This window comes from Bacillus sp. SG20033, from assembly GCF_044570195.1.
GTDB lineage: Bacteria > Bacillota > Bacilli > Bacillales > Bacillaceae > Bacillus > Bacillus subtilis.
This window is the reverse complement of sequence record NZ_CP172606.1, coordinates 2587482-2699459: the sequence shown is the minus strand read 5'-3', so window position 1 is coordinate 2699459 and position 111978 is coordinate 2587482. Positions and strand designations below refer to the sequence as shown.

Here is a 111978-nt window from a genome sequence, read left to right as displayed (position 1 = left end):
ATACCGAGAAGAACGCCAGCCGATTAATGGCGTCAGCAACATCATGAAAGCAAGAGTATATGAAGAGCTTGATGTGCCTGCTTTCACGGACCGCACAAGAGCGTCATTGAAAATACAGGAGGGCTGCAATAATTTCTGCACATTCTGTATCATTCCGTGGGCGCGCGGCCTGCTCCGCTCCCGCGACCCTGAAGAAGTCATTAAACAAGCGCAGCAGCTTGTTGATGCCGGATATAAGGAAATTGTTCTTACGGGTATTCATACAGGCGGCTACGGCGAAGATATGAAAGATTACAACTTCGCGAAGCTTTTGAGCGAATTAGACACCCGTGTGGAAGGCGTGAAACGGATCAGAATTTCTTCCATCGAAGCCAGCCAAATCACTGACGAAGTGATCGAGGTCTTAGACCGCTCAGATAAGATAGTGAATCATCTGCATATTCCTATCCAATCCGGATCAAACACAGTGCTTAAACGAATGAGACGCAAATATACAATGGAATTCTTTGCAGACCGTTTAAATAAATTGAAAAAAGCACTGCCAGGCTTAGCTGTTACTTCTGATGTCATCGTCGGATTCCCTGGAGAAACAGAAGAAGAATTTATGGAAACCTATAACTTTATTAAAGAACATAAATTCTCTGAACTGCATGTTTTCCCTTACAGTAAACGTACAGGAACACCAGCTGCGCGAATGGAAGACCAAGTGGATGAAAACGTGAAAAACGAACGTGTGCACCGCCTGATTGCTCTTTCTGACCAGCTTGCAAAAGAATACGCTTCTCAGTATGAAAATGAAGTGCTTGAGATTATCCCTGAGGAAGCGTTTAAGGAAACAGAAGAAGAAAATATGTTTGTCGGTTACACAGACAATTATATGAAGGTTGTTTTCAAAGGTACGGAAGATATGATCGGCAAAATCGTAAAAGTCAAAATCCTAAAAGCAGGTTATCCTTACAACGAAGGACAGTTTGTCCGTGTGGTTGAGGATGAAATAACTGAACACATGCGTTTGTCTTCTTAACCTAAAAAATCGGTGCATTAAAATGTACCGGTTTTTTATTTAGCCGGGATAAGAAGGTGAATCAAGCGGTAAAACAAGTTTGTAAGCGGAAGAAATAAAAGAGCTGTTACTACATTAAATAAAAGGCTGAAATGAGCAATCCTTTGGGCAGGATCGGGTGATAACTGCTCTACAAAGCCGGTCGCTGCGGTCAGAAAAGGCAATACTAGAGCCACCCCTAGCACGTTAAATACCACATGCGCATACGCTGTCTGTTTCGCCGCATATCCCCCGGATACAGCAGCCATGACAGCTGTAATGCATGTCCCGATATTTGATCCGAGTACGACGCTCATCGCCTGTGTCAGTCCGATAATCCCTTCATTCATAAAACTCATCAAAATGCCGATACAGACAGAACTGGAGTGAATGATGGCAGTTAACACCATCCCGATGAGCAAAGCGGACCAGTTTGAATCGTTAACATGGTATAGAACGTCGGCTCCCGTTTTCAGCTTTGTCAGCGGCCCGGCAAGATGGCTGAATCCGCTGATGCAAAAGAAGATGATGCCCAGTCCAAGGAAGCTTGTTCCCAGCTGTTTCAAAGGATACCTGCCAGTCAGAAAAAACAATAAACCTCCTATTAAAAGAACCCAAATCAAAATATCCATTTTGATAGCAATAAATTCAGTTGTAAAAGTAGAGCCAACATTTGTCCCCAGAATCATCGGTATCGTCCGCTTAAAAGAAAGAACGCCCGCACTTACAAAGCCGATGACAATGACCATAAAGGCTGAGCTGCTCTGAAGTATCCCCGTAAATACAATACTGATAAGAAACGCTTTTAACGGATGGTCTGTAAATAAAAGCAAACGTTCTTCAATTTTTGAGTACGCCATTGAAATTAAGCCCTTTCGAAGCATGTTCATGCCTGCGAGAAAGAATAATATAAGAGCAGTAAAGCTAATCAGAATTAACATCCTATTCACCAACCCCTTTCTTTCATTATATAGACAGGCAGTCGCACTCATGACGGAAAAGTGAACTCACTTAGTTGACCTGACTGATGGCTTATATTATAATGTCAAAGTACATGTTTATATGTGTAACTTAAAGGTAGTCGATTGGTGTATTCGGAGGGAGGGAAAGAGAATGTCAAAAACGGTCGTTAGAAAAAACGAATCGCTTGAAGATGCTCTTCGTCGCTTCAAACGCAGTGTATCAAAGACAGGTACTTTGCAAGAAGCAAGAAAGCGTGAATTTTATGAAAAACCTAGCGTAAAGCGCAAGAAAAAGTCTGAAGCTGCTAGAAAACGCAAATTCTAAAAGAGGGTGGATTTATGAGTCTTCTTGAGCGTCTCAACCAGGATATGAAGCTGTATATGAAAAACCGTGAGAAAGACAAACTGACTGTCGTTCGAATGGTTAAGGCTTCACTTCAAAATGAAGCAATTAAGCTTAAGAAAGACAGTTTGACCGAGGATGAGGAACTCACTGTCCTTTCTCGTGAACTTAAGCAACGTAAAGACTCCCTCCAGGAATTTTCAAACGCTAATCGTTTAGATTTAGTAGATAAAGTTCAAAAAGAGCTGGACATTTTAGAAGTTTATTTACCTGAGCAGCTGTCAGAAGAAGAGCTGCGTACAATCGTAAATGAAACCATCGCGGAGGTCGGTGCGAGCTCAAAAGCGGACATGGGCAAAGTGATGGGGGCAATTATGCCTAAAGTAAAAGGTAAAGCTGACGGAAGTTTAATTAATAAGCTTGTGAGCAGTCAACTGTCTTAAATGGCAAAGAAAAGGACATCTTTCTAAGAGAGATGTCTTTTTTTATACATAAAAAAATGAAACCTTTGATACATTTGTTACGTATGAAGAGAAGGCACTTATTATAAAAGGAAGGAGGGATACACCGCCCTTGCTTCAAATCAAAGGATTCCGTGCTGCTCTTTTGGGTATATTTTTACTTTCTTTATTAGGCGTACAGCTGAACGCAAAAGCAGAAAAACAAACTGTTTATGTGATCCCGGTTGAAAAAAATGTCGAACAGGGTCTCGCCTCGTTTTTGTCCCGTTCGTTACAAGATGCAAAGGATGCACATGCAGACCATATTATTCTTGATATCAATACCCCGGGGGGATTGGTCAAATCTGCTATTGATATGGCCGATTTGATAACCGAAAGCGAGATCCCCGTAACTGCATATGTCAACAAACGCGCGTTGTCTGCTGGTGCATATATTGCACTTCAAGCAGATCACATTTATATGGCGCCTGGCGGAAAAATGGGAGCCGCCGCGATTGTTGATGGCCAAGGCAATGCCGCTGACCAAAAAGCTCAATCACTTTGGCTGGCAGAGATGGAAGATGCCGCAGTGAAAAATAACCGCGATCCAAAATATGCGCTCGCAATGGCTGACCCAGATATAGATGCCAAGGAAGTCGGCGCGCCTAAGGGAGATCTGTTGACACTTAACGCAGACAAGGCAATTGAGGTAGGCTATTCAGAAGGCACTGCTGACAATTTGTCCACGCTCGTAAAGAAGCTTGGGTTCGAAAAGGCGCAGATCAGCTATGCAAAGGAGAGCTTTGCGGAAAAGACAGCAAGATGGCTGACGAATCCGGTCATTGTCCCTATTCTGCTGACAATCGCTTTTTTAGGTCTGACGGTGGAGCTTTTTTCCCCGGGTGTCGGCCTCCCTGGAACGGCTGGACTCATTGCGTTATTGCTGTTCTTTTACGGGCATCTTGCAGCCGGCCTTGCCGGGTATGAGACGGTTCTCCTCTTTATAGCAGGGGTGATTCTCATTCTGCTTGAGATTTTTCTTCCCGGAGGAATCATTGGATTACTGGGCTTGGGAGCGATTATTGCGAGCCTGTTTTTAGCCGCGGGGAGCTTCACTGTCATGGCGGTTTCTCTCTTGATCGCCTCAGCTGTTTCGATTACAGCTTTTATTTTACTGACAAGGGTGTTGGGAAAGCGTATGAAATTCTTTAAGAAATTGATATTAAATGATTCTACAAACACGGAGAGCGGCTACGTTTCAAATCAAACGCGCACGGACTTAATGGGAAAAGTGGGTATAACCTTTACACCGCTGCGTCCTTCCGGTACGGTGATTATTGATGATGAACGCCTTGACGTTGTATCGGAGGGATCGTTTACAGAAAAAGATAAAAAAGTAAAAGTGATAAAAGTAGAAGGCTCACGCATTGTCGTGAGAGAAATTTAAATAGAAACGAGGAGAAGTTATATGGATCCGTCAACACTTATGATTCTGGCAATTGTCGCAGTAGCGATCATTGTTTTGGCAGTATTTTTTACATTTGTGCCTGTAATGCTTTGGATTTCAGCTTTGGCAGCCGGAGTGAAAATCAGCATTTTCACTCTAGTTGGGATGAGGCTTCGCCGCGTCATTCCGAATCGGGTTGTTAACCCGCTGATTAAAGCGCATAAAGCGGGACTTAATGTTGGAACAAACCAGCTTGAAAGCCACTATCTGGCTGGAGGTAATGTTGACAGAGTCGTCAACGCGCTTATCGCCGCTCAGCGAGCTAACATTGAACTCACATTCGAGCGCTGTGCTGCCATTGATCTTGCAGGCCGGGACGTGTTGGAAGCTGTTCAAATGAGCGTTAATCCTAAGGTGATTGAAACACCGTTCATTGCCGGCGTCGCAATGGACGGGATTGAAGTGAAAGCGAAAGCGAGAATCACAGTAAGAGCGAATATCGAGCGCCTCGTTGGGGGAGCAGGGGAAGAAACCATTGTAGCTCGTGTAGGTGAGGGGATCGTTTCTACAATCGGTTCATCTGATAATCATAAAAAAGTGCTTGAAAACCCTGACATGATTTCTCAGACAGTCCTTGGAAAAGGATTGGACTCAGGAACTGCGTTTGAAATTCTCTCAATTGATATTGCAGATGTAGATATCGGCAAAAACATCGGGGCAATTTTACAAACCGATCAGGCTGAGGCTGATAAAAACATCGCGCAGGCAAAAGCGGAAGAACGACGTGCGATGGCTGTCGCTCAAGAACAGGAAATGCGTGCCCGCGTAGAAGAAATGCGCGCGAAAGTAGTAGAAGCCGAGGCGGAAGTGCCGCTTGCGATGGCAGAAGCTTTGCGTGAAGGGAATATTGGCGTCATGGATTACATGAATATCAAGAACATCGATGCTGACACAGAAATGCGTGATTCATTCGGCAAGCTGACGAAAGACCCTTCGGATGAAGACCGCAAATCATAATCTCTCTAAGAAGGGAGAACGCTGATGGAAGATTTACTGACCAATCCGCTTATTATTGCAGCGATCATCGGAATCATTTCTGCGATTTTCGGCAAAAAGAGCAAAGAAGAAAAGCAAAACAGCCAAAAAAGTAAAAAACCTCAACACGTGCAATCTGCTTCTCCTCAAAAGAAGCAGTCAAAAGAAGATGCCCCTGCACCTATCCCTAACCGTATGGAACAGGCAAGACGGGAAGCGGAAGAAAGACGCAGGGAAACAGCAAGAAACCTGAAAGGGCTGGAACGAGATCTTGCTGCTGCGAAACAAAAAACAGTATACACAAAACAAAAAATGCTTCAGGTGAATAAAGACACCGTCGTACAGGGGATCGTTCTAGGAGAGGTGTTCGGACCTCCACGGGCGAAAAAACCACACCGTACGATGCGCCCGGCCCGTAAAAATTAAAGTGTTAGAACCTCCTTTCAAATCATACATATGAGATGAAAGGGGGTTCTTTTTGTATGGGGCAAAGAAAGAATCGTATGAAAGCTTGGCTGACAAGAGCATTGGAAATTCCCCCGGACGTTATGATGGATCTGCCGAGGATTACAATGGTTGGCAGACTTCATATCTACATAGAAAACCACAGAGGCCTTTTGCTTTTCAGTGAGAATGAAGTGCGGCTGATGCTGAAGCAGGGCCAGTGCATCATATCTGGTAAAAATTTTGTCATCAAGGCGATTCTTCCGGAAGAGATACTTTTGGAGGGTACGATTGATGTCGTTCGATATGTTGAGTCATAAAGCCGAGGGGGAAATGTTGTGAAAAATAAATGGCTGTCTTTTTTTTCGGGTAAGGTCCAGCTTGAATTGACGGGAAGAGGGATTGAGCGGCTCCTTAATGAATGCACAAGACAGGGGATTCCGGTCTTTCATGTCAAAAAAAAGAAAGAAGCCGTATCGTTATATATACAGCTTCAGGATGTACATGCCTTTCGGCGGGTGAGAAGTAAATTTAAATGTAAAGCCCGATTTATCAATCGGAAGGGTTTTCCCTTCCTGTTGCTGAAATCAAAGCTGAATATAGGGTTTACGATCGGTTTTGCGATTTTTTTCATCCTTTTGTTTTTGCTGTCCAATATGGTGTGGAAAATTGATGTGACAGGCGCTAAGCCTGAAACAGAACATCAAATGAGGCAGCATCTTAATGAAATCGGCGTCAAAAAGGGCCGTCTGCAGTTTTTAATGATGTCGCCCGAAAAAATACAGAAATCATTAACCAATGGAATAGACAATATCACTTGGGTCGGAGTTGATCTGAAGGGGACGACCATTCACATGAAAGTTGTGGAGAAAAATGAGCCCGAAAAAGAAAAGTATGTTAGCCCGCGCAATATTGTCGCCAAAAAGAAAGCAACCATTACGAGAATGTTTGTGCAAAAAGGACAGCCCATGGCCGCCATACACGATCATGTTGAAAAGGGGCAGCTGCTTGTTTCGGGACTGATCGGCAGCGAAGACCATCAGCAGGAAGTCGCCTCAAAAGCAGAAATTTACGGAGAAACCTGGTATAGATCAGAAGTGACAGTCCCGCTTGAAACATTATTTAACGTCTATACGGGCAAAGTAAGGACAAAGCACAAGCTTTCTTTTGGTTCTTTGGCAATCCCGATCTGGGGGATGACGTTTAAAAAAGAGGAATTGAAGCATCCAAAAACAGAACAAGAAAAGCATTCGCTTCATTTTCTCGGGTTTAAGCTCCCTGTATCCTATGTCAAAGAGCAAACGAGAGAAAGTGAAGAGGCTTTGCGAAAATATACAAAAGAAGAAGCAGTTCAAGAAGGCATTAAATTGGGTAAACAGGATGTAGAGGATAAAATAGGCGAAAACGGCGAGGTGAAAAGTGAAAAAGTTTTGCACCAGACTGTTGAGAATGGTAAAGTAAAGTTGATTATTCTCTACCAAGTTATAGAAGATATCGTTCAAACCACACCTATTGTCAGGGAGACTGAAGAATGACAGAACATTTACTTGCGATGAATCAAAAACTGAAAAACCCGGACGAGGCGCTTTCACTCTTCGGGAACCAAGATTCTTTTTTGAAATTGATGGAGAAAGATCTGAATGTAAATATCATTACGCGCGGCGAGACGATTTATGTTTCAGGCGATGATGAATCGTTTCAGATTGCAGACAGGCTGCTGGGATCGCTCCTCGCTTTAATTCGCAAGGGGATAGAGATCTCTGAACGTGATGTGATTTACGCCATCAAAATGGCAAAGAAGAATGAACTTGAATACTTTGAAAGCATGTATGAAGAAGAAATTACAAAAAACGCAAAAGGCAAATCAATCCGTGTAAAAACAATGGGACAGCGGGAATACGTGGCCGCTATGAAGCGGAATGACCTTGTATTCGGCATTGGTCCGGCGGGAACCGGGAAAACGTACCTGGCTGTCGTAAAAGCAGTCCATGCTTTAAAAAACGGACATATCAAAAAAATCATTTTAACAAGACCTGCCGTGGAAGCCGGTGAAAGCCTCGGTTTTCTCCCAGGTGACCTAAAAGAAAAAGTAGATCCTTATTTACGCCCGCTGTATGACGCTCTCCATGATGTGCTTGGGGCAGATCATACAGAACGTCTGATGGAAAGAGGCATCATTGAAATTGCTCCGCTCGCATATATGAGGGGACGGACGCTCGATGATGCTTATGTTATACTTGATGAAGCACAGAATACCACGCCTGCTCAAATGAAAATGTTTTTGACGAGACTGGGTTTTGGCTCTAAAATGATCATTACAGGTGACGTCAGCCAAATTGATCTGCCGAAAGGCGTCAAATCGGGACTTGCAGTAGCGAAGGAGATGCTGAAAGGAATAGACGGCATTTCTATGATTGAGCTAGACCAGACAGACGTGGTCAGACATCCGCTTGTTGCGAAAATTATTGAAGCATACGATAAGCAAAATTAATGCTGAATGACCCGATCGCGCGTTATCGGGTCATTTTTATGATTGCTTATGGGCTTGATGTTTCAAGAGGAGGTTCTTGTGTTGAAAAAGAAGGCTAAGACCAAAAGTAGCTCAAAAAAATGGAGCAGTTTTAAAAATGCCCGCTCCATGCATGTACTGCTGTATCTTCTGCTGGCTGCCATTATGTTTGCTTTGCTCTTTGTACATGTTAAGCCGGAAACACTTGATTTAGACCTGTTTTCAGTCAGCGACAAGACCATTTACGCTCCGGCAACCGTAGAAGATCAAAAAGCCACAGAGGAAAAAAAGCAAGCCGCTGAGGACGCGGTTGAAGATCAATATACATTAAAAAAAGAATATACAGACAATCGGATTGACCTTGTGTCATCAATATTCGACAGTATTAGTGAAGTGAAAAAATCATCGGAAGAAGGCAGTAAATCACCATCGGAAAAATCAATGGTCAAATCTGTAAAGGACAAATTGACATCAGATGTGAATGATTCTATATCGGAGGATTCCATCAAGACATTGCTGAAAGCAGACAGTGAAGACTTTTCTTTTGTCAGAGATACGGTCATTACCGCAGTAAATACGGTCATGAGCAGTGAAATCCCTTCGGATAAACTATCTGATGCAAAGGATAAGGTAGAAAAAGAGCTAAAGAGCAATTCTATTCCGTCTAAATACTTGGGAGCCGCGACAGAAATCGGGCGTTTTGCTATTATTCCGAATTACGTCTTCGATCCGAAAGCAACAGAGGCAAAACGGCAGGAAGCCTCAGATAATGTCCAGCAGGTCCAAATCAAACAGGGGCAAGTGCTCGTGGAAGAAAATGACCTCATTGATCGGGAAGTGTACAGGAAACTTGAGCTGACCGGGTTATTAAATAACTCAAATCTCTTTAAACCGATCAGCGGGCTATTGATTATGATCGGACTTTTCATTGCAACACTTGTATATTATTTTGAAAAACAGAAACAAAATCTGAAGTTTAAAAACCAATCCATTCTGTTATTCTCGATTATCACAACACTTTTGCTTGTGATCATGGAGGTTGTCAGTTTGTTTCAGAAGATGGAGTATAATAATATTGGCTATCTGGTCCCCATTGCGGCCGGCGCCATCTTAATCAAACTGCTGATGAATGAACGCATTGCCATTTTGGGAAGTATCATTCTTGCGATTTGCGGAAGTATGATGTTTAATCAGGGTGTGACAGGAACATTCAATTATGTCATAGGGATTTATTATTTGATCAGCGGCATTTCAGGCGTATTATTTTTAGGAAAACACAATGCCAGATCAAAGATTTTGCAGACCGGACTTTTCGTGGCGTTTATTAATATGGTTGTCGTTCTATCCTTATTATTGATCCAGAACACTGCGCTGTCGGGTCTTGAAATCGGCACGTTAATGCTCATGGGGGTTGTGTCGGGGGTTGCTTCATCTGTTTTAATCATCGGCCTGATGCCGTTTTTTGAGACGGGCTTTGGCATTTTATCCACCATGAGGCTGCTCGAGCTGTCTAATCCTAACCATCCGCTTTTGCGCAAAATACTGACAGAAACACCAGGTACATATCATCACAGTGTAATGGTTGCCAATTTATCAGAGGCAGCCTGTGAAGCGGTTGGGGCTAATGGTTTGCTTGCAAGAGTCGGCGCATATTATCACGATCTCGGAAAAACAAAGCGCCCGCAATATTTTATTGAAAACCAAATGAATATTGACAATCCGCATGACAAGCTGTCACCTCAGTTGAGTAAAAATATTATTATCTCGCATACGACAGACGGTGCGAATATGCTGAGAAGCTATAAATTTCCGAAAGAGCTTGTCGATATTGCTGAGCAGCATCATGGAACCTCGCTTTTAAAGTTTTTTTACTATAAAGCGAAGGAAAAAGGCGACCAGATTACAGAGGAAGAGTTCCGTTATCCGGGGCCGAAGCCGCAGTCAAAGGAAGCCGCAATTATATCAGTGGCCGACAGTGTTGAAGCGGCCGTCAGATCCATGCATAATCCAAATCCTGAACGAATTGAAAAGCTTGTCCGGGGTATTATATCCGATAAGCTTCAGGACGGACAGTTCAGTGAATGCGATTTGACATTTAAAGAGCTGGATACAATCGCAAAAACGCTCTGTGCAACATTAAAAGGAATTTTCCACTCCCGGATTGAATATCCGGAGGCTACTAAGAAGGTGAAATAGATGAGTTTACTGATTGATATCGTTGATGAAACGGGAAGCGTCTCAGAAGAGATGCTCAAAGAAGTAGAAAATCTGCTTCAATTTGCCGCTGAGCGTGAAGGCGTTCAGGATCAGGCTGAAGTTTCTGTCACGATTGTTTCCAATGATGACATACATCAGATTAACAAAGAATACCGGGGAAAGGATGCTCCGACAGATGTCATCTCATTTGCTCTTGAAGAAGAGGGAGAAGGCGAGATCGAAATCGTGGGCGCCGAAATGCCTCCGGTTTTAGGTGATATTATCATCAGTGCCGATCGCACAAGAGAGCAGGCAGAGGAGTATAATCATTCTTTTAAAAGAGAGCTCGGATTTCTAGCTGTGCACGGATTTCTGCACCTTTTAGGATATGACCATATGACGAAAGAGGAAGAAGAGGAGATGTTTACTAAGCAAAAGGAATTGCTGGACGCTTATGGACTCAAAAGATCATAGAAATGAGCTGAAGCGATTCTTCAAAAGCTTCGTGCATGCAGGCCGGGGCATATGGGAAACAGCGCGGACGGAGCGGAATTTCCAATTTCATGCCGCAGCCGCCTGCGCTGTTCTCATTTGCGGCTTCCTTGTAGAGCTCAGCATGATTGAGTGGATGATTATATTCCTTTTGATAGGCGGTATGTTTTCGCTTGAGCTTTTAAATACAGCCATTGAACATACGGTTGATTTAATAACTGACAAACATCACCCTCTTGCTAAAGCGGCCAAGGACGCTGCCGCCGGGGCTGTTTGCGTTTTTGCCGTGATTTCGTGTATCATTGGTTTACTTATTTTTTTGCCAAAGCTGTAATGGCTGAAAATTCTTACATTTATTTTACATTTTTAGAAATGGGCGTGAAAAAAAGCGCGCGATTATGTAAAATATAAAGTGATAGCGGTACCATTATAGGTAAGAGAGGAATGTACACATGAACAGACAAGAATTAATAACAGAAGCTTTAAAAGCGCGTGATATGGCATATGCGCCGTATTCCAAATTCCAAGTAGGAGCCGCTCTTCTTACCAAGGATGGAAAAGTGTACAGAGGCTGCAACATTGAGAACGCGGCATACAGCATGTGCAATTGCGCCGAGCGTACCGCTTTATTTAAAGCTGTTCTGAAGGGGATACAGAGTTTCAGATGCTGGCCGTTGCGGCTGACACCCCTGGACCAGTATCTCCGTGCGGAGCCTGCCGCCAGGTGATTTCTGAGCTTTGCACAAAAGACGTTATTGTCGTACTGACTAATTTACAAGGACAAATAAAAGAAATGACTGTGGAAGAATTATTGCCAGGCGCATTTTCATCGGAGGATTTACATGACGAACGAAAGCTTTAAATCAGGATTTGTATCCATTATTGGAAGACCAAACGTAGGAAAATCTACATTTTTGAACAGAGTCATTGGACAAAAAATCGCGATCATGAGCGATAAGCCCCAAACGACGAGAAACAAGGTGCAAGGAGTACTGACGACAGGCACATCACAAACCATTTTTATTGACACACCAGGGATTCATAAACCTAAGCATAAGCTTGGGGACTTTATGATGAAAGTGGCGCAAAATACATTAAAAGAAGTCGATTTGATCTTGTTTATGATCAATGCTGAGGAAGGCTACGGGAAGGGCGACGAATTCATCATTGAGAAATTGCAGACGATGTCTACGCCTGTATTCTTAATCGTAAACAAAATTGATAAAATTCATCCCGACCAATTGCTTCTGCTAATTGACGAATACCGCAAACGTTATCCTTTTAAGGAAATTGTTCCGATTTCTGCTTTAGAAGGAAATAACATCGAAACCTTGCTCGCTCAGATTGAAGCGTATTTGCCGGAAGGGCCGCAATTCTATCCGAGTGACCAGGTAACTGACCACCCTGAGCGATTTATCATTTCTGAATTAATCAGGGAAAAGGTGCTGCATTTGACGAGAGAAGAAATCCCGCACAGCATTGCGGTGGCCATCGAATCCATCAAAGGGCAGGACAACGGTTCTGTGCACGTAGCGGCAACGATTGTGGTCGAGCGGGATTCTCAGAAAGGCATCGTGATCGGTAAAAAAGGAAGCCTTCTAAAAGAGGTTGGAAAAAGAGCGAGAGCGGATATTGAAGCACTATTGGGCTCCCGTGTCTACCTTGAATTGTGGGTGAAAGTGCAGAAGGACTGGCGTAATAAAATGTCCCAGCTTCGCGATTTTGGCTTTAAAGAGGACGAATATTAATCTCTTCCCGTGTGTGTCATTATCTCACAGGAACAGGGATACATTAGCAAATTTTGTTTAACATGAAATGGAGGACATCTGGTCAAGATAAAGGTAAGAATTTGGAGTTTAGGTAAGCTAGTTTAACTACAGAAAGGTGGGTTTCTTGTGTTGAATTTTACCTGGAACGTATTTTCTCAAACAGGAAATGTTGATACGTATCTTCTTTTTAAAGAACTGGAAAAAGAGAACATGGAAAGACCCGAAGAACTAGAAGATGAGCTAGCCCGATTTGATTATCCAATTTTATAAACCTCTTGGCCGCTCCTGCTTGAGGAAGGTGCGGAAATGCTGACAAAATGTGAAGGAATCGTTCTTCGCACAAATGATTACGGAGAGACGAATAAAATCGTAACATTACTGACAAGAGAACACGGAAAAATAGGTGTTATGGCACGAGGCGCCAAAAAACCGAACAGCCGTTTATCAGCAGTCAGCCAGCCCTTTTTGTATGGTTCTTTCTTAATGCAAAAAACATCGGGCCTCGGAACGCTTCAGCAGGGGGAAATGATCCTCAGCATGAGAGGCATCAGGGAAGACTTGTTTTTAACAGCATATGCTGCCTATATTGCTGAGTTAGTCGACAGAGGCACAGAAGAAAAAAAGCCAAATCCTTATTTATTTGAATTCATATTAGAATCATTAAAACAGCTGAATGAAGGAACAGATCCGGATGTTATCACCTTCATTGTTCAAATGAAGATGCTCGGTGTCATGGGCCTGTATCCTGAGCTAAATCATTGTGTACATTGTAAAAGCCAAGACGGAACCTTTCATTTTTCTGTTCGTGATAATGGTTTTATATGCCACCGCTGTTTTGAAAAAGATCCTTACAGGATACCGATTAAACCGCAAACGGCAAGGCTGTTAAGACTCTTTTACTATTTTGATCTGTCGAGGCTCGGCAATGTGTCCTTAAAAGAGGAAACAAAAGCTGAATTAAAGCAAGTGATTGATTTATATTACGAAGAATATTCGGGATTGTATTTAAAATCAAAGCGCTTTTTAGATCAAATGGAAAGCATGAAACATCTTATGGGTGAAAACAAAAGTTGACTTTTGGTCCATCTTTTTATATGATCATTTATTATAAAATATGTTGCAGTGAGAGAAAGAAGTACTTGCGTTTACCTCATGAAAGCGACCTTAGGGCGGTGTAAGCTAAGGATGAGCACGCAACGAAAGGCATTCTTGAGCAATTTTAAAAAAAGAGGCTGGGATTTGGTTCTCAGCAACTAGGGTGGAACCGCGGGAGAACTCTCGTCCCTATGTTTGCGGCTGGCAAGCATAGAGACGGGAGTTTTTTGGTTGCTGCCGCAGTCAACTTATGAAAGAAAAGTGGAGGTGCTTGAAATGAATATTCAAGACATGATTCTAACCTTGCAAAAGCATTGGTCCAGTCAGGGCTGTGTGCTTATGCAGGCTTACGATGTAGAAAAAGGAGCCGGCACGATGAGCCCGTATACATTTTTGCGCAGTATCGGCCCTGAGCCGTGGAAAGTGGCTTATGTAGAGCCTTCCAGACGTCCTGCAGACGGCCGCTACGGGGAGAACCCGAACAGACTGTATCAGCATCATCAGTTCCAGGTCATTATTAAACCGTCTCCTGATAACATTCAAGAACTGTATTTAGATTCCTTGCGTGCTCTTGGAATTGATCCGCTTGAGCACGATATTCGCTTTGTTGAAGACAACTGGGAGAATCCGTCTTTAGGCTGCGCGGGTCTAGGCTGGGAAGTTTGGCTTGACGGAATGGAAATAACACAATTTACGTATTTCCAGCAGGTCGGGGGATTAGAGTGTAAACCCGTTTCTGTAGAGATTACGTATGGAATTGAGCGTCTCGCGTCTTATATCCAGGATAAAGAAAACGTGTTTGACTTGGAATGGACGTCAGGGTTTACAGTAAAAGATTTATTCATGATGGCTGAATATGAGCATTCTGTTTATACGTTTGAAACATCAGACGTCGATATGCTGTTCCAATTGTTCAGCACATATGAAAAAGAAGCGATCAAGCAAATGGACAACGGACTTGTTCATCCAGCATATGACTATGTGCTGAAATGCTCGCACACTTTCAACCTGCTTGATGCCAAAGGTGCGATCTCTGTTACCGAGCGGACGGGCTATATCGCAAGAGTGCGGAATTTAGCTAGAAAAGTAGCAAAAACCTACTATGAGGAACGAGAAAAACTAGGGTTCCCAATGCTTAAAGGGGAGGGTTCTTCTCATGAGTAAACAGGATTTACTTTTAGAGATCGGATTAGAGGAAATGCCGGCGCGCTTTTTGAATGAAAGCATGGTTCAGCTTGGCGACAAGCTGACAGGCTGGCTTAAAGAAAAAAATATTACTCACGGTGAAGTGAAACTCTTCAATACACCGAGACGTCTTGCTGTGTTCGTTAAGGATGTCGCAGAAAAGCAGGATGATATAAAAGAAGAAGCAAAAGGGCCTGCGAAAAAAATTGCCCTTGATGCGGACGGGAACTGGACAAAAGCGGCAATCGGCTTTTCAAAAGGCCAAGGCGCAAATGTGGAAGACCTGTACATCAAAGAAGTAAAAGGCATAGAGTATGTATTCGTGCAAAAATTCCAAGCCGGCCAAGAAACGAAGTCGCTTCTGCCGGAACTGAGCGGTTTAATTACAAGCTTGCATTTCCCGAAAAACATGCGCTGGGGAAATGAAGATTTGCGTTATATCCGACCGATCAAATGGATTGTCGCATTATTTGGACAGGATGTCATTCCATTTTCGATCACAAACGTTGAGTCTGGACGGACAACACAGGGACACCGTTTCCTCGGACATGAAGTGTCAATTGAATCACCTTCAGCTTATGAAGAGCAGCTGAAAGAACAGCATGTTATTGCTGATCCTAGCGTCCGAAAGCAAATGATTCAATCTCAGCTGGAAACAATGGCTGCTGAAAACAATTGGAGCATTCCAGTTGACGAAGACCTTCTTGATGAAGTGAATCATTTAGTAGAATACCCGACAGCTCTTTACGGTTCATTTGAATCCGAGTTTCTGTCAATTCCTGAAGAAGTGCTTGTCACGACAATGAAAGAGCATCAGCGCTACTTCCCTGTCAAAGACAAAAACGGTGACCTGCTGCCTCACTTTATCACAGTCCGAAACGGCAACAGCCACGCGATTGAAAATGTGGCCCGAGGCAATGAAAAAGTGCTGCGCGCACGTTTATCTGATGCTTCATTCTTCTACAAAGAAGATCAGAAACTAAACATTGATGCAAATGTGAAGAAGCTTGAAAATATCGTTTTCCATGAAGAGCTTGGTTCTCTTGCTGATAAGGTTAGAAGAGTCACATCAATCGCAGAGAAACTTGCCGTTCGCCTTCAGGCTGATGAGGATACATTAAAACATGTGAAGCGGGCTGCTGAAATTTCTAAATTCGACCTTGTGACGCATATGATATATGAATTCCCTGAACTTCAAGGAATTATGGGCGAAAAATATGCGAGAATGCTTGGCGAAGATGAAGCTGTGGCTGCAGCAGTCAATGAACATTATATGCCTAGATCAGCGGGCGGAGAAACGCCTTCTACTTTCATCGGAGCTGTTGTAGCAATGGCGGATAAGCTTGACACAATCGCTTCATTCTTCTCTATCGGCGTAATTCCGACCGGTTCCCAGGATCCTTACGGACTGCGCCGCCAAGCAAGCGGTATTGTTGCGATTCTTCTTGACCGCAACTGGGGAATTTCATTTGAAGAGCTGCTTACTTTCGTACAAACCGATAAAGAAATTGAACTGCTGGATTTCTTCACTCAGCGCTTGAAATATGTCTTGAATGCTGAACAAATCAGACATGATGTCATTGACGCCGTGCTGGAAAGCTCTGAGCTTGAGCCGTACTCTGCGCTGCATAAAGCACAAGTACTGGAGCAAAAGCTTGGTGCACCTGGTTTTAAGGAAACAGCCGAAGCGTTAGGCCGAGTGATCTCTATCAGCAAAAAAGGAGTCCGCGGAGACATTCAGCCTGATCTGTTTGAAAATGAATACGAAGCAAAACTGTTTGATGCCTACCAAACAGCGAAGCAAAATCTGCAGGAAAACTTCAGCAAAAAAGATTATGAGGCGGCTCTTGCTTCACTTGCAGCCTTAAAAGAACCGATCGATGCTTACTTCGATCATACAATGGTTATAGCGGATAATGAGTCATTAAAGGCAAATCGTTTAGCGCAAATGGTAAGCTTGGCGGATGAGATCAAGTCCTTTGCGAATATGAATGCCCTTATTGTAAAATAAAGAGAGAAAAGGCGGTTGCTGTGTGATCGGTAATCGTCTTTTCCCCATTTATAAGTTTTTTGTTTGATTACAAGATATTTACGTTATAATATGGATTATTATTTCTTTACATAGCTATGAAGTGAAAAGGTGGTGAGTACGATCGAACTAAATAAACGGCAAGAACATATTTTGCAGATTGTAAAAGAAAACGGGCCGATTACAGGGGAGCATATTGCAGAAAAGCTGAACCTAACCAGGGCGACATTGCGCCCGGATTTAGCCATACTCACCATGTCAGGATTCCTCGAGGCGCGCCCGAGAGTCGGTTATTTCTATACGGGAAAAACCGGCACACAGCTTTTGGCGGATAAACTCAAAAAGCTTCAGGTGAAAGACTTTCAATCTATCCCCGTAGTGATTCACGAAAACGTTTCTGTGTACGATGCGATTTGCACCATGTTTTTAGAAGATGTAGGTACTCTGTTTGTGGTGGACCGCGATGCTGTTTTAGTCGGGGTGCTTTCACGAAAAGACTTGCTCAGAGCGAGCATTGGCCAGCAGGAGCTTACATCGGTCCCTGTTCACATCATCATGACAAGGATGCCGAACATTACGGTGTGCAGACGCGAGGATTATGTGATGGACATTGCAAAGCACTTAATAGAAAAACAAATTGATGCACTGCCTGTCATCAAAGACACCGATAAAGGCTTTGAAGTGATCGGCAGAGTGACAAAAACAAATATGACCAAAATACTTGTCAGTTTATCTGAAAATGAAATCCTATAATATTGCAAACTAACGGGGGGATAATATGAATAACCGCATCATCTATGTTGTATCGGATTCCGTCGGTGAAACGGCTGAATTGGTAGTAAAAGCAGCACTCAGCCAATTTAACGGATCGGCGGATGATACTCATGTAAGAAGAATTCCTTATGTTGAAGATATAGGCACTATCAATGAAGTGATTTCACTTGCAAAGGCAGACGGCGGCATTATCTGTTTTACACTCGTGGTGCCGGAAATCAGAGAATATTTGATAGCCGAAGCGGAAAAAGCAAATGTTTTATATTATGATATTATCGGCCCGTTGATTGATAAAATGGAAACAGCCTACGGTTTAACAGCGAAATACGAACCGGGGCGGGTGCGCCAGCTTGATGAAGATTATTTCAAAAAAGTGGAGGCCATCGAGTTTGCAGTTAAATACGATGATGGACGTGATCCAAGAGGGATTTTAAAAGCTGATATCGTTTTGATCGGCGTGTCAAGAACGTCTAAAACACCGCTGTCTCAATATCTCGCACACAAACGCCTGAAGGTTGCCAATGTTCCGATTGTACCGGAGGTTGATCCGCCGGAAGAACTCTTTAACGTTGATCCGAAAAAATGCATCGGTTTAAAGATTAGCCCTGATAAACTGAATCATATCAGAAAAGAACGTTTAAAATCACTCGGGCTTAATGATAAAGCGATTTATGCAAATATCAACAGAATCAAAGAGGAACTCGAGTATTTCGAAAAGATTGTGGATCGGATCGGCTGCCAGGTTGTTGATGTTTCAAATAAAGCGGTTGAGGAAACAGCAAATATTATCCATCATCTCAAAACAAAAAACATATAACTCAGGACGCTCTATCCTGGGTTTTTGGCTGTGCCAAAAGGGAATAATGAAAAACAATAGCATCTTTGTGAAGTTTGTATTATAATAAAAAATTGTGATAAAATGATTAATTTTAGGTTTAAGGATCGTGTGATACGAATAAACTATTATGGGTAAGATGTCAAGAATTTCTCCCGGAAATTTTTCGACAAATTCATATACATCCACAATAATAAAGGATGTGCGATTTTGCTTGCTTTTATGCAGGAGTTTAATGGAGGGATGGAGAATTACTCTTCTTAATGAACAAGAAAAGACGATTTTTGTCGATGCTGATGCTTGTCCGGTAAAAGATGAAATTTTACAAACAGCATCCGAGTATGAAGTTCAAGTTCTTTTTGTCGCTTCATTTGAACATTATCAGCTTTCCAGAAGCAATGAAGAAAAATGGAAGTATGTTGATCCTCATAAAGAAGCTGCTGATTTATATATCGCAAATCACGTGAAACCGGGAGATATTGTTGTGACGCAGGACATCGGATTAGCATCTCTGCTGTTGAACAGAAATGTCTCTGTTATGTCGGAAAGAGGTCGTCTTTACAAGGAAGACACGATTGATTTTGCCCTAGAGGGCCGTCATTTTTCCGGCAAACAAAGAAGAAAAGGCGTATATGCCAAAGGGCCTAAAAAATTGAATAAAGAAGATCGAGAACGATTTATTACACTGCTGCAAAAAATCCTGTCGAACGATGAAGGGATTTTGCACTAAAGCATCGAATAATGTACGACGGAGTGTTATAAGATGGGAAATCGGATACCAGATGAAATTGTGGATCAGGTGCAAAAGTCGGCAGATATCGTTGAAGTCATAGGTGATTATGTTCAATTAAAGAAGCAAGGCCGAAACTACTTTGGACTCTGTCCTTTTCATGGAGAAAGCACACCTTCGTTTTCCGTATCGCCCGACAAACAGATTTTTCATTGCTTTGGCTGCGGAGCGGGCGGCAATGTTTTCTCTTTTTTAAGGCAGATGGAAGGCTATTCTTTTGCCGAGTCGGTTTCTCACCTTGCTGACAAATACCAAATTGATTTTCCAGATGATATAACAGTCCATTCCGGAGCCCGGCCAGAGTCTTCTGGAGAACAAAAAATGGCTGAGGCACATGAGCTCCTGAAGAAATTTTACCATCATTTGTTAATAAATACAAAAGAAGGTCAAGAGGCACTGGATTATCTGCTTTCTAGGGGCTTTACGAAAGAGCTGATTGATGAATTTCAGATTGGCTATGCTCTTGATTCTTGGGACTTTATTACGAAATTCCTTGTAAAGAGGGGATTTAGTGAGGCACAAATGGAAAAAGCGGGTCTCCTGATCAGACGCGAAGACGGAAGCGGATATTTCGACCGCTTCAGAAACCGTGTCATGTTTCCGATCCATGATCATCACGGGGCTGTTGTTGCTTTCTCAGGCAGGGCTCTTGGCAGCCAGCAGCCTAAGTATATGAACAGTCCTGAAACCCCGCTCTTTCATAAAAGTAAACTGCTTTACAATTTTTATAAGGCCCGCCTTCATATCAGAAAGCAGGAAAGAGCAGTCTTATTTGAAGGGTTTGCTGATGTCATATCGGCCGTAAGCTCGGGTGTAAAAGAGAGCATAGCCACGATGGGAACGTCTCTTACAGATGATCATGTCAAGATCCTGAGAAGAAACGTCGAAGAAATCATTCTTTGCTATGACTCTGATAAAGCCGGTTATGAAGCCACCTTAAAAGCTTCGGAGCTTCTGCAAAAAAAAGGCTGCAAAGTCAGAGTTGCAATGATTCCTGACGGATTGGACCCTGATGATTACATCAAAAAATTCGGCGGAGAAAAATTTAAAAATGACATTATTGACGCCAGTGTCACCGTAATGGCGTTCAAAATGCAATATTTCCGAAAAGGAAAGAACCTGTCCGATGAAGGCGACCGCCTGGCTTACATTAAAGACGTACTGAAAGAAATCAGCACGCTTTCAGGGTCTCTAGAGCAGGAAGTCTATGTAAAGCAGCTTGCTTCAGAGTTTTCGCTTTCACAGGAGTCTTTAACTGAGCAGCTGTCTGTTTTCAGCAAGCAAAACAAACCTGCTGACAATAGCGGTGAAACAAAAACGCGGCGAGCGCATCTGACGACAAAAGCAAGGCAAAAACGTTTGCGTCCGGCGTATGAAAATGCAGAAAGGCTGTTACTCGCTCACATGCTTCGAGATCGGAGCGTCATCAAAAAAGTGATTGACCGGGTAGGGTTTCAATTTAATATTGATGAGCACCGGGCATTAGCCGCCTATCTTTATGCTTTTTATGAAGAGGGAGCCGAGCTGACGCCTCAGCATCTGATGGCCAGGGTGACGGATGATCATATAAGTCAGCTCTTGTCTGATATATTAATGCTTCAGGTTAATCAAGAGCTTAGCGAAGCCGAGTTATCAGATTATGTAAAAAAAGTGTTGAATCAAAGAAATTGGTCAATGATAAAAGAAAAAGAGGCAGAAAGAGCCGAAGCCGAAAGGCAAAAAGATTTTTTAAGAGCTGCTTCTCTGGCTCAAGAAATCGTTACATTGAACCGATCTTTAAAATAACTGGAGAACTGATGAGGAGCATTTATTGGCAATGATTCCTTGCGGAGGAGCAAATAGATCGCTTAACCTCATCATGAATTGTCATTTCATTATTCGCACATTGTTAAAGGCAGTTCACATAGAAAACGCCTGAATGGACCGAATAAGAATCATACCGCTTATAGAATTCGTTGCAAGCTTTGGAAGGAGGGATCCATAATGGCTGATAAACAAACCCACGAGACAGAATTAACATTCGACCAAGTAAAAGAGCAATTAACAGAGTCTGGTAAAAAACGTGGCGTTTTGACATATGAAGAAATTGCTGAGCGTATGTCCAGCTTTGAAATTGAATCAGACCAAATGGATGAGTATTATGAATTTTTAGGTGAACAAGGTGTTGAATTAATTAGTGAGAATGAAGAAACAGAAGATCCTAATATTCAGCAGCTTGCCAAAGCCGAAGAAGAATTTGACCTTAATGACCTAAGTGTACCGCCTGGCGTTAAAATCAATGACCCAGTTCGTATGTATTTAAAGGAAATCGGTCGGGTTAACCTTCTTTCTGCAAAAGAAGAAATCGCCTACGCTCAAAAGATTGAAGAAGGTGACGAAGAATCTAAACGCAGATTGGCTGAAGCGAACCTGCGGCTTGTTGTCAGTATCGCAAAACGGTATGTCGGACGCGGTATGCTGTTCCTTGATCTGATCCAGGAAGGAAACATGGGTCTGATGAAAGCCGTTGAAAAATTTGATTATCGCAAAGGTTATAAATTCAGTACGTATGCTACGTGGTGGATCAGACAGGCGATTACACGCGCCATTGCCGATCAGGCGAGAACGATCCGGATTCCCGTTCATATGGTTGAAACCATTAATAAATTAATCCGTGTGCAGCGTCAATTACTGCAAGACTTAGGCAGAGAACCAACACCTGAAGAAATTGCGGAAGATATGGATTTAACGCCTGAAAAAGTACGCGAAATCTTAAAGATTGCTCAAGAGCCGGTATCTCTGGAAACACCGATCGGTGAAGAGGATGACTCGCACCTTGGTGATTTTATTGAAGACCAAGAAGCAACTTCACCTTCTGACCACGCCGCATACGAGCTATTGAAAGAGCAGCTGGAAGATGTGCTTGATACGTTAACTGATCGTGAAGAAAATGTATTGCGTCTTCGATTCGGTCTTGATGACGGCCGTACAAGAACATTAGAAGAGGTCGGCAAAGTATTTGGAGTAACGAGAGAGCGTATTCGACAAATCGAAGCCAAAGCGTTGCGGAAACTAAGACATCCTAGCAGAAGTAAACGTTTGAAAGATTTCCTTGAATAAGATGGAACGGGTCTTGAAGATCCGTTCTTCTTTTTTTAAAAAAGATATATGGATAATATGCCTTTATTTTACTGAAAAATGATGTCATTTGCAAATGAACATTGTGGTGAAAAATTTCAAAATCTAATTCCATATTTTCTATTGTAAGCGTATACAATACATTATACAATAGAATAAAAAGGATATTAGAGATTTAGGCATGTTTCAATTCAATTTTGTATAAAGTGTGAATAAAAAACTTTTGGATAGCAATCCATTTACTTTTTGTAAAAATAAGTTAGAATTAGAAGTGTTTACATAGGGGGAAGGATCAAAAAGGGGGAAGGGAAATGAAATGGAACCCGCTTATTCCATTTTTGCTGATCGCTGTTTTAGGAATTGGTCTAACTTTCTTTTTATCAGTAAAAGGACTTGATGACTCTCGGGAGATTGCGAGCGGAGGAGAAAGTAAATCTGCTGAAAAGAAAGATGCAAACGCTTCACCAGAAGAAATTTACAAGGCAAACTGCATCGCATGCCACGGTGAAAATTATGAAGGTGTTTCGGGTCCTAGCTTAAAAGGTGTAGGGGATAAGAAAGATGTCGCTGAAATTAAAACAAAGATCGAAAAAGGCGGTAATGGAATGCCTTCCGGTCTTGTTCCGGCCGATAAGCTGGATGATATGGCAGAGTGGGTGTCAAAAATTAAATAAAAGAACTATTTTTCTCTTTATACATTCACAGGCCGCCGAGATGTTCTCGACAGCCTTTTATTTTTGACTGCCGCGTGCAGACCCGCATCAAAAGAAATAATTTCAAAATCATTTGCTTCAGCTTGGATTCCGGGCTGATTTTTTATATGATAGTAAAGGAAAAAATGATTGAGAAAAGTTGTGATGACAAGTGAACGAATTAAAATTATCTAAACGATTGCAAACAGTAGCGGAGTACATACCGAATGGAGCGGTGATGGCCGATATCGGCTCTGACCACGCCTACCTTCCTTGTTATGCGGTGCTGAATCATAAAGCCAGCGGGGCGATTGCCGGAGAAATAACAGACGGCCCATTTTTGTCTGCAAAGCGGCAGGTTGAAAAATCAGGCTTAAACTCGCACATTTCTGTAAGGCAGGGAGACGGACTGGAAGTGATTAAAAAAGGGGAAGCTGATGCCATTACGATTGCCGGAATGGGCGGGGCTTTGATCGCTCACATTTTAGAAGCGGGCAAAGACAAATTAACGGGGAAGGAACGGCTCATTTTACAGCCGAATATTCATGCTGTTCATATCAGGGAGTGGCTTTATAAAGAAAGATATGCGCTGATAGATGAGGTAATCCTTGAAGAGGACGGAAAGTGCTATGAGGTGCTGGTAGCAGAAGCGGGAGACAGGGATGCGGCTTATGACGGTATTTCTTTATCAGCCGGGATGCTCGTCGGCCCTTTCTTGGCAAAAGAAAAAAATGCTGTCTTTTTGAAAAAGTGGACACAAGAGCTTCAGCACACTCAAAGCATTTATGAACAGATCAGCCAAGCGGCGGATACAGAGCAAAACAAACAAAAATTAAAGGAGCTCGCCGATCGAATGGAGCTGTTAAAGGAGGTAATCGATCATGGCTAAAAGTGTAAATGGGCAGCAGATCATCCAGCTGTTTGAACAATTTTCCCCGAAAGCCTATGCGGTTGAAGGAGATAAAATCGGCCTGCAAATCGGCACTTTAAACAAACCAATTAAAAATGTGATGGTTACACTTGATGTGTTAGAGAGCGTTATCGATGAAGCGATTGAAAAAGAGGTTGACTTGATTATTGCACACCATCCTCCTATTTTCCGGCCGCTAAAGCATATTTCAACAGATCAGCCTGCCGGAAGGTTAATTGAAAAGTGTTTGAAGCATGATATTGCTGTTTATGCAGCTCATACAAATTTAGACGTTGCGGACGGCGGCGTGAATGATTTGCTTGCTGAAGCATTAGAGCTGAGTGAGACGGAAGTGCTGGCACCTACTTATACGGATCCTCTGAAAAAGCTGGCAGTTTACGTGCCGAAGGAATATGAAGAGCAGGTCAGAGCCGCGCTCGGAAATGCGGGGGCCGGCCATATCGGTGAATACAGCCATTGCGCGTTTTCATCTGAAGGAATCGGCAGCTTTAAGCCATTAGAGGGAGCTAAGCCTTTTATCGGTGAAGTGGGAGAGCTTGAGCTTGTTCATGAAGTAAGGCTTGAGACTGTATTTCCTAAAAGCGTCGAAAAGGCTGTTATCAATGCAATGATAAAAAGCCATCCATATGAAGAAGTTGCTTACGATATCTATCCTGTTGAACAGACTCCCGCCGAAAAAGGACTCGGCCGTGTCGGAACCCTTAAAAATGAGATGACGCTCAAGGAATTCGCTTTATTTGTGAAAGACAAGCTTGACGTCAATGGTGTCAGAATGGTGGGGGATGCTGACAGCATGGTGAAAAAGGTAGCTGTTCTTGGGGGAGATGGAAACAAGTATATTCATCATGCAAAACGAAAGGGAGCCGATGTTTACGTCACAGGGGATTTATACTTCCATGTGGCCCATGATGCGATGATGCTTGGCCTAAATGTGGTTGATCCGGGCCATTACGCGGAAAAAATCATGAAAGAAGGCGTCACGAGAAAACTGACATCAATGTGTAATGATAAAAAGTTTGACGTGAATATCTTTGTTTCTGAAACAGATACAAATCCATTTATATTTCTATAAAAAAACTGAGGCTTTTACAGCCTCAGTTTTTTGCTTTTACTTTTGGAAGTATTTTTTTGAGCGGTATATTATGTTCAGTTGTCCAAGTTGATGGATCTTCGTGATCAAACTGCTCTAAAAAGCGAATGACTTCTTTTGTGATCGGCGTCGGTGTTGAAGCTCCCGCTGTAACTGCAACGGTATTAACGCCTTTCAGCCATTCGAGCTTCAATTCGCTTAAGTCGCCGATCCGGTATGCTTTTGTCCCGGCTATTTCCTCTGACACTTGAGCAAGCCTATTTGAATTGTTGCTTTTCGGGTCTCCGACAACGATTGTTAAGTCCGCTTTTTTTGCCTGCTCTGATACAGCTTCCTGCCGCACTTGAGTAGCGAGGCAAATCTCTTGGTGATATTCGACATGAGGATATTTTTCTTTGACAAGCTCCATAATGTCGTGAACATCCCATTGAGACATTGTTGTTTGATTCGTCACGATTAACTTCTCGGCTTGGATATCAAGGTTCTTTACATCTTCTTCTGTTTCAACTAAGTGAACGATCTCCGGCGCTACGCCAACGGCTCCCTCAGGCTCTGGATGCCCTTTTTTGCCGATATAGATCACGTGATATCCTTTTTCTTTCATCTCTAAGATTAGATTATGAGTTTTCGTCACATCCGGACATGTAGCATCAATTGCGACTAACCCTTTTTCTTCTGCGATTCTTCTGACTTCGGGAGAAACACCGTGCGCTGTGAAAATGACAGTTCCTTTGTCAACCTGCTTTAAGATGTCCAGACGGTTAGAGCCGTCCAATGTAAAAATCCCTTCCTCTTCAAACGCATCAGTGACGTGTTTATTATGAACAATCATCCCGAGTATATAGATGGGTCTTGGCAAGCTTTTATCTAGTGACGCATTTTTGGCAATGACCATAGCATCAACAACACCATAGCAATAGCCGCGCGGTGAAATTTTAATTACGTCCATTTTCGGTTGTCCTCCAATACTGAAGTGAGTAAAGGCAATATAAAAAGCCGTAATCAAACGGCTCTATTCTTGCATTCTTCTGATCTCATTATAGCCAATCTCACTTCAGATATCAAAGAATGTTAAATATATAATCTCGGTTTTGAACTGCCTGATGTTCTTTTCGGAGCAGGAGAGGCAGCTTCCTTTTTCTTCGGGGCAGATGTTTTCGATTCTTGTTCTTTATTGTCAGTTGTTTTAGATTTCTTTGGGAGAGAAGAACTTTTTGGTTTTGATTTTTTGTTCCCATCTGAGGTTTTTGTTTCAGTCTCTTTTTCTTTTTCTGATGATTCTTCTGAAACGGATTGTTTTTCACTTTCCTCATTGGCCTCTGTCTCAGTATCATCACTTTTACTTAATTGGCTGTACAGCTTCATCATTGCTGGCAGATTGCGGACTAATGGGCCGTACTGTTGGATCATAGGGGTGACTTGCTGCGCCATGCCGAGTACTTTTTGCACATTTCCAAGCATACTGGATAATGATGCAGGATTGGCGATATTTTGAATGCCTTGCAGGCCAGCACCTCCGCTCGCTGCGGCACCTGCTCCTGGAACTCCGGCGCTGCCAGCGCCTCCTCCGCCGGGTAGGAACCTTGACAGCATTCCTTTTAAGCCTCCGCCTGCACCTGCACTATTTCTCGCTCCGGCATTTGCCTGAGGAAGAAATTGTCCGGCTTGCTGAAAACCTTGCTGCTGTGCTCCAAATGAAGGTCCTCGCATATTAGGCGGTCTTCTGCCCATCATTCGCTGATTTGGCATGGGGCGGGGCGGTCCGGGCTGTGGGTAATTTCTCATTGGCTGCTGCGGTGAAAACATACTTGTACCTCCTTTCAGCTCTCTCTGCTATTAGAATATGCATGGGCTGCGGTATTTGCTTTACATAACTGAATAAAACAAACGCCTTGCAAACGTGGTGTTTTTAAGCAAAATCGGGTATAATGTGATGATGGACACATAATGTGCCGCTTTAAGGAGCTGGGAAAAATGAAAGAAACGAAATTTGAACTTTATGAATTGAAACCATTTATTATAGATGCAGTACATCGCCTTGGTTTTTACGAACCGACTGATATCCAGAAAAGGCTGATTCCTGCAGTGCTAAAAAAAGAAAGCGTCATCGGCCAGTCTCAGACGGGAACTGGAAAAACTCACGCTTATTTACTGCCTTTATTAAACAAAATTGATCCTGCTAAGGATGTCGTTCAGGTAGTCATTACAGCTCCGACAAGAGAGCTAGCCAACCAGATTTATCAGGAAGCGCTTAAAATCACGCAGGGTGAGGAAGGCAGTCAGATTCGCTCGAAATGTTTTATCGGAGGCACTGATAAACAAAAATCAATTGATAAATTGAAAATACAGCCGCATCTTGTTGTCGGTACACCCGGACGGATTGCTGACTTAATCAAAGAACAGGCGTTAAGTGTTCATAAAGCGGAATCTCTTGTTATTGATGAAGCGGATCTAATGCTGGACATGGGATTCCTTGCAGATGTAGATTACATCGGTTCCCGCATGCCTGAGGATCTGCAAATGCTTGTGTTCTCAGCGACCATACCGGAAAAGCTGAAACCATTCTTGAAGAAATACATGGAAAATCCGAAATACGCCCATGTGGAGCCAAAACAGGTGACTGCTGCGAAAATCGAGCATATCCTCATTCCTTCGAAACATCGTGACAAGGACAAGCTTCTTTTTGACATCATGTCGCATCTGAATCCATACCTGGGGATTGTGTTTGCCAACACGAAAAATACGGCTGACCATATTGCCCAGTATCTGACTGGCAAAGGCATGAAAATCGGCTTGCTGCACGGCGGATTAACACCACGTGAGCGGAAAAAAGTCATGAAGCAGATCAATGATTTGGAATTCACATATATCATTGCAACTGACCTTGCCGCAAGAGGTATTGATATTAAAGGTGTCAGCCATGTTATCAACTATGAGCTGCCGGATGATCTCGATTTCTATGTTCACCGTGTGGGCAGAACGGCTCGTGCCGGCTCATCAGGACAAGCGATGACCATTTATGAGCTTACTGATGAGGATGCATTAGTAAGACTTGAAAAAATGGGCATCGAATTTGATTACTTAGAGCTTGAAAAGGGCGAATGGAAAAAAGGCGATGACCGTCAGCGCCGCAAAAAGCGTAAAAAAACGCCGAATGAAGCGGATGAAATTGCTCATCGTCTCGTGAAAAAGCCGAAGAAGGTTAAGCCTGGGTATAAAAAGAAAATGAGCTATGAGATGGAGAAAATCAAGAAAAAACAGAGAAGAAACCAATCTAAGAAAAGAAAGTAGGGGAACCTGTTGCTGAGAATAGGCTCACACGTCTCTATGAGCGGAAAACATATGCTTCTGGCTGCAAGCCAGGAAGCAGTCTCTTATGGGGCGAATACGTTTATGATCTATACAGGCGCACCGCAAAATACGCGCCGAAAGAAAATTGAAGACTTAAATATAGAAGCAGGCCGGGCACATATGCAAGAAAACGGCATTGACGAGATTATCGTACACGCGCCTTATATTATTAATATTGGCAACACGACAAATCCGTCCACTTTTGAGCTGGGTGTTGATTTTCTTCGTTCAGAAATTGAACGGACAGCGGCCATCGGAGCGAAGCAAATTGTCCTTCATCCTGGCGCTCACGTAGGGGCAGGAGCTGAAGCCGGCATCAAAAAAATTATTGAAGGCTTAAATGAAGTGATTGATCCGAATCAAAATGTCCAGATTGCATTAGAAACAATGGCTGGAAAAGGATCAGAATGCGGCAGAAGCTTTGAGGAGCTTGCGCAGATTATCGAAGGCGTTACACACAATGAGCAGCTGTCAGTATGCTTTGATACGTGCCATACACATGATGCCGGGTATAACATTGTCGAAGACTTTGACGGAGTGCTGAATGAGTTCGATAAAATCGTCGGCATTGACCGTATTAAAGTGCTTCATATCAATGACAGCAAAAATGTCAAAGGTGCGAGAAAAGACCGCCATGAAAATATCGGCTTTGGTGAAATAGGTTTTGACGCACTGCAATATGTTGTTCACCATGAGCAGTTAAAAGACATTCCAAAAATTCTTGAAACACCATATGTTGGTGAAGATAAAAAGAACAAGAAACCGCCATACCGTTTTGAGATTGAAATGCTGAAAGTAAAACAATTTGATGACACATTGCTCGAAAAGATTTTACAGCAATAAAAAATGGGGGATAACACCCCCATTTTTTAGCTTGTGAATTGTTTGAATAGTTCATTAACTGTTTGAGCTGTTTCTTTCGATGTAATCGTCTCTACTTGTTTCAGCAGCCGCATTCGTTCACTCTCATTAAAGATGTTTACATTTTTCCCGTATAACAGGTTCGCTACTTCAACGGCCTGCGATCTTGTTAAGCTGATTCCGTATTGTTTTGAGTACTTCAGCAAATCATCAGCAGTAGCCTGATTAAGCCGCTGCAAAATAATTCTTTGAAATAAAATCATCGGTCATTCCACCTCCAGACTTAATGTATGGGCAAATCAGTAAAATGTGTCAGTGTTTAATGGTAAAATAGATTTATAATGTATTTAAAATAGTTATTGCAGGAAAGGAGATTTTATGACCCCAACAAAACAACATAAGAAAGAAACATTTACCCATTTTATTTTCAGGGTCTTTATGATTCTGGTAGGAGCTGCATCTGCGGCTGTAAGTATTGAATTATTTTTAATCCCCAATGATTTTATTGATGGCGGGATTATCGGTGTATCACTTATTTTAGACCACCTCTTTATGTCAAACCCCTTTCTGAATTTCGCTTTTTTCGTTGTCATATTAAATATTCCTTTTATGATCTTCGGATATAAATATATCGGTAAGACCTTTCTAGTCTCTACGTTTATAGGGATTGTCGGGCTTGCCGTTATTGAATCCTCACTTCACCATGTAGAAGCCATTACAACCCAGCCTATTTTGGCTACTGTGTTCGGAGGTCTTTTACTCGGCTTTGGCGTCGGGCTTGTTATTCGAAACGGAGGTTCAATGGATGGTACAGAAATTCTCGGTATTTTGCTGACCAAAAAACTCCCGTTTTCTGTAGGTGAGTTCGTTATGTTCATCAATGTGTTCATTTTCATTTGGGCAGTTTTTGTGTTCGGTCCTGAGCAAGCGATGTACTCATTCATGACTTATTATATTGCGATGAAAACGATTGATGCCGTGATCCAAGGGCTTGATGAAACAAAAGCTGTCATTATTGTGTCTGAGCAGTATGATGAGATTTCCGACGCGATTTTGCACCGTCTCGGTCGGGGCACAACGAAGCTGAAGGGGAAAGGCGGGTATACGGACGAAGAAAAAGACGTAATTTACGCGGTTGTCACAAGGCTGGAAGTGACAAAGCTCAAATCGATCGTGTTTGAAGTTGATCAAAATGCATTCATAACAATTATGAATACTCATGAAACGAGAGGCGGAAAATTCAAAAACGCAATCCACTAGGCTTTCATTTACTTTTATTCATTTTATGGGTATAATTTTATCTGCAGTAAAGAAAATGGCTTGCTGGACAGACAGCTGCCATTTTCTTTTTCATACATGTGATACGTTCTTAAGCAAAGCGAAAAGGGGGACCCTTCATGAACGTCCAAGAAGCGCTGAACCTATTAAAAGAAAACGGATATAAATATACAAACAAACGGGAGGATATGCTGCAGCTTTTTGCTGATTCAGACAGATATCTTACCGCTAAAAACGTACTGTCTGCACTGAATGATGATTATCCAGGCTTAAGCTTTGATACAATCTACAGAAATCTTTCTTTATATGAAGAACTTGGGATTTTGGAAACAACTGAGCTGTCCGGTGAAAAGCTTTTCCGATTTAAGTGTTCATTCACCCATCACCACCATCATTTTATTTGTCTTGCCTGCGGCAAAACAAAGGAAATTGAATCATGTCCGATGGACAAGCTTTGTGATGATTTGGATGGCTATCAGGTCAGTGGGCATAAATTTGAGATTTACGGCACATGCCCTGATTGTACAGCGGAAAACCAAGAAAACACTACTGCGTAAAATGCGTATATATGAAAAAGGGGCCCGGTTTGGGCTCCTTTTTCAGTTATTGACGCGTATTAAGTGATGCTTGTTGTTGTTTATCCATTTAACGGCTTCTAGCCAGTTGTTTACTCTGATGATGTTTGAATCAATCGGAAGCTGATTATAAGGGGAATTGAACAAAATCACCGGTATCCCGGCTTCTTTCGCAATCATCATGGCATTACCGTGATGATCCTCAAAAAACAGGTCGATGTTATGATTCTTGACCGCTTCAACTTTGTGATGACCGCCAACGAGTTCGATGTGGTCATAATGAATGTTTTGTCTGTCAAACCATTCATAGGTAATATCAGTTAAATGAGTCCGTCTCGCTGTAATATAAATAAGCTTGTGCTCCTCTTTGAGAAGATCAAGTGACTGTTTCGCATGCTGTGCAAGCAATGCTTCCTTATATATGATCGCTTCATTTTGATTCATCCAATCCCAAAATTCTTCCTGGGTAATGTTTAACAGCTTTGTTAAATCATAATCCGTCATATCGTTTAATGAAATGGAAAGATTAAACGAACGGTTCAAATAAGGGACGAATGTATCCTGAGCCGTGATTGTGCCGTCAATATCTATTCCTAAGCGTAACATGCCCACACTCCTTCAGTTTCATCCCTACAAGTGTAACATAAACAATTGACATTAACAGAAAAGTTTAGCAAACATGAATCAGGCAAAATGGATCAAACTATAAAAGCTCCTTTAATAAAACAGAAGGGGGAATTGAAGGTGGCAAACGATTACGAAAAGCGTGATAACAACAGTTACTATGTTGATCATGGATCTGAAGGGACAAATATTACCCGCGACAATGACGGTTTTTTTGAGGAAACAGCTGCTGAAATCGCAGAGCCTTATCGTGCTGCTGACCGCAGCAATGACCAAGACAATGATCGCAGCGGCGGCAATGTCAATGAAGGACGGGGAATAGGATATATCGCTTTAGCCTTGTCCATCATTTCATTGTTTGTACTGCCTGTTTTATTGGGAGCTGCTGGTATTATTGTCGGCTATATCGCAAGAAGAAGAGGTGCACAAGGCCTTGGAGCCTGGGCAATGGGTATCGGTGTCGTTTCATTAGTGCTTGGAATATTTATTATTCCATTTTTCTAACACAAAAAAGCTTGACGGGTTCCCGTCAAGCTTTTTGTGTTTCTTCTTTTAATTTTGCTTTTTCAGCTTCAAGTTTTGCGTAGTGTTCCTCAGCAAGAATGTCAATTTCTTTTTTGAGTTCTTCTACCATCGTTTCCTCTGGAACCTTACGGACAATTTTCCCTTTCCGGAACAGCAGCCCTTCACCGCGTGCGCCAGCGATTCCGATATCAGCTTCTCTCGCTTCACCAGGTCCGTTTACAGCGCAGCCGAGAACAGCAACTTTAATCGGCGCTTTTATCTTAGAAATATACTCTTCCACTTCATTGGCAATGCTGATTAGATCAATCTCAATACGGCCGCAAGTCGGACATGAGATGAGCGTGGCAGCATTGGAGGCTAAGCCGAAAGATTTCAGAAGCTCCCTTGCTACTTTTACCTCTTCTACAGGGTCTGCGCTTAGTGAAATGCGCATGGTGTTCCCGATGCCTTTGCTTAAAATGGCGCCGAGTCCTGCTGCGCTCTTTACTGTGCCGGCAAACAGTGTTCCTGACTCGGTGATCCCGAGGTGAAGCGGGTAGTCAAACGCTTTCGCCGCTTTTTCATAAGCCTCGATTGCAAGGTTCACGTCAGAGGCCTTCATGCTGACAATAATATCGTGAAAATCAAGATCCTCAAGAATTTTAATGTGATGAAGTGCGCTTTCTACCATTCCATCGGCAGTCGGATAACCGTATTTTTCTAAAATGCGTTTTTCCAATGAACCGGCGTTTACTCCGATTCTGATCGGAATGCCTTTGTCTTTGGCCGCTTTAACAACCGCTTCAACTTTTTCGCGCCGGCCGATGTTGCCGGGGTTTATTCGGATTTTATCTGCGCCGCCTTCAATGGCTTTCAACGCAAGTTTATAATCGAAATGTATGTCAACAACGAGAGGAATGGAAATGCGCTTTTTAATATCCGCAATGGCGTTTGCTGCCCGTTCATCCGGACATGCTACCCGAACGATTTGGCATCCGGCTTCAGCCAAACGGTTAATTTCTGCAACCGTTGCTTCTACATCATGTGTTTTCGTTGTTGTCATGCTTTGGATGACAACTTCATTGTTGCCGCCTATTGTTAAAGGTCCCACTTTGACGGGACGCGTTTTTGTACGATGTGTGATTTCACTCACTTGCAATCGCTCCTTAATTGTAGTTGCCGCTTCTAGATATAACAATTCTAGTATGGTTTATGTGAATTTATTTTACAAATTACATTGTAACAGTGTCTTCGCCGAACTGACAAGAAATTAACGTTAAATTAAGGGTAGACCGGGAATTTATACGCTGTTCCCGCTTGAATGGCATTGGCTTTCACATTTGGATTCAGTGCTTCAAAATCCTTTACAATGTCATCCGGAGAACCTGCTGATCCGACTATCGACATAACCGTATCACCCGGTTTTACCTTCACCGTTTTATAAGCCGGTTCTTGTGCAGCCGTTTTTGCTGATGCTTCATAGACAGGGAGGTCCTGAATGGGTATGGTTCCAATTTTAAGGTCATAAAAAAGAATAAAAAGAATAAAAACAATGCTGCATACTAAGGTGAGACGCTTCATCGCTTTTCCTCCCGCATACGAAATTTTATATCATAGTATGCTTGTCCTTTTCGATTCATGACAAAAGAAAAGAGACTGCGAATGCAGCCTCGGTTTATACAGCAGCTTTTTTGGACGGAATCTCTTTTAAAACGAGAAACAGGATGACAAAATTGACAAACCAGTTCAGCAAAAATTCACTTGGTACGGTTGCTTCTAATGCCCGCATGATTGTAAAGAACACAGTTGAAAGGGTGATGGAATAAGCAGAAAGCTTCCAGAGCTGATGATAGGATAAATGTTTTTTCTGCGAATTCTTAATGATTAACCCGATAAGCGCTAAAAACGATACTTCAATAAATTTTCCCGCTGCTGTTACGAGAAAAATAAGAGCTGAGAGAACAGTTACAATCATCGCTTTATTTTGGTTTAACCCTGCAATGACATCTTTTTTCTGTAACTCTGACGGCATCATTGAGTAAGACATTTCTTGGGCTTGTCCGTCAATGGCCAAAACAAATTTGTTCTGAAGGATGCCGATCGCGTTTTGCTTTGCTTCAATTTGTTCAGTGCCATAGGAGTCTGTCGGATCGAACACGATAACGAAACCATTTGCTTGAGATTCCGTGGCTTTTTTCTCATCCGTTTGAAGTTTGCCGTTTGAAATTGTGAAATCAGGGAAATCTTTGTTTAAAACAGTTTTAAAGCCGTTCATTGATTTTACGGTCCCTGTACTTACATAATAAGCGGTAGGGATTGCAAACAGGACAGAGAGCAAAAATACGTAAAGAATCGCTTTTCCGATTCCTTGAAATCTTGTTTTTGCAATATCACGGGGAGAGTATGTACTTTTAATGAAAAGCTGAAACACATTCACTATCTTCACTTCCTAGCTAAACTAATATATGTTGCTTATTGTATCGTTGCATGCGTGTGAATACAAGGAAGACATGAAGAAGACAGAGTAAAATGGGAGGATGGAAGCTATGGATATGTTGTATTGGCTGTTGATTGCAGCGGTTTTTATCATTGCCTTTATCGGGCTGGTGTATCCTGTTATTCCGAGCGTAGTATTTATTGTTGCCGGATTTGTATTGTACGGATTTTTATTTTCATTCAGTCCGTATTCTTATATGTTCTGGCTTGTTGAGGCAGTTTTTGCCGCAGTATTATTCGCAGCAGATTACGTGTCGAATCTGCTTGGAGTAAAAAGGTTCGGAGGAAGCAAAGCTGCCATATGGGGAAGCACGATCGGTTTATTAATCGGGCCTTTTGTCATTCCGGTTGCAGGGATCATATTGGGGCCGTTTATCGGGGCTGTTTGCGCAGAACTTATCGTTCATCAGAAGGACTTAAAGTCAGCGTTTAAAATTGGCCTCGGCTCACTCATTGGTTTTTTAACAGGGGTTATTGCAAAAAGCATCATACAGCTTTTGATGATCGGATACTTTTTATGGACGGTCCTATAAGAAATGCTGGCGGCAGGTTTAATGGGGCAGATTATCGGTTAAAGTGAAATATGTCCGCTGAAATGAGCCAAATCGTGAGCTTTTTCATTGATTACAAAGCATTCTTTTGTTACATTGAATGAAGAAAGGCTCGCTGTGAAGCGGCATTTCAGTACATATATACTAAGGAGGAATTATCATGGCTTACGAACTTCCAGAATTACCTTATGCGTACGATGCTTTAGAACCGCATATCGACAAGGAAACTATGACTATTCACCATACGAAACACCACAACACATACGTGACAAATTTAAACAAAGCGGTTGAAGGAAACACTGCTCTTGCCAACAAATCAGTTGAAGAGCTTGTTGCAGATCTTGATTCTGTTCCTGAAAACATCCGCACTGCAGTCCGCAACAACGGCGGCGGACACGCGAACCACAAATTATTCTGGACACTTTTATCTCCAAACGGCGGAGGCGAACCGACTGGCGCGCTTGCTGAAGAGATCAACAGTGTATTTGGAAGCTTTGACAAATTCAAAGAGCAATTCGCAGCAGCAGCAGCTGGACGCTTCGGTTCTGGCTGGGCATGGCTTGTTGTGAACAACGGTAAACTTGAAATCACAAGCACGCCAAACCAAGATTCTCCGCTTTCAGAAGGCAAAACGCCTATCTTAGGTCTTGACGTTTGGGAGCATGCTTACTACCTTAACTATCAAAACCGCCGTCCTGATTACATTTCAGCTTTCTGGAATGTTGTAAACTGGGACGAAGTGGCTCGTCTATACAGCGAAGCAAAATAATGGCACAAACAAGGTCCTCATTATGGGACCTTGTTTTTTTATGTCTTCTTTTTACATATCTCGGTTTGAGTGAGACAGACTAAGGAATAGTAAAGGGGAGTCAGTAATGAGCAAACTAAAAAAAGTGATAGGCGATGTAGACGTAAACAAAGGGTTACTCTTTCTGCTGACCATTGGCGGGCTTTACTCGCTGGGAATTGCACTGTCCAATACATTTGTTAATGTGTATCTTTGGAAGCAGTCAGGGAAATTTATTGATTTGGCGATATATAATTTATCCATTGTGACAATGCAGCCGATAACCTTTTATTTGGCTGGACGGTTAGCCAAAAAAATAGACAGGGTATTCATTTTAAGGTTCGGCGTCATTTTTTTAGCTGCCTTTTATTTAAGTGTGCTTTTAGCCGGAGAAACGGCGGCCAGCCGCCTCGTGCTAATCGGCGCGGTGCTCGGAGTTGGCTATGGCTTTTATTGGCTAGCGTTTAACGTACTGACCTTTGAAATAACAGAGCCGGATACACGAGACTTTTTCAACGGGTTTATGGGCATTCTGTCTTCCTCTGCAGGAATGATCGGCCCGATTGTAGCCGGATTCGTGATCTCAAGGCTTGAAAATAATACGGGTTATACAGTGATTTTCAGTCTCTCCCTCAGTTTATTTGCCCTGGCTGTCGTGATGAGCTTTTTCTTAAAACGGAGAGAATCAAAGGGCCGTTTTATGCTGAGCAAAGTATTTGGAGAGCGCCATAGCAATATGAATTGGCGGAGAATCACGAATGCGCATTTTTTTCAGGGTTTGAGAGAAGGGATTTTTGTCTTTTTAATCAGTGTGTTTGTATTTATTGAGACAAACAGCGAACTTGCTCTCGGTACATTCGGTCTTGTCAATTCAGCTGTTTCCTTCTTTGCCTACTACTTTGCATCCAGGCTGATTAAGAAAAAGGCGAGAAAAAAATCGATTTTGCTGGGCGGACTTATTTTGTATGGCGCGCTGTTTTTGATTCTGTTCCATATGAGTTTTTCGACATTATTAACGTACGGCGTTTTTATTGCCATCGGCTATCCTCTGTTGCTTGTGCCATATGTATCACTTACATATGATGTGATAGGGCGGGCGAGGCATGCCAGAAAAGCAAGAATTGAATATATCGTGCTTAGAGAAATGTTCTTGAATGCCGGCAGAATTGTTTCCATTTTGTGCTTTCTCCTGATCGTGGCCCTTCTGAAAGAGGATGTGGGAATTCCTTTGTCACTTGCGATATTGGGTATAGGACATCCTTTGATTTATTACTTTGTCAAGGATATCCGTTTTAAGGAGAAAGAAGGGGAAAATGAAACCATGGAAGAAGACGGCCAAAAACGGGTAACAGAACCGACCCTTTTAAAAGGCGAGAGATAATTTTTTTGCCAAAAAGGGGTTATCTGTAGAAAAAAGTCGAAAAAACCTTTAAAATGAAAACTGGCACTCTTACTTGAGTGTCTTTTCTTTCTGTAAATAGAAAAGGTGATGTTATGAGGAGAAATAAACCAAAAAAGCAAAATCATAAAGAGAAAAAGAAGTCGCTTCCGATCCGGCTGAATATTTTATTTTTAGCTGCCTTTGTTATATTTACCTGGATTATTGTGGAACTGGGCATCAAGCAGATCGTGCAAGGCGATGATTACAAAAACCAAGCGAATAAGCAGGAACAAAGTGAAGTCAGCTCAGCGGTACCACGCGGGAAAATTTATGATCGAAACTTTAATGCCATTGTGACAAATAAGGCTTTAAATGCAATCACATACACGAGATCTAAATCGACCACGCAAGAACAGCGCTTAAAGATCGCAAAAAAGCTGTCTGACATGATCAAAGTCGATACAAAAAAAGTAACAGAACGGGATAAAAAAGATTATTGGATTTTGACTAGACCGAAAGAAGCGAAAAAGCTCATTAGCTCTAAAGAAAGACAGCAGGTTGAAGACAAAAAAATATCCGATGACGATTTATACCAGCTTCAGCTAAAACGAATTACTGATAAGCAGCTGAATGAATTGACGGATAAAGATATGCAGATCCTCGCTATCAAAAGACAGATGGATTCGGGCTATGCATTGACCCCTCAATATATTAAAAACGAAGATGTATCAGCGAAGGAAATGGCAGTGGTAAGTGAACATTTAGACGAACTGCCAGGTGTTGATGTCACGTCCGATTGGGAACGTGAATATCCGTATAAAAACCTTCTTCGCTCAGTGCTCGGAAGTGTTTCCAGCTCTAATGAAGGATTGCCGTCCAACTTGCTCGACCATTACCTGTCGCTTGGCTACAGCCGAAATGACAGGGTCGGAAAAAGCTATTTGGAATACCAATATGAAAGCCTTCTGCAGGGCCAAAAAGCCAAAGTCGAAAATATCACAGATTCAAACGGCAATGTCACGGGAACAAAAACGGTATCTGAAGGCAAAGCCGGTAAAGATCTCGTGCTTACGATTGACATTGATTTGCAAAAAGAAGTGGAAAAAATCATTGAGAAGAACCTCAAATCTGCTAAAGCAAGACCAAGCACTCAATTGTTAGACCGGGCATTCGTTGTGATGATGGACCCAAGAAACGGTGAAGTGCTTTCAATGGCGGGCAAGCAGATTAAACAAGAAAATGGAAAATATAAAATTGATGATTACGCTTTAGGTACAATGACGTCATCTTACGCCATGGGTTCAGCAGTCAAAGGCGCAACAGTCTTGACAGGCCTTCAAACCGGAGCTATCAATCTGAATACTGTTTTTCAAGATGAACCTTTATATATTGGTCAGGATAAACGCGGTAAAAAGTCATGGACTAACTTAGGACCGGTCAATATTCAAAGAGCCTTAGAGCAGTCTTCTAACGTATTTATGTTTAAAACAGCGATCGCGCTCGGAAAAGGTGAATATAAACCGCACCAAGCTTTACCGATTGATACGACGGCCTTTGATACGTTCCGTAATTACTTCAGCCAATTTGGACTGGGTGTCAAAACTGGAATTGATCTTCCGAATGAAATGACAGGCTATAAAGGAACAGACAGATTGACGGGATTCTTGCTTGACTATGCGATCGGCCAATACGACACGTATACACCGCTGGAACTCGCGCAATACGTATCAACGATTGCAAACGGCGGGTATCGCTTAAAACCTCAGCTTGTGAAAGAAGTCAGGGATCCTAATCCTGAAAAAGGAATCGGTGCTGTCGTTCAATCCGTTCAGCCTAAAGTGCTAAATAAAATTGACATGAAGAGTGAATATATTAAAGAGGTTCAGGCCGGATTCAGACGGGTGATGACAAAAGGGACAGCTGCCAGCCAATTTGCTTCAGCGTCATATCAGCCTGCCGGTAAAACAGGAACAGCACAATCGTTCTATGATGGACCTGATAAATCAAAAACAGGAACATCGACTTATAATACGACACTTGTTGCCTATGCACCGGCTGATAATCCTGAGATTGCGATCTCTGTAGTGGTCCCTTGGGCTTATATTGATTACAGCGCTAAATATACCATTACAAACGAAATCGGCAGGGAAGTAATGGATAAATATTTTGAGCTGAAATCGAAGCAGGACAAAGAAGATACTCAGCAAAAGAATAAAGACAAAATTGAAGAAAATGCAGAAAACACAACGTCTTCTGATAACTAAAAAGAAACGCTCACATGATGTGGGCGTTTTTTTTATACAAAAAAACGCACTGATTTACAAAACCTTAACATTCGGTTCAAACCCTTTTTACATAGAACCTTTACTCTATACGTGTAGGACAAATTACACATTATACGCAGGGGGAATTCAGGAAATGAAAAAAAACAAATTGATGCTTATGCTTCTGATGGCTGCTTTTATGATGATTGCAGCTGCATGCGGAAATGCAGGAGAAAGTAAAAAATCGAATAGCGATTCTGCAAAAGGAGAAGAAAAGGCATCAGGTTCTTTAACCATTTCTGGTTCATCAGCAATGCAGCCACTAGTACTTGCAGCCGCGGAAAAATTTATGGAAGAAAACCCTGATGCTGATATACAGGTACAAGCTGGCGGTTCTGGAACAGGGCTTTCTCAAGTCTCTGAAGGAGCTGTTCAGATCGGGAATTCAGACGTTTTTGCTGAAGAAAAAGAAGGCATCGATGCAAAAGCGCTTGTCGATCATCAAGTCGCTGTAGTTGGTATGGCAGCAGCTGTAAACCCTGATGCTGGTGTGAAGGATATTTCAAAAGATGAATTGAAAAAAATCTTCACTGGCAAAATTAAAAACTGGAAAGAGCTCGGCGGCAAAGACCAAAAGATTACACTTGTAAACCGTCCTGATTCTTCTGGCACACGTGCTACATTTGTGAAATATGCGCTTGACGGAGAAGAACCTGCAGAAGGCATTACTGAAGATTCCTCCAACACGGTGAAAAAGATCATTGCTGATACTCCGGGAGCGATTGGATATCTTGCATTCTCATATTTAACAGATGACAAAGTAACTGCTCTATCTATTGACGGTGTTAAACCTGAAGCGAAAAATGTAGCAACTGGCGAGTATCCGATCTGGGCTTATCAGCATTCTTATACAAAAGGTGAAGCGACAGGTTTAGCTAAAGAATTTCTTGATTATCTAAAGAGTGAAGACATTCAAAAAAGCATTGTTACTGACCAAGGCTACATTCCGGTTACTGATATGAAAGTGACACGCGATGCCAACGGGAAGCAAAGCTGATCTTAATAAAAAGAGGAGTGCGGGGACAACCGTTTCTCCTCTTAACACATTCATAGGAGTGTAAAACAATGATAAACAATAGAGAAAATATGTCTGTGGGCGAGCGTTTAATCAGCTCAAGGCAAAATCGGCAATTGGATGAAGTTCGGGGAAGAATGATTGTGACAGCATGTGCGCTGATTATGATTGCGGCATCTGTTGCAATCACCATTTTCCTCGGCGTGAAGGGGCTGCAATCTTTTCTTGTAAATGGTGTAAGCCCAATTGAATTCTTAACGAGCTTAAATTGGAATCCTACAGATAGTGATCCGAAATACGGAGTGCTGCCATTTATTTTTGGCTCATTTGCAGTAACGATTCTTTCTGCTCTAATCGCTGCGCCGCTTGGCATTGCAGGTGCGATTTTTATGACAGAGATTGCCCCGAATTGGGGAAAGAAAGTGCTGCAGCCGGTGATTGAGCTTTTAGTCGGTATTCCATCTGTTGTTTATGGATTCATAGGTCTTACAGTATTGGTGCCGTTTATCGCCCAGTTCAAATCGAGCGGAACAGGGCACAGTTTATTGGCGGGAACGATTGTCCTTTCCGTCATGATTCTGCCGACGATCACATCGATTTCTGCTGATGCAATGGCTTCTCTTCCGAAGAGTTTACGAGAGGGTTCTTACGCGCTTGGTGCGACAAGATGGCAGACGATCAGAAAAGTACTTGTGCCTGCAGCTTTTCCAACATTGATGACAGCTGTTGTGTTAGGCATGGCTCGGGCGTTCGGTGAAGCTTTGGCTGTTCAGATGGTCATTGGAAATACAAGAGTATTGCCGGAAAGCCTGTTTGACACTGCGGGAACGCTGACAACGATCATCACGCTGAATATGGGCCACACCACATACGGAAGTGTTGAAAACAATACGCTGTGGTCAATGGGGCTTGTGCTTCTGGTGATGTCATTCTTGTTCATCCTGCTTATTCGCTACTTGTCATCTAGGAGGAAAGTGTAATGAACCGCAAAATAACAGATAAACTGGCGACCGGAATGTTTGGTTTGTGTGCAACCATTATCGCTGCCATTTTAGTAGGTTTGTTTTCCTATATTATTATAAACGGTGTTTCTCAGCTCAGTTTTCAATTTATTACAACAAAATCGAGCGCCATTGCAGCTGGAGGAGGCATACGAGATCAGCTGTTTAACTCCTTTTATATTTTGTTTATTACAATGCTGATTACAATCCCGCTCGGTGTGGGCGGCGGAGTCTTCATGGCTGAGTACGCGCCTAATAACAAAGTGACTGACTTCATCAGAACATGTATAGAGGTGCTTTCATCTCTTCCGTCTATTGTCATTGGGATGTTTGGATTATTGATGTTTGTCAACTTAACAGGCTGGGGATATACGATCATAGGCGGGGCGCTTGCGTTAACTGTTTTTAACCTTCCTGTCATGGTGCGTGTGACAGAAGACGCGATCCGTTCAGTCCCTAAAGATCTGAAGGAAGCCTCTCTCGCTTTAGGTGTATCACGCTGGCATACCGTAAAAACGGTTTTAATTCCAAGTGCGATTCCTTCTATTATCACAGGAGCAATTTTAGCGTCAGGAAGGGTGTTCGGGGAAGCGGCCGCATTATTATTTACGGCAGGCCTGACAACACCGCGTCTTAATTTTTCGGAGTGGAACCCGTTTTCGGAAACATCACCGCTTAATATTTTCAGGCCCGCTGAAACACTTGCGGTCCACATTTGGAACGTCAATACACAAGGAATGATTCCGGATGCTGAAGCGATTGCCAACGGTGGTTCTGCCGTGCTGGTGATTTCTGTTCTTGTGTTTAATCTCGCGGCGAGATGGCTTGGCACGATGATCTACAAAAAGCTGACGGCAAATTAGAACGGAAAGAGGCGAAAAACATGTCTGAACAAATGGTAAAAGAAAAACCTGAGCGAGCTGTTATTGTTCCGAAGCAGAACCACGTGCTTGAGGTCAAAGATCTGTCTATTTTTTACGGAAATAAACAAGCCGTTCATCATGTAAACATGGATATTGAAAAAAATGCGGTGACTGCTTTAATTGGGCCGTCGGGATGCGGAAAATCTACTTTTTTGAGAAATATTAACCGAATGAACGATTTAATTCCATCTGCAAGAGCGGAAGGTGAAATCCTTTATGAGGGATTAAATATATTGGGCGGCAATATTAACGTTGTCAGCTTGAGAAGAGAAATTGGAATGGTTTTCCAAAAACCAAATCCATTTCCGAAATCGATCTATGCGAATATCACACATGCATTGAAATATGCCGGAGAGCGGAATAAAGCTGTTTTAGATGAAATTGTGGAAGAAAGTTTAACAAAAGCGGCGCTCTGGGATGAGGTGAAGGATCGTTTACATTCATCCGCACTCTCGTTATCCGGCGGCCAGCAGCAGCGTTTGTGCATCGCGAGAACGCTTGCGATGAAGCCGGCTGTTCTTCTGCTTGATGAACCAGCTTCAGCGCTTGATCCGATTTCAAATGCAAAAATAGAGGAATTAATTACAGGATTGAAAAGAGAATACTCAATTATTATTGTCACGCACAATATGCAGCAGGCTCTGCGGGTTTCTGACCGGACGGCATTCTTTTTAAACGGCGAGCTTGTAGAATACGGACAGACCGAACAGATTTTCACGAGTCCGAAAAAGCAAAAGACAGAGGATTATATTAACGGGAAATTCGGATAGGAGGGCGGCAATGAGTATTGCTACCGAAGCTGTAATGAAACAAGAAGTATATCAAGTCAATGGAATGAACTTATGGTATGGACAGCATCATGCTTTAAAAAATATCAATTTGAGCATTTATGAAAATGAGGTTACGGCGATTATCGGGCCATCCGGATGCGGGAAATCGACCTTTATCAAGACATTGAATTTAATGATTCAAATGACGCCGAATGTAAAGCTTGCAGGTGAGCTGAACTATAATGGCAGCAACATTTTAAAGGATAAAGTGGACATCGTGGATTTGCGGAAAAATATCGGCATGGTCTTCCAAAAAGGGAACCCGTTTCCGCAATCTATTTTCGATAATGTGGCTTACGGACCGAGAGTCCACGGCACCAAAAATAAGAAGAAGCTTCAGGAAATTGTGGAAAAGTCATTAAAAGACGTGGCGTTATGGGATGAGGTGAAGGATCGATTGCATACGTCCGCTCTTTCGCTGTCAGGGGGCCAGCAGCAGCGTCTTTGCATCGCCAGAGCACTTGCGACCAATCCTGATATTTTGCTGATGGATGAACCGACATCTGCACTAGATCCAATCTCAACGAGAAAAATTGAAGAACTCATTCTAGAGCTGAAAAATAAATATACAATTGTCATTGTCACGCATAACATGCAGCAGGCAGCAAGGGTTTCTGATCAAACCGCCTTTTTCTACATGGGCGAGCTTGTTGAATGCGACAATACGAATAAAATGTTCTCTAACCCGAAGGACCAAAGAACGCTCGATTACATTTCAGGAAAGTTTGGATGAAAAAACAGGCTGAGTCAGCCTGTTTTTTTATCGTGTTAACGTTTTTACGATCTTTTTGAAACTCATGTCTGATTTTACTTTAAACTCGCCGGCACGAATTTCTTTGTGATAGCCGGCATCAATGACATAGTCATTAAAGTCTTGAGCCGAAGAGATAATGCCCTCTTTTTCAAGAATAGCAGATACATCCGCAGTGCTCATGCCATCTTTAATTTTGAGCTTGTACGTTTTGACTTTGTCTGTTTTCGTGTCTGAGCTGCTGTCATCGGTCAACGATTTCTCTTTTGAATCAAGAAGTTTTTGATATTCATCACGGTTCACAGAAACCATTTTTTTAGAATCAAGGTAATTGTTCACGTCTTGTTCAGTTACTGTTTTATTATCTTTTACAGCAGCGGCCTGGTCTTCGTCAGTCAGATAAAAAACAGCTGCAAGAACGGCTGTCGCTAAAATGATGCCGCCAGCAAATGCCTGAATGCCCCGTTTTGTCATACGAGCACCTTCTCATTATCTTTGATAATCGTATTCACGTCTTCCACTGATACATGCTCAGCTTTAGCAATCGCTTCAGCTGACATACCGTTATTATATTTAGAAAGTATTTGTTTAGCGATTTTTTGATTGATGTCGCTCTGCTTTGATTTGCGAATGACAAGGTTAGTTTCCAGTAATTCTTCCTCAAGCACTGTCATTTTCTTTTTGAGCTTGTAAATTTCCTGCATCGCAGAAAGCTGCAGTGTTTCGAGTTCCTGTTCTACATCTTTCATCGGGTCTCTTTGAGAATATGAGAATGCAATTAGCGCTATACTGACGATAAACAACGCAATAATAGCAATTTCCACGTTTCATCACCTTCTATTCTTTTTTTATCCTTCTTTTTTATACCATAAAACCAATAGTTTCTAAAGGAATTCGCGAAAAAAACGAGATTTTGTCGAGAAATCTTTCTTTGCTTCTTCTTTATGTAATGGTTTAATAGGAACACGAAGTGAACGATTGGAAAGGAGAAATGTTAGGAGTCCATGGATAAACACCCATTTCCCTATAATATACGACATAAGCTTGCCTTTTTTAGGGACACATTCGACATGATCATTCAAAACGCTCACACCCTGACCGTAAGCTGGGAAATCTCAGAAGAAACAATGCGGCTGGCTGAAGCGGTCCTTTTCGAAAAAACGCAGGATATGATAAAAGAATTGCGCATTGTCATCAAAAGAAAAGACATTGAAGCTGTCAGGACAAAACGCACAACGTATGATAAAGGCGAATGGACGATTAGACAGGCGGCTGGTGATGCTGTATATCGGGCTGAATACAGAATTGTGAATTCAATGAATGTCTCTCTCAAGCTTGCCGGTACAGACGACATCTATCTTGATGAAAATGGGATTCGTCATATAAACAGTTTTCAGATTGAAGAAGCGCACACCAGTTGGGAGGCGCAATTTTCTGCATACACCTGTTATGGGAGAGGGGAAAAAGAACGGTGAACATTCTCATGCTTTCACCCGAACATCCCGATGAGCCGAAAAGCGGGCTCGGTGTCCATTTAAACCGCCTCAATTCCTATTTAAACCCTCATATCAACATTACAGTTTGTACTCCGAGCGGGCAGTTGTTTTCGTATGCGAAGTTTGAAGATTACATAGCTGATGCTAACTTTACAATGGTTCGCCATGTGTTATCACACAATGAACGCTTTGATCTGATTCATGCTCATGATGACACAACAGCCCCTGCCGCCCAGTATTTGAAACAACGGCTTGGCCTTCCGCTTGCTGCGACAATCCACGGCCTTGAAAGCGAAAGGAAGAAGGTGTGCCGAGAAGCCCCACACCCATACAGGCTCATGACCGAACGGCTCCTTATAGAATCGGCTGATGCTTTGGTCGTATTAAGCACATTTATGAAGCGGTCTCTTGATAAGGCGGCACATAAGAAAATAACCGTTATCCCGAGTCCTGCATCTATGGAGGAAGAGAAGGGGAAAATCTCAAGAAGCATCAATAGAAGATTCCTCTTTTCATATGGAAGGTTTGTTCCGGAAAAAGGATTTTCGCAGCTGTTAAAGGTGTTTGCCATCTTGAAGCAGCATCAGCCTGACCTCTATCTAGTGCTGGCTGGGGAGGGGCCGTCTCTGTCCTGCTATGAGAAATTGGCTGCGGCATATAACCTGAAGGATCGTGTCATGTTTCTGCCATTTCTAAATAGGAAAGACATCAGAACGTTACTGTCTCACTGTGAAATGGCTGTTTTCCCTAGTTCTTATGAACCGTTTGGGCTTGCTGCGCAAGAAAGCATGGAACAAGGTGTGCTGACTGTCGTTTCTCAGTCGGGTGGTTTTTGTGACTATGCCGTTCATGACAAAACGGCAGTCATCGTTGATTTTACGCTCGTACAGGAAGCGGCTGATCTGCTGGACAGTTTTTTAAAAGACCGGGAAAAAGCCCGCCGGATAAAAGAAGCTGGCAGACAACAAGTGTTCAAGCTCCACCACCCCCGACTCATTATGTCATCATATTTGCAGCTTTATGAGCGTATCTTCAATAATTCAGCAATTCATTGAAAAACAGCCTAGCATTCCGTCCATTATAGTGGTATTATATATAAGTCTGAATAAGTAAATGATTTTAGTTTGGAGGGAAAATAATGCGCGTTAATATTACTTTGGCTTGCACTGAATGTGGTGAGCGTAACTATATTTCTAAAAAGAACAAACGCAACAATCCAGACCGCGTTGAATTTAAAAAATATTGCCCACGTGATAAAAAATCTACGTTACACCGTGAAACAAAATAACAGCCTTGCTGTTTGAGGTGTAAGAAAAAAGCCAGAGCTTTGAAAAAGGTTCTGGCTTTTTTTCTATTCCGAGGGGGATGAGAGATGAAATCACAATTAAGAAAAAAGACGCTGGAGGCACTGTCTGCTTTATCAAATGAAGATATTCTTCAAAAAACGGAACGTATGTATAAGTACTTGTTTTCTCTGCCGGAGTGGCAAAATGCCGGCACCATTGCCGTCACTATTTCCAGAGGATTAGAGATACCGACGCGTCCTGTCATTGAGCAGGCTTGGGAAGAAGGAAAACAAGTTTGCATCCCAAAATGCCATCCGGACACGAAGAAAATGCAATTTCGGACATATCAGACCGATGATCAGCTCGAAACCGTGTACGCCGGACTGCTCGAGCCGGTAATTGAAAAAACAAAAGTAGTAAACCCATCACAAATTGACTTGATGATCGTTCCAGGTGTTTGTTTTGATGTTAACGGGTTTAGGGTCGGCTTTGGAGGCGGCTATTATGATCGCTATTTAAGTGAATATGAAGGGAAGACAGTCTCTTTGCTTTTGGAGTGCCAGTTGTTTGCGCACGTACCCCGCCTGCCGCATGACATCCCTGTACATAAGCTGATAACAGAGGATCGGATTATTTCTTGTTTTTCATAACTTTCCTGTCCCTTATTCGAGAATAAATAAGGTAGAATAACAAACCCTATTGGCAGGAGGGATATCATGAAAAAACTTTTGATATATGCCATTTTCGCGGTTTCTGCCGTCATGTTTTATCAAAATCGCTACCGTCTTATGAATACTGTACTCAGCCAGCCAGGAATCAGGCGGTCTTTTATCCATTTGTTTTTAAGAATTCCATTTATCCGCAATAAGTTTATACAGCAAGCTTTCTAAAATCCCGTGAAAAACGGGATTTTTTGCTTTCAGTAGGCGTTTCGGAGCGCCAGCTGTTATAATGAAAAAAAACTATTGGAGCGGTAAACATGTTTTTGCTGGAGTATACATATTGGAAAATTGCGGCGCACCTGGTGAATAGCGGGTATGGCGTCATACAAGCCGGCGAGTCAGATGAAATATGGCTGGAAGCGCCGGACAAGTCCTCTCATGATCTAGTTCGTCTTTATAAGCACGATCTTGATTTCCGTCAAGAAATGGTTAGAGACATCGAAGAGCAGGCCGAACGAGTAGAACGAGTCAGACATCAATTGGGCAGACGAAGGATGAAGCTGCTGAACGTGTTTTTTTCAACGGATGCCCCTGTTGATGACTGGGAAGAGATTGCAAAAAAAACTTTTGAGAAGGGAACTGTGTCAGTTGAGCCGGCGATCGTTAGAGGAACGATGCTTCGAGATGATCTTCAAGCGGTTTTTCCATCATTTCGTACAGAAGATTGTACAGAGGAACACGCTTCGTTTGAAGATGCGCAAATGGCACGAGAACGCTTCCTTTCGCTAGTGCTGAAACAAGAAGAACAGAGAAAAACTGAAGCGGCGGTTTTTCAAAATGGAAAACCGATTTTTACATTTTTATTTATTGCGCTTCAGATCCTGATGTTTTTCTTGCTCGAAATAAACGGAGGCAGCACTAATACGGAGACGCTGGTGGCTTTTGGAGCAAAAGAAAACAGCCTGATTGCACAAGGAGAATGGTGGCGGCTTCTGACACCGATCGTGCTTCACATCGGCATAGCGCATTTAGCTTTCAATACGCTGGCTTTATGGTCGGTTGGTACAGCGGTTGAGCGGATGTATGGATCGGGCAGGTTTCTGCTGATTTATCTGGCTGCTGGCATTACGGGTTCGATTGTGAGTTTTGTGTTCAGCCCGTATCCTTCGGCAGGCGCATCAGGAGCCATATTCGGATGCTTAGGCGCATTACTGTATGTTGCTTTGTCCAATCGAAAAATGTTTTTAAGAACCATAGGAACCAATATTATTGTCATTATTATCATCAATCTGGGCTTTGGTTTTGCGGTTTCGAATATTGATAATTCAGGACATATCGGCGGCTTGATTGGCGGCTTTTTCGCTGCAGCAGCACTGGGGTTGCCTAAAGCCGGAGCCTTTGGAAAAAGATTGTTGTCAGCGGTTTTGCTGATTGCTTTGGCTGTTGGATTTTTATATTACGGATTGCATTCGCCTTCACACCAGGAGTCAGCGCTGATTCAGCAGGCAAGCGAGCTGTATCAGGAAGGAAAGTATGAAGAAGTAACAGAATTGCTGAACGGAGAAGCAGCGCAAAAAGATGCCTCTGCCGATCTTTTGAAAATTCTTGCTGTTTCTGATATTCAAATCGGCGAATATGATCAGGCGGTTTCCCTTTTGGAACGAGCAGTGAAAAAAGAACCTAAAGACCATGCTTCCTATTACAATTTAGCGTTATTGTATGCGGAAAAAAATGAGCTTGCACAAGCAGAAAAGGCCATCCGGACGGCTGTGAAACTGAAGCCGAAGGAGCAGCGCTACAAGGAGCTGCAGCGGCAAATTGAAAACAATAAAGAATCATAAAGGTGGAATATGGAAAGGAAGCTGGCTTTTTTGTCAGCGTTTTCTTCTTGACTGACCGCTTCCTTATGAAGCAGCGCTACAAGGAGCTGCAGCGGCAAATTGAAAACAATAAAGAATCATAAAGGTGGAATATGGAAAGGAAGCTGGCTTTTTTGTCAGCGCTTTCTTCTTGACTGACCGCTTCCTTATGAATACGCTTATGATAGTTAAGTTCAAGAAATGGTGAGGAAAATGAATACATTTTATGATGTGCAGCAGCTGTTAAAAACGTTTGGCCACATTGTTTATTTTGGAGACAGAGAGCTTGAAATTGAGTTTATGCTGGATGAATTAAAGGAATTATACATGAACCACATGATTGAAAAGGAGCAGTGGGCCAGAGCGGCAGCTGTCCTTCGAAAAGAATTGGAACAAACAAAAAACGGAAGAGATTTTTATAAAGGCTAAGGTGATAAAAATGGACGAGATATGGTTTGCGGGCATTGACCTGGGAGGAACGACGATTAAACTCGCTTTTATTAATCAATATGGCGAAATTCAGCATAAGTGGGAAGTTCCGACTGATAAAACCGGCGACACGATTACTGTCACAATTGCAAAAACTATCGACGGCAAGCTGGATGAGCTGCAAAAACCGAAGCACATCATCAAATACATCGGAATGGGTGCACCAGGCCCTGTAGATATGGCGGCAGGAGTTGTTTATGAAACAGTAAATCTAGGGTGGAAAAATTATGCTTTGAAAAACCATCTGGAGACAGAAACCGGCATCCCAGCTGTTATAGAAAATGACGCGAATATTGCTGCGCTCGGGGAAATGTGGAAGGGAGCGGGTGATGGCGCAAAAGACGTCATTCTCGTGACGCTTGGCACAGGAGTTGGCGGCGGCATCATTGCAAATGGTGAAATTGTACATGGCATAAATGGCGCCGGCGGAGAAATCGGCCATATTTGCAGCATCCCTGAAGGCGGAGCGCCCTGCAACTGCGGCAAAACGGGCTGTATCGAAACAATTGCGTCAGCAACCGGAATTGTAAGAATTGCAAAAGAAAAAATAGCAAATGCTAAAAAGACGACACGTTTACAAGCAACCGAACAATTGTCAGCGCGGGATGTGTTTGAAGCGGCGGGTGAAAATGATGAAATTGCCCTTGAGGTGGTTGATTATGTAGCCAAGCACCTTGGTTTGGTGCTCGGAAATTTGGCAAGCTCGCTTAATCCATCCAAAATCGTTCTTGGCGGCGGCGTATCGAGAGCCGGAGAACTGCTGAGATCAAAAGTCGAGAAAACATTCCGCAAATGCGCGTTTCCGCGGGCAGCCCAAGCTGCTGATATTTCAATCGCAGCACTTGGAAATGATGCCGGCGTTATCGGAGGCGCTTGGATCGCTAAAAATGAATGGCTGAAACATCAAAATTGTTAAAATTGTGTAAATGAAATTGATTTTTTGTTGTGCTCAGGTTAAGATTTAATTTGATGTGTTAATGAGAATGTTGGGAATAGACTGATTTTTTTGAGCGTGCTGCATAGGAGGTTGAAATGCGAAAAACGTTTTTTTCGAAGATTTCATTTATGCTGATTGCCATTTTATTGATGTGGCTGAAAACGTATGCTGTTTACAAAACCAGTTTTCATATTAAAATCGACAATCTAACACAGGAATTTATTCTGTTTATCAACCCATTGAGTTTTTTGTTGCTTATTTTTGGCCTCAGCCTGTTTTTGAAAGGCAAAAACAGAAATCGCTATATTATCGCGATGAGCTGTCTTGTCACGTTTGTATTGCTGGCAAATATGGTTTTTTACCGTTTTTACAATGATTTCTTAACAATCCCTGTTCTTTTTCAAACGAGCAATATGGGTGATCTCGGAAGCAGCATCGGAACACTTCTTGAGCCGACAGACCTCCTATTAGCTGTAGATATTGCGGTTTTAATATGGCTTCACATCCGGCAAAAAGCTTTTCAATCGGACATTCCCTCAACGAAAAATGAACGGGCGGCTTATTTTTTGTTCGTTGCTTCTGTTTATTTCTTCAACCTGGGCTTGTCTGAGGCGGAAAGACCTCAGCTATTGACACGCTCATTTGACAGAGAAATGCTTGTTAAAAACATTAGCCTGTTTAATTTTCATATTTACGATGGCGTTCTTCAGTCAAAGCAATCCGCACAGAGAGCGTTGGCAGACAGCAACAGCCTGACGGAGATTGAAAACTACGTAACCGCTAATGCGAAGGATGCCAACAAACGCTTATTCGGCGCTGCAAAAGGAAGGAACGTCATTCTCGTATCCTTAGAGTCGACGCAAAGCTTCGTGATTAATGAAAAATTGAATGGAGAAGAAATCACGCCTTTTCTGAATGACTTTATAAAACAGAGCTACAACTTTAATAATGTTTACCACCAAACAGGCCAGGGGAAAACCTCGGATTCTGAATTTATCGTGGACAATTCACTGTATCCGCTTGGACGAGGTGCCGTATTTTTTACGAATGCGGGCAATCAATATATGGCCGCTCCTGAAATTTTGAAAAACAGCGGATACTATTCAGCGGTGCTCCACGCTAATAATAAGAGCTTTTGGAATCGTGATTTAATGTACGACTCATTTGGATATGATTCGTTTTTTGATATTAACTCGTATGATGTAACTGACGAAAATTCAGTCGGCTGGGGACTTAAGGATAAAGAATTTTTTGAGCAGTCTTCAGAGCTGATGAAAAATCTGCCTCAGCCGTTTTACTCGAGGCTGATTACACTGACGAACCACTTCCCGTTTGATCTTGATGAAGAGGATCAATTGATTGATGAATATGATTCAAGCAGCCAGACGCTAAATAAATATTTTCCGACAGTGCGTTATCAGGATGAGGCGCTGAAACGGTTTATCGAAAAGCTGAAGGAAGACGGGTTATACGACAACTCTGTTATTGTATTATATGGTGACCATTATGGTATATCAGAAAACCATAATGAAGCGATGGGGCAGTTTTTAGGAAAAGAAATAACCCCATTTGAAGAGGTACAGCTCCAAAAAGTGCCGCTGGTCATTCATATTCCGGGTATTACTGATAAAAAGCCGCAAACCATTGAAACAGTAGGCGGGCAGATTGATATCAGGCCGACGCTGATGAATCTTTTAGGGATTGATACGAAAGATCAAATTCAATTCGGCAACGATCTGCTTTCAGACGAAAAACTGGACTTCACGGTGCTCCGGGACGGGAGCTTTATCACAGATCAGGTTGTTTATACAGACGGTGCGTGTTATGACAAAGAGACGGGAAAACCGTTAGAAGAGACAAAACAATGTGAAGCATTTGCTGATAAAGCAAAACAGGAGCTATCACTTTCTGATGAAATCATTTATGGGGATTTGTTGCGATTTTATGACCAGAAAAGGCTGGACAATTCGTCAAAACGGAAAGAAAAACAAATGCTTGATCAGGCATCGTAATCACAATGTCTCCCGCGTCAAAGTGAGCGGGAGGCTTTCTTTTTTTAAATACGCTGTCATATAGTAACAAAAAAGGGGGATGATGATGGCGTTTATTACGGTGAAACCTGAGATCAAGAACAATTTGGCCAGAGTGGCGAAAGAACTGAAGATAGACGAGGAATTGCTTAAAAGTGCAAATCGCTCCGCACAAAAACATCAATTGTATTGCCCTGGTTATGTGATAGAGGAGCATAGCGGCAAAGAGCTTCAAAGCATTCAGGACATAAAGGGCTTTTTACAGCCTCGGCAGCTGAAACTTTCTGATAGCTGGATTGAGCAAGAGAAAATCTATGATGATTCAGCTGTTGAAAAGGAAATAAAGAAGATTATTGATGTTTTTCCGTTTGTCTCATGCCGGGAAATTGGCCGTTCTGTACTCGGCAGGCCTATCTGGGAGCTGAAGGCTGGTGGGGAGCATGCCGTAAAAAAGGTCCATATGAACGCGTCATTTCATGCGAATGAGTGGATTACAACGTCTGTCCTGCTAAAATGGTTTAAGGAATACTGTATGTCATTATGCTGCAATTCGCCTTTCTTTGGCTTTTCTCCCATAAAGCTGTTTAACAGCACATCCTTATCCCTCGTTCCTCTTGTCAATCCGGATGGCGTTGATCTTGTTTTAAACGGATCAGAAGTCATGGGAGCCAGAAGAGATGAGCTCGAAAGGCTAAATGAACATCGTCCAAATTTTAATGAATGGAAGGCGAATATAAACGGGGTTGATTTAAATAAACAATTTCCATCATTATGGGAAATTGAAAAATACCGAAAACCGACAGCACCCAGCTACCGCGATTTTCCGGGAATCTCTCCGCTTACGGAGCCGGAATCTATTGCGATGTACCGGCTGATCACGGAGAATCCGCCTGACAGACTGCTGGCTCTTCATACTCAAGGAGAAGAAATTTATTGGGGCTATAAAGGCCTTGAGCCTGAGGAATCTGCTGCCGTCATAAAGGATTTTGAGGAGTTAAGCGGGAACATTTATAAGGGAGTAAGGGATATAGACAGCTATGCTGGATTTCGTGATTGGTTTATTCACCATTATTTTAAGGAAGGGTATACGGTGGAACTTGGAAAAGGCCAAAATCCTTTGCCGTTTCAGCAGTTTTCACACATATATAACGCCACAAGCGGCATCTTGTGGAGGGCGTTATTTTTTCATGAGTAACTGAAACTTTTTCTTTTTCCTGCCGAAGCAAATATGAGAGAATAAAGATGATCGGAGGGGAATGCTGATGAGATCAGTTTGTTTTATTCTGCTGGCGGTATTGCTGTTTAGTTTATCGGCATGCGAACCATCTCATCAGCAGCAAAAACAGGCATCGGCGGCAAAAGATGAGAAAAAAGACATCATACCGCTTTCCGCGGAAAAAGCGGATGGGGCGGAAGGCTGGCTGAATAACAGCACAATATTATATACTGCGTCTAATCCGACGAAAACAGAGCTTTTTGCGTACCGCATCTTTACAGGCAAAGCGAAAAAGCTCTATCAAACGGATGGTCAAATCGTTGATGTTCAAATCAATGCGAGGGAGCAGATGATTCTGCTGCAAATCACACATAGCCAAAAGACGGCAGTGGTTTTGCTTAATGCAGAAGGAGAGGCGCTTTACGAAAAAGATTACGAAACGTATGAGCTTGAGGCTGCTTGGAATCAGTATGATCCTTATCAAATGATGGTGACGGAATTCAATGAAAACTGGGATTTCCATACATATCAGGTGAATGCTAAAAAAGACGAATCTTTCTTAAGTCCGGTACAGGTTCCGTTCATTCATTGGACATCCAAAAATACATTTGATTATGTAAAAGAGGGAAGAAACGATAAAACAGGGCCTTTATATACGTTCGATACAGCTTCTAAGACGGAACAGAAGCTTGAGGATGACGTTCTATTCTTCGATTCTTTCCATCAAATGAGTTTTACTGTCAAATCAGCTTCCGGAGGAAAAGGGACGTATCAGTTTAAAACGCCGCAATCAACATCACCTGTTACAGCGAAATGGCCGCTCCAAGCGAAATATACAAGTTTGGCTCCAATGGAGTATGACTATGATGATGCAGGAGGCCTGTTTTATACATTCAAACAAAGCGGCGATGCATATAAGCTCGCAGCAATCAATGTAGCATCGGGAGAGACAAAGGATCTTGTGTCTCTGCGGGAAATGGAGCCGATTCAAATATCTCCGAACGGGAAATATGCGTTATACGGCTTTCATTTTGAGCAAATTATTTTATTGAAATCACATGAAACGAAGCAACTCATCATTGATCAAAAGGAGATGGAATAACGATGGCTATCGCAGATGTAACCATTATCCCAATCGGTACGGAAACACCCAGTGTCAGTGCTTACGTAGCCGATGTGCAAAAGATATTAGAAGGATATCAAGCAGAAGGGAAAATCAAATATCAGCTGACACCGATGAATACGCTGATCGAGGGAGAACTCAGTGACCTTTTTGCAGTCATTCAGGCAATTCACGAAGCGCCATTTCAAAAAGGATTGCACAGAGTCGCAACGAATATCCGTATCGATGACAGGCGTGACAAAAAAACGACGCTTGAGAGCAAAATAGAAAGTGTCAATAAACATTTACAGCCATAAAAATAAACCTGTATCCCATCGGATACAGGTTTTAATGTGCGGTTGGATACCCGCTGTTTATTACGGTCATCACGGTAAACCAGCCAAAGACAAATAAGGTGGCACCGGCTAATAAAAACCCGAGTATATTTTTATTTCTAACAGAACGCAAGACTCCCCATAAAGCGAAAAGAGCGACAAGGCCGAAAATCACGACAAGTAACATAACACAGCCCCCTTTACATTGAAAAACCTGCAATTCTTTCCAGTTTTATTCTACCTGTTTTTTATAGGTTTGTCGATAGCGTTTTCATTGCGATTGTTTGAATCTTTTTTAAAAAACCCTCATAATAAGAGCATAAAAAAGAAAGAGGTGATAATAGTGAAATGGAGACGAATGCCAGTAGGGCCGATTCAAGCGAACGCATATTTTCTCATCAATGATGATCAATGCCTGATTTTTGATCCGGGCGGCGAGGGACATAAAATCAATCAATACATAAAAGAAAAAGGGCTGACGCCTTTAGCCATTTTGCTTACACATGCCCATTTTGACCATATTGGGGCGCTTGATGAAGTGAGAGAAAAATGGGATATCCCTGTTTACCTGCATCAAAATGAAAAAAATTGGCTTACGGACGCTTCTTTAAACGGCTCCGGCATGCTGCGAGGGATAGAAGTAACAGCTAAGCCTGCAGATCATTTAATTGAAGGTGACGGTGAGTTGAATATCGGGCCGTTTCATTTGGAAACATTATTTACGCCGGGGCATTCACCAGGCAGTGTGTCTTACTACGTGAAAGATGCAGACTTGGTTATCTCCGGAGATGTCTTGTTCCAAGGCGGTATAGGACGTACGGATTTAATAGGCGGCAATCAAGAGACGCTGCTGACGTCCATTCATGAAAAACTGCTTACGCTTCCGGAACACACGCTGGTGTTAAGCGGCCATGGACCTGAAACAAACATACTGACTGAGCAGGATCAAAATCCGTTTTTAAATGGGTTTTCATTGTAAAAAAAGAGACAAACCGATAAGGTTTGTCTCTTTTTGCATTTAATGGCCTCCGCCGCCGGGCACCATAATAAAAATCGAGTAATATGTAAAGCCGGCGAAGAAAATTGTTAAATAAGCGCCAAAAATATAAATATACATGCGTTCGGTTAAGTTCAAATACGATAGAAACACAAATAAGATCGTCTGTCCAAAAAATAAAAGGGAAGCATCTTTCATATCACCTAAATAAAACATGACTGCAAAAATTCCCGTCCAAAATCCTAACACCCGGAACATGCGATTCATTTTTATCCCCTCCCGAGAGTCCCTCTGACTGTTATTATAATAGATCACACCTAGAAATGTAAACATTTTCATTATTAATATACAAATGGAATTTGTCCCTTTGATTGTGTTTTCTATTGTATGAATGTTTTTTAAAAAATAATCCGAAAAAAGTTCTGTAAATGGTTTAAATGAAAAATGATCCGGGTAGTTATTCTACAAAGAGATGGTTAACTGAGGAGGAAAAAACGAATGGAACAACAATTAACTTTTTACTCATATCCAAGCTGCACGTCATGCCGAAAAACAAAACATTGGCTTAAAGCACATCAAATTGAATTTAACGAACGGCACTTATTCAGAGAAACCCCGACAATAGAAGAATTAAAGTACATTTTATCGTTAACGACAGAAGGAATTGATGAAATTTTGGCGACAAGAAGCCAGACTTTCAAAAATTTAAATTTAAACATTGAAGAAATGACGGTAAATGAGGTGCTGGAACTTTTAATCGAGAAGCCGAAGCTTTTGCGACGCCCGATTCTAGTAGACAACAAAAAGCTGGTGATTGGTTATAACCCGGGAGAACTGTTGAAGTTATCGAAGAAGAAAACGGTTCATCAATCTGCATGATGAAAAACCGAAGATCCGCTGATTTATTCGAATCAGCTTGTCTTCGGTTTTTCACCTGTTCAGAAACTGGGCTAGCTGGATTCGAACCAACGATCACGGAGTCAAAGTCCATTGCCTTACCGCTTGGCTATAGCCCATTGAATCTAAACATAGTATGTGTAAAGGCAGACGCGTTATACATATATAGCGTACATTTTTCAAAAACAGGAGGTAGCTCATTAAGATGATAGCTCTTGATCAGCACTTAACAGAGCACAAAGAAGATATCACGCAACAATGGCTGGAAGTTTGTACATCAACAGGCAGCTGGCTGTATTCAGCGAAAGATCAGCAAAAACTAGAACAAAAGTTAAAAGACCAGCATGAATTATTGGTGACCATCGTAGCAAAATCCCTTAGAAAAGAAGACGTAGAGGATGAGCTCAACCGGTGGTCTCTTCAATGCGCCAGAGACCGTGCCGTTCATGAAGTGACGGTTACACAAAGTGTCGGCCAGTTTAACACTTTCAGGCACATCATGTTTGAATGGATTCATAAATTCAGCGAAGCTTCTTCTCAAGACATCAGCATTCAGGAATTTTATGAGTGGAGCCGGATCTTGAATCAAAACATTGATGAGATCATCGAAGTGTTTACGGAAGAATATCACCAGGTGACCATGATACAATTAAACGCGCAAAAAGAAATGATTAATGAATTGAGTGCGCCGATTATGCCGATTACTGATGGAATTGGGATTCTTCCGCTTGTCGGTGAAATTGATACGCACAGAGCGAGGACGATTTTGGAGTCTGTGCTGGAGCAGTGCTCAGCGTTAAAGCTCTCGTATTTATTTTTAGATATTTCGGGCGTTCCTATCGTTGATACCATGGTAGCCTATCAAATTTTTAAAGTGATTGACAGCACCAAATTGCTCGGCATTGAGACGATTATTTCAGGAATCAGGCCGGAAATTGCCCAAACTGTCGTGAAGCTGGGTCTGGATTTTTCGAATGTGAAAACCGAGCAAAGTCTTGCTAAAGCCCTGGCCAATAAAGGGTTTAAAATAAAAGAGTGTTGATGCCTTTGCCATGTTTATCTTGAAAGATAGCAGCTGAACAGCCTTTCACGGGCTATTCAGCTTTTTTAACTTCTATAAATAAAATGTGATGGCTGTTGATGTCTTTTACCTTAAAAGAGTAGCCATCATATTCTATGGTACTTTCAGGCTCAGCGTCTATGTTTTGTGTCAAAAACCAGCCGCCCAAGGTGTCTACTTCTGCGTCCGATAAATCGGTTCCAAGCAGGCTGTTAACATCGCTGATTAATAATTTTGCATTTAACAAGTAATGATCCTTTCCAAGTTCGCGGATATGAGGCACTTCATCCGCATCAAATTCATCACGGATTTCTCCTACAATTTCCTCGATAATATCCTCGACAGTGACCAAACCGGACGTCCCGCCATATTCATCTATGAGGATCGCCATATGAGTGCGTTCCTTTTGCATTTTCAGCAATAGTTTATAAATAGGAATCGTCTCAATGACATGGATAACGGGCTGTACGAAAGGTTCAATTTGATGCTTCTTGATTGAAAAATCTTTCGTCAGCATGGAAAACAGCACTTCTTTCATATTCATCACGCCAATAACGTTATCTTTATCCTCTCTTACAACTGGGTACCGGGTATATTTTGTTTGCTTGACTGTTTCCTGAAGATTTGAAATGGAGTCTTCATCTAGTGACAAACTAACCATTTCATTTCGCGGCACCATAATTTCCTTTGCCATTCGTTTATCAAAGGTGAAGATATTATTCATGTACTTTAATTCACTTTTTCTGATCTCGCCGCTTTTATAGCTTTCAGCCAATAGGACCCGAAGTTCTTCCTCTGTATAAGCCAGCTCATGCTCTGATGCCGGCTTCAGCCCAAACACTCCTGTAATCAATCGGGCAGAGTGGTTCAGCAGCCAAATGAATGGAAACATGATCTTATAAAACCAAATAAGCGGTTTAGCGAACAACAAGGTAATGCTTTCTGCTTTTTGAATGGCGAAACTCTTTGGAGCCAGCTCCCCGATAACGACATTTAAATACGTAACCGCTAAAAATGCGATGACGAGTGAAAGCAGGTGGGTAAGCGATTCATTTAAGCCTGCTTTATGAAAAAGCGGTCGAAGCAGAGTTTGCACAGTCGGTTCCCCAAGCCATCCCAGTCCTAAGGCTGCGACTGTGATGCCCAGCTGACAGGCTGATAAATATTCATCAAGGTGAGTGATGACATGCTTTGCCGCTTTAGCACCTTTCTTTCCTTTTGCGACAAGCTGATCAATTTTGGATCGCCGCACTTTTACGATTGAAAATTCTACGGCAACAAAAAATCCTGTTAACAAAATGAGAATAGCGACTGCTAGTAAATTGACAAATTCCAAAACAACTGCCTTCTCCAAGGAAGGCATGCACCTCCCTTTTCCGATGTCTTTCTACATTCCATACCACCTGAAAATGCTCATAAAACATGTATTGAAGCGGCAGCCTGGTTTAGTGACGCGGTTATTGGGCAATTAAATAATAAAGAACAAAAGTTTGGAGGATCTTGACATGAAGGCACATACAGGAAAGGATTGGTTTTGGTACCAAATGGGGCCTCAAGAAAGAAGTAAGGCAAGAGATCTAATCCATTTTTCTCACTGGCCTCAGTGTGAAAAGTGGTTTGAAAATAACCATCACGTTAATTTTTTGCGAGTAGATACAACTGAAACGGAAAATGAAGCGGTATTTGGGTCGATTGTTTATGATCAGGGGCTTGGTGAAGAAAAAGACCATACTGTTTTTCACTTTTATATCACCAGACAATATTTTTTTACAATCAATTTTGACTTTTCGATTTTGAGAGAGATTAAAGGCAAAGAAGTTGTCCGGCAAATGGAAAGAGCGGACAATGCGATAGAGGGGTTTTTAATTCTTCTCGGCGAACTAATGAATGCGTATTTAATCGGTGTTGATGAATTTGAAGTAAAGCTGAGAAAGCTCAGATGGCAAATTAAAGACGACAATAGCAAAAGCATTTTAAACCGCGTCCATCTCCTGCGCCATGAACTGATGATTTGGAAAAATTTGATATTAAGCGCTAAAAAAATTGAAATGGCGTTGAAAGAAACCTTTTTACCTCAAAATGAAGGGAAAAAGGATTATCAGCGGACACAACTGAAGATTGACAGGGGATTTACATACATCAGCGAATTTGAAGGGGAGCTTAACAATCTGCTGCATTCAGAGGAAGTCATTACCTCACACAGGGGGAATGAAATTGTAAAAGCGCTGACCATTTTCACGACGCTTTTTACTCCGATTACAGCTCTGGGTGCCTTATGGGGGATGAACTTTTCAGTGATGCCGGAACTGAATTGGAAATACGGATATCTCTTTTCCCTCTTATTGATTGTCACATCTACAGTTCTGATCTATCTCTATTTGAGAAAAAAAGGCTGGACGGGAGATATGCTGCAGGAGCGGAAGAAGAAAAAGAAACCTCGAAAAAGGCGGACTCTATAGGATGTTTCATATTTTGTGCAGCGTGCCCCGCTTTTTCACCAGACATATCAGGGTGACCGGATACGATGTCAAGGGGCTTATGACAGAGCATTAAATCCGCAGTTTATCGATTCTTGAAAATGACCAAATGACCGGTATTGTTGCATTAGGCGACCTTTCCGTTGAGAAAGATACTGGTCAATAAGCGAAAACAGCATAATGAAAATGGAATCTAGCAGGCATGGTGACCATGTCTGCTTTTTTATTTATAGGGAAAATTATAATGACAGGGGTACATTCAGTTGAAAGTCTTTTTTCTTGCCAGAAAGAATTGGTTTTTCAGCATATAACATCTCACAAAATCACGTTTTCCCTGTTTGATTACCGTTTCTTCTTTTTCTACAATATGCGTTGAAAGGAGAGGGAATCAAATTGGATTCAATAGAAAAGGTAAGCAAAAACTTGATTGAAGAGGCATATCTAACAAAGGCTTCTGATATTCACATTGTGCCGAGGGAGCGGGACGCTATCATTCATTTTCGGGTCGATCATGCCTTGCTGAAAAAAAGGGACATGAAAAAAGAAGAGTGCGTAAGACTGATTTCACATTTTAAATTTCTTTCAGCAATGGATATAGGTGAAAGGCGAAAGCCGCAAAACGGTTCGCTTACGTTAAAGCTGAAAGAGGGAAATGTTCATTTAAGAATGTCAACGCTGCCCACAATTAATGAAGAAAGCCTCGTGATCAGAGTGATGCCCCAATACAATATCCCTTCGATTGATAAATTGTCGCTATTTCCGAAGACAGGAGCCACATTACTCTCGTTTCTAAAACATTCCCATGGCATGCTCATTTTTACCGGGCCAACTGGTTCAGGGAAGACTACCACACTATACTCTCTCGTTCAATATGCAAAAAAACACTTTAATCGAAATATTGTCACATTAGAGGACCCTGTTGAAACAAGGGACGAAGATGTTCTTCAGGTTCAGGTGAATGAAAAAGCCGGTGTAACTTATTCCACAGGTCTGAAAGCAATTTTGCGCCATGATCCCGATATGATTATTTTAGGTGAGATCAGAGACGCGGAAACAGCTGAAATTGCGGTGCGGGCAGCGATGACGGGACATTTGGTACTAACGAGCCTTCATACGAGAGACGCAAAGGGCGCCATTTACAGACTGCTTGAATTCGGTATCAATATGAATGAAATCGAACAGACTGTCATTGCAATAGCGGCTCAGCGCTTGGTTGATTTGGCTTGCCCGTTTTGTGAAAACGGATGTTCATCAGTGTATTGCCGCCAGTCACGAAATACCAGGAGAGCTAGTGTTTATGAGCTTCTATACGGGAAAAATCTTCAGCAATGTATTCAGGAGGCAAAAGGAAATCATGCAAATTACCAATATCAAACGCTTCGTCAAATTATCAGGAAAGGAATTGCGCTCGGCTATTTAACGACAAACAACTATGACCGGTGGGTTTATCATGAAAAAGATTAGAAAAGTCTGGTCGTTAAAGGATCAAGCCAGGTTATTAAAGCGGCTCGGTGAAATGACTGCGGGGGGATATACGCTTCTGGATGGATTACGCCTGATGGAACTTCAGATGAATAAGAGGCAGGCGGCTGACTTGACTGATACGGTCACTTGTTTGAGGGAAGGGACTCCGTTTTATCAAGTACTAAAGAGTTTGTCATTTCATAAGGAAGCCTTAGGTATTTGTTATTTTGCTGAAACACATGGTGAACTGCCTGCTTCCATGATCCAGAGCGGAGAGCTGCTGGAACGAAAAATTGCACAGGCAGACCAGCTGAAAAGAGTGCTGCGCTATCCGCTTTTCCTCATCTTTACGGTCGCTGTCATGTTTTATATGTTACAGTCCATCATCATTCCTCAGTTTTCCGGTATCTATCAATCGATGAATATGGAAACCTCACGTTCAACCGATATGCTTTTTGCTTTTTTTCAGCATATTGATCTTGTGATCATTTTGCTTGTTCTTTTTACAGCAGGTATCGGGATTTATTATTGGCTTGTGTTTAAGAAAAAATCACCTGCCCGGCAAATGCTGATTTGTATCAGGATTCCTTTGGTTGGAAAGCTTGTCAAGCTGTTTAACAGCTACTTTTTTTCTTTGCAGCTAAGCAGCCTTTTAAAATCGGGCCTCTCAATTTATGACAGCCTTAATGCATTTAAACATCAAACGTTTCTCCCTTTCTACCGCTGCGAGGCTGAACAATTGATTGAACGGCTAAAAGCCGGTGAGTCAATTGAATCCGCTATTTGTGGAAGCCCTTTTTATGAAACTGACTTATCAAAAGTCATATCTCACGGCCAGCTGAGCGGCCGATTGGATCGGGAGCTTTTCACATACAGCCAATTCATATTACAGCGGCTGGAACACAAAGCGCAAAAATGGACAGGCATCCTTCAGCCAATGATTTATGGATTTGTTGCAGCGATGATCTTACTTGTGTATTTATCTATGCTTGTGCCTATGTATCAGATGATGAATCAAATGTGAAAGGAAGAGGCTGATGAATGAGAAAGGATTTACACTTGTTGAAATGTTAATCGTGCTCTTTATTATTTCGATCTTGCTTTTAATTACGATACCGAACGTCACGAAACATAATCAAACCATTCAAAAAAAGGGCTGTGAAGGCCTACAAAACATGGTTAAGGCACAAATGACTGCCTTTGAGCTTGATCATGAAGGACAAACTCCGAGCCTTGCCGATTTACAGTCAGAGGGCTATGTGAAAAAGGATGCTGTCTGTCCAAATGGTAAGCACATTATCATCACCGGCGGAGAAGTTAAGGTTGAACATTAAATTAAACGAGGAGAAGGGGTTTACCCTTTTAGAAAGTTTGCTTGTGTTAAGCCTTGCCTCTATCCTCCTGATTGCCGTCTTCACCACACTTCCTCCTGCTTATGACAATACAGCTGTCCGACAGGCAGCAAGGCAGCTGAAAAATGATATGATGCTCACACAGCAGACTGCTATTTCCCGTCAACAAAGAACAAAAATTCTCTTTCATAAAAAAGAATATCAATTAGTCATTGGTGATACGGTTATTGAACGTCCGTATGCAACGGGACTTTCTATAGAACTGCTGACATTAAAAGACCGTTTGGAATTTAATGAGAAAGGGCACCCGAATGCAGGCGGAAAAATACGAGTAAAAGGCCATGCCGTTTATGACATAACAGTTTATCTAGGGAGCGGGAGAGTCAATGTGGAGAGAAAATAAAGGTTTTTCTACAATAGAAACAATGTCTGCGCTAAGCCTGTGGCTGTTTGTGCTGCTGACAGTCGTCCCCTTGTGGGACAAGCTAATAGCTGATGAAAAAATGGCGGAATCACGAGAAATCGGCTATCAGATGATGAATGAGAGCATTAGCAAATATGTCATGAGTGGTGAAGGAGCCGCGTCAAAAACAATTACAAAGAACAATCATATCTATGCAATGAAGTGGGAGGAGGAGGGCGAATATCAAAACGTATGTATCAAAGCCACAGCTTATAAAGAGAAATCATATTGCCTCAGCATCCTGCAGACAGAATGGCTACACGCTTCTTAACGTATTATTTTCGCTCTCAGTCTTTTTGCTCATATCAGGATCGTTAGCTGCGATTTTCCATCTGTTTTTGTCTCGACAGCAGGAACATGACGGTTTCACACAGCAAGAATGGATGATTTCGATAGAACAGATGATGAATGAATGCAAGGAGTCACAGGCAGTTAAGACAGCCGAGCATGGGAGCGTGTTAATCTGCACCAATCTTTCCGGACAAGACATCCGTTTTGACATTTATCAATCAATGATAAGAAAAAGAGTGGATGGTAAAGGGCATGTTCCGATTTTAGATCATATTACTGCCATGAAAGCTGATATTGAAAATGGTGTTGTTTTGCTGAAAATTGAGAGTGAGGACCAAAAAGTGTATCAAACTGCTTTTCCAGTCTATTCGTATTTAGGAGGGGGGTGAATGTATCGTACAAGAGGGTTTATTTATCCAGCTGTTCTTTTTGTGTCAGCGCTTGTGCTGTTAATCGTGAACTTTGCTGCTGCTCAATATATTTCACGCTGCATGTTTGAAAAGGAAACAAAAGAGTTATACATAGGAGAGAATTTGCTTCAAAATGGGGTGCTTCTTTCGATTCGGCATGTTCTAGAGGAACGGAAAGGCCAGGAGGGTACGCAGCAATTTCCATATGGACGGGTTTCTTATTACATTCATGATACATCGATAAAAGAACAAAAAGAAATCAACTTAAGAGTGTCAACGGAGTCGGGAACAGAAAGAACTGCACAGATCGTGTTTGATCAAAAACAGAAAAAACTGCTGAGATGGACAGAATAAAACAGTGTAAAGGGTATAAAAAAAGTCATGTGAGACAACACTTCATAATAATTGAATGATGAGGTGATCACGTGAAAACGAATGATTATGTTAAATATATGACGCAGCAATTTGTCAAATATATAGATACTCCGAGAGATGAGCGAAAAGAACGAAAAGAGGTGCGGAAAGAAACAAAAACGCCTGTTTCCCAGCAGTTGTTCGGTATTTTACCCTATGGCTTCAGACTTTGGCTGAAACGGAAAAAATAACCGCAAATAAACGAATAAGGTCCTTCAAAAAATGGAGGACCTTATTGATATTCTTCTAATATGGCGATTTTATTGACCTTTTGGCTATAAGGATCAAATGAAATCGTCACAAAAACGCCGAATTCTTTTGACCCTTCCCTCAGAGTTAAATGGTATTGCTTCACTGCTTCATCTTTTCTTTTACGGTCCCATACTTTTTGTTTGAACAGTACCTGTGCAAGCGGGTACCTTTTTTTTGCTTCTTTTACAGCAATCTCTTCCCATTTGGACATGTGGCGGGCGGTTACAAGCGGTGTTTCTTCTGCGTGAGCGGCTGTGGTGCCAAAGACGAGAAGAGATAGACAAATCACACATTGTTTGATCATCATGCTGTCACCCTTTCTTTGTTTATTATTACCAAATAATAATGGGATATGCATTTAAATTCTCACATAACAATCCCAAGAATTTCAAAAAAATTGAAAAAATGAGCAATACTGAGCAAGACTTTGTAATATGATGAAAACATTCTTTTAAACGAACGAAATGAGCGATTTCGGTGTTTTTAAATCTATAAATCGTTGATTATACTCTATTTGTGTAGTTCTTTAAAGAGAACGATTGTCATATCAAGTTACAGTGTTTTACAGGAGGTAAGATATGTTTCGATTGTTTCACAATCAGCAAAAGGCGAAGACGAAACTGAAAGTTCTGCTTATCTTTCAGCTTTCAGTCATTTTCAGTCTGACTGCCGCAATATGCTTACAATTTTCCGATGATACAAGCGCTGCTTTTCATGATATTGAAACATTTGATGTCTCACTTCAAACGTGTAAAGACTTTCAGCATACAGATAAAAACTGCCATTATGATAAACGCTGGGATCAAAGTGATTTGCACATATCAGATCAAACGGATACGAAAGGCACTGTATGCTCACCTTTCGCCTTATTTGCTGTGCTCGAAAATACAGGTGAGAAACTTAAGAAATCAAAGTGGAAGTGGGAGCTTCATAAGCTTGAAAATGCCCGCAAACCGTTAAAGGATGGGAACGTGATCGAAAAAGGATTTGTCTCCAATCAAATCGGCGATTCACTTTATAAAATTGAGACCAAGAAAAAAATGAAACCCGGCATTTATGCATTTAAAGTATATAAACCGGCAGGCTACCCGGCAAACGGCAGTACATTTGAGTGGTCGGAGCCTATGACGCTTGCAAAATGCGATGAAAAACCGACTGTCCCTAAAAAAGAAACAAAGTCGGACGTCAAAAAGGAGAATGAAACAACACAAAAGGATATACAGGAAAAAACAATGAAAGAAGAAACATCTCAAGAAGCTGTAACCAAAGAAAATGAAACTCAATCAGACCAGAAGGAAAGCGGGGAAGAGGATGAAAAAAGCAATGAAGCTGATCAGTAATATTTTATACGTGATCATCTTTACTCTTATTATTGTGCTGACACTTGTCGTGATTTCAACACGTTCATCCGGGGGAGAGCCGGCTGTGTTTGGGTATACATTGAAATCAGTTCTGTCAGGTTCGATGGAGCCGGAGTTCAATACAGGTTCCTTAATATTGGTCAAAGAAATCGCTGATGTGAAAGAGCTTCAAAAAGGTGACGTTATTACATTTATGCAGGATGCAAATACGGCGGTCACCCACAGAATTGTTGACATAACAAAGCAAGGAGACCATTTGTTATTTAAAACAAAAGGTGATAATAATGCAGCAGCTGATTCAGCGCCTGTATCGGACGAAAATGTTCGCGCACAATACACAGGTTTTCAGCTTCCATATGCAGGCTATATGCTTCATTTTGCCAGCCAGCCGATTGGAACGGCTGTATTATTGATTGTTCCCGGCGTGATGCTGTTAGTGTACGCTTTTGTGACGATCAGCAGCGCCATTAGAGAAATTGAAAGAAAGACAAAAGCCTTGGAAACAGATACAAAGGACAGCACCATGTCTACTTAACTTCAGTTGTAAACCTGGCAACAGGTTTCGATATAAAATCATTCAATAAAAGGGGAGTTTACCATGGGTATGAAAAAGAAATTGAGTTTAGGAGTTGCTTCTGCAGCACTAGGATTAGCTTTAGTTGGAGGAGGAACATGGGCAGCATTTAACGACATTAAATCAAAGGATGCTACTTTTGCATCAGGTACGCTTGATTTATCTGCTAAAGAGAATTCAGCGAGTGTGAACTTATCAAATCTAAAGCCGGGAGATAAGTTGACAAAGGATTTCCAATTTGAAAATAACGGATCACTTGCGATCAAAGAAGTTTTAATGGCGCTTAATTATGGAGATTTTAAAGCAAACGGCGGCAGCAATACATCTCCAGAAGATTTCCTCAGCCAGTTTGAAGTGACATTGTTGACAGTTGGAAAAGAGGGCGGCAATGGTTACCCGAAAAACATTATTTTAGATGATGCGAACCTTAAAGACTTGTATTTGATGTCTGCTAAAAATGATGCAGCGGCTGCTGAAAAAATCAAAAAACAAATTGACCCTAAATTCTTACATGCAAGCGGTAAAGTCAATGTAGCAACAATTGACGGTAAAACCGCTCCTGAATATGATGGTGTTCCAAAAACACCAACTGACTTCGATCAGGTTCAAATGGAAATCCAATTCAAAGATGATAAAACAAAAGATGAAAACGGGCTTATGGTTCAAAATAAATATCAAGGCAACTCCATTAAGCTTCAATTCTCGTTCGAAGCTACACAGTGGAAAGGCTTGACAATCAAAAAGGACCATACTGATAAAGACGGTTATGTGAAAGAAAATGAAAAAGCGCACAGCGAGGATAAAAATTAATAACAGCCATAAAAAGAGACGGCCCAGTATTCATATACTGGGCCGTCTCGATGGTTATTGACAAAAGAGGAGTTAGTGCCTCTGCTCAGGCACTACTCCTCTTTTTGGGATTTTCTCCATTTTTGATAATCTAAAAATTCACGAAATTGTTTTTTCGATACCCCGGATGTCATCGCATCGCGAACCAATTTCTCCCATTCACTATCTAATTGACCATCGTATTCGGTTTCATGTTTCTCATCGAGCAAAGTATGAACCGAGACGTCCAGAACAGCGGAGACTTTTTCGAGAAATTGAATGGAGGGGTTCGTTTGTAGATTTCGTTCTATTGAGCTTAAATAAGACTTCGCTACCCCAGCTTTTTCAGCTAGTTCCGATAGTGAGTAGCCTTTTTCTTTACGGTATTGTTTAATACGCTGGCCAATCAATGTCATCACCTTCCTTGTGATATTATAGCACATTCAGAAAGGATTTACGGTATGACTTCTGGCTGCCGGACCAGGATGAGCAGACTTTTTGTTTAAAAGTAAATATTTTCGTATTTCTTCCGGGCTGATATTTGCCTCTTTGGCTTCCACCATTAATTCAACCCATTCTTGATCCAATTCAAAGTGCTCTTGTTTTGCATTCTTCATGCAGTTTCTCCTCCTAAAATACTTGTTTATGTATTTCAGCCAGTCCGGCCATGACTTATTGTATGCTTCATTAGTCTCTGGAAGTCATTTGCCATTAAATCACCAGAATTTTTTTCCAATATACCTTTATTATAATCGTATTTTCTCAAAAAAAACGAGAATGATGTCGAATGGTAAAAAAGTTAGCTTGAAATATTATTTTGCAGATAAAACAATCCGCCATTTTCAATTTCAACTGATATCTTTGGTTGATACAAGGTTTTCAGCGCCTGTTTTTCTAGATGGTATTCTTCTGGTTTTTCTTCTATATGCTCGTAAAACTTATCAAGCAATGTCATATCATTCTTCCACCTGTTAACCGCCTGTTCCGCCCAGTCGGACGGCTCCTGCATAGCGGATTTGGAAATATAGTTTTCCATACGCTTAAGTCCGCTTTCTGGTTTGATCATAGGTGAAATGGTGAAGCAATAGTCACATATTTGAGACGTCAGTGAAAACTGGGTCAGCTTGCTTTGAAAATCTTCAATTATCGTTCCAGAGACTAGGTGAAGACCTAGTGACAATAACTTATCCTTTTTCATGTCGGACTGGTATGAAATCGTGACATTTATACCAAGCCAAGGCTGAAGTGGGACTTTAGCTCCGGCTGATTCAATTTTCTCATACATTCTGGTAAATCTCCCATTTTGTTTAACAGCTTTAAATATTTGAAAAAGACGCGGGGCCCCAAAATATATAAATTCACCATCTAGGTCTTTTGGCGCATTTTCTTTATCTGTAATAAAAGTGATTTTCATTGGATTCGGATCACCGCCTGTCTTCTCGCGCCAATGCCAGTAGAAAGGGCGGTTCATGATTTGTTTGTCCATTTCAACTGTAAGCTGCACTGTCATATAGCCTAAGCCTTGATCGACGATTTGGCAGCTGTTTGCTTGAAAAAAACGCAGCAGAAAATCGTGAACCTCTTGCTGTCTCACTAATAAAACCTCCTTACAGGCTAAGATCCTCTTTTTTCAGCAGGCTGCTGTTTTTTATAAGACAAAAATGAGGTTAAGTTATCCATTTTTATTTTCATTTCTTCTTCTGTTGCTGAGTGATACAAAATGTCATGAAGGTGCTCTTCAAAATTGTTCACTTGAATTTTCGTTAAAATATCATCAAGTTCACCGACCACTTTTTCAAACAAATGAATTTTTTCATATAAAAGCTTTAGAATATGCTCTTCCACCGTATGTTTTGTCGCCATGTTATAAATGTGCACGTCACGCTCCTGCCCGAGTCTGTGAATTCTTCCGATTCTTTGCTCAAGCCGCATCGGGTTCCATGGCAGGTCATAGTTGATCATGTGATTGCAAAATTGCAGGTTAATCCCCTCACCGCCTGCTTCAGTTGCAATAAGGACTTGGATCTTTCCGCGGAAAAGATCCTTCATCCAGTCTTTTTTTCCACGTTTAAATCCGCCTCTAAACGGCACAGAACTGATACCGTTTTGCTGAAGAAACCACTGCAGATAAATCTGGGTTGCCCGGTATTCTGTAAAAATGATGACCTTATCGTCAATCTTTTTGATCAAGTCAACGACTTGAAGCGCTTTAGAGTTTTGTGTCACTTGATTGATGCGCTCTATTAAAACTGAAATCGTATCCTCATCAATGGCAGGTGCTTGTTTCTCTTTTTGATCAAGCATCTTTTTCAGCGTCATATACACCGCTTCTCTGCTCGAACAGCATTCTCTTTGCAAGGTCATAATCGAGAACATGCTGGCTGGTTTATTGATACTTTCCTTCAAGCGAGAAATTTCATCATAAAGCGCCTGCTCTGATGGAGAAAATTGAATCGGCACTGTTTCAACATGGCGCTGTTTCCAATTCAGCCCTGTATCATGCCGCCTGTTACGGATCATGACTTTATTCACAAGATCTTTTAAATGTTCATGCGCTTCTAAACTGGATTTCTTCTTGGCGAACTCCTCCTGAAAGTGATTCTGACTGCCTAAATGGCCGGGTTTTAATAAGGACACCAAATTGAAAATCTCTTCGATACGGTTCTGGATTGGCGTCGCGGTAAGAAGCAGGCAATATTTTTTTACGAGATTCCGGACAAATTCATAGTTCTTCGTTTTGCTATTTTTCAGTTTGTGTGCCTCATCAATAATGACAAGATCATATGGGATAGACAGAACGATTTCTCGATGGGGCGAGCGCTTCGCGGTGTCTATTGATGAGACGACAATATCGCATTGCTCCCACACATAGCTTTTCTTTTGTTCAACAGCCGGAATCAAAAATTTTTCCTGAAGTTCTTTGACCCACTGTGACACAAGGGAAGCGGGCACAAGGATCAAAATTTTTTTTGCTAACCCGCGAATCATATATTCTTTTAGAATCAGTCCAGCTTCAACCGTTTTCCCGAGACCAACCTCATCTGCTAAAATCGCTTTCCCGTTCATTTTTTCAACCACTTTTTGCGCCACTTCAAGCTGGTGGGGGAGCGGCGTAAAGGAAGGCAGATATAAAGGAGCCCGTAAGCCTTCAAAATCTGGAATTGCTAATGTTTTCTGGATTTCTGCAGAGAGCTTGTACAGTTCCCAGTTTGCCCAAGGGCCATCGTTTTTCAGTCTTTCAGCAAATTCTTCAGGCCATTTTGCATCGTAGATCATTTCTGTATTCATTGCTTTGAAACCGCCTTTCTAATTCTTCGATTCTTAAGATGAACAATATAAGAAAAATCTGCCCAAATTGCTGTTGCCCAGCATATAGTGATGATGGTAGGATATGAGTATGTATTTGATGTAAGATATTGCTATAGTATGTCCATAACAGCATGAAAATATGAGCGAATGACAGCAAGGGGAGAGACCTGACCGAAAACCTCGGGATACAGGCGCCGAAGGAGCAAACTGCGGAGTGAATCTCTCAGGCAAAAGAACTCTTGCTCGACGCAACTCTGGAGAGTGTTTGTGCGGATGCGCAAACCACCAAAGGGGACGTCTTTGCGTATGCAAAGTAAACTTTCAGGTGCCAGGACAGAGAACCTTCATTTTACATGAGGTGTTTCTCTGTCCTTTTTTGTATGTTTTTTAGCTGCGCCGTTGATAAAGGGGAGGAATTAGATGCTGAAAAGAACGCCGTTATTTGACCTGTATAAGGAATATGGAGGAAAAACGATTGATTTCGGAGGCTGGGAGCTTCCTGTTCAATTTTCTTCTATAAAAAAAGAACATGAGGCTGTCCGAACTGCAGCCGGTTTGTTTGATGTATCTCATATGGGAGAAGTCGAAGTGTCAGGGAACGACAGTCTGTCTTTTTTGCAAAGATTGATGACAAATGATGTTTCCGCGTTAACGCCAGGCCGTGCTCAATATACAGCGATGTGTTACCCGGATGGCGGAACCGTCGATGATTTGCTTATCTATCAAAAAGGAGAGAACCGCTATCTGCTTGTCATTAATGCTTCTAATATAGATAAAGACTTGGCTTGGATGAAAGAACATGCAGCAGGTGATGTGCAGATTGACAATCAGTCAGATCAAATCGCGCTCTTGGCTGTACAGGGACCGAAAGCAGAAGCAATCTTAAAAAATCTGACAGATGCGGATGTGTCTGCATTAAAGCCGTTTGCGTTTATTGATGAAGCCGATATCAGCGGCCGCAAAGCACTTATTTCACGCACTGGCTATACGGGAGAAGACGGGTATGAAATTTACTGCCGCAGTGATGATGCTATGCATATTTGGAAAAAAATCATCGATGCAGGGGATGCATACGGATTGATTCCATGCGGTCTCGGTGCACGTGATACACTCCGGTTTGAAGCGAAGCTCCCGCTCTACGGTCAGGAGCTGACCCGGGATATTACACCGATTGAAGCAGGTATAGGATTTGCTGTAAAGCACAAAAAGGAGTCTGACTTTTTTGGTAAGTCAGTATTGAGTGAACAAAAAGAAAACGGAGCGAAGCGCAAACTTGTCGGTCTCGAAATGATTGAAAAAGGGATACCGCGGCACGGATATGAGGTTTTCCAAAATGGCAAGTCTGTCGGAAAGGTGACAACCGGCACGCAGTCACCGACATTAGGGAAAAACGTCGGCCTTGCCTTAATTGATTCGGAAACAAGTGAGATCGGGACTGTTGTAGATGTAGAGATTCGCAAAAAATTAGTGAAAGCAAAGGTTGTCAAAACACCATTTTATAAACGCTAATATTTTTTCTTGGAGAGAGGAGACAACACATGAAGCACCGTTATTTGCCCGCAACAGAAAAGGATAAACAGGAGATGCTTGCTGCTATCGGCGTAAGCAGCATCGATGATTTATTTGCTGATATACCGGAAAACGTCAAATATAAAAAAGAGTATCAAATCAAAAAAGCGAAATCAGAAACAGAATTAACAAGAGAACTGACAAAGCTGGCCTCTAAAAATCGTGATACCGTACAATATGCTTCTTTCTTAGGAGCGGGTGTATATGACCACTATCAGCCTGTCATTGTGGATCATGTTATTTCGCGCTCTGAGTTTTATACCGCATATACGCCTTATCAGCCAGAGATTTCACAAGGAGAGCTCCAGGCTATTTTTGAATTCCAAACGATGATCTGTGAACTGACAGGCATGGATATCGCCAACTCCTCGATGTATGACGGCGGAACAGCCTTGGCGGAAGCAGCAATGCTTGCTTCAGGCCACACGAAAAAGAAAAAAATTGTTGTGTCAAAAACCGTGCATCCTGAATCGCGAGAGGTGCTGAAAACGTACGCAAAAGGTCAGTATATTGATGTTGTTGAAGTACCCGCTGCGGATGGCGTTACGGATCTTGATGCATTGCGCCAAACCGTTTGCGAGAACACAGCCGCAGTGATCGTTCAGTACCCGAATTTTTTCGGCCGGATCGAGCCATTAAAGGATATTGAGCCTATCGCTCATCAAGGGAAATCCATGTTTATTGTTTCAGCCAACCCGCTGGCGCTAGGTCTTCTCACTCCGCCGGGCAAGTTTCAGTCTGATATCGTCGTCGGTGATGCGCAGCCTTTCGGCATTCCTTCAGCATACGGCGGCCCGCATTGCGGCTTTTTTGCCGTTACTAAAAAATTAATGAGAAAGGTGCCGGGCCGTCTCGTCGGACAAACGGAAGACGAAAACGGAAAAAGAGGCTTTGTGCTTACCCTGCAAGCCAGGGAGCAGCATATCCGCCGGGATAAAGCAACATCAAATATATGCTCGAACCAAGCTTTAAATGCGCTGGCAGCATCAGTAGCCATGACTGCTCTCGGAAAAAACGGCGTAAAAGATATAGCCCGCCAAAATCTCTTAAAAGCCAACTATGCAAAGCAAGAAGCAAAAAAAGCAGGCCTTACCGTTATGTTTGACGGGCCGATGTTTAATGAATTTGTCATCAAACTGGATGAGCCGGTGAGAGCTGTGAACAAGCGTTTGCTGGCAAAAGGCATGATTGGCGGATATGATCTTGGGTTGACGTATCCGGAGCTGGACTGCCATATGCTGATTGCTGTAACGGAGCTGAGAACAAAAGAAGAAATTGACGCACTCATTCAGGAATTGGGGGATCGCCATGAGTAATCAGGACCAGGCACTTATTTTTGAACTTTCAAGAGAAGGCCGAATCGGCTATAGTCTGCCGGAGCTCGATGTACCGGAAATCGAATTGGGGGACCTCTTGTCAGACACCTATATTCGTGACGAAGACGCAGCGCTGCCGGAGGTTTCAGAGCTGGACATCATGCGCCATTATACAGCGCTGTCCAAACGCAATCACGGGGTGGATTCCGGTTTTTATCCTCTCGGTTCTTGCACGATGAAATATAATCCGAAAATCAATGAAAAAATCGCGCGTATACCCGGTTTTGCTGCAATTCATCCCCTTCAGGATGAAGACACGGTGCAAGGCGCATTAGAGCTTTTATATGATTTAAGCAAGCACCTTGAAGAAATAACGGGAATGGATGAGGTTACGCTTCAGCCTGCTGCCGGAGCGCACGGCGAATGGACGGGGCTGATGATGATCCGTGCCTATCATGAAGCTCGCGGGGATTTCAAGCGGACGAAGGTCATTGTCCCTGATTCCGCGCACGGGACGAATCCTGCATCAGCAACAGTAGCAGGCTTTGAAACCGTTACGGTGAAATCGAATCAAAAAGGGCTTGTTGATTTAGAGGATTTAAAAAGAGCAGTGAATGAAGAAACTGCAGCTCTCATGCTGACGAATCCGAACACGCTCGGCTTGTTTGAGGAGCAGATTACAGAGATGGCGGAAATTGTACACCAAGCGGGGGGGAAACTGTATTATGACGGCGCTAATTTAAATGCCGTTTTAAGCAAGGCGAGACCTGGAGATATGGGATTTGACGTGGTGCACCTCAACCTGCATAAAACATTCACAGGCCCTCATGGCGGCGGAGGCCCCGGATCAGGCCCTGTCGGCGTAAAACAAGATCTGATTCCTTATTTGCCAAAGCCAGTTTTAGTCAAAAAAGAAGGGCGCTTTACGTTTGATTATGACCGCCCTCATGCGATCGGCCGTGTGAAGCCGTATTACGGCAACTTTGGCATTAATGTGAGAGCGTATACGTATATTCGCTCCATGGGGCCTGACGGATTAAAGGCTGTTACTGAGAACGCAGTGTTAAACGCCAACTATATGATGAGAAAGCTCGCGCCTTATTACGATCTTCCGTTTGACCGCCATTGCAAGCATGAATTTGTATTATCAGGGAAGCGGCAGAAAAAGCTGGGAGTGCGTACGCTTGATATTGCCAAACGGCTCCTTGATTTCGGCTATCATCCGCCGACGATTTATTTCCCGCTTAATGTTGAAGAATGCATCATGATCGAGCCGACGGAGACCGAATCAAAGGAAACACTGGACGCGTTTATTGATGCTATGATTCAAATCGCAAAAGAAGCGGAGGAGAATCCGGAGCTTGTTCAGGAGGCCCCGCATACAACGATTGTAAAAAGAATGGATGAAACAAAAGCGGCAAGACACCCGGTGCTCAGATACGAGGCAGAAGAAAGATAAATAAAAACAGCTGTCTACCAGACAGCTGTTTGCTTTATTTCTTCGCTTTAATCTTTCCGCCCCATTTTTTAAAGCCGCCTTTTAGGTTGTAAATCTCAGTGCAGCCGTTTTTGCGCAGGGTTTGTGCCGCGCGTCCGCTGCGGACACTGTTTTGGCAGTACAGGTAAACAGGCTTGTCCGGACGGATTTCATTTTTTCTCTGTTTCAGCTGGGAAAGCGGGATGTTGCGGGCGCCTAAAATATGTCCGCCCTCAAACTCATTTGGTTCACGAACGTCAATAAGCTGCGCTTTGCGGTAACCCGCGCGGAATTCTTCTTCGGAAAGTGTTTTCATAATTCGCTGCTGATAGACATATGAAGCAATCATATAGATGATAAACGCAGCAAAAATAATCAAAACGATCATATTAGACAATGTGATTCTACTCCTTTAGCATATAAAATCAAAACCCTGCTTCATAAAACAAGGTCATAGAGCCGTTTTCGACAAATACTATTATAGTAAAGCACAGCGTGATTGTCATCTATAATGGAACTAAAATATTTTTCATTTTCCCGGCAGTTTGATAAACTGATTCTATTAAAACGGTAAGGAAGGTCTTAAAATGCAAAAAGAAACTTGGCGGTTTATAGACTCAGGCAATGCAAGTCCTGCATTCAATATGGCGCTTGATGAAGCGCTTTTATATTGGCACAGCGAAAAGAAAATCCCCCCGGTTATCCGTTTTTACGGCTGGAATCCGGCGACACTTTCTGTAGGGTATTTTCAAAATATTAAAAAGGAAATCAATTTTGAAGCAGTACATAAATATAATCTCGGATTCGTCAGACGCCCGACCGGCGGGAGAGGTGTGCTGCACGATCAGGAACTGACATACAGCGTAATTGTTTCGGAAGAGCACCCCGAGATGCCGGCGACTGTTACTGAGGCTTACCGGGTTATTTCAGAAGGCATACTTCAAGGCTTTAGAAATCTCGGTCTGGACGCTTACTTTGCCATCCCGAGAACCGAAAAAGAGAAAGAAAGCTTAAAAAATCCGCGGTCATCTGTTTGTTTTGACGCGCCTTCATGGTATGAGCTAGTGGTTGAGGGGCGCAAGGTGGCGGGAAGCGCGCAAACGAGACAAAAAGGCGTGATTCTTCAGCATGGCTCCATTCTGCTTGATTTGGATGAGGACAAGCTGTTCGATCTGTTCTTATATCCAAGTGAAAGAGTAAGAGAACGGATGCAGCGCAATTTCAAAAATAAAGCGGTTGCCATTAATGAACTCACTGAAAAGCGGGTGACGATGGATGAGGCTCGTAAAGCCTTTAAAGAAGGGTTTGAAACAGGTCTTAACATTCATTTGGAGCCATATGAACTTTCTCAGGAAGAGCTTGATTTTGTTCATCACTTGGCTGAAACAAAGTACGCTTCAGATGAATGGAATTATAAGCGGTAAACAGGGCTTTTGACCCGCGGAGCATCCTTGTTTTTTCAAGTTCATTAGTGTAAACTTGTAATGGTTTATAAAGTTAAGGTGCTTTTTGGGAGGGTTTCGATGACAACACCAAGTATGGAAGATTATATTGAACAGATTTATATGCTGATTGAAGAAAAAGGATATGCACGAGTTTCCGATATCGCGGAAGCATTAGCAGTCCATCCCTCCTCTGTAACAAAAATGGTTCAAAAACTAGATAAAGACGAATATTTAATTTATGAAAAATATCGCGGTCTCGTGTTAACGTCTAAAGGGAAAAAAATAGGCAAACGGCTGGTATACAGACATGAATTGCTTGAGCAGTTTTTAAGAATCATTGGTGTTGATGAAGAGAAAATATATAACGATGTCGAAGGAATCGAACATCATTTAAGCTGGAACAGCATTGATCGCATCGGGGATCTTGTTCAATATTTTGAAGAAGATGATGCCCGTAAAAAAGATCTGAAATCAATCCAAAAGAAAACAGAACATCATAATCAGTAAAAAGGCGGTCTCGAAGGAGGCCGTCTTTTTTGATACGCTGACGCCACCCGTCATTCGTTGGTCTATTTCTTCGCGTGTTTTCTTAAAATGGTAATAAACGATCGGATGGAGGGGGAGGGAATGAGATGTATATTGACGGTGTGTTTTCCGGCGGAGGAGTAAAAGGCATTGCGCTCGCAGGCGCTTATGAAGTGCTTGAGGAAAAAGGCTTCCGCTTTAAAAGAGTTGCGGGTACAAGCGCCGGCGCCATTATTGCCGCTTTCATTGCGTCAGGTTACACCAGTAAGGAAATCCACGCTTTAATTGAAGAAGTGGACGGAGAGAAATTGCTGGACCAGAGGTACTCATTTCTCCCCTTAAAGATGCTCCAGTGGGTGTCCATCTACTGGCGTCTTGGCTTATACAAAGGCGATACGATAGAAAAATGGATTGCTGATCTGTTAAGAGCGAAAGGCATAAGGGTTTTCGGCGATTTGCAGAAAGGGTCTCTGCGCCTTATTGCTTCTGATCTGACAAACGGCACCATGATTGTTTTGCCGGACGATTTGGCCCGTTACGGGTTAAATCCTGATATGTTCCCGGTTGCCAGAGCGGTCAGAATGAGCTGCAGCATCCCGTATTTCTTTGAACCGATAAAATTAAAAACGGACACAGGCACCGCCACGGTTGTCGACGGAGGCGTGTTAAGCAATTTTCCAATCTGGCTGTTTTCAAAGGAAAGAAAGCGCCCTGTGATCGGTGTCACGCTTGCGCCGCGTGAAAGAGAGCGTCCGAAAAAAAATATCCGCAACGCTTTTGAACTGTTCGGCGCCCTGTTTGAAACGATGAAGGATGCTCATGACGCAAGGCACATTGCATCACGCTATGAACAAAATATCATTTTTCTCCCTGTCGATGACGTAATGGCCACTGATTTTCATTTAACACAACAAAAAAAACTAGCCCTGATTGAGCTAGGTAAAAGACGGACAGAGCTGTTTTTAAAGCAGTGGACCTATTAAAAAAGCGCTCTGTTTTTCTTTTTATTTTTTTTCCCTTCTATAACAGTCAGCTGAGTCTGGCTTTTTTTCTTGAGAATCATCGGCTTAGGCTTGCTGGCGCTCGGAACGCTTCGCAGGTGGCTGACACGTCCCTTATGTCCGGCGCGGTGTTTTGCTTTTTGTTCTTTCATCCGGCGCCGCGATTGTTTCGCCGCTTTTTTGAAGGCTGCTCCTTCGCTGCCCGCATTTCGATTCATTACATATTTCACAATAAAATAAATAATGATACCTGCCACGATGACGGTTACCGCCATTTTTGCCATTTCTCCGGGATTGGTTACCAGCACATAGAGGAAACCGAACGCTCCCAGCGCAATTAATACAGCAATAATAGGTTGTACACGATGATTCATAACTGTCCACCTCCGAAAGTAATAGCAGGGCAACGGATTTTAGATGACGTTGTGAGAAGGCTTCTGATTTTGCTCAGACAATGCTTCGAGTCTGAGAAGTTCGTTAAAGCTTTCGATGGCAACTTCAACCTGTTCATCCTTAGGTTCCTTTGTGGTTAACAGCTGAAGCCAAAGACCCGGGTACCCAAGTAATTTCAGACCGGGAATGTCACGCACTTTGTTTGTCAGCTGCAGAACTTCAAAGGATATACCAAGCACGACCGGTATCAGTGCGACACGATCTATAACACGCAGCCAAAGCGGATCTGTCGGAACGAGTAAATAAACAAACATGCCGACAATAATCGTAAATAAAATAAAGCTTGATCCGCAGCGGTAATGAAGCCGAGATTGGTTTTGGACATTCTCCACAGTAATTGGCAAATTCTGTTCATAACAGTTTATGACTTTATGTTCGGCTCCATGATATTGAAACACTCTTTTAATAAGCGGTGTCATGGACAAAAAATAGATGTAACCGAGCAGCAAAATCAACTTAAACAGGCTTTCAACCGCGATTTGCGCCGTGTCCGAGGAAAAAATCGGCCTTGTCAGTTCCGCTAAGAAAACTGGAACCAATGTAAATACGAATTTACTGAACAAAAATGATAGGACGCCTATAACTGCGAGGCTGAGATACATAGACAGCCCGGAGGATTTTTTTTCTTCCTGCTCAAGTGTCTCGTCTTCAGATGGATCGAGCCCGTAACGTTCGCTTGAAAAATTCAAATGCTTTGTGCCGTTTGCACTCGCTTCAATAATGGCCGCGATCCCCCGTGAAAACGGGATCTTTTTCACGATGTTCAGTTTTGGGTTGTGTTTGCGGGGAAGCTTAAAAAAGTCAATGCTTCCATCCGTTCTTCTGATGGCTGTAACGTAATGATGCTTTCCGCCAAACATAACGCCTTCCACAACAGCCTGCCCGCCGTAAGCGGGCGGAACTTTATGTTTTGACATATTATCAACCTGCCTATTTCTTTAGGATTGCTAACCATTTCCTTTCACTCTATTGTACAGGAAACAGCGCTAAACCTCTAGATTGACAGGCTGAAAAAATTGCCATAGCCTTGCTTTTTCTACATGCATTATACCCGTTATTTTCAAATTTTACTCGCAGCTGTCAAAAAGTGTGAGCTTTTTTATTGACATTTCATTTTTTGGGCACACTTTAACTGGAGGTGCCATGATGACCAGCGAAAAAGATACAGAACAAAATGAAGAATTGAATGAGAAGCAAAAGCCGCCTGTTTCAATGGCCGGCAGGGTGGCGGCAACAGGTTTTTGCGGAGGCGTACTTTGGAGTTTCGTTGCTTATATCGCATATTTGTTTCATTTTTCCGAAATCAGCCCGAATATGATATTGCAGCCGTTTGTGCTCGGAGAGTGGAAAAAACATGGGCTGGGAACGGTAATCAGCATCATTTTGATTGGAGTAATTTCAATTGGCGCAGCGTTTCTTTATTTTCTTCTATTGAAACGTTTAAAAACAATGTGGCCGGGTATTTTATACGGCTTGGTGCTTTGGCTGCTCGTGTTTTTTGTTTTTAATCCGATTTTTCCAGATGTGCGTACGGTGACCGAACTGACATCAGATACAATTATTACGACCATTTGCATTTATTTGCTTTACGGGCTGTTTGTCGGGTATTCCATTTCATTTGAATACAATGAGCTGAATTCGGAAAAGCTTGCACGTGCGCTGGGAATGCATAGAGAATAGTGTATAATCCTTTTCCAGTATGATAAAATGTTCACGAGAAGTGAACATTTTTTACATGAGAAACCCTCGCGAAAAGGAGAGATTATGTGCCTCATTTTTTGATTTTAAACGGACCGAATGTTAACCGGCTTGGGAGTCGTGAGCCTGAAGTATTCGGCCGCCAGACACTGACCGATATTGAAACAGATCTTTTTCAGTTTGCTGAAGCCTTACATATCCAGCTCACTTTCTTCCAGTCTAATCACGAAGGTGATTTGATAGATGCGATACATGAGGCTGAGGAGCAATACAGCGGGATTGTTCTGAACCCCGGCGCCCTGAGTCATTACAGCTATGCGATCAGGGATGCTGTTTCAAGCATCAGTCTTCCTGTGGTAGAGGTGCATTTATCAAACTTATACGCCAGGGAAGAATTCAGGCATCAGTCGGTTATCGCTCCTGTTGCGAAAGGGCAGATTGTCGGTCTTGGAGCTGAAGGCTACAAGCTTGCTGTTCGCTACTTATTAAGCCAGCAAGGGGGAGAATCAAGATGAAGCTAGAGAAATTAAGAAACCTGTTTGGACAGCTGGGAATTGACGGCATGCTGATCACAAGCAGCACGAATGTACGCTATATGACAGGGTTTACAGGTTCAGCGGGATTGGCTGTTATATCGGGTGACAAAGCTGCGTTTATTACGGATTTTCGTTATACTGAGCAGGCGAAGGTTCAGGTAAAGGGTTTTGAGATCATTGAACATGGCGGCAGCCTGATTCAGACCACTGCCGACACTGTTGAATCGTTTGGCATCAAGCGTCTCGGCTTTGAACAGAACAGCATGACATATGGCACTTACGCTTCATACAGCGCCGTTATCAGTGATGCCGAATTAGTGCCTGTGGCTGAATCCGTGGAAAAGTTGCGCTTGATTAAGTCTAGTGAAGAGATTAAGATATTAGAGGAAGCTGCGAAGATTGCAGATGATGCCTTCAGACATATCTTGACGTTTATGAAACCCGGCATTTCTGAAATCGCTGTTGCCAATGAGCTGGAGTTTTATATGAGAAGCCAGGGAGCAGACAGCTCTTCTTTTGATATGATTGTCGCCTCAGGCCTTCGTTCAAGCCTTCCGCACGGTGTGGCCAGTGACAAACTGATTGAAAGCGGAGACCTTGTTACGCTTGATTTTGGCGCTTATTATAAAGGATATTGTTCTGATATTACCCGGACGGTCGCTGTAGGTCAGCCCAGTGATCAATTGAAGGAGATCTATCAGGTTGTATTTGATGCTCAGGCGCTTGGCGTCGCACATATTAAGCCGGGAATGACAGGAAAAGAGGCTGACGCCCTCACAAGGGATCATATTGCTGCAAAAGGCTACGGTGACTATTTCGGCCATTCAACCGGGCACGGGCTCGGCATGGAAGTTCATGAATCGCCGGGATTATCCGTCAGATCTTCAGCTATCCTTGAACCGGGTATGGTGGTCACAGTGGAGCCGGGCATTTACATACCAGAAACAGGCGGTGTCCGCATTGAAGATGACATCGTGATTACAGAAAACGGCAACCGGACAATCACCCATTCCCCAAAAGAACTTATTATTTTGTGATTGGAATATAGGAGGACATTAAACATGATTTCAGTTAACGATTTCCGTACAGGATTAACAATTGAAGTAGATGGCGGCATTTGGCGCGTCGTTGACTTCCAGCACGTAAAACCTGGAAAAGGTGCGGCATTTGTCCGCTCTAAACTCCGCAACCTTCGCACTGGCGCGATTCAGGAAAAAACATTCCGCGCTGGTGAAAAAGTAGCGAAAGCGCAAATCGAAACCAAAACAATGCAATATCTATATGCAAACGGAGATCAGCACGTATTTATGGATACTTCTTCTTATGAGCAGCTTGAACTGAGCGCAACTCAAATCGAAGAAGAATTAAAATACCTGCTAGAAAACATGTCTGTGCATATCATGATGTACCAGGATGAAACACTTGGTATCGAGCTTCCAAACACAGTTGAGCTGAAAGTTGTTGAAACTGAACCTGGTATTAAAGGTGATACAGCGTCAGGCGGTACAAAACCTGCGAAAACTGAAACCGGGCTTGTTGTAAACGTGCCGTTCTTTGTGAATGAAGGCGACACACTTGTTGTCAATACATCAGACGGTTCTTACGTTTCAAGAGCATAGAAAGAAAAAAAGAAGTCTGTTCCCAAATGGGAGCAGGCTTTTTTTGTGCCCAAAAACAGAATCTTTCTTTTATACGAAAATGACAAGACTACTTCCGCAAGCTAGAGCATATCATATAAAAAAATGGGAGGTTGGGAGAGTGCTATGAAATTTTTACTTGGAAATATCAATTCTACTGTTTTAACAATGGCGGGATTACGAGTTTTATCCTCTATGATTGAGCTGACGGCAGCAATTGTCATGCTTGTGACCAACGATGTCCGGAAGGCGGTTGTGGTTAACAGCATTCTCGCTATTGTCGGTCCGTTGATTTTTATCATTACGATGACTGTCGGAATCTACCAAATTGCCGGGCAGCTTTCGTATGCAAAGCTGATTCTGATTTTTACGGGTGTTGTCTTGATTTTGGCGGGTGTTCATAAATAAAGAGAGGCTTGTCATAAAGTCTGCCTCACATCATACATTTTAAAGAAGCCAATCGGTAGAAAGGAGGAGGCTCTGTTGAATGAAATCGCTGAGGTTCTCCCTGAATCCATGAAAAACGCCCTTTCTGAAATACCGGAACAACAATGGCTGGAAATCGAAGAAGTCAGAATTCGGATCAACCGTCCTGTTGAATTGATTCGAAGAGGACAACCTGTTTATTTGTCCTATGCGGGCACGGCCGAGGATGCCCATCTGATCCTGAGCCGGCTCAGCAACTATAGTATGTATACACTTGAAGAAGAGCTGAAGAAAGGGTATGTCACGATCAGAGGCGGACACAGAGTCGGACTGGCGGGCAGAGTCATTACGGAAAACGGAGGTGTGAAAGGCCTCCGTGACATCGCATCTTTTAATATACGAATTGCCCGGCAAAAGCTGGGGATTGCGGAGCCGCTGCTTCCATATTTATATCAAAACAGCTGGCTGAATACGCTGATTATCGGACCGCCCCAAACCGGCAAAACAACACTTCTCCGGGACCTTGCGAGGCTCTCAAGCACCGGCAAAAAAACCATGCTGCCCGTAAAGACAGGAATCGTCGATGAACGGTCAGAAATTGCCGGATGTCTTCGCGGTATTCCGCAGCATCAATTTGGTCAGAGAATTGACGTGTTAGACGCCTGTCCAAAAGCTGAAGGGCTGATGATGATGATTCGATCCATGAGCCCTGAGGTGATGATTGTCGATGAAATCGGGCGTATGGAAGATACAGATGCACTTCTGGAGGCGCTGCATGCCGGTGTTTCAGTAATCGTATCGGCGCATGGCTGGAGCATATCCGATCTGATGAAGCGGCCTTCATTGAAGCGTTTGTGGGAAGAAAGAGCCTTTGACCGCTATTTGGAATTATCAAGAGCAAAAGGGCCGGGCACAGTGAGCCAAATTTATGACAAAGACGGAAATGTGCTGTCTAGGACGACGGGCGTGAAAACATGCTGAAGCTGCTGGGCGCTGTATTCATTGTGGTAGCGACAACATGGACAGGTTTTGAGATGGCGAAGATTTATACAGAACGGCCGCGGCAAATCCGCCAGCTGCGTGCGGCGCTTCAATCTCTCGAGGCTGAAATCATGTACGGCCATACACCGCTTCATACTGCTTCAATGCAGATTGCCAAACAGCTCGCACAGCCTGTTTCAGCTCTTTTTTCCGCATTCAGTGATCAGCTGGACAAGGGAAGTGATTCCGCGAAAACGGCGTGGGAGCAAAGCTTAAAGAAGGTATGGGACACCCTGTCTTTGAAAAAAAGCGAATACGAAGTGCTGAAGCAGTTTGGTGAGACGCTCGGGATTCATGATCGAATTTCTCAGCAAAAGCACATCAAGCTGGCGCTGACACATTTGGAAGCCTCTGAAGCGGATGCTGAGCAGGCGCAAGCGAAAAATGAAAAGATGATAAAAAGTTTGGGCTTTTTAGCGGGCTTGTTACTCATTCTTCTATTGATGTAAACGTGAGGGGAGCAAAAATAAAATGGGAGTAGACGTGAATGTCATATTTCAAATTGCCGGAGTGGGAATCGTGGTCGCTTTTTTACACACGATATTGGATCAGATGGGCAAGAAAGAATACGCTCAGTGGGTGACGCTGTTAGGTTTTATCTATATTTTATTTATGGTCGCCACGATTGTAGATGACCTATTTAAAAAGATAAAAGCTGTGTTTTTATTCCAAGGATAGGGGGGCTTGCAGATTGACATTGTTCAAATTGTAGGTTTAGGGCTGATCGCCACCTTCCTTTCTTTAATTGTAAAAGAACAAAAGCCGACTTTTGCGTTTTTAATCGTCGTTTTTGCCGGATGTGCCATTTTTCTTTATTTGGTAGACCAAATCTACGACATTATTCGAATGATAGAAAAAATTGCGATTAATGCAAATGTCAACATGGTCTATGTTGAAACCATTTTAAAGATTATCGGAATCGCCTATATTGCTGAATTCGGGGCACAGCTCACAAAAGATGCCGGTCAAGGAGCCATCGCCTCGAAAATAGAATTGGCGGGGAAAATTTTAATACTCGTAATGGCTGTACCTATTTTAACCGTCATTATCGAAACGATTCTCGGACTTATACCTTCTATGTCATAACCGAAAGGAGGCGGTAGATTGAAGCGCTTTCAATGGGTTTTGCTTTTGGCCGTGCTGATCATAGCAGGCCGTGCAGAAATTGTACAAGCAGCTGGTAATGCAGAACAAACGGAAGACCATGCTGAAACAGCCGAGCAATTAGCGGAAAGGACAGCAGCCTCGCTTGAAACAGATAAGATCGGGGAATTTTGGAATGACATTATGACAGAATACGGCGGACTGCTGCCGGAAAGCCAAAAAGGCAGCTTAATGGAGTTTATCAATGGCGATAAATCATTCTCACCGCAAGAATGGCTGAAAGCTCTCTTTTCTTATTTGTTTCATGAAGTGCTTGCCAACGGAAAGCTGCTGGGCACATTGATTTTGCTCACGATTTTTTGCGTCATTCTGCAGCTTTTGCAAAATGCTTTTCAGCAAAGCACCGTCAGTAAGGTCGCTTACTCAATTGTGTACATGGTGCTGATTATCCTTGCGCTTAATAGCTTTCATGTGGCAATTAACTATGCAACTGAGGCGATTCAGACGATGACCAGCTTTATCCTGGCGCTCATTCCGCTCCTCTTGGCGCTTTTGGCTTCCTCAGGCGGAGCTGTATCTGCTGCCTTCTTTCATCCTGTTATCCTCTTCCTGATGAACACGAGCGGTCTCTTGATTCAGAATATCGTCATGCCGCTGATTTTTTTATCAGCAATTCTGAGCATTGTCAGCACGATGACCGAACAATACAAAGTAACACAGCTGGCCAACCTGCTCAGAAATATCGCCATCGGAGCACTGGCTGTTTTTCTTACCATCTTTCTCGGCGTCATCTCTGTTCAGGGAGCCTCAGCTGCAGTGACAGACGGCATTACGCTCAGGACGGCTAAATTTATAACCGGAAATTTTATTCCTGTGCTTGGCCGAATGTTTACAGACGCAACAGATACAGTAATCAGCGCCTCTTTACTGCTGAAAAATACGGTAGGAATTCTCGGTGTCGCTATTTTGATCTGTATCGCGGCATTTCCGGCAATCAAAGTGCTTTCCCTCGCTTTTATTTATAAGCTGGCAGCCGCGATTCTTCAGCCACTAGGAGGCGGGCCCGTCATCACCTGCCTCGACGTCATCAGCAAAAGCGTCATTTATATTTTTGCAGCTCTCGCCATTGTGTCTCTCATGTTTTTTTTAAGCCTTACTGTCATAATCACAGCCGGAAACCTCACGATGATGATGAAATGAAGGAGGCAGGCGAATGAGTTTTTTAACGGAATGGCTTACCACCATCGTGTTGTTTATCCTATTTGCAATTGTGATTGATATGCTGCTGCCGAGCTCCAGCATGCAAAAGTACGCAAAAATGGTAGTCAGCCTGCTCTTGATTGTCGTCATGCTTACGCCGATTTTTAAACTTTTCAAGACAGACCCCGAAGTCATCTTTGAATATCTCACAAAAAACGGGCAGTCAGAGTCTGCCGACATAAAAAATCAAATCAATTCAAAAAAAATAGAAATACAAGCTTCCCAGCGCGCATATATTCTAGAAGAAATGGCTGTCCAACTAAAAAAGAAAGCGGAGGAGAGATTCAGTCATGATGAATATAAAGTAGGCCGCATCAAACTCACGGCAGGAGAAAAGGTAGATTCAGAAGAGGATATTAAAACAATCAGCGTGTATATGGCCCCGTCTTCTGAAAAAACGGTCCAAACGGTCGCGCCGGTCCACATTGATACAGATCATGCATACGTAACGAAAGAAGCAGCCGAACAAAAAGAAGCCAAACAGATACAAACGCAGCTCGCGGACATTTGGGAAATCGGAAGTGAGAAAATTATGGTTCATATGGAAGGCGGGGAGAGTGTCGGCAATGAATAAAAACGGATTATGGAATGTATTGAAAAAGCAGTTTCTTCCGGGACAAACGAAGGACGGCGAAAAGCCGAAGCTGACCAAATATCATTACTTTCTATTCGTTTTTGTTCTCGGAGTTTCCTTTATGCTTGTCAGCCAGCTGTTTTCTTCACCTGAGAAAACAGAAAACGCCAAAACGATAACGGCCGTATCATCGCAACATTCCGCAGACAGCAAAGAGAAAACAGCTGAAGTGTTAAAACCCTCAAAATCTGATAAACCTAAAGACTCGATCGATGACTATGAAAAAGAATACGAAAATCAGCTGAAAGAAATTCTTGAAACAATCATTGGTGTGGACGATGTCTCGGTTGTCGTGAATGTAGATGCAACGTCGCTGAAAGTATACGAAAAAAACAAATCAAACAAAAATACAACCACTGAAGAAACTGACAAAGAAGGCGGAACAAGAAGCGTTACAGACCAAACATCGGAGGAAGAAATCGTCATGATCAAAAACGGCGATAAAGAAACACCTGTCGTCGTCCAAACGAAAAAACCTGATATACGCGGTGTACTCGTTGTTGCTCAAGGAGTGGACAACGTTCAAATAAAACAAACCATTATCGAAGCGGTGACACGGGTCCTGGATGTTCCAAGCCACCGGGTTGCGGTTGCCCCTAAAAAAATAAAGGAGGATTCATAAATGCTTAAAAAACAAACCGTTTGGCTATTAACAATGCTCAGTCTTGTCGTGGTGTTAAGCGTCTACTATATCATGTCGCCGGAAAGCAAAAACGCCGTACAGATGCAAAGTGAAAAAAGCGCGTCTGACAGCGGAGAGGTCGCAACTGAAAAAGCGCCTGCCAAGCAAGACACGAAGGAAAAAAGCGGTACAGAAACTGAAAAAGGAAAAGAAGATGGAACAAAGGGAACGAAAGATTCATCAGCAGACAAGGAAACATCCGCTGAAGCCAGTGAAAAAGGAACTGTTGTTACGGAAACAGCCGATGATGATCTGTTTACAACGTACCGTCTTGATTTAGAAGATGCCAGAAGCAAAGAAAGAGAAGAGCTGAATGCCATTGTGTCAAGCGATGATGCAACAGCCAAGGAGAAAAGCGAAGCATACGATAAAATGACGGCTCTCAGTGAAGTGGAAGGAACAGAAAAACAGCTTGAAACGCTGATTAAAACACAAGGTTACGAGGATGCGCTCGTTAATGCTGAAGGAGATAAAATCAATATTACAGTCAAATCAGACAAACACTCCAAATCGAAGGCGACAGCCATTATAGACCTTGTGGCAAAAGAAATCAAAACAATGAAAGATGTCGCTGTCACATTTGAACCATCCAAGTAAGAAAGAGGAAAAAGAAGCCCGCTAAACAAGCGGGCTTTTTGCGTTGCTGTCATATTAGAGTTGAATTCAAAAGTCTGCTCCTGTAAGATGAACATAGTATGTACTTTTAGTAGTAACCTATAAAAAAGAAATTTCATACATAGGAGTGCGATTGAATGTTAAATATCAAAGAAATCCACGAGCTGATTAAAGCAATTGACGAGTCTACAATTGACGAATTCGTATATGAAAATGAAGGTGTATCCTTAAAACTGAAAAAACACGAAGCAGGCACGGTTCAAGTCATGCAGCAGGCACCAGCAGCACCTGTACAAGCACAGGCTCCGCAGGCAGTTCAGCCGCAAGCGCAGCAAGCAGCGGCACCTGCCCAAGAAGCACCAAAACAAGATGAGAATCTGCATAAAATCACTTCACCAATGGTAGGAACATTTTATGCTTCTTCATCACCGGAAGCTGGCCCGTATGTAACAGCCGGTTCAAAAGTAAATGAAAACACAGTTGTCTGCATTGTAGAAGCGATGAAGCTTTTCAACGAAATCGAAGCAGAAGTGAAAGGCGAAATCGTTGAAGTATTAGTAGAAAACGGCCAGCTGGTCGAATACGGACAACCTCTATTTCTTGTAAAAGCGGAGTAAGGAGACTGAACATGATTAAAAAGCTATTGATCGCCAACAGAGGAGAAATTGCTGTCAGAATCATCAGAGCCTGCAGAGAGCTCGGAATTGAGACTGTCGCTGTTTATTCAGAAGCTGATAAAGATGCCCTTCATGTTCAAATGGCCGATGAAGCTTTTTGTATCGGACCGAAAGCATCAAAAGACAGCTATTTAAACGTTACAAATATTGTGAGTGTTGCAAAGCTGACTGGCACGGACGCCATTCATCCGGGATACGGATTTTTAGCTGAAAATGCTGATTTCGCTGAATTATGTGAAGAAGTGAATGTCACGTTTGTCGGCCCGAGTGCTGACGCCATTTCAAAAATGGGAACAAAAGACGTTGCGCGGGAAACGATGAAACAGGCCGGCGTGCCAATCGTACCGGGTTCACAGGGAATTATAGAAAATGTGGAAGAAGCGGTTTCGCTTGCTAATGAAATTGGGTATCCTGTAATTATAAAAGCCACCGCAGGCGGAGGCGGAAAAGGAATTAGGGTTGCCCGCACTGAAGAGGAACTGATTAATGGCATTAAGATTACACAGCAGGAAGCGGCAACTGCATTTGGAAATCCAGGTGTATACATCGAAAAATACATAGAAGATTTTCGCCACGTTGAGATCCAAGTGCTTGCTGATAACTACGGAAATACGATCCATTTGGGCGAACGCGACTGCTCGATCCAAAGACGCCTGCAAAAGCTTTTGGAAGAATCACCATCTCCTGCCCTTGATTCAGAAATCAGGGAGCAGATGGGAGATGCAGCGGTAAAGGCTGCAAAAGCGGTTGGCTATACAGGTGCTGGAACAGTTGAATTTATCTATGACTACAATGAACAGCGCTATTACTTCATGGAAATGAACACGAGAATTCAGGTAGAGCACCCAGTCACAGAAATGGTGACGGGAACTGACCTGATCAAGGAACAAATCAAAGTGGCATCAGGAATGGAACTGAGCCTCAAGCAAGAAGATGTTGAATTTGAAGGCTGGGCCATCGAATGCCGAATCAACGCAGAAAACCCAAGTAAAAATTTCATGCCGTCACCTGGTGAAATTAAAATGTACCTGCCTCCTGGCGGTCTTGGTGTCCGTGTCGATTCAGCTGCGTACCCTGGCTATTCCATCCCACCGTACTATGACAGCATGATTGCAAAGGTAATCACATACGGAAAAACGAGGGATGAAGCGATTGCCCGCATGAAGCGCGCATTGAGCGAATTCGTCATCGAAGGCATTGAGACAACAATCCCTTTCCATTTAAAACTGCTTGAACACGAAACATTTGTGAGCGGAGAGTTTAATACGAAATTTTTAGAAACATATGATGTAATGGGCTCATAATTTTTACGGAGGTGAATTGAATGAAAGACAACAGCTTGCTTAAAATGGATCACGAAGATACGCATTTGGGTAAGGTTGAGATTGCACCGGAGGTCATTGAGGTCATTGCCGGCATTGCAGCATCAGAAGTTGATGGGGTTGCCGAAATGCGCGGAAACTTTGCGACAGGCGTCGTCGAGCGCTTTGGCAAAGTGAATCATGGCAAAGGTGTCAAAGTCGACCTGGCGGATGACGGAATTACGATCGATGTATACTGTGTCGTTACATTTGGCGTTTCGATTCCGAAAGTTGCAGCATCCGTTCAGGAAAACATTCGTCAAACCTTATTAAATATGACGTCTCTTTCGATTAACGAGATCAATATTCACATCGTCGGCATTCAATTTGACACAAAAGCCCAAGAAGTCCAAATCGACGAAGAAATGTAAATGGCTTAACACGAAACCAAGGGGAGGGCGGCCCTTTGGTTTTTTTACACGTTACCCTTTATTTCAAAGCATGAAGAAAGCCGGCTTACATAGCCGAGTTTCTTCATGAACGTGAAATCCGAATAATCATATTAAGGTGTGTGAAAATATTCGGCAATAGGGTAAAAAAACCTTGATTTCAATATGCGGATACGAAAAAAATATGTTATGATCTCTTTGTGGCTTAACGACAAGCGGATAAAGAGGATCAAAGGAGAAAGAAAATGAAAAGAAGAACAGCAAGAGAAAAAGCTTTGCAGGCACTATTTCAAATTGATGTCAGCAATATTGCAGTGAATGAAGCCATAGAACACGCACTGGATGAAGAAAAAACAGATCCTTTCTTTGAACAGCTTGTACACGGGGTATTGGAACACCAAGACCAGCTGGATGAAATGATCTCCAAGCATCTGGTGAATTGGAAGCTCGATCGGATTGCCAATGTTGACCGTGCGATTTTGCGCCTGGCAGCATATGAAATGGCATATGCCGAAGACATTCCGGTGAATGTCTCCATGAACGAAGCGATTGAGCTGGCAAAACGGTTTGGTGATGACAAAGCGACAAAGTTTGTAAACGGGGTTCTTTCTAACATTAAATCTGATATTGAACAATCATAGGAGGAAAGAAAATGACTGCAACAATCATCGACGGAAAAGAAACGGCTAGAGAAAAACGCGAACAATTGGCAAAAGAGGTAGAAGAGCTTAAAAAGCAAGGCGTCACTCCCGGACTGGCGGTTATTTTGATTGGAGATGATCCTGCTTCTCACTCTTACGTGCGAGGAAAGAAAAAAGCTGCAGAAACAATGGGAATGAATTTCAAGCTCGATCAATTTGACAGCAGCCTCACAGAAGCTGAACTGCTTTCCATTATTGATCAATATAATCAAGACCCTGAGTTTCATGGCATTCTCGTTCAGCTTCCGCTCCCAGACCATATTTCTGAAAAAGCGGTGATCGAACGTATCTCCCCTGATAAAGATGTAGACGGTTTTCATCCGTTAAACGTAGGGAAAATGCTGCTTGGCGAAGATACGTTTCTTCCTTGCACGCCTCATGGAATTGTTGAGCTTTTGAAGAAAACCAATATTGACCTTTCCGGTAAAGAGGTTGTTGTAGTCGGCCGAAGCAACATTGTCGGCAAACCTGTCGGCCAGCTTTTATTAAATGAAAACGCGACGGTTACTTACTGTCATTCAAGAACAGAAAATATTACTGAACATACGAAAAAAGCGGACATCCTGGTGGTGGCAGTCGGCAGAGCCAACTTCATCAGTGCAGACCAGATCAAAGAGGGCGCTGTTGTCATTGACGTCGGCGTTAACCGTCTGGAAAACGGAAAGCTTTGCGGAGACGTTGAATTTGAAGGGGCAAAGGAAAAAGCGTCCTTCATCACGCCGGTTCCGGGCGGAGTAGGTCCGATGACCATCACGATGCTTGCGCATAATACTGTTAAATCTGCGAAACGTACGTTATCATAGATAATTGGAGATATTCACAGGCGAAATGTTTACCTGCCTTGAATATGAGCACGATACCCGCTTCTTCAGGCTCCTAAAGCCAGGGCGGGTTTTCTTTAGTTATGGTGCAGGAATGCTTAGGAGAGGAGTTTTTAGACATGGGTGAAGCAGCGTATGTGACCGTCTCAGCGCTGACAAAGTATATAAAACGAAAATTCGATGTAGATCCTCACCTTGAAAATATTTGGATTAAAGGCGAATTGTCGAATGTAAAGATACACACACGAGGGCATATTTATTTCACTTTAAAAGACGAAAACGCAAGAATGCAGTCGGTGATGTTCGCGAGACAAAGCGAGCGTCTGCCTTTTAAACCTGAAAACGGAATGAAAGTGCTGGTAAGAGGCGGAATTTCCGTATATGAACCGAGCGGAAACTATCAATTATATGCCAAAGAAATGCAGCCTGACGGGGTTGGAGCGCTTTATTTAGCGTACGAAGAATTAAAAAAGAAGCTTGCCGGAGAAGGTTTATTTGACGACCGCTACAAAAAACAAATCCCCGCATTTCCAGCCACAATCGGGGTTGTGACATCTCCAACGGGTGCCGCTGTCAGAGACGTTATTACAACTCTAAAAAGAAGATATCCCCTTGTAAAAGTCATTGTTCTTCCAGCGCTCGTACAAGGTGAAAATGCGAGCAGATCCATCGTTACGCGCATTGAAGAGGCAAATGAAAAAGAGATTTGCGACGTATTAATTGTCGGGAGAGGCGGCGGTTCGATAGAAGAACTGTGGGCATTCAATGAAGAAATTGTAGCACGCGCCATCTTTGCTTCCAATATTCCGATTATATCGGCAGTCGGACATGAGACGGATTTTACGATCAGTGATTTTGTCGCCGATATCAGAGCTGCGACGCCGACAGGAGCAGCTGAAATTGCTGTGCCTCATACCACTGATTTAATCGAACGGACAAAAACAGCGGAAGTCAGAATGACAAGGGCAATGCAGCAGCATCTCGGCCAGAAAAAAGAACGGATACAAACGCTGCAATCGTCCTATGCCTTTCGTTTTCCAAAGCGTTTGTATGCGCAAAAGGAGCAGCAGTTTGACCTCGCGTACCAGCAGTTTCAAGCACAGCTGACCGCTCTTTTAGATCGGAAAAGCAGACAGCTGGAGCGTGAAACGTACAGATTAGAGGCACTGCATCCTCATGAACAGCTGAAACAAGCGAGAACACGATACCAGGAACAAACAAATCAGCTGAGAAAAAATATGAATATCCAAATGAAGCAGCTGCATTCCCAATTTCAAACCGTTCTTGGGAAGCTGAATGCACTAAATCCTCTTCAAGTGATGGAAAGAGGATACAGCTTGGCTTATAAAGAAGATAAACTCATTAAAAGTGTCAGTCAGATAGAAGAGCAGGACCGGCTTGAAGTCAAGCTGAAGGATGGCGTGCTGACCTGTGAAGTATTAGAAAAGAGAGGGGAAGAAAAATGACAGACGTGAAAAAAAATGAAAACATGACATTTGAAGAAGCGATGAAAGGGCTTGAGAGCATTGTATCAAAGCTTGAAGAGGGAGATGTGCCTCTAGAGCAAGCCATTAACTATTTCCAAGAAGGCATGGCTCTGTCAAAAATGTGCCATGAAAAGCTGCAAAAAGTCGAAAAGCAAATGGACTTCATTTTAAAAGAAGACGGCGAACTGGCACCTTTCAGTGTTCAGGAGGAAGACGAAGGTGACAAATAAATTAACGAGCTTTCTGGCGGACCGGAAAAAAACAATTGAAAATCAGCTTTCTGTCTATACAGAAAAGCTTGATATGCCGGACTCATTAAAGAAATCTATGCTGTATTCTCTACAGGCCGGCGGAAAGCGGTTGCGGCCTCTGATTGTACTGGCTGTTTTAAACGCATATGGAAAAAGCGAAAAAGACGGCATTCCGGTGGGCTGTGCTGTCGAAATGATTCACACGTATTCGTTAATTCATGATGATCTTCCATGCATGGATGATGACGATTTACGTCGCGGGAAGCCGACAAACCATAAAGTGTTTGGTGAAGCGACGGCAGTATTAGCGGGTGACGGGCTGCTCACAGAAAGCTTTAAGCTGATTACCTCCCACGTGTCAGACGAGGTGTCAGCAGAAAAGCGCCTGCGGCTTGTGAATGAACTGATTTCAGCGGCAGGCACCGAAGGCATGGTCGGTGGGCAAATAGCTGATATGGAAGCGGAAAACCGACAAGTCACGCTTGAAGAGCTCGAATCCATTCATGAAAGGAAAACTGCCAAGCTTCTTGGTTTTTGTGTAATCGCCGGTGCTATTTTGGCTGATGCGCCTGAGGAAGACATTGAAACACTGCGTACCTTCAGCAGCCACATTGGAATCGGATTTCAAATCAGAGACGATATTTTAGATTTAGAAGGCAGTGAAGAGAAAATCGGCAAACGTGTCGGCTCGGATACCACAAATGACAAATCGACATACCCGTCGCTTCTTTCATTGGAAGGGGCCAAACATAAATTGGATGTTCATATAAAAGAGGCGAAGCGATTGATCGGCGGACTCTCTCTTCAAAAAGACCTTTTATATGAGCTTTGTGATTTAATTGCGGCAAGAGATCACTAAAACGATCCTAATTTGAAGCGGCTGCACGAGATATGGTAAAATGTAAGCAGTTTATATGAAAAATGAAAAGGAAAAGCGCGTTTGTCTTTTTTTATGTCTGAGATTATTGTCAGCTCGGCATGCAAAAGACATGTATCATTGCAGAAATTCATGCTGAAAGTGAGTTGATCCGCTTTGGATCTTTTATCAATACAGGACCCGTCGTTTTTAAAAAACATGTCCATTGATGAATTAGAGAAATTAAGTGATGAAATCCGTCAGTTTTTAATTACAAGTTTATCCGCTTCCGGCGGCCACATCGGCCCAAACTTAGGTGTCGTAGAGCTTACTATTGCTCTGCATAAGGAATTTAACAGCCCGAAAGACAAATTTTTATGGGATGTAGGCCATCAGTCGTATGTCCATAAGCTGCTGACAGGACGCGGAAAAGAATTTGCGACGCTTCGCCAGTACAAAGGGCTTTGCGGATTTCCAAAGCGGAGTGAAAGCGAGCACGATGTTTGGGAAACCGGGCACAGCTCGACTTCTCTGTCAGGCGCGATGGGAATGGCAGCTGCCCGTGATATTAAAGGAACGGATGAATATATTATTCCGATCATTGGTGACGGCGCGCTGACCGGCGGTATGGCGCTCGAAGCCCTTAACCACATCGGCGACGAGAAAAAAGACATGATTGTCATCCTTAATGATAATGAAATGAGTATTGCGCCGAATGTCGGTGCCATTCACTCTATGCTCGGACGGCTCCGTACTGCGGGGAAATACCAGTGGGTCAAAGATGAGCTTGAATACTTATTTAAAAAGATTCCGGCAGTTGGGGGCAAGCTTGCCGCCACGGCAGAACGGGTCAAAGACAGCCTGAAATACATGCTCGTCTCCGGAATGTTTTTCGAGGAGCTTGGCTTTACGTATTTGGGCCCAGTGGACGGACATTCTTATCATGAGCTGATTGAGAATCTTCAATACGCCAAAAAAACGAAAGGCCCTGTTCTTCTGCATGTCATCACGAAAAAAGGGAAGGGGTACAAACCGGCTGAGACCGATACGATTGGGACATGGCATGGTACCGGACCATATAAAATTAATACCGGTGACTTTGTAAAGCCGAAAGCCGCAGCTCCTTCGTGGAGCGGCCTTGTCAGCGGAACTGTGCAGCGAATGGCGCGCGAGGACGGACGCATTGTAGCCATTACGCCGGCTATGCCTGTCGGTTCAAAGCTTGAAGGTTTCGCAAAGGAATTCCCTGACCGGATGTTCGACGTAGGAATCGCAGAACAGCATGCCGCAACGATGGCGGCAGCTATGGCGATGCAGGGTATGAAGCCGTTTTTGGCGATTTACTCAACCTTCCTGCAAAGGGCATATGACCAAGTTGTTCATGATATCTGCCGCCAAAACGCCAATGTGTTTATTGGAATTGACCGTGCAGGACTCGTTGGCGCTGATGGAGAGACACATCAAGGCGTGTTTGATATTGCGTTTATGCGCCACATTCCAAACATTGTCTTAATGATGCCGAAAGACGAAAATGAAGGCCAGCACATGGTTCATACAGCACTTAGCTATGACGAAGGCCCGATAGCGATGCGTTTTCCGCGCGGAAACGGACTCGGCGTAAAAATGGATGAACAGTTGAAAACGATTCCGATCGGTACGTGGGAGGTGCTGCGTCCAGGGAACGATGCTGTCATCTTAACATTCGGCACAACAATCGAAATGGCGATTGAAGCAGCCGAAGAGCTGCAGAAAGAAGGCCTTTCCGTGCGCGTTGTGAATGCCCGTTTTATTAAGCCGATTGATGAAAAGATGATGAAGAGTATCCTAAAAGAAGGCTTGCCAATTTTAACAATTGAAGAAGCGGTCTTAGAAGGCGGTTTCGGAAGCTCGATTTTAGAATTCGCTCATGATCAAGGTGAATATCATACTCCGATTGACAGAATGGGTATACCTGATCGGTTTATTGAACACGGAAGCGTAACAGCGCTTCTTGAGGAAATTGGACTGACAAAACAGCAGGTGGCAAATCGTATTAGATTACTGATGCCGCCAAAGACACACAAAGGAATTGGATCATGACGTCAAAGAAAGAACGATTAGATGTATTATTAGTGGAAAGAGGGCTGGCGGAAACGCGTGAAAAAGCCAAAAGAGCCATTATGGCGGGGATCGTCTATTCAAAAGAAAACCGCTTGGACAAGCCTGGAGAAAAAATTGACCGCGACCTTCCGTTAACCGTCAAAGGAAACCCGTTGAGGTATGTGAGCAGGGGCGGCGTAAAGCTCGAAAAAGCGTTGAAGGAATTTCCCGTCTCTGTCAAAGATAAAATTATGATTGATATTGGCTCCTCCACCGGCGGTTTTACGGACTGCGCTTTGCAAAATGGAGCTAAACAGTCATACGCTGTGGATGTAGGCTATAATCAGCTTGCATGGAAGCTTAGACAGGATGAACGGGTCGTCGTGATGGAACGGACGAACTTTCGTTATGCAACACCGGCAGACTTTACAAAGGGCATGCCGGAGTTTGCCACAATTGATGTGTCCTTTATTTCACTGCGGCTCATCCTGCCTGTCCTAAGGACTTTACTCGTACCGGGCAGCGACTGCATGGCTCTAGTTAAGCCTCAGTTTGAAGCGGGACGGGAATCCGTCGGCAAAAAAGGGATTGTCAGAGATCCTAAAGTGCATGCTGATGTGCTCAAGCGAATGATCAGCTTTTCTGCCGCTGAAGGCTATATCTGTAAAGGCTTGTCATTTTCTCCAATCACGGGAGGAGACGGAAATATTGAGTTTCTCCTTCATTTGCATTGGCCGGGAGAGGGACAGGAAGGCCAGGAGCTGCCGGAAGAAGAGATCATGCGCGTTGTAGAAGAAGCACATAAGACGTTAAAAGAAAAAAAAGCAGATGTACCGGAATAATAGGGCGCTATTATTCCTTTTTTCTGCATTCATGTACAATGTGCAGAGAATCATATAACATAAAAGAACAGATAAGCTTGGAAATAGAGGTGCTTACATGAACAAAGGCCAGAGGCATATTAAAATCAGAGAGATCATTACAAGCAATGAAATCGAAACGCAGGATGAATTGGTCGACATGCTAAAGCAGGATGGATACAAAGTAACGCAAGCCACGGTATCACGGGATATTAAAGAACTTCACCTTGTAAAAGTGCCTACAAACAATGGTTCTTACAAATACAGTCTTCCGGCGGACCAGCGTTTCAATCCGCTGTCTAAGCTAAAGCGGGCATTGATGGACGCATTTGTGAAAATAGACTCAGCAAGCCATATGATTGTGCTGAAAACGATGCCGGGCAATGCCCAGGCAATCGGGGCGCTGATGGACAATTTGGACTGGGATGAAATGATGGGGACCATTTGCGGGGATGATACGATTTTAATTATTTGCCGGACTCCTGAAGATACAGAAGGCGTAAAAAACAGGCTCCTTGAACTGCTGTAACAGAAAATCTAACAAAGATAAGAGGTGTAATGCTGTTTGTTAGCTGAACTATCGATTAAAAACTTTGCCATTATTGAGGAACTGACGGTTTCTTTTGAACGCGGGCTTACGGTTTTAACAGGAGAAACCGGAGCCGGCAAATCCATCATCATAGATGCCATTTCTCTTTTAGTCGGAGGCCGCGGATCATCTGAATTTGTTAGATATGGGGAAGCAAAAGCCGAACTTGAAGGGCTGTTTCTGTTGGAGAGCGGCCATCCTGTTTTAGATGTATGCGCTGAGCAGGGAATCGACGTTTCAGACGAAATGATCGTCATGAGAAGGGATATCAGCACGAGCGGGAAAAGCGTTTGCCGTGTCAATGGCAAGCTTGTCACGATTGCTTCGCTAAGAGAGATCGGCAGGCTTTTATTAGATATTCACGGGCAGCACGATAACCAGCTGTTAATGGAAGACGAAAATCATCTCCAGCTTTTGGACAAGTTTGCCGGGGCCGAAGTGGAAAGCGCGCTTAAAACGTATCAGGAAGGGTACCAGCGGTATATGAAGCTGCTCAAAAAGCTTAAGCAGCTTTCTGAAAGCGAACAGGAAATGGCCCATCGTCTTGATCTTATTCAATTTCAGCTCGAAGAAATCGAATCGGCAAAGCTTGAGCTTAACGAAGATGAACAGCTCCAAGAAGAGCGCCAGCAAATTTCAAACTTTGAGAAGATATATGAGTCGCTGCAAAATGCATATAACGCGCTTCGCAGTGAGCAGGGCGGATTGGACTGGGTTGGAATGGCATCAGCGCAGCTTGAAGATATATCTGATATTAATGAACCGCTGAAAAAAATGTCTGAAAGTGTTTCGAACTCCTACTATTTGCTTGAGGATGCCACATTTCAGATGAGAAATATGCTGGATGAGCTTGAATTTGATCCGGAACGCCTGAACTATATTGAGATGCGACTTAATGAAATCAAACAGCTGAAACGAAAATACGGTGCCACTGTTGAAGACATTTTGGAATATGCTTCTAAAATTGAAGAAGAGATTGACCAAATTGAAAACAGGGACAGCCACCTTCAAAGCTTGAAAAAGGAGCTTGACTCCGTCGGCAAAGATGTCGCAGTGGAAGCGGCAAATGTGTCACAAATCCGAAAAACATGGGCGAAAAAGCTGGCTGATGAGATTCATCGGGAATTAAAAAGCCTGTACATGGAAAAATCAACTTTTGATACGGAATTTAAGGTCAGAACAGCGTCACGCAATGAAGAAGCTCCGCTTGTAAACGGCCAGCCCGTTCAGCTGACTGAACAAGGGATTGACCTGGTGAAGTTTTTAATTTCGACCAATACAGGCGAGCCGCTGAAATCCCTTTCGAAAGTCGCTTCAGGTGGAGAGCTGTCACGGGTGATGCTTGCCATAAAAAGCATTTTCTCCTCACAACAGGATGTGACATCGATCATTTTTGATGAGGTTGATACCGGTGTAAGCGGCAGGGTCGCACAGGCAATCGCTGAGAAGATCCATAAGGTGTCAATAGGATCACAAGTGCTGTGTATTACACACCTCCCTCAGGTGGCTGCCATGGCCGATACGCATCTTTATATTGCGAAGGAGTTAAAAGACGGCAGAACGACAACACGTGTCAAGCCGCTCTCTAAGCAGGAAAAGGTAGCGGAAATCGGGCGCATGATTGCAGGTGTCGAAGTAACCGACTTAACGAAACGCCATGCGAAAGAACTTTTAAAACAAGCGGATCAAGTCAAAACAACTGGGTAAGCTGCGCGAGAAGCGCAGCTTATTTTTTTCGTGCACATCCATTCGTTCATCAGTATATCCAATGTTTTTCTTCATATGACAGTTATAAATAAGCCGTCAGAAGGCAAAATTAAATGATGTAGCAGCAAGTCATAAAGAAGGTGTGGGATAGGAGCGAGGAGAGTGAAGTAGTGAATGCCCGATAACATCAGAAAAGCAGTAGGTTTAATTCTCCTTGTTTCGTTATTAAGTGTAGGTTTATGCAAACCGCTAAAAGAATATTTACTGATTCCAACGCAAATGAGAGTATTTGAAACCCAAACACAAGCGATTGAAACGAGTTTATCGGTAAACGCTCAGACATCAGAATCCTCAGAAGCGTTTACAGTAAAGAAAGATCCGCATGAAATCAAGGTGACGGGCAAAAAATCAGGTGAGTCAGAATTGGTATATGATCTTGCCGGATTTCCAATTAAAAAAACAAAAGTGCATGTTCTTCCTGATTTAAAAGTTATACCTGGCGGACAATCAATCGGTGTAAAACTTCATTCCGTCGGTGTTCTTGTCGTCGGATTTCATCAAATCAATACAAGTGAAGGCAAAAAATCTCCGGGAGAAACGGCAGGAATTGAAGCGGGCGACATCATTATTGAGATGAATGGACAGAAAATTGAAAAAATGAATGATGTAGCCCCATTTATTCAAAAGGCTGGGAAAACTGGTGAATCTTTAGACTTACTGATCAAACGTGATAAACAGAAAATCAAAACGAAGCTGATCCCAGAAAAGGATGAAGGAGAAGGCAAATACAGAATCGGGTTATATATCAGAGATTCTGCTGCCGGCATAGGCACTATGACCTTTTATGAACCGAAAACAAAAAAATACGGAGCACTTGGCCACGTGATTTCCGATATGGACACAAAGAAACCAATTGTAGTGGAGAATGGAGAAATTGTTAAATCCACTGTAACATCAATTGAAAAAGGGACAGGCGGTAATCCGGGAGAAAAACTGGCGCGATTTTCCTCAGAACGCAAAACGATCGGGGATATTAACAGAAACAGCCCGTTTGGGATTTTCGGCACACTGCATCAGCCGATTCAAAACAACATATCAGATCAAGCATTGCCGGTTGCGTTTTCTACCGAAGTCAAAAAAGGGCCGGCTGAAATTTTAACGGTTATTGATGATGACAAAGTAGAAAAATTCGATATTGAAATCGTCAGCACAACGCCGCAAAAATTCCCTGCGACAAAAGGAATGGTGTTGAAAATTACCGATCCAAGGCTGTTGAAAGAAACAGGAGGCATCGTACAGGGGATGAGCGGAAGCCCGATTATTCAAAATGGAAAAGTGATCGGTGCTGTCACCCATGTATTTGTAAATGACCCGACAAGCGGCTACGGTGTTCATATTGAATGGATGCTGTCAGAAGCAGGAATCGATATTTATGGAAAAGAAAAAGCAAGCTGACTGCCGGAGTTTCCGGCAGTTTTTTTATTTTGATCCCTCTTCACTTCTCAGAATACATACGGTAAAATATACAAAAGAAGATTTTTCGACAAATTCACGTTTCCTTGTTTGTCAAATTTCATTTTTAGTCGAAAAACAGAGAAAAACATAGAATAACAAAGATATGCCACTAATATTGGTGATTATGATTTTTTTAGAGGGTATATAGCGGTTTTGTCGAATGTAAACATGTAGCAAGGGTGAATCCTGTTAACTACATTTGGGGAGGAAGAAACGTGGAGAAAATTAAAGTTTGTGTTGCTGATGATAATCGAGAGCTGGTAAGCCTGTTAAGTGAATATATAGAAGGACAGGAAGACATGGAAGTGATCGGCGTTGCTTATAACGGACAGGAATGCCTGTCGCTGTTTAAAGAAAAAGATCCCGATGTGCTCGTATTAGATATTATTATGCCGCATTTAGACGGACTTGCGGTTTTAGAGAGGCTGAGGGAATCAGATCTGAAAAAACAGCCGAATGTCATTATGCTGACAGCCTTTGGGCAGGAAGATGTCACGAAAAAGGCCGTCGATTTAGGCGCGTCCTACTTTATTCTCAAACCGTTTGATATGGAAAACCTTGTCGGCCATATCCGCCAGGTCAGCGGAAATGCCAGCAGTGTGACGCATCGTGCGCCATCATCGCAAAGCAGTATTATACGCAGCAGCCAGCCTGAACCAAAGAAGAAAAATCTCGACGCGAGCATCACAAGCATTATCCATGAAATCGGCGTCCCAGCCCATATTAAAGGCTATCTCTATTTGCGCGAAGCAATCTCAATGGTATACAATGACATCGAATTGCTCGGCAGCATTACAAAAGTCCTCTATCCGGACATCGCCAAAAAATTCAACACAACCGCAAGCCGTGTAGAAAGAGCGATCCGCCATGCAATTGAAGTGGCATGGAGCAGAGGAAACATTGATTCCATTTCCTCGTTGTTTGGTTATACTGTCAGCATGACAAAAGCTAAACCTACCAACAGTGAATTCATTGCAATGGTTGCGGATAAGCTGAGGTTAGAGCATAAGGCTTCTTAAACATGAGCTTATTAAGTGGTCATTAAATCAAACGTCTTTTATTTATTAGTTTGCGCTGATAAATAGGAGGCGTTTTGTTTTGGGGACATTTGTTAGTATGGGAGAAGAATATTAAGTATCCGCATATAGTAAAGGAAGGGTTTGAAAAGTAAGGAAAGCAAATGGCGGTATTACCTGCACTCTTGGTCCATTCATACATCTTATAGGATCACGAAGCATGATCGACTCTAGATGTTTCCGTTATAAAATGAAACCTTTCTCCTACAAAATCGTAAGTAAGGCGTATTCATGTAAAAAGGAGACGTACGAATGAAAAAGAAAAAAGCAAGAAAGCGTGAGGGGTTTTTCCTGGATTTTCTTTTCGAAGTTGGTGGGGAGCTCTTTCTTTTGCTGTTTAGATGTGTACACAAACTATTTATATAAAGGGAAAAAAGACTGCCGAATCGTTTCGGCAGTCTTTGCACATTAATCTTTATAAGGCACCCAGCCTGGCGTGTTCACAATTGCTTGCCATAGCGGTTCAGGCAAATGATATTTTTCTTTATCTGTGCCTTTGATCACTGTTTCGATTTGCTTTTCACGGCCTTCTTTTACTTTTACCGTCCAGTCAGGGTCAACTAGAATTTCGCGTCCCATAGCGACTAGCGGAATACCGTTTTCGATGACGGCAAGCGCGTCATCAGCGGAATGGATGGAACCGACGGCGATCAGCGGCACTTTGTTTCCGACACGTTCATTCAATAAGTCCATGCGTGTGCGAGTCGGATCTGCACCGCGGCGCGCTTTTGAGTTCACGTCCATCAGTGAGATATGAAGATAGTCCAATTCTTTATCCCCTAAAGCATCAACAAGCGTATAAGTTTCAGTCATTGTCAATCCCGGTGTCTCAGGTTCTTCCGGAGACAGACGGTAGCCGACTAAGAACGCACCCTTCGCATGTTCTGAAGCGGCTTTTTTCACTTCATCGACAATAGCGAGCGGGAAGGCTAATCGTTTTTCATCGCTTCCTCCCCAGCGATCCGTGCGCTGGTTGGTTTTCGGAGAATAAAACTGCTGAATTAAGTAGCCGTTTGCACCGTGAATTTCGACACCGTCAAAGCCCGCTTCAATGGCACGTCTTGTCGCTTCTCCAAACGCCTTCACAATGTTTTCCACTTCTTCTTCTTTTAATGCGCGAGCAATTTGTTTGCCGTTATCAAACACGTCACTTGGCCCCACAACATCTTGTTGAGGAACGAGCTCAGACGGGCACTCAATACCGCCGTGATGAATTTGTACAACAGCTTTAGCGCCTTGTGCCTGAATGGCTTGTGCTAACTTTTTTAAACCTGGAATGTTGGAATCGTCATGGATGGCCGGCTGCCCGGGGAATGCTTTTCCGTCCGGTGTAACATTTGCGCAGGCTGTAATCACCATTCCCATCTCTTTTGAACGGGGGATGATGTAGTCGAGCTCCGCTTCAGATATTGTACCGTCTTCATTAGAAGCGTAATGAGTCATCGGTGCTACTGCGATCCGGTTGTCGATTGTAACGCCGCTTTTAAACGTAAATGGTTCAAACAGAGGCTTATACTTAGGATTCATTTGATCATCTTCTTTCGTTTGGATTCGCACATATTCTAGCCTATATGTAAAAATTAATGCAATTGATCTGCTTTACCGACTGAATATCTTGAGTGCAGAGTGATGTTTTCGCCGCTCTTTTTCGGGGCCTTTGTAGCCGCCGCTGATTTGGTGGCCGATGGAGCATGTGATGACAGTTGCCGCCAGCAGCAGAACGAATTTTTTCATGGCTTTAACTTCTTTCAATAAAGTAAATATCCTTTAAAAGGTTACGCTTGGCTGACCCACCCGTCAAACGATTTGCTCACCCTATTCTCAAATTTTTAAAAATGAATAAAAAGTTGCTTCTTTCCGCTAATTTTTTCTAATTGGCGCCTCAATTAGAGCCATCCTCATAGACAAATCTGCTCGTTATCTTTCTAACAACAGGAAATGATCGGGTCGTATAGCCCTTTTGAAAATCATGGAACTTGCTCGCCTGCATTCGCGTTGTCTTTACAAATTCGCCATTCTGGTCAAAGATAAAAGCCAAACATCAGGAAGAGGTGGTCATGTGAAACAAACGGTTCTTTTGCTGTTTACTGCGCTCTTTCTTTCGGGGTGCAGTGTTGCAAGTGCGGATGACTCAGTGCCAAGGTTTACCGAAGAGGGAAAATACATTGGCTCGGCTGATCCTCATACGATTGCGGTTTCTCTTAATGGAGAAGAAACCATGATACAAGTTCCGAAGGATAAACGTGATGAATGTGAATCACTGCCAGATCAGACACATGTCCTGGTGAAATATACAAAGAAGGATAATGGAACTTTACAGCTGGAAGATATTCAGCTGCGAAAGAACTCGTCATAAAAAGACCGGAGGGAGTAAGTTGAGAATGTTATGGAGGAGCTTGGCGCTGTGCGGATTGGCTTTGACGCTCGCGCCTTGTGCACAGGCAGCAGAGCCGATAGAAGGGAAAACAGTGTATATTGATGCCGGACACGGCGGTGAAGATAGTGGAGCGGTCGGAAACGGGCTCTTTGAAAAGGATATTAATTTGGCTGTCTCAGAGCATGTGACAGACAAACTAAAAGAGGAGGGAGCCAATCCTGTTGCATCCCGGTCTGACGATCATTTTCTGACCTTGGAGGAAAGAGTGGCTAAGGCAAGTGCCAATCAGGCTGACCTTTTTGTCAGCATTCATGTGAATTCAGGGGTTGCTTCAGCTTCAGGAACAGAAACGTATTTTCAATCTGATTATGAAGGGGAGAACAGCCGGCGTCTGGCATCCGATATTCAGTCAGAGCTCGTTTCTTCCTTACAAACGAGAGACAGGGGCGTGAAAGAATCAGACTTTTACGTCATTACATATTCACAAATGCCAAGTGTGTTGGCGGAGCTTGGGTTTATCACGAACAGCTCTGACGCGGACAAGCTGGGAAGTGAAGAATACCAGCAAAAGGCCGCAGATGCGATTGTCAACGGCATTGATTCTTATTATGATCAGTAGATTGATACAGCCTTAATCCTAGAGTGGAGCCGACAAAATAAGTATAATGGAGAAAACTTTAGGGTTTGAGGTGAAACGATGACAAAGATTTTTGCCCACCGGGGGCATCAGGTCAATTTCCCGAAAATACAATGCTTGCATTTGAAAAAGGAATTGAAGCCGGAGCGGATGGGATAGAGCTTGATGTACAGCTGACGAAAGACGGACGCATTGTTGTAATTCATGATGAAAGACTTAATCGCACGACATCACTTAAAGGATTCGTGAAGGATACAGCCTATGATGAGGTAAAGACTGCAAATGCGGCCGCTGGTCACGATCAAGCGTACAGCGATATAAAAGTGCCGCTGCTAGAAGATGTGCTCTCGTGGGCGGTAAAAAAGGATTTTCTCATCAACATTGAATTAAAAAACAGCGTGATCCGCTATGAGGGAATGGAAGAAAAAGTGCTGGAGGCAGTGAAGCGATTCAATGTAGAGGAGAGAGTCATCCTATCCACCTTTAATCATGACAGCTTGGCGCTATGCGCCCGGCTTGCGCCGCATATTGAACGGGCAGTATTAACTTCAGATGTGCTTTATCAGGCAGATCGATATATCGCGTCTATTCCGGCTTCCGGCTATCACCCGAAGCTAAACAGCCCAGGAGTCACAGATGAAGTGCTGAAGAAAATGAGAAACAGTTCGATTAAGGTAAGGCCGTATACAGTTAATCGTCTGGAAGATATGAAGCGTCTCATTGAAGCGGGAGCAGACGGCATGTTTACCGACTTTCCAGAAAAGGCTTCGGCATTGCTGAAAAATGAATAGTTGTTAGAAGGAGGCTGTTTGACGCAGCCTTCTTTTTTCATTCATTCATGCCCGTTTCAAAGCATACATTCATAGAAGACAACTAGAAATTGTAAGCGCTGTCTATCTTCTGAATGAGGTGAAACCATGAGGAAAACAGTCATTGTAAGTGCTGCAAGAACTCCATTTGGCAAATTCGGCGGAGTTTTGAAAGAGGTGAAAGCTGCTGAGCTTGGGGGCATTGTGATGAAGGAGGCGCTGCAACAGGCTGGAGTCTCTGGAGATGATGTAGAAGGAAACGTCATGGGCATGGTTGTCCAGGCCGGCTCAGGGCAGATACCTTCCCGTCAAGCTGCCCGTCTGGCGGGAATGCCTTGGAGTGTGCCGTCAGAAACACTGAATAAAGTCTGTGCTTCCGGCCTTCGCGCTGTCACTTTATGTGATCAAATGATTCGGGCGCAGGATGCGGACATACTTGTTGCGGGGGGGATGGAAAGCATGAGCAATATTCCGTATGCCGTTCCCGCCGGGCGCTGGGGAGCACGGATGGGGGACGGCGAGCTTAGGGACTTAATGGTGTATGACGGATTAACGTGCGCATTTGACGAGGTGCACATGGCTGTTCACGGAAATACAGCTGCCAAGAAATATGCAATCTCACGAAGAGAGCAGGACGAATGGGCGTTGAGAAGTCATGCAAGGGCAGCTAAGGCCGCCGATGAAGGGAAGTTTCAGGATGAAATTGTTCCCGTCAACTGGATCGGTCGAAAAGGAAAACCAAACGTTGTTGATAAAGATGAAGCGATTCGCCGTGACACAAGTCTGGATCAGCTCGCGAAACTTGCTCCGATTTATGCAAGTGACGGTTCTATCACAGCCGGCAATGCTCCTGGAGTCAATGACGGAGCCGGCGCGTTCGTTCTGATGTCTGAGGAAAAAGCTGCTGAGCTTGGCAAACGGCCTCTGGCTACAATTCTTGGTTTTTCAACTACGGGAATGCCAGCGCACGAGCTGGCGGCAGCGCCGGGGTTTGCCATTAACAAGCTCCTGAAAAAGAACGGTTTAACTGTCCAAGATATTGACTTGTTTGAAGTAAATGAAGCTTTTGCTTCAGTTGTTTTGACATGTGAAAAAATCGTAGGTTTCGATCTTAAAAAAGTAAATGTAAATGGCGGTGCGATCGCGCTCGGACACCCGATCGGCGCGAGCGGTGCGAGAATTCTCATGACGCTTGTTTATGAATTAAAGCGACGGGGAGGGGGTCTGGGCGTTGCCGCTATTTGCAGCGGGGCAGCACAGGGAGACGCCGTCTTAGTGCAGGTTCATTAAAACATGATGAAAAAGGGGATTTGAATGGAAATCAAACAAATCATGGTAGCTGGCGCAGGTCAGATGGGAAGCGGAATTGCTCAAACAGCTGCCGACGCGGGCTTTTATGTGCGGATGTATGATGTGAATCCAGAGGCCGCGGAGGCAGGATTGAAACGGCTGAAGAAACAGCTGGCCCGTGATGCTGAGAAAGGAAAAAGGACCGAGACGGAAGTGAAGAGCGTAATCAGCCGCATTTCGATTTCTCAAACGCTTGAGGAGGCAGAGCATGCGGACATTGTGATTGAGGCTATCGCAGAAAACATGGCGGCAAAAACTGAGATGTTTAAAACACTTGATCGCATGTGCCCGCCTCATACGATTTTGGCCAGCAATACATCTTCCTTGCCTATTACAGAAATCGCTGCTGTAACAAACCGGCCTCAACGGGTTATTGGCATGCATTTTATGAATCCCGTCCCTGTAATGAAGCTGGTTGAAGTGATTCGCGGCTTGGCTACATCAGAAGAAACGGCCTTAGATGTTATGGCATTAGCGAAAAAGATGGGGAAAACAGCGGTAGAAGTCAATGATTTTCCTGGGTTTGTTTCCAACCGTGTGCTTCTTCCAATGATTAATGAAGCCATCTATTGCGTGTATGAGGGAGTGGCGAAGCCGGAGGCAATAGACGAAGTGATGAAGCTGGGCATGAATCATCCGATGGGTCCGCTTGCATTAGCGGATTTTATCGGACTGGATACGTGTTTATCAATTATGGAAGTCCTTCACTCAGGCCTTGGCGATTCCAAATACCGTCCATGCCCGCTGCTCCGCAAGTATGTCAAAGCAGGCTGGCTTGGCAAAAAGAGCGGACGCGGTTTTTATGACTATGAGGAGAGGACTTCCTGAAGTCTATTCCATCCGGGGGTGGCCGAGTTGCATGTAACCCAAGAGCAAGTCATGATGCGAAAAATGGTGCGTGATTTTGCGCGAAAAGAAATTGCTCCCGCTGCGGAAATTATGGAGAAAACGGACGAATTTCCCTTTCAGCTGATCAAAAAAATGGGTGAACACGGCCTGATGGGAATACCGGTGCCGGAACAGTACGGCGGTGTCGGTGCAGACGTTGTTTCTTATATTTTGGCGATTCATGAGATTTCTAGAATCAGCGCGGCTGTCGGCGTGATTCTCTCCGTTCATACCTCGGTCGGCACGAATCCGATTCTGTATTTCGGCAACGAAGAACAGAAGATGAAATATATACCAAAGCTCGCGTCAGGAGACCATTTGGGCGCATTTGCACTAACGGAGCCTCACTCGGGGTCGGATGCCGGGAGCCTCCGCACAACAGCAATCAAAAAGAACGGCAAATATCTATTAAACGGATCGAAAATATTCATAACGAATGGCGGAGCAGCTGATATCTATATCACATTTGCTTTAACAGCTCCAGATCAAGGCAGGCACGGGATTTCGGCTTTTATTGTTGAAAAAAACACACCCGGTTTTACCGTTGGAAAAAAAGAAAGAAAGCTGGGGCTTTATGGCTCCAATACTACGGAACTGATTTTTGATAATGCAGAAGTGCCTGAAGCCAATTTGCTTGGCAAAGAGGGGGATGGCTTTCACATTGCCATGGCGAATTTAAATGTCGGCCGGATCGGCATTGCGGCACAGGCCCTCGGAATTGCAGAGGCGGCTCTTGAGCATGCCGTTGATTATGCGAAGCAGCGAGTGCAATTTGGAAGGCCGATTGCAGCCAATCAAGGCATATCATTTAAGCTGGCTGATATGGCGACTAGAGCTGAGGCGGCAAGACATCTTGTCTACCACGCTGCAGACCTTCATAACCGCGGCCTAAACTGTGGAAAAGAAGCGTCTATGGCTAAACAATTTGCTTCCGATGCAGCCGTAAAGGCGGCGTTAGACGCCGTTCAAATTTATGGGGGATATGGCTATATGAAGGATTATCCAGTTGAGCGCTTGCTTCGCGATGCAAAGGTGACGCAAATCTATGAAGGGACGAATGAGATTCAAAGACTGATTATTTCCAAGTATTTGCTTGGCGGAACCTGATAGACAAAAAACGCAAAAACGGAGGTTGAGGATATGGAGGAGAAACAGCAATATTCTCCAGGGTTGGACGGTGTGATTGCGGCAGAAACTCATATTTCTTATCTTGACACCCAGTCCAGCCAGATTTTGATACGAGGCTATGATTTAATAGAACTTTCTGAAACAAAAAGCTATCTGGAGCTTGTCCATTTATTGCTGGAGGGCAGGCTGCCAGAAGAAAGTGAAATGGAAACGCTGGAACGTAAAATAAACAGTGCCTCAAGCCTGCCTGCTGATCATCTCCGTCTGCTTGAGCTGCTCCCTAAGGACACTCATCCAATGGATAGTCTGCGTACCGGCCTGTCGGCACTTGCTGGCTATGATCGGCAAATTGATGATCGGTCTCCTTCCGCAAACAAAGAACGCGCCTATCAGCTTCTTGGGAAAATGCCTGCCCTCACTGCTGCCAGCTACAGGATCATTAATAAGAAAGAACCGATTCTTCCGCTTCAAACCCTATCCTACAGTGCGAATTTTCTCTACATGATGACAGGGAAATTGCCGTCTTCATTGGAAGAACAGATTTTTGACCGGTCGCTCGTCCTGTACAGTGAGCATGAGATGCCGAATTCAACCTTTGCGGCCAGGGTCATTGCATCTACACATTCAGATCTTTATGGGGCTTTGACTGGGGCTGTCGCTTCCCTGAAAGGGAATCTTCACGGAGGAGCAAACGAAGCTGTGATGTATTTGCTTTTGGAGGCAAAAACGACATCTGATTTTGAGCAGCTTCTGCAAACAAAACTGAAAAGAAAAGAAAAAATCATGGGCTTCGGCCACCGGGTGTATATGAAAAAAATGGACCCGAGAGCACTCATGATGAAAGAGGCGCTGCAGCAATTATGCGATAAAGCCGGTGACCATCGTTTATATGAGATGTGCGAAGCGGGTGAACGGCTGATGGAGAAGGAAAAAGGGCTTTACCCGAATTTGGATTACTATGCTGCCCCAGT

Annotated in this window: 128 protein-coding genes, 1 tRNA gene, 2 pseudogenes and 1 riboswitch (2 of these 132 running past the window's edge); of the genes and pseudogenes, 107 read left to right on the top strand and 24 right to left on the bottom strand. The window is 43.0% G+C overall.

The annotated features are described in order from the left end of the window. Nucleotides 1-1024, top strand: partial view of a tRNA (N(6)-L-threonylcarbamoyladenosine(37)-C(2))-methylthiotransferase MtaB gene (mtaB, locus tag ACFVP7_RS14265; RefSeq protein ID WP_003230017.1) — the 3' portion only. Its footprint begins 332 nt before the window's first position; 1024 of the gene's 1356 nt are visible here — the last part of the coding sequence; its start codon lies beyond the left edge, outside the window; the stop codon is at nt 1022-1024. Nucleotides 1025-1059: 35 nt separating this feature from the next. Here mtaB and ACFVP7_RS14260 read toward each other — a convergent pair whose 3' ends face one another. Continuing rightward, the gene (locus tag ACFVP7_RS14260) at nt 1060-1983 is read right to left on the bottom strand and encodes a Na/Pi symporter (protein ID WP_015714282.1); all 924 of its coding nucleotides are present in this window, start codon (nt 1981-1983) and stop codon (nt 1060-1062) included. Nucleotides 1984-2155: 172 nt separating this feature from the next. Here ACFVP7_RS14260 and rpsU point away from each other — a divergent pair, with 172 nt between their 5' ends. The 25 genes and pseudogenes from rpsU to ACFVP7_RS14135 all read left to right on the top strand — a co-directional run bounded on the left by rpsU (nt 2156) and on the right by ACFVP7_RS14135 (nt 25199). After that, the gene (gene rpsU, locus ACFVP7_RS14255) at nt 2156-2329 is read left to right on the top strand and encodes a 30S ribosomal protein S21 (protein ID WP_003152957.1); all 174 of its coding nucleotides are present in this window, start codon (nt 2156-2158) and stop codon (nt 2327-2329) included. 14 nt (nt 2330-2343) lie between these two features. Next, nucleotides 2344-2790 (top strand): GatB/YqeY domain-containing protein, encoded by a 447-nt coding sequence (locus ACFVP7_RS14250; protein ID WP_003230022.1) that lies wholly within the window; start codon nt 2344-2346, stop codon nt 2788-2790. 130 nt (nt 2791-2920) lie between these two features. Further along, entirely contained in the window at nt 2921-4234 is a 1314-nt protein-coding gene (locus ACFVP7_RS14245; RefSeq protein WP_003230024.1) for a nodulation protein NfeD, read from the top strand. 21 nt (nt 4235-4255) lie between these two features. Next, a complete protein-coding gene (floA, locus tag ACFVP7_RS14240; protein ID WP_003230026.1) occupies nt 4256-5251 on the top strand; it encodes a flotillin-like protein FloA in 996 nt (331 codons plus the stop codon). A 24-nt stretch (nt 5252-5275) separates the two neighbouring features. Beyond that, nucleotides 5276-5695 carry a hypothetical protein gene (locus ACFVP7_RS14235; RefSeq protein WP_015714280.1) on the top strand — a complete coding sequence of 140 codons (420 nt, stop codon included), beginning with the start codon at nt 5276-5278 and terminating at the stop codon, nt 5693-5695. Between the two features lie 56 nt (nt 5696-5751). Beyond that, nucleotides 5752-6033: a sporulation protein YqfC gene (gene yqfC, locus ACFVP7_RS14230; RefSeq protein WP_003226191.1), complete on the top strand. Its 282-nt coding sequence runs from the start codon at nt 5752-5754 to the stop codon at nt 6031-6033. A gap of 18 nt (nt 6034-6051) precedes the next feature. Then, complete coding sequence (gene yqfD / locus ACFVP7_RS14225) at nt 6052-7248, top strand: sporulation protein YqfD (protein WP_003230033.1); 1197 nt, start codon at nt 6052-6054, stop codon at nt 7246-7248. Beyond that, entirely contained in the window at nt 7245-8204 is a 960-nt protein-coding gene (locus ACFVP7_RS14220; protein ID WP_014477373.1) for a PhoH family protein, read from the top strand. Before yqfD ends, ACFVP7_RS14220 begins: the two co-directional genes overlap by 4 nt. Nucleotides 8205-8282: 78 nt before the next feature. Then, a complete protein-coding gene (pgpH, locus tag ACFVP7_RS14215) occupies nt 8283-10418 on the top strand; it encodes a cyclic-di-AMP phosphodiesterase PgpH (protein ID WP_116316530.1) in 2136 nt (711 codons plus the stop codon). Continuing rightward, on the top strand, nt 10419-10892 hold the full coding sequence (gene ybeY, locus ACFVP7_RS14210) for an rRNA maturation RNase YbeY (protein WP_003230039.1): 474 nt from the start codon (nt 10419-10421) through the stop codon (nt 10890-10892). Then, nucleotides 10873-11244: a diacylglycerol kinase family protein gene (locus ACFVP7_RS14205; RefSeq protein ID WP_015384119.1), complete on the top strand. Its 372-nt coding sequence runs from the start codon at nt 10873-10875 to the stop codon at nt 11242-11244. Before ybeY ends, ACFVP7_RS14205 begins: the two co-directional genes overlap by 20 nt. Before the next feature lie 118 nt (nt 11245-11362). Beyond that, nucleotides 11363-11772, top strand: a pseudogene (locus tag ACFVP7_RS14200) (cytidine deaminase). Then, nucleotides 11753-12658, top strand: a complete 906-nt coding sequence (gene era / locus ACFVP7_RS14195) for a GTPase Era (RefSeq protein ID WP_003230051.1) — start codon at nt 11753-11755, stop codon at nt 12656-12658. The pseudogene ACFVP7_RS14200 and the gene era overlap by 20 nt, the downstream one beginning before the upstream one ends. A 147-nt stretch (nt 12659-12805) precedes the next feature. Next, entirely contained in the window at nt 12806-12949 is a 144-nt protein-coding gene (locus tag ACFVP7_RS14190) for a YqzL family protein (RefSeq protein ID WP_003230053.1), read from the top strand. Between the two features lie 36 nt (nt 12950-12985). After that, complete coding sequence (gene recO, locus ACFVP7_RS14185; RefSeq protein WP_014477369.1) at nt 12986-13753, top strand: DNA repair protein RecO; 768 nt, start codon at nt 12986-12988, stop codon at nt 13751-13753. A gap of 297 nt (nt 13754-14050) precedes the next feature. Further along, on the top strand, nt 14051-14938 hold the full coding sequence (gene glyQ, locus ACFVP7_RS14180; RefSeq protein WP_003226213.1) for a glycine--tRNA ligase subunit alpha: 888 nt from the start codon (nt 14051-14053) through the stop codon (nt 14936-14938). Then, nucleotides 14931-16970, top strand: a complete 2040-nt coding sequence (glyS, locus tag ACFVP7_RS14175; RefSeq protein ID WP_338730589.1) for a glycine--tRNA ligase subunit beta — start codon at nt 14931-14933, stop codon at nt 16968-16970. Before glyQ ends, glyS begins: the two co-directional genes overlap by 8 nt. Nucleotides 16971-17102: 132 nt before the next feature. Next, on the top strand, nt 17103-17741 hold the full coding sequence (gene ccpN / locus ACFVP7_RS14170) for a transcriptional regulator CcpN (RefSeq protein ID WP_003237058.1): 639 nt from the start codon (nt 17103-17105) through the stop codon (nt 17739-17741). A 25-nt stretch (nt 17742-17766) separates the two neighbouring features. After that, nucleotides 17767-18579, top strand: coding sequence for a pyruvate, water dikinase regulatory protein (locus ACFVP7_RS14165; protein WP_003230064.1), 813 nt, complete (start codon nt 17767-17769; stop codon nt 18577-18579). A 253-nt stretch (nt 18580-18832) separates the two neighbouring features. Then, the gene (locus ACFVP7_RS14160) at nt 18833-19327 is read left to right on the top strand and encodes a YaiI/YqxD family protein (RefSeq protein ID WP_003230065.1); all 495 of its coding nucleotides are present in this window, start codon (nt 18833-18835) and stop codon (nt 19325-19327) included. Between the two features lie 33 nt (nt 19328-19360). Continuing rightward, nucleotides 19361-21172, top strand: coding sequence for a DNA primase (gene dnaG / locus ACFVP7_RS14155; RefSeq protein WP_014480290.1), 1812 nt, complete (start codon nt 19361-19363; stop codon nt 21170-21172). A gap of 198 nt (nt 21173-21370) precedes the next feature. Further along, the gene (gene rpoD / locus ACFVP7_RS14150) at nt 21371-22486 is read left to right on the top strand and encodes an RNA polymerase sigma factor RpoD (protein WP_003226225.1); all 1116 of its coding nucleotides are present in this window, start codon (nt 21371-21373) and stop codon (nt 22484-22486) included. 329 nt (nt 22487-22815) lie between these two features. Further along, a complete protein-coding gene (cccA, locus tag ACFVP7_RS14145; protein ID WP_003230068.1) occupies nt 22816-23178 on the top strand; it encodes a cytochrome c550 in 363 nt (120 codons plus the stop codon). A gap of 256 nt (nt 23179-23434) precedes the next feature. Beyond that, entirely contained in the window at nt 23435-24085 is a 651-nt protein-coding gene (trmK, locus tag ACFVP7_RS14140; RefSeq protein ID WP_003246178.1) for a tRNA (adenine(22)-N(1))-methyltransferase TrmK, read from the top strand. Further along, on the top strand, nt 24078-25199 hold the full coding sequence (locus ACFVP7_RS14135; RefSeq protein ID WP_338730588.1) for a Nif3-like dinuclear metal center hexameric protein: 1122 nt from the start codon (nt 24078-24080) through the stop codon (nt 25197-25199). The genes trmK and ACFVP7_RS14135 overlap by 8 nt, the downstream gene beginning before the upstream one ends. Nucleotides 25200-25221: 22 nt before the next feature. On the opposite strand, the gene ACFVP7_RS14130 is transcribed toward ACFVP7_RS14135, so the two are convergent. Together ACFVP7_RS14130 and vrrA are read right to left on the bottom strand one after the other, a co-directional pair. Beyond that, nucleotides 25222-26166 (bottom strand): 4-hydroxy-3-methylbut-2-enyl diphosphate reductase, encoded by a 945-nt coding sequence (locus ACFVP7_RS14130; protein WP_014477361.1) that lies wholly within the window; start codon nt 26164-26166, stop codon nt 25222-25224. Between the two features lie 122 nt (nt 26167-26288). Beyond that, nucleotides 26289-27023 carry a VrrA/YqfQ family protein gene (gene vrrA / locus ACFVP7_RS14125; RefSeq protein WP_326225392.1) on the bottom strand — a complete coding sequence of 245 codons (735 nt, stop codon included), beginning with the start codon at nt 27021-27023 and terminating at the stop codon, nt 26289-26291. A gap of 168 nt (nt 27024-27191) precedes the next feature. On the opposite strand from vrrA, the gene cshB reads away from it, so the two are divergent. Next, nucleotides 27192-28508 (top strand): DEAD-box ATP-dependent RNA helicase CshB, encoded by a 1317-nt coding sequence (gene cshB, locus ACFVP7_RS14120; RefSeq protein ID WP_021480044.1) that lies wholly within the window; start codon nt 27192-27194, stop codon nt 28506-28508. A 9-nt stretch (nt 28509-28517) separates the two neighbouring features. Then, nucleotides 28518-29411: a deoxyribonuclease IV gene (locus ACFVP7_RS14115; protein WP_338730587.1), complete on the top strand. Its 894-nt coding sequence runs from the start codon at nt 28518-28520 to the stop codon at nt 29409-29411. 26 nt (nt 29412-29437) lie between these two features. Here the strand turns inward: ACFVP7_RS14115 and ACFVP7_RS14110 are convergent, their stop codons facing one another. Beyond that, nucleotides 29438-29692, bottom strand: a complete 255-nt coding sequence (locus tag ACFVP7_RS14110; protein ID WP_003230076.1) for a DUF2624 domain-containing protein — start codon at nt 29690-29692, stop codon at nt 29438-29440. 115 nt (nt 29693-29807) lie between these two features. Between ACFVP7_RS14110 and ACFVP7_RS14105 the strand changes: the two genes are divergently transcribed. Further along, nucleotides 29808-30689, top strand: coding sequence for a YitT family protein (locus ACFVP7_RS14105; RefSeq protein ID WP_003230077.1), 882 nt, complete (start codon nt 29808-29810; stop codon nt 30687-30689). Between the two features lie 137 nt (nt 30690-30826). After that, a complete protein-coding gene (zur, locus tag ACFVP7_RS14100; RefSeq protein WP_004398578.1) occupies nt 30827-31264 on the top strand; it encodes a zinc uptake transcriptional repressor Zur in 438 nt (145 codons plus the stop codon). Nucleotides 31265-31306: 42 nt separating this feature from the next. Here the strand turns inward: zur and ACFVP7_RS14095 are convergent, their stop codons facing one another. Then, nucleotides 31307-31888: a nucleotidase gene (locus tag ACFVP7_RS14095; RefSeq protein ID WP_015714271.1), complete on the bottom strand. Its 582-nt coding sequence runs from the start codon at nt 31886-31888 to the stop codon at nt 31307-31309. 132 nt (nt 31889-32020) lie between these two features. On the opposite strand from ACFVP7_RS14095, the gene ACFVP7_RS14090 reads away from it, so the two are divergent. After that, nucleotides 32021-32410, top strand: coding sequence for a DUF308 domain-containing protein (locus ACFVP7_RS14090; RefSeq protein WP_010886568.1), 390 nt, complete (start codon nt 32021-32023; stop codon nt 32408-32410). Nucleotides 32411-32435: 25 nt separating this feature from the next. Here the strand turns inward: ACFVP7_RS14090 and ispG are convergent, their stop codons facing one another. From ispG to ACFVP7_RS14075, 3 genes are all read right to left on the bottom strand, one after another. Continuing rightward, nucleotides 32436-33569, bottom strand: coding sequence for a flavodoxin-dependent (E)-4-hydroxy-3-methylbut-2-enyl-diphosphate synthase (gene ispG, locus ACFVP7_RS14085; protein WP_010886567.1), 1134 nt, complete (start codon nt 33567-33569; stop codon nt 32436-32438). Nucleotides 33570-33691: 122 nt separating this feature from the next. Next, nucleotides 33692-33991: a LysM domain-containing protein gene (locus ACFVP7_RS14080; RefSeq protein ID WP_014477356.1), complete on the bottom strand. Its 300-nt coding sequence runs from the start codon at nt 33989-33991 to the stop codon at nt 33692-33694. A 94-nt stretch (nt 33992-34085) separates the two neighbouring features. Next, nucleotides 34086-34847, bottom strand: a complete 762-nt coding sequence (locus ACFVP7_RS14075; protein ID WP_015384107.1) for a DUF1189 domain-containing protein — start codon at nt 34845-34847, stop codon at nt 34086-34088. A 109-nt stretch (nt 34848-34956) separates the two neighbouring features. Between ACFVP7_RS14075 and ACFVP7_RS14070 the strand changes: the two genes are divergently transcribed. The 9 genes from ACFVP7_RS14070 (at nt 34957) to pstB (ACFVP7_RS14030) (ending at nt 44451) form a co-directional block, all read left to right on the top strand. Further along, nucleotides 34957-35439 carry a DUF456 domain-containing protein gene (locus ACFVP7_RS14070; RefSeq protein ID WP_396582334.1) on the top strand — a complete coding sequence of 161 codons (483 nt, stop codon included), beginning with the start codon at nt 34957-34959 and terminating at the stop codon, nt 35437-35439. Nucleotides 35440-35617: 178 nt separating this feature from the next. Continuing rightward, nucleotides 35618-36226, top strand: a complete 609-nt coding sequence (sodA, locus tag ACFVP7_RS14065; RefSeq protein WP_004398583.1) for a superoxide dismutase SodA — start codon at nt 35618-35620, stop codon at nt 36224-36226. A gap of 106 nt (nt 36227-36332) precedes the next feature. Beyond that, entirely contained in the window at nt 36333-37625 is a 1293-nt protein-coding gene (locus ACFVP7_RS14060; protein ID WP_003230095.1) for an MFS transporter, read from the top strand. A gap of 113 nt (nt 37626-37738) precedes the next feature. Next, nucleotides 37739-39889 (top strand): penicillin-binding protein 2A, encoded by a 2151-nt coding sequence (pbpA, locus tag ACFVP7_RS14055; protein WP_396582332.1) that lies wholly within the window; start codon nt 37739-37741, stop codon nt 39887-39889. 154 nt (nt 39890-40043) lie between these two features. Continuing rightward, the gene (locus ACFVP7_RS14050) at nt 40044-40946 is read left to right on the top strand and encodes a phosphate ABC transporter substrate-binding protein (RefSeq protein WP_070547540.1); all 903 of its coding nucleotides are present in this window, start codon (nt 40044-40046) and stop codon (nt 40944-40946) included. 68 nt (nt 40947-41014) lie between these two features. Continuing rightward, nucleotides 41015-41944 (top strand): phosphate ABC transporter permease subunit PstC, encoded by a 930-nt coding sequence (gene pstC / locus ACFVP7_RS14045; RefSeq protein WP_396582329.1) that lies wholly within the window; start codon nt 41015-41017, stop codon nt 41942-41944. After that, the gene (pstA, locus tag ACFVP7_RS14040) at nt 41944-42828 is read left to right on the top strand and encodes a phosphate ABC transporter permease PstA (RefSeq protein ID WP_396582327.1); all 885 of its coding nucleotides are present in this window, start codon (nt 41944-41946) and stop codon (nt 42826-42828) included. Before pstC ends, pstA begins: the two co-directional genes overlap by 1 nt. A gap of 20 nt (nt 42829-42848) precedes the next feature. After that, the gene (gene pstB / locus ACFVP7_RS14035) at nt 42849-43658 is read left to right on the top strand and encodes a phosphate ABC transporter ATP-binding protein PstB (RefSeq protein ID WP_015384102.1); all 810 of its coding nucleotides are present in this window, start codon (nt 42849-42851) and stop codon (nt 43656-43658) included. Nucleotides 43659-43668: 10 nt separating this feature from the next. Then, nucleotides 43669-44451, top strand: coding sequence for a phosphate ABC transporter ATP-binding protein PstB (pstB, locus tag ACFVP7_RS14030; protein ID WP_014480273.1), 783 nt, complete (start codon nt 43669-43671; stop codon nt 44449-44451). Nucleotides 44452-44478: 27 nt separating this feature from the next. Here the strand turns inward: pstB (ACFVP7_RS14030) and ACFVP7_RS14025 are convergent, their stop codons facing one another. Together ACFVP7_RS14025 and ACFVP7_RS14020 are read right to left on the bottom strand one after the other, a co-directional pair. Further along, a complete protein-coding gene (locus tag ACFVP7_RS14025) occupies nt 44479-44943 on the bottom strand; it encodes an endolytic transglycosylase MltG (RefSeq protein WP_014480272.1) in 465 nt (154 codons plus the stop codon). Continuing rightward, nucleotides 44940-45293 (bottom strand): hypothetical protein, encoded by a 354-nt coding sequence (locus tag ACFVP7_RS14020; protein ID WP_014477348.1) that lies wholly within the window; start codon nt 45291-45293, stop codon nt 44940-44942. The genes ACFVP7_RS14025 and ACFVP7_RS14020 overlap by 4 nt, the downstream gene beginning before the upstream one ends. Before the next feature lie 180 nt (nt 45294-45473). On the opposite strand from ACFVP7_RS14020, the gene ACFVP7_RS14015 reads away from it, so the two are divergent. The 12 genes from ACFVP7_RS14015 to ACFVP7_RS13960 all read left to right on the top strand — a co-directional run bounded on the left by ACFVP7_RS14015 (nt 45474) and on the right by ACFVP7_RS13960 (nt 55863). Beyond that, on the top strand, nt 45474-45944 hold the full coding sequence (locus ACFVP7_RS14015; protein WP_072175540.1) for a hypothetical protein: 471 nt from the start codon (nt 45474-45476) through the stop codon (nt 45942-45944). Further along, on the top strand, nt 45941-47020 hold the full coding sequence (locus ACFVP7_RS14010; protein WP_396582324.1) for a glycosyltransferase family 4 protein: 1080 nt from the start codon (nt 45941-45943) through the stop codon (nt 47018-47020). The genes ACFVP7_RS14015 and ACFVP7_RS14010 overlap by 4 nt, the downstream gene beginning before the upstream one ends. A gap of 83 nt (nt 47021-47103) precedes the next feature. Then, the gene (rpmG, locus tag ACFVP7_RS14005) at nt 47104-47253 is read left to right on the top strand and encodes a 50S ribosomal protein L33 (protein WP_003153056.1); all 150 of its coding nucleotides are present in this window, start codon (nt 47104-47106) and stop codon (nt 47251-47253) included. Between the two features lie 84 nt (nt 47254-47337). After that, nucleotides 47338-47901 carry a 5-formyltetrahydrofolate cyclo-ligase gene (locus tag ACFVP7_RS14000; protein ID WP_043857824.1) on the top strand — a complete coding sequence of 188 codons (564 nt, stop codon included), beginning with the start codon at nt 47338-47340 and terminating at the stop codon, nt 47899-47901. Nucleotides 47902-47967: 66 nt separating this feature from the next. Next, on the top strand, nt 47968-48141 hold the full coding sequence (locus ACFVP7_RS13995) for a hypothetical protein (protein ID WP_003230126.1): 174 nt from the start codon (nt 47968-47970) through the stop codon (nt 48139-48141). 89 nt (nt 48142-48230) lie between these two features. Continuing rightward, nucleotides 48231-49754 (top strand): rhomboid protease YqgP, encoded by a 1524-nt coding sequence (gene yqgP, locus ACFVP7_RS13990; RefSeq protein WP_338730583.1) that lies wholly within the window; start codon nt 48231-48233, stop codon nt 49752-49754. Between the two features lie 231 nt (nt 49755-49985). Next, complete coding sequence (locus tag ACFVP7_RS13985; RefSeq protein WP_004399107.1) at nt 49986-50201, top strand: YqgQ family protein; 216 nt, start codon at nt 49986-49988, stop codon at nt 50199-50201. A gap of 10 nt (nt 50202-50211) precedes the next feature. After that, complete coding sequence (gene glcK, locus ACFVP7_RS13980) at nt 50212-51177, top strand: glucose kinase GlcK (protein WP_015714264.1); 966 nt, start codon at nt 50212-50214, stop codon at nt 51175-51177. A gap of 116 nt (nt 51178-51293) precedes the next feature. Then, the gene (locus ACFVP7_RS13975) at nt 51294-53210 is read left to right on the top strand and encodes an LTA synthase family protein (protein WP_003230133.1); all 1917 of its coding nucleotides are present in this window, start codon (nt 51294-51296) and stop codon (nt 53208-53210) included. 82 nt (nt 53211-53292) lie between these two features. After that, nucleotides 53293-54423 carry a M14 family metallocarboxypeptidase gene (locus ACFVP7_RS13970; RefSeq protein ID WP_338734163.1) on the top strand — a complete coding sequence of 377 codons (1131 nt, stop codon included), beginning with the start codon at nt 53293-53295 and terminating at the stop codon, nt 54421-54423. Nucleotides 54424-54484: 61 nt separating this feature from the next. Further along, the gene (locus tag ACFVP7_RS13965) at nt 54485-55546 is read left to right on the top strand and encodes a hypothetical protein (RefSeq protein ID WP_338730582.1); all 1062 of its coding nucleotides are present in this window, start codon (nt 54485-54487) and stop codon (nt 55544-55546) included. 2 nt (nt 55547-55548) lie between these two features. Next, nucleotides 55549-55863 carry an MTH1187 family thiamine-binding protein gene (locus ACFVP7_RS13960; protein WP_003230139.1) on the top strand — a complete coding sequence of 105 codons (315 nt, stop codon included), beginning with the start codon at nt 55549-55551 and terminating at the stop codon, nt 55861-55863. Nucleotides 55864-55894: 31 nt separating this feature from the next. Here ACFVP7_RS13960 and ACFVP7_RS13955 read toward each other — a convergent pair whose 3' ends face one another. Then, nucleotides 55895-56068 carry a DUF2759 domain-containing protein gene (locus tag ACFVP7_RS13955; RefSeq protein ID WP_003230141.1) on the bottom strand — a complete coding sequence of 58 codons (174 nt, stop codon included), beginning with the start codon at nt 56066-56068 and terminating at the stop codon, nt 55895-55897. 156 nt (nt 56069-56224) lie between these two features. Between ACFVP7_RS13955 and ACFVP7_RS13950 the strand changes: the two genes are divergently transcribed. Continuing rightward, on the top strand, nt 56225-56860 hold the full coding sequence (locus tag ACFVP7_RS13950; protein ID WP_338730581.1) for an MBL fold metallo-hydrolase: 636 nt from the start codon (nt 56225-56227) through the stop codon (nt 56858-56860). 39 nt (nt 56861-56899) lie between these two features. Here the strand turns inward: ACFVP7_RS13950 and ACFVP7_RS13945 are convergent, their stop codons facing one another. After that, complete coding sequence (locus ACFVP7_RS13945; RefSeq protein WP_003226300.1) at nt 56900-57145, bottom strand: DUF2626 domain-containing protein; 246 nt, start codon at nt 57143-57145, stop codon at nt 56900-56902. 231 nt (nt 57146-57376) lie between these two features. On the opposite strand from ACFVP7_RS13945, the gene mgsR reads away from it, so the two are divergent. Next, nucleotides 57377-57757 carry a transcriptional regulator MgsR gene (gene mgsR / locus ACFVP7_RS13940; RefSeq protein ID WP_014477337.1) on the top strand — a complete coding sequence of 127 codons (381 nt, stop codon included), beginning with the start codon at nt 57377-57379 and terminating at the stop codon, nt 57755-57757. 66 nt (nt 57758-57823) lie between these two features. Here the strand turns inward: mgsR and ACFVP7_RS13935 are convergent. Further along, nucleotides 57824-57894, bottom strand: a tRNA-Gln gene (locus ACFVP7_RS13935). Between the two features lie 86 nt (nt 57895-57980). On the opposite strand from ACFVP7_RS13935, the gene rsbRD reads away from it, so the two are divergent. Then, nucleotides 57981-58817 (top strand): RsbT co-antagonist protein RsbRD, encoded by an 837-nt coding sequence (rsbRD, locus tag ACFVP7_RS13930; protein WP_015714260.1) that lies wholly within the window; start codon nt 57981-57983, stop codon nt 58815-58817. A gap of 52 nt (nt 58818-58869) precedes the next feature. Here the strand turns inward: rsbRD and ACFVP7_RS13925 are convergent, their stop codons facing one another. Next, the gene (locus ACFVP7_RS13925; RefSeq protein WP_375059921.1) at nt 58870-60198 is read right to left on the bottom strand and encodes a hemolysin family protein; all 1329 of its coding nucleotides are present in this window, start codon (nt 60196-60198) and stop codon (nt 58870-58872) included. Nucleotides 60199-60340: 142 nt separating this feature from the next. On the opposite strand from ACFVP7_RS13925, the gene corA reads away from it, so the two are divergent. From corA to ACFVP7_RS13880, 9 genes are all read left to right on the top strand, one after another. Continuing rightward, entirely contained in the window at nt 60341-61294 is a 954-nt protein-coding gene (corA, locus tag ACFVP7_RS13920) for a magnesium transporter CorA (protein WP_004399136.1), read from the top strand. A 411-nt stretch (nt 61295-61705) separates the two neighbouring features. Continuing rightward, entirely contained in the window at nt 61706-62776 is a 1071-nt protein-coding gene (gene comGA, locus ACFVP7_RS13915; RefSeq protein ID WP_015714258.1) for a competence protein ComGA, read from the top strand. Continuing rightward, nucleotides 62763-63800: a comG operon protein ComGB gene (comGB, locus tag ACFVP7_RS13910; RefSeq protein WP_338730579.1), complete on the top strand. Its 1038-nt coding sequence runs from the start codon at nt 62763-62765 to the stop codon at nt 63798-63800. The genes comGA and comGB overlap by 14 nt, the downstream gene beginning before the upstream one ends. Before the next feature lie 13 nt (nt 63801-63813). After that, nucleotides 63814-64110 carry a comG operon protein ComGC gene (gene comGC, locus ACFVP7_RS13905; RefSeq protein ID WP_014477332.1) on the top strand — a complete coding sequence of 99 codons (297 nt, stop codon included), beginning with the start codon at nt 63814-63816 and terminating at the stop codon, nt 64108-64110. Continuing rightward, nucleotides 64100-64531 carry a comG operon protein ComGD gene (comGD, locus tag ACFVP7_RS13900; protein WP_046381179.1) on the top strand — a complete coding sequence of 144 codons (432 nt, stop codon included), beginning with the start codon at nt 64100-64102 and terminating at the stop codon, nt 64529-64531. Before comGC ends, comGD begins: the two co-directional genes overlap by 11 nt. After that, the gene (comGE, locus tag ACFVP7_RS13895; protein WP_046381178.1) at nt 64515-64862 is read left to right on the top strand and encodes a ComG operon protein 5; all 348 of its coding nucleotides are present in this window, start codon (nt 64515-64517) and stop codon (nt 64860-64862) included. The genes comGD and comGE overlap by 17 nt, the downstream gene beginning before the upstream one ends. A gap of 25 nt (nt 64863-64887) precedes the next feature. Beyond that, on the top strand, nt 64888-65271 hold the full coding sequence (gene comGF / locus ACFVP7_RS13890) for a ComG operon protein ComGF (protein ID WP_046160582.1): 384 nt from the start codon (nt 64888-64890) through the stop codon (nt 65269-65271). After that, nucleotides 65272-65646, top strand: a complete 375-nt coding sequence (gene comGG, locus ACFVP7_RS13885) for a ComG operon protein ComGG (protein WP_014480253.1) — start codon at nt 65272-65274, stop codon at nt 65644-65646. It begins immediately after the preceding gene. A 71-nt stretch (nt 65647-65717) separates the two neighbouring features. Continuing rightward, complete coding sequence (locus ACFVP7_RS13880; protein ID WP_029726723.1) at nt 65718-65897, top strand: YqzE family protein; 180 nt, start codon at nt 65718-65720, stop codon at nt 65895-65897. Between the two features lie 41 nt (nt 65898-65938). Here the strand turns inward: ACFVP7_RS13880 and ACFVP7_RS13875 are convergent, their stop codons facing one another. Further along, nucleotides 65939-66265, bottom strand: a complete 327-nt coding sequence (locus ACFVP7_RS13875; RefSeq protein WP_003246051.1) for a YqzG/YhdC family protein — start codon at nt 66263-66265, stop codon at nt 65939-65941. A 271-nt stretch (nt 66266-66536) separates the two neighbouring features. Between ACFVP7_RS13875 and tapA the strand changes: the two genes are divergently transcribed. The 3 genes from tapA to tasA all read left to right on the top strand — a co-directional run bounded on the left by tapA (nt 66537) and on the right by tasA (nt 68703). Continuing rightward, on the top strand, nt 66537-67298 hold the full coding sequence (gene tapA / locus ACFVP7_RS13870) for an amyloid fiber anchoring/assembly protein TapA (protein WP_029726724.1): 762 nt from the start codon (nt 66537-66539) through the stop codon (nt 67296-67298). Then, nucleotides 67282-67854 (top strand): signal peptidase I SipW, encoded by a 573-nt coding sequence (gene sipW / locus ACFVP7_RS13865; protein WP_003230181.1) that lies wholly within the window; start codon nt 67282-67284, stop codon nt 67852-67854. Before tapA ends, sipW begins: the two co-directional genes overlap by 17 nt. 63 nt (nt 67855-67917) lie before the next feature. Beyond that, a complete protein-coding gene (tasA, locus tag ACFVP7_RS13860) occupies nt 67918-68703 on the top strand; it encodes a biofilm matrix protein TasA (RefSeq protein WP_072175550.1) in 786 nt (261 codons plus the stop codon). 92 nt (nt 68704-68795) lie between these two features. Here tasA and sinR read toward each other — a convergent pair whose 3' ends face one another. From sinR to ACFVP7_RS13840, 4 genes are all read right to left on the bottom strand, one after another. Beyond that, nucleotides 68796-69131, bottom strand: a complete 336-nt coding sequence (sinR, locus tag ACFVP7_RS13855; protein ID WP_003226345.1) for a transcriptional regulator SinR — start codon at nt 69129-69131, stop codon at nt 68796-68798. A gap of 33 nt (nt 69132-69164) precedes the next feature. After that, a complete protein-coding gene (gene sinI / locus ACFVP7_RS13850) occupies nt 69165-69338 on the bottom strand; it encodes an anti-repressor SinI (RefSeq protein ID WP_003230187.1) in 174 nt (57 codons plus the stop codon). 182 nt (nt 69339-69520) lie between these two features. Next, nucleotides 69521-70315 carry a YqhG family protein gene (locus ACFVP7_RS13845; protein ID WP_003230200.1) on the bottom strand — a complete coding sequence of 265 codons (795 nt, stop codon included), beginning with the start codon at nt 70313-70315 and terminating at the stop codon, nt 69521-69523. Nucleotides 70316-70335: 20 nt separating this feature from the next. Next, complete coding sequence (locus tag ACFVP7_RS13840) at nt 70336-72009, bottom strand: DEAD/DEAH box helicase (protein ID WP_153529794.1); 1674 nt, start codon at nt 72007-72009, stop codon at nt 70336-70338. A gap of 168 nt (nt 72010-72177) precedes the next feature. Next, a riboswitch (glycine riboswitch) is annotated at nt 72178-72279 on the top strand. 171 nt (nt 72280-72450) lie between these two features. Here ACFVP7_RS13840 and gcvT point away from each other — a divergent pair. Genes gcvT through gcvPB form a run of 3 tightly spaced genes read left to right on the top strand, consistent with a single transcriptional unit; the run spans nt 72451 to nt 76374 of the window. Further along, nucleotides 72451-73539, top strand: a complete 1089-nt coding sequence (gcvT, locus tag ACFVP7_RS13835; RefSeq protein ID WP_004398598.1) for a glycine cleavage system aminomethyltransferase GcvT — start codon at nt 72451-72453, stop codon at nt 73537-73539. 29 nt (nt 73540-73568) lie between these two features. Continuing rightward, a complete protein-coding gene (gene gcvPA, locus ACFVP7_RS13830; RefSeq protein ID WP_396582314.1) occupies nt 73569-74915 on the top strand; it encodes an aminomethyl-transferring glycine dehydrogenase subunit GcvPA in 1347 nt (448 codons plus the stop codon). Beyond that, complete coding sequence (gene gcvPB, locus ACFVP7_RS13825; RefSeq protein WP_396582312.1) at nt 74908-76374, top strand: aminomethyl-transferring glycine dehydrogenase subunit GcvPB; 1467 nt, start codon at nt 74908-74910, stop codon at nt 76372-76374. The genes gcvPA and gcvPB overlap by 8 nt, the downstream gene beginning before the upstream one ends. 34 nt (nt 76375-76408) lie before the next feature. On the opposite strand, the gene ACFVP7_RS13820 is transcribed toward gcvPB, so the two are convergent. After that, the gene (locus tag ACFVP7_RS13820) at nt 76409-76789 is read right to left on the bottom strand and encodes a rhodanese-like domain-containing protein (protein WP_041334944.1); all 381 of its coding nucleotides are present in this window, start codon (nt 76787-76789) and stop codon (nt 76409-76411) included. Nucleotides 76790-76979: 190 nt separating this feature from the next. On the opposite strand from ACFVP7_RS13820, the gene lipM reads away from it, so the two are divergent. From lipM to ACFVP7_RS13805, 3 genes are all read left to right on the top strand, one after another. Continuing rightward, nucleotides 76980-77816 carry an octanoyltransferase LipM gene (lipM, locus tag ACFVP7_RS13815; protein WP_014664579.1) on the top strand — a complete coding sequence of 279 codons (837 nt, stop codon included), beginning with the start codon at nt 76980-76982 and terminating at the stop codon, nt 77814-77816. Between the two features lie 99 nt (nt 77817-77915). Further along, nucleotides 77916-78344 carry a transcriptional regulator MntR gene (mntR, locus tag ACFVP7_RS13810; protein ID WP_003236923.1) on the top strand — a complete coding sequence of 143 codons (429 nt, stop codon included), beginning with the start codon at nt 77916-77918 and terminating at the stop codon, nt 78342-78344. 125 nt (nt 78345-78469) lie between these two features. Beyond that, nucleotides 78470-79345 carry a patatin-like phospholipase family protein gene (locus ACFVP7_RS13805; RefSeq protein WP_003230220.1) on the top strand — a complete coding sequence of 292 codons (876 nt, stop codon included), beginning with the start codon at nt 78470-78472 and terminating at the stop codon, nt 79343-79345. On the opposite strand, the gene ACFVP7_RS13800 is transcribed toward ACFVP7_RS13805, so the two are convergent. Together ACFVP7_RS13800 and ACFVP7_RS13795 are read right to left on the bottom strand one after the other, a co-directional pair. Next, nucleotides 79342-79737 (bottom strand): SA1362 family protein, encoded by a 396-nt coding sequence (locus tag ACFVP7_RS13800; RefSeq protein WP_003226367.1) that lies wholly within the window; start codon nt 79735-79737, stop codon nt 79342-79344. The two genes, ACFVP7_RS13805 and ACFVP7_RS13800, sit on opposite strands and share 4 nt — an antisense overlap. Before the next feature lie 39 nt (nt 79738-79776). Then, entirely contained in the window at nt 79777-80733 is a 957-nt protein-coding gene (locus ACFVP7_RS13795) for a DUF1385 domain-containing protein (protein ID WP_396582309.1), read from the bottom strand. A 226-nt stretch (nt 80734-80959) separates the two neighbouring features. On the opposite strand from ACFVP7_RS13795, the gene ACFVP7_RS13790 reads away from it, so the two are divergent. The 27 genes from ACFVP7_RS13790 (at nt 80960) to spo0A (ending at nt 103761) form a co-directional block, all read left to right on the top strand. Continuing rightward, nucleotides 80960-81496, top strand: a complete 537-nt coding sequence (locus ACFVP7_RS13790; RefSeq protein WP_003230222.1) for a YqhR family membrane protein — start codon at nt 80960-80962, stop codon at nt 81494-81496. 86 nt (nt 81497-81582) lie between these two features. Beyond that, nucleotides 81583-82029: a type II 3-dehydroquinate dehydratase gene (aroQ, locus tag ACFVP7_RS13785; RefSeq protein WP_003230223.1), complete on the top strand. Its 447-nt coding sequence runs from the start codon at nt 81583-81585 to the stop codon at nt 82027-82029. After that, complete coding sequence (papA, locus tag ACFVP7_RS13780; RefSeq protein ID WP_015251726.1) at nt 82026-83087, top strand: aminopeptidase PapA; 1062 nt, start codon at nt 82026-82028, stop codon at nt 83085-83087. Before aroQ ends, papA begins: the two co-directional genes overlap by 4 nt. Before the next feature lie 24 nt (nt 83088-83111). Beyond that, entirely contained in the window at nt 83112-83669 is a 558-nt protein-coding gene (gene efp, locus ACFVP7_RS13775; RefSeq protein ID WP_003226377.1) for an elongation factor P, read from the top strand. Nucleotides 83670-83813: 144 nt separating this feature from the next. Beyond that, complete coding sequence (locus ACFVP7_RS13770; protein WP_004398639.1) at nt 83814-84095, top strand: YqhV family protein; 282 nt, start codon at nt 83814-83816, stop codon at nt 84093-84095. A 75-nt stretch (nt 84096-84170) separates the two neighbouring features. Further along, complete coding sequence (gene spoIIIAA, locus ACFVP7_RS13765) at nt 84171-85094, top strand: stage III sporulation protein AA (protein WP_086344072.1); 924 nt, start codon at nt 84171-84173, stop codon at nt 85092-85094. After that, complete coding sequence (gene spoIIIAB, locus ACFVP7_RS13760; RefSeq protein ID WP_327837065.1) at nt 85088-85603, top strand: stage III sporulation protein SpoIIIAB; 516 nt, start codon at nt 85088-85090, stop codon at nt 85601-85603. The genes spoIIIAA and spoIIIAB overlap by 7 nt, the downstream gene beginning before the upstream one ends. A 22-nt stretch (nt 85604-85625) precedes the next feature. Beyond that, nucleotides 85626-85832 (top strand): stage III sporulation protein AC, encoded by a 207-nt coding sequence (gene spoIIIAC, locus ACFVP7_RS13755; RefSeq protein WP_003153142.1) that lies wholly within the window; start codon nt 85626-85628, stop codon nt 85830-85832. Between the two features lie 6 nt (nt 85833-85838). After that, nucleotides 85839-86240 (top strand): stage III sporulation protein AD, encoded by a 402-nt coding sequence (spoIIIAD, locus tag ACFVP7_RS13750; protein WP_003230228.1) that lies wholly within the window; start codon nt 85839-85841, stop codon nt 86238-86240. An 18-nt stretch (nt 86241-86258) separates the two neighbouring features. Continuing rightward, nucleotides 86259-87458 carry a stage III sporulation protein AE gene (gene spoIIIAE / locus ACFVP7_RS13745; RefSeq protein WP_003230230.1) on the top strand — a complete coding sequence of 400 codons (1200 nt, stop codon included), beginning with the start codon at nt 86259-86261 and terminating at the stop codon, nt 87456-87458. A gap of 13 nt (nt 87459-87471) precedes the next feature. Then, nucleotides 87472-88092, top strand: a complete 621-nt coding sequence (gene spoIIIAF, locus ACFVP7_RS13740; protein WP_396582306.1) for a stage III sporulation protein AF — start codon at nt 87472-87474, stop codon at nt 88090-88092. Then, nucleotides 88085-88774, top strand: coding sequence for a stage III sporulation protein AG (gene spoIIIAG / locus ACFVP7_RS13735; RefSeq protein WP_396582304.1), 690 nt, complete (start codon nt 88085-88087; stop codon nt 88772-88774). The genes spoIIIAF and spoIIIAG overlap by 8 nt, the downstream gene beginning before the upstream one ends. Continuing rightward, nucleotides 88775-89431 (top strand): stage III sporulation ratchet engulfment protein SpoIIIAH, encoded by a 657-nt coding sequence (spoIIIAH, locus tag ACFVP7_RS13730; protein WP_003230250.1) that lies wholly within the window; start codon nt 88775-88777, stop codon nt 89429-89431. It begins immediately after the preceding gene. Between the two features lie 155 nt (nt 89432-89586). Beyond that, the gene (accB, locus tag ACFVP7_RS13725) at nt 89587-90066 is read left to right on the top strand and encodes an acetyl-CoA carboxylase biotin carboxyl carrier protein (RefSeq protein WP_003230252.1); all 480 of its coding nucleotides are present in this window, start codon (nt 89587-89589) and stop codon (nt 90064-90066) included. Between the two features lie 11 nt (nt 90067-90077). Then, entirely contained in the window at nt 90078-91430 is a 1353-nt protein-coding gene (gene accC / locus ACFVP7_RS13720) for an acetyl-CoA carboxylase biotin carboxylase subunit (protein ID WP_003230253.1), read from the top strand. A gap of 20 nt (nt 91431-91450) precedes the next feature. Then, nucleotides 91451-91858 (top strand): fatty acid biosynthesis protein YqhY, encoded by a 408-nt coding sequence (gene yqhY / locus ACFVP7_RS13715; RefSeq protein WP_003230254.1) that lies wholly within the window; start codon nt 91451-91453, stop codon nt 91856-91858. 263 nt (nt 91859-92121) lie between these two features. Further along, nucleotides 92122-92517 (top strand): transcription antitermination factor NusB, encoded by a 396-nt coding sequence (gene nusB / locus ACFVP7_RS13710; RefSeq protein ID WP_396582302.1) that lies wholly within the window; start codon nt 92122-92124, stop codon nt 92515-92517. Between the two features lie 11 nt (nt 92518-92528). Beyond that, complete coding sequence (gene folD, locus ACFVP7_RS13705) at nt 92529-93380, top strand: bifunctional methylenetetrahydrofolate dehydrogenase/methenyltetrahydrofolate cyclohydrolase FolD (protein ID WP_003230259.1); 852 nt, start codon at nt 92529-92531, stop codon at nt 93378-93380. A 137-nt stretch (nt 93381-93517) separates the two neighbouring features. Continuing rightward, nucleotides 93518-94864 (top strand): exodeoxyribonuclease VII large subunit, encoded by a 1347-nt coding sequence (gene xseA, locus ACFVP7_RS13700; protein ID WP_070547524.1) that lies wholly within the window; start codon nt 93518-93520, stop codon nt 94862-94864. Continuing rightward, nucleotides 94861-95115 (top strand): exodeoxyribonuclease VII small subunit, encoded by a 255-nt coding sequence (locus tag ACFVP7_RS13695; protein ID WP_003226409.1) that lies wholly within the window; start codon nt 94861-94863, stop codon nt 95113-95115. The genes xseA and ACFVP7_RS13695 overlap by 4 nt, the downstream gene beginning before the upstream one ends. Next, entirely contained in the window at nt 95105-95995 is an 891-nt protein-coding gene (locus tag ACFVP7_RS13690) for a polyprenyl synthetase family protein (protein WP_129110525.1), read from the top strand. The genes ACFVP7_RS13695 and ACFVP7_RS13690 overlap by 11 nt, the downstream gene beginning before the upstream one ends. Before the next feature lie 174 nt (nt 95996-96169). Next, complete coding sequence (dxs, locus tag ACFVP7_RS13685; protein WP_268555510.1) at nt 96170-98071, top strand: 1-deoxy-D-xylulose-5-phosphate synthase; 1902 nt, start codon at nt 96170-96172, stop codon at nt 98069-98071. Next, nucleotides 98068-98913 (top strand): TlyA family RNA methyltransferase, encoded by an 846-nt coding sequence (locus tag ACFVP7_RS13680; protein ID WP_396582298.1) that lies wholly within the window; start codon nt 98068-98070, stop codon nt 98911-98913. The genes dxs and ACFVP7_RS13680 overlap by 4 nt, the downstream gene beginning before the upstream one ends. 97 nt (nt 98914-99010) lie before the next feature. Next, the gene (gene argR / locus ACFVP7_RS13675) at nt 99011-99460 is read left to right on the top strand and encodes an arginine repressor ArgR (protein ID WP_003230265.1); all 450 of its coding nucleotides are present in this window, start codon (nt 99011-99013) and stop codon (nt 99458-99460) included. Nucleotides 99461-99496: 36 nt separating this feature from the next. Beyond that, entirely contained in the window at nt 99497-101227 is a 1731-nt protein-coding gene (gene recN, locus ACFVP7_RS13670; protein ID WP_167559478.1) for a DNA repair protein RecN, read from the top strand. A gap of 174 nt (nt 101228-101401) precedes the next feature. Further along, a complete protein-coding gene (gene spoIVB, locus ACFVP7_RS13665) occupies nt 101402-102682 on the top strand; it encodes a SpoIVB peptidase (protein WP_004398697.1) in 1281 nt (426 codons plus the stop codon). Between the two features lie 275 nt (nt 102683-102957). After that, the gene (gene spo0A / locus ACFVP7_RS13660; protein ID WP_003226427.1) at nt 102958-103761 is read left to right on the top strand and encodes a sporulation transcription factor Spo0A; all 804 of its coding nucleotides are present in this window, start codon (nt 102958-102960) and stop codon (nt 103759-103761) included. Nucleotides 103762-104226: 465 nt separating this feature from the next. Here spo0A and ACFVP7_RS13655 read toward each other — a convergent pair whose 3' ends face one another. Beyond that, nucleotides 104227-105345 (bottom strand): NADH-dependent flavin oxidoreductase, encoded by a 1119-nt coding sequence (locus ACFVP7_RS13655; RefSeq protein ID WP_017696437.1) that lies wholly within the window; start codon nt 105343-105345, stop codon nt 104227-104229. 72 nt (nt 105346-105417) lie between these two features. Then, on the bottom strand, nt 105418-105570 hold the full coding sequence (locus tag ACFVP7_RS13650) for a hypothetical protein (RefSeq protein ID WP_122060483.1): 153 nt from the start codon (nt 105568-105570) through the stop codon (nt 105418-105420). A 307-nt stretch (nt 105571-105877) separates the two neighbouring features. Here ACFVP7_RS13650 and ACFVP7_RS13645 point away from each other — a divergent pair, with 307 nt between their 5' ends. From ACFVP7_RS13645 to mmgD, 7 genes and pseudogenes are all read left to right on the top strand, one after another. After that, nucleotides 105878-106174 carry a hypothetical protein gene (locus tag ACFVP7_RS13645; protein ID WP_014480225.1) on the top strand — a complete coding sequence of 99 codons (297 nt, stop codon included), beginning with the start codon at nt 105878-105880 and terminating at the stop codon, nt 106172-106174. A gap of 19 nt (nt 106175-106193) precedes the next feature. After that, nucleotides 106194-106814, top strand: a complete 621-nt coding sequence (locus tag ACFVP7_RS13640; protein WP_072173938.1) for an N-acetylmuramoyl-L-alanine amidase — start codon at nt 106194-106196, stop codon at nt 106812-106814. 78 nt (nt 106815-106892) lie between these two features. Continuing rightward, nucleotides 106893-107623, top strand: a pseudogene (locus ACFVP7_RS13635) (glycerophosphodiester phosphodiesterase). A 126-nt stretch (nt 107624-107749) separates the two neighbouring features. Beyond that, a complete protein-coding gene (locus ACFVP7_RS13630) occupies nt 107750-108931 on the top strand; it encodes an acetyl-CoA C-acetyltransferase (RefSeq protein WP_396582294.1) in 1182 nt (393 codons plus the stop codon). Nucleotides 108932-108955: 24 nt separating this feature from the next. Continuing rightward, on the top strand, nt 108956-109819 hold the full coding sequence (locus tag ACFVP7_RS13625; RefSeq protein WP_128422308.1) for a 3-hydroxybutyryl-CoA dehydrogenase: 864 nt from the start codon (nt 108956-108958) through the stop codon (nt 109817-109819). Nucleotides 109820-109846: 27 nt separating this feature from the next. Continuing rightward, the gene (locus tag ACFVP7_RS13620; protein ID WP_338382675.1) at nt 109847-110986 is read left to right on the top strand and encodes an acyl-CoA dehydrogenase; all 1140 of its coding nucleotides are present in this window, start codon (nt 109847-109849) and stop codon (nt 110984-110986) included. A 33-nt stretch (nt 110987-111019) separates the two neighbouring features. Further along, nucleotides 111020-111978: the 5' portion of a citrate synthase gene (gene mmgD, locus ACFVP7_RS13615; RefSeq protein ID WP_069703869.1), read on the top strand. 160 nt of this gene lie beyond the right edge of the window; 959 of the gene's 1119 nt are visible here — the first part of the coding sequence; the start codon lies at nt 111020-111022; the stop codon falls past the right edge of the window.

What these genes read in the sequence shown, in the direction of transcription:
- ACFVP7_RS13625 (WP_128422308.1), top strand. Translation starts at nt 108,956, where the DNA reads ATGGAAATCAAACAAATCATGGTAGCTGGCGCAGGTCAGATGGGAAGC.
- glcK (WP_015714264.1), top strand. Translation starts at nt 50,212, where the DNA reads ATGGACGAGATATGGTTTGCGGGCATTGACCTGGGAGGAACGACGATT.
- ACFVP7_RS14050 (WP_070547540.1), top strand. Translation starts at nt 40,044, where the DNA reads ATGAAAAAAAACAAATTGATGCTTATGCTTCTGATGGCTGCTTTTATG.
- pbpA (WP_396582332.1), top strand. Translation starts at nt 37,739, where the DNA reads ATGAGGAGAAATAAACCAAAAAAGCAAAATCATAAAGAGAAAAAGAAG.
- ACFVP7_RS13840 (WP_153529794.1), bottom strand. Translation starts at nt 72,009, where the DNA reads ATGAATACAGAAATGATCTACGATGCAAAATGGCCTGAAGAATTTGCT.
- glyS (WP_338730589.1), top strand. Translation starts at nt 14,931, where the DNA reads ATGAGTAAACAGGATTTACTTTTAGAGATCGGATTAGAGGAAATGCCG.
- glyQ (WP_003226213.1), top strand. Translation starts at nt 14,051, where the DNA reads ATGAATATTCAAGACATGATTCTAACCTTGCAAAAGCATTGGTCCAGT.
- ACFVP7_RS13795 (WP_396582309.1), bottom strand. Translation starts at nt 80,733, where the DNA reads ATGTCAAAACATAAAGTTCCGCCCGCTTACGGCGGGCAGGCTGTTGTG.
- ACFVP7_RS14080 (WP_014477356.1), bottom strand. Translation starts at nt 33,991, where the DNA reads ATGAAGCGTCTCACCTTAGTATGCAGCATTGTTTTTATTCTTTTTATT.
- corA (WP_004399136.1), top strand. Translation starts at nt 60,341, where the DNA reads ATGAAGGCACATACAGGAAAGGATTGGTTTTGGTACCAAATGGGGCCT.
- pstB (WP_015384102.1), top strand. Translation starts at nt 42,849, where the DNA reads ATGTCTGAACAAATGGTAAAAGAAAAACCTGAGCGAGCTGTTATTGTT.
- ACFVP7_RS14095 (WP_015714271.1), bottom strand. Translation starts at nt 31,888, where the DNA reads ATGTTACGCTTAGGAATAGATATTGACGGCACAATCACGGCTCAGGAT.
- spoIIIAC (WP_003153142.1), top strand. Translation starts at nt 85,626, where the DNA reads ATGGGAGTAGACGTGAATGTCATATTTCAAATTGCCGGAGTGGGAATC.
- rsbRD (WP_015714260.1), top strand. Translation starts at nt 57,981, where the DNA reads ATGATAGCTCTTGATCAGCACTTAACAGAGCACAAAGAAGATATCACG.
- ACFVP7_RS13985 (WP_004399107.1), top strand. Translation starts at nt 49,986, where the DNA reads ATGAATACATTTTATGATGTGCAGCAGCTGTTAAAAACGTTTGGCCAC.
- zur (WP_004398578.1), top strand. Translation starts at nt 30,827, where the DNA reads ATGAACGTCCAAGAAGCGCTGAACCTATTAAAAGAAAACGGATATAAA.
- ACFVP7_RS13975 (WP_003230133.1), top strand. Translation starts at nt 51,294, where the DNA reads ATGCGAAAAACGTTTTTTTCGAAGATTTCATTTATGCTGATTGCCATT.
- ACFVP7_RS14135 (WP_338730588.1), top strand. Translation starts at nt 24,078, where the DNA reads ATGGCTAAAAGTGTAAATGGGCAGCAGATCATCCAGCTGTTTGAACAA.
- spoIIIAH (WP_003230250.1), top strand. Translation starts at nt 88,775, where the DNA reads ATGCTTAAAAAACAAACCGTTTGGCTATTAACAATGCTCAGTCTTGTC.
- ACFVP7_RS14110 (WP_003230076.1), bottom strand. Translation starts at nt 29,692, where the DNA reads ATGATTTTATTTCAAAGAATTATTTTGCAGCGGCTTAATCAGGCTACT.
- argR (WP_003230265.1), top strand. Translation starts at nt 99,011, where the DNA reads ATGAACAAAGGCCAGAGGCATATTAAAATCAGAGAGATCATTACAAGC.
- mgsR (WP_014477337.1), top strand. Translation starts at nt 57,377, where the DNA reads ATGGAACAACAATTAACTTTTTACTCATATCCAAGCTGCACGTCATGC.
- comGC (WP_014477332.1), top strand. Translation starts at nt 63,814, where the DNA reads ATGAATGAGAAAGGATTTACACTTGTTGAAATGTTAATCGTGCTCTTT.
- ACFVP7_RS14130 (WP_014477361.1), bottom strand. Translation starts at nt 26,166, where the DNA reads ATGGACGTAATTAAAATTTCACCGCGCGGCTATTGCTATGGTGTTGTT.
- comGB (WP_338730579.1), top strand. Translation starts at nt 62,763, where the DNA reads ATGAAAAAGATTAGAAAAGTCTGGTCGTTAAAGGATCAAGCCAGGTTA.
- ACFVP7_RS13960 (WP_003230139.1), top strand. Translation starts at nt 55,549, where the DNA reads ATGGCTATCGCAGATGTAACCATTATCCCAATCGGTACGGAAACACCC.
- ACFVP7_RS13995 (WP_003230126.1), top strand. Translation starts at nt 47,968, where the DNA reads ATGAAAAAACTTTTGATATATGCCATTTTCGCGGTTTCTGCCGTCATG.
- era (WP_003230051.1), top strand. Translation starts at nt 11,753, where the DNA reads ATGACGAACGAAAGCTTTAAATCAGGATTTGTATCCATTATTGGAAGA.
- ACFVP7_RS14070 (WP_396582334.1), top strand. Translation starts at nt 34,957, where the DNA reads ATGGATATGTTGTATTGGCTGTTGATTGCAGCGGTTTTTATCATTGCC.
- sodA (WP_004398583.1), top strand. Translation starts at nt 35,618, where the DNA reads ATGGCTTACGAACTTCCAGAATTACCTTATGCGTACGATGCTTTAGAA.
- spoIVB (WP_004398697.1), top strand. Translation starts at nt 101,402, where the DNA reads ATGCCCGATAACATCAGAAAAGCAGTAGGTTTAATTCTCCTTGTTTCG.
- comGG (WP_014480253.1), top strand. Translation starts at nt 65,272, where the DNA reads ATGTATCGTACAAGAGGGTTTATTTATCCAGCTGTTCTTTTTGTGTCA.
- ACFVP7_RS13770 (WP_004398639.1), top strand. Translation starts at nt 83,814, where the DNA reads ATGAAATTTTTACTTGGAAATATCAATTCTACTGTTTTAACAATGGCG.
- xseA (WP_070547524.1), top strand. Translation starts at nt 93,518, where the DNA reads ATGGGTGAAGCAGCGTATGTGACCGTCTCAGCGCTGACAAAGTATATA.
- ACFVP7_RS14105 (WP_003230077.1), top strand. Translation starts at nt 29,808, where the DNA reads ATGACCCCAACAAAACAACATAAGAAAGAAACATTTACCCATTTTATT.
- ACFVP7_RS14015 (WP_072175540.1), top strand. Translation starts at nt 45,474, where the DNA reads ATGGATAAACACCCATTTCCCTATAATATACGACATAAGCTTGCCTTT.
- nusB (WP_396582302.1), top strand. Translation starts at nt 92,122, where the DNA reads ATGAAAAGAAGAACAGCAAGAGAAAAAGCTTTGCAGGCACTATTTCAA.
- ybeY (WP_003230039.1), top strand. Translation starts at nt 10,419, where the DNA reads ATGAGTTTACTGATTGATATCGTTGATGAAACGGGAAGCGTCTCAGAA.
- spoIIIAB (WP_327837065.1), top strand. Translation starts at nt 85,088, where the DNA reads ATGCTGAAGCTGCTGGGCGCTGTATTCATTGTGGTAGCGACAACATGG.
- ACFVP7_RS13970 (WP_338734163.1), top strand. Translation starts at nt 53,293, where the DNA reads ATGATGGCGTTTATTACGGTGAAACCTGAGATCAAGAACAATTTGGCC.
- mntR (WP_003236923.1), top strand. Translation starts at nt 77,916, where the DNA reads ATGACAACACCAAGTATGGAAGATTATATTGAACAGATTTATATGCTG.
- yqhY (WP_003230254.1), top strand. Translation starts at nt 91,451, where the DNA reads ATGAAAGACAACAGCTTGCTTAAAATGGATCACGAAGATACGCATTTG.
- ACFVP7_RS14205 (WP_015384119.1), top strand. Translation starts at nt 10,873, where the DNA reads ATGGACTCAAAAGATCATAGAAATGAGCTGAAGCGATTCTTCAAAAGC.
- ACFVP7_RS13965 (WP_338730582.1), top strand. Translation starts at nt 54,485, where the DNA reads ATGCTGATGAGATCAGTTTGTTTTATTCTGCTGGCGGTATTGCTGTTT.
- floA (WP_003230026.1), top strand. Translation starts at nt 4,256, where the DNA reads ATGGATCCGTCAACACTTATGATTCTGGCAATTGTCGCAGTAGCGATC.
- ACFVP7_RS13875 (WP_003246051.1), bottom strand. Translation starts at nt 66,265, where the DNA reads ATGATGATCAAACAATGTGTGATTTGTCTATCTCTTCTCGTCTTTGGC.
- gcvT (WP_004398598.1), top strand. Translation starts at nt 72,451, where the DNA reads ATGCTGAAAAGAACGCCGTTATTTGACCTGTATAAGGAATATGGAGGA.
- vrrA (WP_326225392.1), bottom strand. Translation starts at nt 27,023, where the DNA reads ATGTTTTCACCGCAGCAGCCAATGAGAAATTACCCACAGCCCGGACCG.
- yqgP (WP_338730583.1), top strand. Translation starts at nt 48,231, where the DNA reads ATGTTTTTGCTGGAGTATACATATTGGAAAATTGCGGCGCACCTGGTG.
- trmK (WP_003246178.1), top strand. Translation starts at nt 23,435, where the DNA reads ATGGCCGATATCGGCTCTGACCACGCCTACCTTCCTTGTTATGCGGTG.
- spoIIIAF (WP_396582306.1), top strand. Translation starts at nt 87,472, where the DNA reads ATGAGTTTTTTAACGGAATGGCTTACCACCATCGTGTTGTTTATCCTA.
- sipW (WP_003230181.1), top strand. Translation starts at nt 67,282, where the DNA reads ATGAAGCTGATCAGTAATATTTTATACGTGATCATCTTTACTCTTATT.
- accC (WP_003230253.1), top strand. Translation starts at nt 90,078, where the DNA reads ATGATTAAAAAGCTATTGATCGCCAACAGAGGAGAAATTGCTGTCAGA.
- ACFVP7_RS13925 (WP_375059921.1), bottom strand. Translation starts at nt 60,198, where the DNA reads ATGCCTTCCTTGGAGAAGGCAGTTGTTTTGGAATTTGTCAATTTACTA.
- rpoD (WP_003226225.1), top strand. Translation starts at nt 21,371, where the DNA reads ATGGCTGATAAACAAACCCACGAGACAGAATTAACATTCGACCAAGTA.
- pstA (WP_396582327.1), top strand. Translation starts at nt 41,944, where the DNA reads ATGAACCGCAAAATAACAGATAAACTGGCGACCGGAATGTTTGGTTTG.
- ACFVP7_RS13790 (WP_003230222.1), top strand. Translation starts at nt 80,960, where the DNA reads ATGATGACCAGCGAAAAAGATACAGAACAAAATGAAGAATTGAATGAG.
- lipM (WP_014664579.1), top strand. Translation starts at nt 76,980, where the DNA reads ATGCAAAAAGAAACTTGGCGGTTTATAGACTCAGGCAATGCAAGTCCT.
- dnaG (WP_014480290.1), top strand. Translation starts at nt 19,361, where the DNA reads ATGGGAAATCGGATACCAGATGAAATTGTGGATCAGGTGCAAAAGTCG.
- ACFVP7_RS14235 (WP_015714280.1), top strand. Translation starts at nt 5,276, where the DNA reads ATGGAAGATTTACTGACCAATCCGCTTATTATTGCAGCGATCATCGGA.
- pstB (WP_014480273.1), top strand. Translation starts at nt 43,669, where the DNA reads ATGAGTATTGCTACCGAAGCTGTAATGAAACAAGAAGTATATCAAGTC.
- ACFVP7_RS13695 (WP_003226409.1), top strand. Translation starts at nt 94,861, where the DNA reads ATGACAGACGTGAAAAAAAATGAAAACATGACATTTGAAGAAGCGATG.
- ACFVP7_RS13805 (WP_003230220.1), top strand. Translation starts at nt 78,470, where the DNA reads ATGTATATTGACGGTGTGTTTTCCGGCGGAGGAGTAAAAGGCATTGCG.
- ACFVP7_RS14000 (WP_043857824.1), top strand. Translation starts at nt 47,338, where the DNA reads ATGAAATCACAATTAAGAAAAAAGACGCTGGAGGCACTGTCTGCTTTA.
- yqfC (WP_003226191.1), top strand. Translation starts at nt 5,752, where the DNA reads ATGGGGCAAAGAAAGAATCGTATGAAAGCTTGGCTGACAAGAGCATTG.
- ACFVP7_RS14060 (WP_003230095.1), top strand. Translation starts at nt 36,333, where the DNA reads ATGAGCAAACTAAAAAAAGTGATAGGCGATGTAGACGTAAACAAAGGG.
- ACFVP7_RS13945 (WP_003226300.1), bottom strand. Translation starts at nt 57,145, where the DNA reads ATGAATCGCATGTTCCGGGTGTTAGGATTTTGGACGGGAATTTTTGCA.
- accB (WP_003230252.1), top strand. Translation starts at nt 89,587, where the DNA reads ATGTTAAATATCAAAGAAATCCACGAGCTGATTAAAGCAATTGACGAG.
- rpmG (WP_003153056.1), top strand. Translation starts at nt 47,104, where the DNA reads ATGCGCGTTAATATTACTTTGGCTTGCACTGAATGTGGTGAGCGTAAC.
- cccA (WP_003230068.1), top strand. Translation starts at nt 22,816, where the DNA reads ATGAAATGGAACCCGCTTATTCCATTTTTGCTGATCGCTGTTTTAGGA.
- ACFVP7_RS14160 (WP_003230065.1), top strand. Translation starts at nt 18,833, where the DNA reads ATGGAGGGATGGAGAATTACTCTTCTTAATGAACAAGAAAAGACGATT.
- cshB (WP_021480044.1), top strand. Translation starts at nt 27,192, where the DNA reads ATGAAAGAAACGAAATTTGAACTTTATGAATTGAAACCATTTATTATA.
- sinI (WP_003230187.1), bottom strand. Translation starts at nt 69,338, where the DNA reads ATGAAGAATGCAAAACAAGAGCACTTTGAATTGGATCAAGAATGGGTT.
- gcvPA (WP_396582314.1), top strand. Translation starts at nt 73,569, where the DNA reads ATGAAGCACCGTTATTTGCCCGCAACAGAAAAGGATAAACAGGAGATG.
- ACFVP7_RS13955 (WP_003230141.1), bottom strand. Translation starts at nt 56,068, where the DNA reads ATGTTACTTGTCGTGATTTTCGGCCTTGTCGCTCTTTTCGCTTTATGG.
- recO (WP_014477369.1), top strand. Translation starts at nt 12,986, where the DNA reads ATGCTGACAAAATGTGAAGGAATCGTTCTTCGCACAAATGATTACGGA.
- ACFVP7_RS13655 (WP_017696437.1), bottom strand. Translation starts at nt 105,345, where the DNA reads ATGAATCCTAAGTATAAGCCTCTGTTTGAACCATTTACGTTTAAAAGC.
- ACFVP7_RS13800 (WP_003226367.1), bottom strand. Translation starts at nt 79,737, where the DNA reads ATGAATCATCGTGTACAACCTATTATTGCTGTATTAATTGCGCTGGGA.
- rpsU (WP_003152957.1), top strand. Translation starts at nt 2,156, where the DNA reads ATGTCAAAAACGGTCGTTAGAAAAAACGAATCGCTTGAAGATGCTCTT.
- ACFVP7_RS14025 (WP_014480272.1), bottom strand. Translation starts at nt 44,943, where the DNA reads ATGACAAAACGGGGCATTCAGGCATTTGCTGGCGGCATCATTTTAGCG.
- ACFVP7_RS14250 (WP_003230022.1), top strand. Translation starts at nt 2,344, where the DNA reads ATGAGTCTTCTTGAGCGTCTCAACCAGGATATGAAGCTGTATATGAAA.
- ACFVP7_RS14165 (WP_003230064.1), top strand. Translation starts at nt 17,767, where the DNA reads ATGAATAACCGCATCATCTATGTTGTATCGGATTCCGTCGGTGAAACG.
- ACFVP7_RS14260 (WP_015714282.1), bottom strand. Translation starts at nt 1,983, where the DNA reads ATGTTAATTCTGATTAGCTTTACTGCTCTTATATTATTCTTTCTCGCA.
- tapA (WP_029726724.1), top strand. Translation starts at nt 66,537, where the DNA reads ATGTTTCGATTGTTTCACAATCAGCAAAAGGCGAAGACGAAACTGAAA.
- ACFVP7_RS13680 (WP_396582298.1), top strand. Translation starts at nt 98,068, where the DNA reads ATGACGTCAAAGAAAGAACGATTAGATGTATTATTAGTGGAAAGAGGG.
- folD (WP_003230259.1), top strand. Translation starts at nt 92,529, where the DNA reads ATGACTGCAACAATCATCGACGGAAAAGAAACGGCTAGAGAAAAACGC.
- pstC (WP_396582329.1), top strand. Translation starts at nt 41,015, where the DNA reads ATGATAAACAATAGAGAAAATATGTCTGTGGGCGAGCGTTTAATCAGC.
- ACFVP7_RS13630 (WP_396582294.1), top strand. Translation starts at nt 107,750, where the DNA reads ATGAGGAAAACAGTCATTGTAAGTGCTGCAAGAACTCCATTTGGCAAA.
- papA (WP_015251726.1), top strand. Translation starts at nt 82,026, where the DNA reads ATGAAGCTAGAGAAATTAAGAAACCTGTTTGGACAGCTGGGAATTGAC.
- ACFVP7_RS14220 (WP_014477373.1), top strand. Translation starts at nt 7,245, where the DNA reads ATGACAGAACATTTACTTGCGATGAATCAAAAACTGAAAAACCCGGAC.
- spoIIIAG (WP_396582304.1), top strand. Translation starts at nt 88,085, where the DNA reads ATGAATAAAAACGGATTATGGAATGTATTGAAAAAGCAGTTTCTTCCG.
- comGE (WP_046381178.1), top strand. Translation starts at nt 64,515, where the DNA reads ATGTGGAGAGAAAATAAAGGTTTTTCTACAATAGAAACAATGTCTGCG.
- gcvPB (WP_396582312.1), top strand. Translation starts at nt 74,908, where the DNA reads ATGAGTAATCAGGACCAGGCACTTATTTTTGAACTTTCAAGAGAAGGC.
- tasA (WP_072175550.1), top strand. Translation starts at nt 67,918, where the DNA reads ATGGGTATGAAAAAGAAATTGAGTTTAGGAGTTGCTTCTGCAGCACTA.
- efp (WP_003226377.1), top strand. Translation starts at nt 83,112, where the DNA reads ATGATTTCAGTTAACGATTTCCGTACAGGATTAACAATTGAAGTAGAT.